Source organism: Frondihabitans sp. OV104, from assembly GCF_057787745.1.
In genome coordinates this window covers 1,419,230-1,533,333 of sequence record NZ_CM173541.1, presented here as the reverse complement: position 1 = coordinate 1,533,333, position 114,104 = coordinate 1,419,230, and the positions used below count along the sequence as shown (strand labels likewise).

The 114,104-nt window shown below is 70.5% G+C and carries 109 protein-coding genes, 1 tRNA gene and 1 other RNA gene (2 of these 111 running past the window's edge); 68 read left to right on the top strand and 43 right to left on the bottom strand.

Annotated features, from left to right (window positions below):
• From AC3CBB_RS07220 to AC3CBB_RS07185, 8 genes are all read left to right on the top strand, one after another.
• Nucleotides 1-481 carry the 3' end of a cysteine desulfurase family protein gene (locus tag AC3CBB_RS07220; RefSeq protein WP_488626494.1) on the top strand. The gene continues 683 nt to the left of window position 1, outside the view, so the window shows 481 of its 1,164 coding nt (coding positions 684-1,164); its start codon lies off the left edge, out of view; the stop codon is at nt 479-481.
• Between the two features lie 108 nt (nt 482-589).
• On the top strand, nt 590-1,189 hold the full coding sequence (locus AC3CBB_RS07215; RefSeq protein WP_488626493.1) for a hypothetical protein: 600 nt from the start codon (nt 590-592) through the stop codon (nt 1,187-1,189).
• A 25-nt stretch (nt 1,190-1,214) separates the two neighbouring features.
• The gene (gene prfB, locus AC3CBB_RS07210; protein ID WP_488626492.1) at nt 1,215-2,324 is read left to right on the top strand and encodes a peptide chain release factor 2; all 1,110 of its coding nucleotides are present in this window, start codon (nt 1,215-1,217) and stop codon (nt 2,322-2,324) included.
• Between the two features lie 73 nt (nt 2,325-2,397).
• Nucleotides 2,398-3,240: a cell division ATP-binding protein FtsE gene (gene ftsE / locus AC3CBB_RS07205; RefSeq protein ID WP_123504908.1), complete on the top strand. Its 843-nt coding sequence runs from the start codon at nt 2,398-2,400 to the stop codon at nt 3,238-3,240.
• Nucleotides 3,237-4,151, top strand: coding sequence for a permease-like cell division protein FtsX (gene ftsX, locus AC3CBB_RS07200; protein WP_488626491.1), 915 nt, complete (start codon nt 3,237-3,239; stop codon nt 4,149-4,151). The genes ftsE and ftsX overlap by 4 nt, the downstream gene beginning before the upstream one ends.
• Nucleotides 4,152-4,256: 105 nt before the next feature.
• Nucleotides 4,257-4,766, top strand: coding sequence for an SsrA-binding protein SmpB (smpB, locus tag AC3CBB_RS07195; protein WP_123504906.1), 510 nt, complete (start codon nt 4,257-4,259; stop codon nt 4,764-4,766).
• Between the two features lie 77 nt (nt 4,767-4,843).
• Nucleotides 4,844-5,220, top strand: a transfer-messenger RNA (tmRNA) gene (gene ssrA, locus AC3CBB_RS07190).
• 93 nt (nt 5,221-5,313) lie between these two features.
• Nucleotides 5,314-5,964 carry a DedA family protein gene (locus AC3CBB_RS07185; RefSeq protein WP_488626490.1) on the top strand — a complete coding sequence of 217 codons (651 nt, stop codon included), beginning with the start codon at nt 5,314-5,316 and terminating at the stop codon, nt 5,962-5,964.
• Nucleotides 5,965-6,547: 583 nt separating this feature from the next.
• Here the strand turns inward: AC3CBB_RS07185 and AC3CBB_RS07180 are convergent.
• From AC3CBB_RS07180 to aroA, 6 genes are all read right to left on the bottom strand, one after another.
• Nucleotides 6,548-7,294 (bottom strand): ABC transporter permease, encoded by a 747-nt coding sequence (locus AC3CBB_RS07180; RefSeq protein WP_488626489.1) that lies wholly within the window; start codon nt 7,292-7,294, stop codon nt 6,548-6,550.
• On the bottom strand, nt 7,291-8,403 hold the full coding sequence (locus AC3CBB_RS07175) for a sensor histidine kinase (protein ID WP_488626488.1): 1,113 nt from the start codon (nt 8,401-8,403) through the stop codon (nt 7,291-7,293). Before AC3CBB_RS07175 ends, AC3CBB_RS07180 begins: the two co-directional genes overlap by 4 nt.
• A complete protein-coding gene (locus AC3CBB_RS07170; protein ID WP_123504902.1) occupies nt 8,400-9,068 on the bottom strand; it encodes a response regulator transcription factor in 669 nt (222 codons plus the stop codon). Before AC3CBB_RS07170 ends, AC3CBB_RS07175 begins: the two co-directional genes overlap by 4 nt.
• 90 nt (nt 9,069-9,158) lie before the next feature.
• Complete coding sequence (locus tag AC3CBB_RS07165) at nt 9,159-9,926, bottom strand: inositol monophosphatase family protein (RefSeq protein ID WP_123504901.1); 768 nt, start codon at nt 9,924-9,926, stop codon at nt 9,159-9,161.
• Nucleotides 9,927-9,949: 23 nt separating this feature from the next.
• Nucleotides 9,950-11,008: a ribosome small subunit-dependent GTPase A gene (gene rsgA, locus AC3CBB_RS07160; protein WP_123504900.1), complete on the bottom strand. Its 1,059-nt coding sequence runs from the start codon at nt 11,006-11,008 to the stop codon at nt 9,950-9,952.
• A gap of 31 nt (nt 11,009-11,039) precedes the next feature.
• A complete protein-coding gene (aroA, locus tag AC3CBB_RS07155; protein WP_488626487.1) occupies nt 11,040-12,467 on the bottom strand; it encodes a 3-phosphoshikimate 1-carboxyvinyltransferase in 1,428 nt (475 codons plus the stop codon).
• A gap of 51 nt (nt 12,468-12,518) precedes the next feature.
• Between aroA and AC3CBB_RS07150 the strand changes: the two genes are divergently transcribed.
• From AC3CBB_RS07150 to AC3CBB_RS07140, 3 genes are all read left to right on the top strand, one after another.
• A complete protein-coding gene (locus tag AC3CBB_RS07150; protein WP_123504898.1) occupies nt 12,519-13,241 on the top strand; it encodes a sigma-70 family RNA polymerase sigma factor in 723 nt (240 codons plus the stop codon).
• Complete coding sequence (locus AC3CBB_RS07145) at nt 13,238-13,477, top strand: zf-HC2 domain-containing protein (RefSeq protein ID WP_123504897.1); 240 nt, start codon at nt 13,238-13,240, stop codon at nt 13,475-13,477. Before AC3CBB_RS07150 ends, AC3CBB_RS07145 begins: the two co-directional genes overlap by 4 nt.
• A 63-nt stretch (nt 13,478-13,540) precedes the next feature.
• Nucleotides 13,541-13,981 carry a GNAT family N-acetyltransferase gene (locus AC3CBB_RS07140; protein ID WP_488626486.1) on the top strand — a complete coding sequence of 147 codons (441 nt, stop codon included), beginning with the start codon at nt 13,541-13,543 and terminating at the stop codon, nt 13,979-13,981.
• Nucleotides 13,982-14,106: 125 nt separating this feature from the next.
• Here the strand turns inward: AC3CBB_RS07140 and AC3CBB_RS07135 are convergent, their stop codons facing one another.
• On the bottom strand, nt 14,107-17,904 hold the full coding sequence (locus tag AC3CBB_RS07135; RefSeq protein WP_488626485.1) for a multifunctional oxoglutarate decarboxylase/oxoglutarate dehydrogenase thiamine pyrophosphate-binding subunit/dihydrolipoyllysine-residue succinyltransferase subunit: 3,798 nt from the start codon (nt 17,902-17,904) through the stop codon (nt 14,107-14,109).
• Nucleotides 17,905-18,025: 121 nt separating this feature from the next.
• On the opposite strand from AC3CBB_RS07135, the gene guaB1 reads away from it, so the two are divergent.
• From guaB1 to AC3CBB_RS07120, 3 genes are all read left to right on the top strand, one after another.
• Nucleotides 18,026-19,465: a GMP reductase gene (gene guaB1, locus AC3CBB_RS07130; protein WP_488626484.1), complete on the top strand. Its 1,440-nt coding sequence runs from the start codon at nt 18,026-18,028 to the stop codon at nt 19,463-19,465.
• A gap of 124 nt (nt 19,466-19,589) precedes the next feature.
• Complete coding sequence (locus AC3CBB_RS07125; protein WP_488626483.1) at nt 19,590-21,023, top strand: hemolysin family protein; 1,434 nt, start codon at nt 19,590-19,592, stop codon at nt 21,021-21,023.
• Complete coding sequence (locus AC3CBB_RS07120) at nt 21,020-22,057, top strand: hemolysin family protein (RefSeq protein WP_123504892.1); 1,038 nt, start codon at nt 21,020-21,022, stop codon at nt 22,055-22,057. The genes AC3CBB_RS07125 and AC3CBB_RS07120 overlap by 4 nt, the downstream gene beginning before the upstream one ends.
• A 74-nt stretch (nt 22,058-22,131) precedes the next feature.
• Here the strand turns inward: AC3CBB_RS07120 and AC3CBB_RS07115 are convergent, their stop codons facing one another.
• Both AC3CBB_RS07115 and AC3CBB_RS07110 read right to left on the bottom strand, forming a co-directional pair.
• Complete coding sequence (locus tag AC3CBB_RS07115) at nt 22,132-23,307, bottom strand: NADH:flavin oxidoreductase/NADH oxidase (protein ID WP_488626482.1); 1,176 nt, start codon at nt 23,305-23,307, stop codon at nt 22,132-22,134.
• Between the two features lie 27 nt (nt 23,308-23,334).
• Nucleotides 23,335-23,955 carry an HAD family hydrolase gene (locus AC3CBB_RS07110; RefSeq protein WP_488626481.1) on the bottom strand — a complete coding sequence of 207 codons (621 nt, stop codon included), beginning with the start codon at nt 23,953-23,955 and terminating at the stop codon, nt 23,335-23,337.
• Between the two features lie 37 nt (nt 23,956-23,992).
• Between AC3CBB_RS07110 and AC3CBB_RS07105 the strand changes: the two genes are divergently transcribed.
• Entirely contained in the window at nt 23,993-24,814 is an 822-nt protein-coding gene (locus AC3CBB_RS07105; RefSeq protein WP_488626480.1) for an ADP-dependent NAD(P)H-hydrate dehydratase, read from the top strand.
• On the opposite strand, the gene AC3CBB_RS07100 is transcribed toward AC3CBB_RS07105, so the two are convergent.
• A complete protein-coding gene (locus tag AC3CBB_RS07100; protein ID WP_488626479.1) occupies nt 24,811-25,500 on the bottom strand; it encodes a YceI family protein in 690 nt (229 codons plus the stop codon). The genes AC3CBB_RS07105 and AC3CBB_RS07100 overlap by 4 nt on opposite strands.
• Nucleotides 25,501-25,612: 112 nt before the next feature.
• Between AC3CBB_RS07100 and AC3CBB_RS07095 the strand changes: the two genes are divergently transcribed.
• The 3 genes from AC3CBB_RS07095 (at nt 25,613) to AC3CBB_RS07085 (ending at nt 28,623) form a co-directional block, all read left to right on the top strand.
• Nucleotides 25,613-26,863 carry a glycosyltransferase 87 family protein gene (locus tag AC3CBB_RS07095; protein ID WP_488626478.1) on the top strand — a complete coding sequence of 417 codons (1,251 nt, stop codon included), beginning with the start codon at nt 25,613-25,615 and terminating at the stop codon, nt 26,861-26,863.
• Entirely contained in the window at nt 26,860-27,192 is a 333-nt protein-coding gene (locus tag AC3CBB_RS07090; protein ID WP_488626477.1) for a thiamine-binding protein, read from the top strand. The genes AC3CBB_RS07095 and AC3CBB_RS07090 overlap by 4 nt, the downstream gene beginning before the upstream one ends.
• 156 nt (nt 27,193-27,348) lie before the next feature.
• On the top strand, nt 27,349-28,623 hold the full coding sequence (locus tag AC3CBB_RS07085) for an MFS transporter (protein WP_488626476.1): 1,275 nt from the start codon (nt 27,349-27,351) through the stop codon (nt 28,621-28,623).
• A gap of 398 nt (nt 28,624-29,021) precedes the next feature.
• Here AC3CBB_RS07085 and AC3CBB_RS07080 read toward each other — a convergent pair whose 3' ends face one another.
• The 5 genes from AC3CBB_RS07080 to AC3CBB_RS07060 form a co-directional block, all read right to left on the bottom strand.
• Nucleotides 29,022-29,699: a response regulator transcription factor gene (locus tag AC3CBB_RS07080; RefSeq protein ID WP_255410931.1), complete on the bottom strand. Its 678-nt coding sequence runs from the start codon at nt 29,697-29,699 to the stop codon at nt 29,022-29,024.
• 101 nt (nt 29,700-29,800) lie between these two features.
• The gene (locus AC3CBB_RS07075) at nt 29,801-31,057 is read right to left on the bottom strand and encodes a hypothetical protein (protein ID WP_488626475.1); all 1,257 of its coding nucleotides are present in this window, start codon (nt 31,055-31,057) and stop codon (nt 29,801-29,803) included.
• Between the two features lie 67 nt (nt 31,058-31,124).
• Nucleotides 31,125-32,204 carry a sensor histidine kinase gene (locus AC3CBB_RS07070; RefSeq protein WP_488626474.1) on the bottom strand — a complete coding sequence of 360 codons (1,080 nt, stop codon included), beginning with the start codon at nt 32,202-32,204 and terminating at the stop codon, nt 31,125-31,127.
• 253 nt (nt 32,205-32,457) lie between these two features.
• Nucleotides 32,458-33,663, bottom strand: a complete 1,206-nt coding sequence (gene metX, locus AC3CBB_RS07065) for a homoserine O-acetyltransferase MetX (RefSeq protein WP_123504884.1) — start codon at nt 33,661-33,663, stop codon at nt 32,458-32,460.
• 76 nt (nt 33,664-33,739) lie between these two features.
• Nucleotides 33,740-35,059: a bifunctional o-acetylhomoserine/o-acetylserine sulfhydrylase gene (locus AC3CBB_RS07060; protein WP_123504883.1), complete on the bottom strand. Its 1,320-nt coding sequence runs from the start codon at nt 35,057-35,059 to the stop codon at nt 33,740-33,742.
• Between the two features lie 291 nt (nt 35,060-35,350).
• Between AC3CBB_RS07060 and AC3CBB_RS07055 the strand changes: the two genes are divergently transcribed.
• Nucleotides 35,351-36,118 carry an SDR family oxidoreductase gene (locus AC3CBB_RS07055; RefSeq protein WP_488626473.1) on the top strand — a complete coding sequence of 256 codons (768 nt, stop codon included), beginning with the start codon at nt 35,351-35,353 and terminating at the stop codon, nt 36,116-36,118.
• A gap of 22 nt (nt 36,119-36,140) precedes the next feature.
• Here the strand turns inward: AC3CBB_RS07055 and AC3CBB_RS07050 are convergent, their stop codons facing one another.
• Nucleotides 36,141-36,932: a transglutaminase-like domain-containing protein gene (locus AC3CBB_RS07050; RefSeq protein WP_123504881.1), complete on the bottom strand. Its 792-nt coding sequence runs from the start codon at nt 36,930-36,932 to the stop codon at nt 36,141-36,143.
• 65 nt (nt 36,933-36,997) lie between these two features.
• Between AC3CBB_RS07050 and AC3CBB_RS07045 the strand changes: the two genes are divergently transcribed.
• The 7 genes from AC3CBB_RS07045 to AC3CBB_RS07015 all read left to right on the top strand — a co-directional run bounded on the left by AC3CBB_RS07045 (nt 36,998) and on the right by AC3CBB_RS07015 (nt 42,567).
• Nucleotides 36,998-38,575 carry an FAD-binding oxidoreductase gene (locus tag AC3CBB_RS07045; protein WP_488626472.1) on the top strand — a complete coding sequence of 526 codons (1,578 nt, stop codon included), beginning with the start codon at nt 36,998-37,000 and terminating at the stop codon, nt 38,573-38,575.
• Nucleotides 38,576-38,623: 48 nt separating this feature from the next.
• Nucleotides 38,624-39,286, top strand: coding sequence for an alpha-ketoglutarate-dependent dioxygenase AlkB (locus AC3CBB_RS07040; RefSeq protein ID WP_123504879.1), 663 nt, complete (start codon nt 38,624-38,626; stop codon nt 39,284-39,286).
• Nucleotides 39,287-39,381: 95 nt separating this feature from the next.
• Entirely contained in the window at nt 39,382-39,936 is a 555-nt protein-coding gene (locus AC3CBB_RS07035) for a phosphoribosyltransferase (RefSeq protein ID WP_123504878.1), read from the top strand.
• The gene (locus AC3CBB_RS07030) at nt 39,933-40,679 is read left to right on the top strand and encodes a Type 1 glutamine amidotransferase-like domain-containing protein (RefSeq protein ID WP_233579788.1); all 747 of its coding nucleotides are present in this window, start codon (nt 39,933-39,935) and stop codon (nt 40,677-40,679) included. Before AC3CBB_RS07035 ends, AC3CBB_RS07030 begins: the two co-directional genes overlap by 4 nt.
• A 38-nt stretch (nt 40,680-40,717) precedes the next feature.
• Complete coding sequence (locus AC3CBB_RS07025) at nt 40,718-41,398, top strand: uracil-DNA glycosylase (RefSeq protein WP_488626471.1); 681 nt, start codon at nt 40,718-40,720, stop codon at nt 41,396-41,398.
• 74 nt (nt 41,399-41,472) lie between these two features.
• Entirely contained in the window at nt 41,473-42,066 is a 594-nt protein-coding gene (locus tag AC3CBB_RS07020) for a GNAT family N-acetyltransferase (protein ID WP_123504876.1), read from the top strand.
• A gap of 9 nt (nt 42,067-42,075) precedes the next feature.
• Entirely contained in the window at nt 42,076-42,567 is a 492-nt protein-coding gene (locus AC3CBB_RS07015; protein ID WP_488626470.1) for a hypothetical protein, read from the top strand.
• 33 nt (nt 42,568-42,600) lie between these two features.
• Here the strand turns inward: AC3CBB_RS07015 and AC3CBB_RS07010 are convergent, their stop codons facing one another.
• A complete protein-coding gene (locus tag AC3CBB_RS07010) occupies nt 42,601-43,119 on the bottom strand; it encodes a MarR family winged helix-turn-helix transcriptional regulator (protein WP_123504874.1) in 519 nt (172 codons plus the stop codon).
• Nucleotides 43,120-43,355: 236 nt separating this feature from the next.
• Between AC3CBB_RS07010 and AC3CBB_RS07005 the strand changes: the two genes are divergently transcribed.
• Nucleotides 43,356-43,511, top strand: coding sequence for a hypothetical protein (locus AC3CBB_RS07005; RefSeq protein WP_158614140.1), 156 nt, complete (start codon nt 43,356-43,358; stop codon nt 43,509-43,511).
• 76 nt (nt 43,512-43,587) lie between these two features.
• Nucleotides 43,588-43,818 (top strand): hypothetical protein, encoded by a 231-nt coding sequence (locus tag AC3CBB_RS07000; RefSeq protein ID WP_123504873.1) that lies wholly within the window; start codon nt 43,588-43,590, stop codon nt 43,816-43,818.
• Nucleotides 43,819-44,071: 253 nt separating this feature from the next.
• On the opposite strand, the gene AC3CBB_RS06995 is transcribed toward AC3CBB_RS07000, so the two are convergent.
• Nucleotides 44,072-44,449: a hypothetical protein gene (locus AC3CBB_RS06995; RefSeq protein WP_488626469.1), complete on the bottom strand. Its 378-nt coding sequence runs from the start codon at nt 44,447-44,449 to the stop codon at nt 44,072-44,074.
• Nucleotides 44,450-44,646: 197 nt separating this feature from the next.
• Here AC3CBB_RS06995 and AC3CBB_RS06990 point away from each other — a divergent pair, with 197 nt between their 5' ends.
• On the top strand, nt 44,647-44,943 hold the full coding sequence (locus AC3CBB_RS06990) for a DUF4193 family protein (protein WP_123504871.1): 297 nt from the start codon (nt 44,647-44,649) through the stop codon (nt 44,941-44,943).
• A gap of 30 nt (nt 44,944-44,973) precedes the next feature.
• On the opposite strand, the gene AC3CBB_RS06985 is transcribed toward AC3CBB_RS06990, so the two are convergent.
• Complete coding sequence (locus AC3CBB_RS06985; protein WP_488626468.1) at nt 44,974-45,303, bottom strand: DMT family transporter; 330 nt, start codon at nt 45,301-45,303, stop codon at nt 44,974-44,976.
• Between the two features lie 2 nt (nt 45,304-45,305).
• Nucleotides 45,306-45,800, bottom strand: a complete 495-nt coding sequence (locus AC3CBB_RS06980; RefSeq protein WP_488626467.1) for a DinB family protein — start codon at nt 45,798-45,800, stop codon at nt 45,306-45,308.
• Nucleotides 45,801-45,990: 190 nt separating this feature from the next.
• Here AC3CBB_RS06980 and AC3CBB_RS06975 point away from each other — a divergent pair, with 190 nt between their 5' ends.
• Nucleotides 45,991-47,418, top strand: coding sequence for an amidase (locus AC3CBB_RS06975; protein ID WP_488626466.1), 1,428 nt, complete (start codon nt 45,991-45,993; stop codon nt 47,416-47,418).
• Nucleotides 47,419-47,439: 21 nt separating this feature from the next.
• On the opposite strand, the gene AC3CBB_RS06970 is transcribed toward AC3CBB_RS06975, so the two are convergent.
• Genes AC3CBB_RS06970 through AC3CBB_RS06950 form a run of 5 tightly spaced genes read right to left on the bottom strand, consistent with a single transcriptional unit; the run spans nt 47,440 to nt 52,344 of the window.
• Nucleotides 47,440-48,222 (bottom strand): ABC transporter ATP-binding protein, encoded by a 783-nt coding sequence (locus AC3CBB_RS06970; RefSeq protein ID WP_488626465.1) that lies wholly within the window; start codon nt 48,220-48,222, stop codon nt 47,440-47,442.
• The gene (locus tag AC3CBB_RS06965) at nt 48,219-49,013 is read right to left on the bottom strand and encodes an ABC transporter ATP-binding protein (RefSeq protein ID WP_488626464.1); all 795 of its coding nucleotides are present in this window, start codon (nt 49,011-49,013) and stop codon (nt 48,219-48,221) included. The genes AC3CBB_RS06970 and AC3CBB_RS06965 overlap by 4 nt, the downstream gene beginning before the upstream one ends.
• Nucleotides 49,010-49,873 (bottom strand): ABC transporter permease, encoded by an 864-nt coding sequence (locus AC3CBB_RS06960; protein ID WP_488626463.1) that lies wholly within the window; start codon nt 49,871-49,873, stop codon nt 49,010-49,012. Before AC3CBB_RS06960 ends, AC3CBB_RS06965 begins: the two co-directional genes overlap by 4 nt.
• The gene (locus AC3CBB_RS06955; protein WP_123504866.1) at nt 49,870-50,823 is read right to left on the bottom strand and encodes an ABC transporter permease; all 954 of its coding nucleotides are present in this window, start codon (nt 50,821-50,823) and stop codon (nt 49,870-49,872) included. Before AC3CBB_RS06955 ends, AC3CBB_RS06960 begins: the two co-directional genes overlap by 4 nt.
• Nucleotides 50,824-52,344: an ABC transporter substrate-binding protein gene (locus AC3CBB_RS06950; protein WP_488626462.1), complete on the bottom strand. Its 1,521-nt coding sequence runs from the start codon at nt 52,342-52,344 to the stop codon at nt 50,824-50,826.
• Between the two features lie 241 nt (nt 52,345-52,585).
• Between AC3CBB_RS06950 and AC3CBB_RS06945 the strand changes: the two genes are divergently transcribed.
• Nucleotides 52,586-53,008 (top strand): SIP domain-containing protein, encoded by a 423-nt coding sequence (locus AC3CBB_RS06945; RefSeq protein ID WP_123504864.1) that lies wholly within the window; start codon nt 52,586-52,588, stop codon nt 53,006-53,008.
• 158 nt (nt 53,009-53,166) lie between these two features.
• On the opposite strand, the gene AC3CBB_RS06940 is transcribed toward AC3CBB_RS06945, so the two are convergent.
• The 9 genes from AC3CBB_RS06940 to AC3CBB_RS06900 form a co-directional block, all read right to left on the bottom strand.
• On the bottom strand, nt 53,167-53,961 hold the full coding sequence (locus AC3CBB_RS06940; RefSeq protein ID WP_488626461.1) for an ABC transporter ATP-binding protein: 795 nt from the start codon (nt 53,959-53,961) through the stop codon (nt 53,167-53,169).
• Complete coding sequence (locus AC3CBB_RS06935) at nt 53,961-55,052, bottom strand: FecCD family ABC transporter permease (RefSeq protein ID WP_488626460.1); 1,092 nt, start codon at nt 55,050-55,052, stop codon at nt 53,961-53,963. The genes AC3CBB_RS06940 and AC3CBB_RS06935 overlap by 1 nt, the downstream gene beginning before the upstream one ends.
• Nucleotides 55,049-56,110, bottom strand: coding sequence for a FecCD family ABC transporter permease (locus AC3CBB_RS06930; RefSeq protein ID WP_488626459.1), 1,062 nt, complete (start codon nt 56,108-56,110; stop codon nt 55,049-55,051). Before AC3CBB_RS06930 ends, AC3CBB_RS06935 begins: the two co-directional genes overlap by 4 nt.
• Nucleotides 56,103-57,152, bottom strand: coding sequence for an iron-siderophore ABC transporter substrate-binding protein (locus AC3CBB_RS06925; RefSeq protein WP_488626458.1), 1,050 nt, complete (start codon nt 57,150-57,152; stop codon nt 56,103-56,105). The genes AC3CBB_RS06930 and AC3CBB_RS06925 overlap by 8 nt, the downstream gene beginning before the upstream one ends.
• Nucleotides 57,153-57,187: 35 nt before the next feature.
• The gene (locus tag AC3CBB_RS06920) at nt 57,188-58,210 is read right to left on the bottom strand and encodes an iron-siderophore ABC transporter substrate-binding protein (protein WP_488626457.1); all 1,023 of its coding nucleotides are present in this window, start codon (nt 58,208-58,210) and stop codon (nt 57,188-57,190) included.
• A 14-nt stretch (nt 58,211-58,224) separates the two neighbouring features.
• Complete coding sequence (locus tag AC3CBB_RS06915; RefSeq protein WP_123504858.1) at nt 58,225-59,142, bottom strand: siderophore-interacting protein; 918 nt, start codon at nt 59,140-59,142, stop codon at nt 58,225-58,227.
• 208 nt (nt 59,143-59,350) lie between these two features.
• The gene (locus AC3CBB_RS06910; protein WP_488626456.1) at nt 59,351-60,178 is read right to left on the bottom strand and encodes an SDR family NAD(P)-dependent oxidoreductase; all 828 of its coding nucleotides are present in this window, start codon (nt 60,176-60,178) and stop codon (nt 59,351-59,353) included.
• Nucleotides 60,175-60,531, bottom strand: coding sequence for a Fe-S oxidoreductase (locus AC3CBB_RS06905; protein ID WP_488626455.1), 357 nt, complete (start codon nt 60,529-60,531; stop codon nt 60,175-60,177). The genes AC3CBB_RS06910 and AC3CBB_RS06905 overlap by 4 nt, the downstream gene beginning before the upstream one ends.
• Nucleotides 60,528-61,934, bottom strand: coding sequence for a dihydrolipoyl dehydrogenase family protein (locus AC3CBB_RS06900; protein WP_488626454.1), 1,407 nt, complete (start codon nt 61,932-61,934; stop codon nt 60,528-60,530). Before AC3CBB_RS06900 ends, AC3CBB_RS06905 begins: the two co-directional genes overlap by 4 nt.
• A 127-nt stretch (nt 61,935-62,061) precedes the next feature.
• Here AC3CBB_RS06900 and AC3CBB_RS06895 point away from each other — a divergent pair, with 127 nt between their 5' ends.
• Entirely contained in the window at nt 62,062-62,235 is a 174-nt protein-coding gene (locus tag AC3CBB_RS06895; RefSeq protein WP_123504854.1) for a CsbD family protein, read from the top strand.
• Between the two features lie 57 nt (nt 62,236-62,292).
• On the opposite strand, the gene AC3CBB_RS06890 is transcribed toward AC3CBB_RS06895, so the two are convergent.
• The 4 genes from AC3CBB_RS06890 to AC3CBB_RS06875 form a co-directional block, all read right to left on the bottom strand.
• Nucleotides 62,293-63,147 carry a crotonase/enoyl-CoA hydratase family protein gene (locus AC3CBB_RS06890; RefSeq protein WP_123504853.1) on the bottom strand — a complete coding sequence of 285 codons (855 nt, stop codon included), beginning with the start codon at nt 63,145-63,147 and terminating at the stop codon, nt 62,293-62,295.
• A 111-nt stretch (nt 63,148-63,258) separates the two neighbouring features.
• Complete coding sequence (locus AC3CBB_RS06885) at nt 63,259-64,086, bottom strand: arginase family protein (RefSeq protein WP_370454045.1); 828 nt, start codon at nt 64,084-64,086, stop codon at nt 63,259-63,261.
• Between the two features lie 43 nt (nt 64,087-64,129).
• Complete coding sequence (locus AC3CBB_RS06880; RefSeq protein WP_488626453.1) at nt 64,130-64,888, bottom strand: PspA/IM30 family protein; 759 nt, start codon at nt 64,886-64,888, stop codon at nt 64,130-64,132.
• A gap of 48 nt (nt 64,889-64,936) precedes the next feature.
• The gene (locus AC3CBB_RS06875; protein WP_488626452.1) at nt 64,937-66,949 is read right to left on the bottom strand and encodes a TPM domain-containing protein; all 2,013 of its coding nucleotides are present in this window, start codon (nt 66,947-66,949) and stop codon (nt 64,937-64,939) included.
• A gap of 108 nt (nt 66,950-67,057) precedes the next feature.
• On the opposite strand from AC3CBB_RS06875, the gene AC3CBB_RS06870 reads away from it, so the two are divergent.
• Nucleotides 67,058-67,924 carry an EamA family transporter gene (locus tag AC3CBB_RS06870; RefSeq protein ID WP_123505177.1) on the top strand — a complete coding sequence of 289 codons (867 nt, stop codon included), beginning with the start codon at nt 67,058-67,060 and terminating at the stop codon, nt 67,922-67,924.
• Nucleotides 67,925-68,087: 163 nt separating this feature from the next.
• Nucleotides 68,088-68,303 (top strand): hypothetical protein, encoded by a 216-nt coding sequence (locus AC3CBB_RS06865; protein ID WP_148061128.1) that lies wholly within the window; start codon nt 68,088-68,090, stop codon nt 68,301-68,303.
• 42 nt (nt 68,304-68,345) lie between these two features.
• Here the strand turns inward: AC3CBB_RS06865 and AC3CBB_RS06860 are convergent, their stop codons facing one another.
• Nucleotides 68,346-70,751, bottom strand: a complete 2,406-nt coding sequence (locus AC3CBB_RS06860; protein ID WP_488626451.1) for a patatin-like protein — start codon at nt 70,749-70,751, stop codon at nt 68,346-68,348.
• Between the two features lie 124 nt (nt 70,752-70,875).
• Nucleotides 70,876-71,277, bottom strand: coding sequence for a hypothetical protein (locus AC3CBB_RS06855; protein ID WP_488626450.1), 402 nt, complete (start codon nt 71,275-71,277; stop codon nt 70,876-70,878).
• 220 nt (nt 71,278-71,497) lie between these two features.
• On the opposite strand from AC3CBB_RS06855, the gene pgi reads away from it, so the two are divergent.
• Nucleotides 71,498-73,225, top strand: coding sequence for a glucose-6-phosphate isomerase (pgi, locus tag AC3CBB_RS06850; protein WP_488626449.1), 1,728 nt, complete (start codon nt 71,498-71,500; stop codon nt 73,223-73,225).
• A 23-nt stretch (nt 73,226-73,248) separates the two neighbouring features.
• Nucleotides 73,249-73,806 (top strand): DUF1990 family protein, encoded by a 558-nt coding sequence (locus tag AC3CBB_RS06845; protein WP_488626448.1) that lies wholly within the window; start codon nt 73,249-73,251, stop codon nt 73,804-73,806.
• A 9-nt stretch (nt 73,807-73,815) separates the two neighbouring features.
• On the opposite strand, the gene AC3CBB_RS06840 is transcribed toward AC3CBB_RS06845, so the two are convergent.
• Nucleotides 73,816-74,136, bottom strand: coding sequence for a hypothetical protein (locus AC3CBB_RS06840; RefSeq protein WP_148061127.1), 321 nt, complete (start codon nt 74,134-74,136; stop codon nt 73,816-73,818).
• A gap of 75 nt (nt 74,137-74,211) precedes the next feature.
• Here AC3CBB_RS06840 and AC3CBB_RS06835 point away from each other — a divergent pair.
• From AC3CBB_RS06835 to AC3CBB_RS06825, 3 genes are all read left to right on the top strand, one after another.
• A tRNA-Arg gene (locus tag AC3CBB_RS06835) sits at nt 74,212-74,283 on the top strand.
• 141 nt (nt 74,284-74,424) lie between these two features.
• A complete protein-coding gene (locus AC3CBB_RS06830) occupies nt 74,425-75,081 on the top strand; it encodes a pyridoxine/pyridoxamine 5'-phosphate oxidase (protein ID WP_488626447.1) in 657 nt (218 codons plus the stop codon).
• A gap of 71 nt (nt 75,082-75,152) precedes the next feature.
• On the top strand, nt 75,153-75,890 hold the full coding sequence (locus AC3CBB_RS06825) for a gamma-glutamyl-gamma-aminobutyrate hydrolase family protein (protein ID WP_488626446.1): 738 nt from the start codon (nt 75,153-75,155) through the stop codon (nt 75,888-75,890).
• A gap of 66 nt (nt 75,891-75,956) precedes the next feature.
• Here AC3CBB_RS06825 and AC3CBB_RS06820 read toward each other — a convergent pair whose 3' ends face one another.
• The gene (locus AC3CBB_RS06820; RefSeq protein ID WP_488626445.1) at nt 75,957-76,601 is read right to left on the bottom strand and encodes a hypothetical protein; all 645 of its coding nucleotides are present in this window, start codon (nt 76,599-76,601) and stop codon (nt 75,957-75,959) included.
• Nucleotides 76,602-76,674: 73 nt separating this feature from the next.
• Here AC3CBB_RS06820 and argS point away from each other — a divergent pair, with 73 nt between their 5' ends.
• The 21 genes from argS to AC3CBB_RS06715 all read left to right on the top strand — a co-directional run bounded on the left by argS (nt 76,675) and on the right by AC3CBB_RS06715 (nt 99,196).
• Nucleotides 76,675-78,351, top strand: a complete 1,677-nt coding sequence (gene argS / locus AC3CBB_RS06815; RefSeq protein WP_488626444.1) for an arginine--tRNA ligase — start codon at nt 76,675-76,677, stop codon at nt 78,349-78,351.
• A gap of 3 nt (nt 78,352-78,354) precedes the next feature.
• Nucleotides 78,355-79,158 (top strand): LmeA family phospholipid-binding protein, encoded by an 804-nt coding sequence (locus AC3CBB_RS06810; RefSeq protein ID WP_488626443.1) that lies wholly within the window; start codon nt 78,355-78,357, stop codon nt 79,156-79,158.
• Nucleotides 79,155-80,600: a diaminopimelate decarboxylase gene (gene lysA, locus AC3CBB_RS06805; RefSeq protein WP_488626442.1), complete on the top strand. Its 1,446-nt coding sequence runs from the start codon at nt 79,155-79,157 to the stop codon at nt 80,598-80,600. Before AC3CBB_RS06810 ends, lysA begins: the two co-directional genes overlap by 4 nt.
• A gap of 14 nt (nt 80,601-80,614) precedes the next feature.
• Nucleotides 80,615-81,943 carry a homoserine dehydrogenase gene (locus AC3CBB_RS06800; protein WP_488626441.1) on the top strand — a complete coding sequence of 443 codons (1,329 nt, stop codon included), beginning with the start codon at nt 80,615-80,617 and terminating at the stop codon, nt 81,941-81,943.
• Entirely contained in the window at nt 81,943-83,025 is a 1,083-nt protein-coding gene (gene thrC / locus AC3CBB_RS06795) for a threonine synthase (RefSeq protein WP_488626440.1), read from the top strand. The genes AC3CBB_RS06800 and thrC overlap by 1 nt, the downstream gene beginning before the upstream one ends.
• Entirely contained in the window at nt 83,022-83,984 is a 963-nt protein-coding gene (gene thrB, locus AC3CBB_RS06790; RefSeq protein WP_488626439.1) for a homoserine kinase, read from the top strand. The genes thrC and thrB overlap by 4 nt, the downstream gene beginning before the upstream one ends.
• A 198-nt stretch (nt 83,985-84,182) precedes the next feature.
• Nucleotides 84,183-86,585 (top strand): transcription termination factor Rho, encoded by a 2,403-nt coding sequence (gene rho, locus AC3CBB_RS06785; protein ID WP_488626438.1) that lies wholly within the window; start codon nt 84,183-84,185, stop codon nt 86,583-86,585.
• 2 nt (nt 86,586-86,587) lie between these two features.
• Complete coding sequence (gene prfA / locus AC3CBB_RS06780; RefSeq protein WP_123504832.1) at nt 86,588-87,670, top strand: peptide chain release factor 1; 1,083 nt, start codon at nt 86,588-86,590, stop codon at nt 87,668-87,670.
• Nucleotides 87,667-88,524 (top strand): peptide chain release factor N(5)-glutamine methyltransferase, encoded by an 858-nt coding sequence (gene prmC, locus AC3CBB_RS06775; RefSeq protein ID WP_488626437.1) that lies wholly within the window; start codon nt 87,667-87,669, stop codon nt 88,522-88,524. The genes prfA and prmC overlap by 4 nt, the downstream gene beginning before the upstream one ends.
• Before the next feature lie 73 nt (nt 88,525-88,597).
• Nucleotides 88,598-89,275 carry an L-threonylcarbamoyladenylate synthase gene (locus tag AC3CBB_RS06770; protein ID WP_123504830.1) on the top strand — a complete coding sequence of 226 codons (678 nt, stop codon included), beginning with the start codon at nt 88,598-88,600 and terminating at the stop codon, nt 89,273-89,275.
• 38 nt (nt 89,276-89,313) lie between these two features.
• Nucleotides 89,314-90,750: an MraY family glycosyltransferase gene (locus tag AC3CBB_RS06765; RefSeq protein WP_488626436.1), complete on the top strand. Its 1,437-nt coding sequence runs from the start codon at nt 89,314-89,316 to the stop codon at nt 90,748-90,750.
• Nucleotides 90,747-91,217 carry a Cg1360 family ATP-synthase-associated protein gene (locus tag AC3CBB_RS06760; protein ID WP_488626435.1) on the top strand — a complete coding sequence of 157 codons (471 nt, stop codon included), beginning with the start codon at nt 90,747-90,749 and terminating at the stop codon, nt 91,215-91,217. Before AC3CBB_RS06765 ends, AC3CBB_RS06760 begins: the two co-directional genes overlap by 4 nt.
• A gap of 238 nt (nt 91,218-91,455) precedes the next feature.
• Nucleotides 91,456-92,253, top strand: a complete 798-nt coding sequence (gene atpB, locus AC3CBB_RS06755; RefSeq protein ID WP_370454044.1) for a F0F1 ATP synthase subunit A — start codon at nt 91,456-91,458, stop codon at nt 92,251-92,253.
• Nucleotides 92,254-92,301: 48 nt separating this feature from the next.
• Nucleotides 92,302-92,535 carry an ATP synthase F0 subunit C gene (atpE, locus tag AC3CBB_RS06750; RefSeq protein ID WP_123504826.1) on the top strand — a complete coding sequence of 78 codons (234 nt, stop codon included), beginning with the start codon at nt 92,302-92,304 and terminating at the stop codon, nt 92,533-92,535.
• 13 nt (nt 92,536-92,548) lie between these two features.
• Complete coding sequence (locus AC3CBB_RS06745) at nt 92,549-93,106, top strand: F0F1 ATP synthase subunit B (protein WP_123504825.1); 558 nt, start codon at nt 92,549-92,551, stop codon at nt 93,104-93,106.
• A 2-nt stretch (nt 93,107-93,108) separates the two neighbouring features.
• Nucleotides 93,109-93,903, top strand: coding sequence for a F0F1 ATP synthase subunit delta (locus AC3CBB_RS06740; protein WP_488626434.1), 795 nt, complete (start codon nt 93,109-93,111; stop codon nt 93,901-93,903).
• 104 nt (nt 93,904-94,007) lie between these two features.
• Nucleotides 94,008-95,642, top strand: coding sequence for a F0F1 ATP synthase subunit alpha (atpA, locus tag AC3CBB_RS06735; protein ID WP_123504823.1), 1,635 nt, complete (start codon nt 94,008-94,010; stop codon nt 95,640-95,642).
• A gap of 42 nt (nt 95,643-95,684) precedes the next feature.
• On the top strand, nt 95,685-96,590 hold the full coding sequence (locus AC3CBB_RS06730) for a F0F1 ATP synthase subunit gamma (protein ID WP_123504822.1): 906 nt from the start codon (nt 95,685-95,687) through the stop codon (nt 96,588-96,590).
• A 27-nt stretch (nt 96,591-96,617) separates the two neighbouring features.
• Nucleotides 96,618-98,078, top strand: coding sequence for a F0F1 ATP synthase subunit beta (gene atpD, locus AC3CBB_RS06725; RefSeq protein WP_123504821.1), 1,461 nt, complete (start codon nt 96,618-96,620; stop codon nt 98,076-98,078).
• Nucleotides 98,079-98,080: 2 nt separating this feature from the next.
• Nucleotides 98,081-98,341 carry a F0F1 ATP synthase subunit epsilon gene (locus tag AC3CBB_RS06720; RefSeq protein WP_123504820.1) on the top strand — a complete coding sequence of 87 codons (261 nt, stop codon included), beginning with the start codon at nt 98,081-98,083 and terminating at the stop codon, nt 98,339-98,341.
• A gap of 90 nt (nt 98,342-98,431) precedes the next feature.
• Nucleotides 98,432-99,196, top strand: a complete 765-nt coding sequence (locus AC3CBB_RS06715; RefSeq protein ID WP_488626433.1) for a YaaA family protein — start codon at nt 98,432-98,434, stop codon at nt 99,194-99,196.
• Between the two features lie 62 nt (nt 99,197-99,258).
• Here AC3CBB_RS06715 and AC3CBB_RS06710 read toward each other — a convergent pair whose 3' ends face one another.
• Nucleotides 99,259-99,789, bottom strand: a complete 531-nt coding sequence (locus AC3CBB_RS06710) for a methylated-DNA--[protein]-cysteine S-methyltransferase (RefSeq protein WP_488626432.1) — start codon at nt 99,787-99,789, stop codon at nt 99,259-99,261.
• Nucleotides 99,790-99,956: 167 nt separating this feature from the next.
• Here AC3CBB_RS06710 and AC3CBB_RS06705 point away from each other — a divergent pair, with 167 nt between their 5' ends.
• From AC3CBB_RS06705 to AC3CBB_RS06670, 8 genes are all read left to right on the top strand, one after another.
• Nucleotides 99,957-100,349, top strand: coding sequence for an FHA domain-containing protein (locus tag AC3CBB_RS06705; RefSeq protein ID WP_488626431.1), 393 nt, complete (start codon nt 99,957-99,959; stop codon nt 100,347-100,349).
• Nucleotides 100,346-101,176, top strand: coding sequence for a PP2C family protein-serine/threonine phosphatase (locus AC3CBB_RS06700; protein ID WP_123504817.1), 831 nt, complete (start codon nt 100,346-100,348; stop codon nt 101,174-101,176). Before AC3CBB_RS06705 ends, AC3CBB_RS06700 begins: the two co-directional genes overlap by 4 nt.
• A 187-nt stretch (nt 101,177-101,363) precedes the next feature.
• A complete protein-coding gene (locus AC3CBB_RS06695; RefSeq protein ID WP_488626430.1) occupies nt 101,364-102,800 on the top strand; it encodes a serine/threonine-protein kinase in 1,437 nt (478 codons plus the stop codon).
• Nucleotides 102,797-108,640, top strand: a complete 5,844-nt coding sequence (locus AC3CBB_RS06690; protein ID WP_488626429.1) for an Ig-like domain-containing protein — start codon at nt 102,797-102,799, stop codon at nt 108,638-108,640. The genes AC3CBB_RS06695 and AC3CBB_RS06690 overlap by 4 nt, the downstream gene beginning before the upstream one ends.
• A gap of 52 nt (nt 108,641-108,692) precedes the next feature.
• Nucleotides 108,693-109,664: an AAA family ATPase gene (locus AC3CBB_RS06685; RefSeq protein ID WP_488626428.1), complete on the top strand. Its 972-nt coding sequence runs from the start codon at nt 108,693-108,695 to the stop codon at nt 109,662-109,664.
• A gap of 31 nt (nt 109,665-109,695) precedes the next feature.
• Nucleotides 109,696-111,198: a DUF58 domain-containing protein gene (locus tag AC3CBB_RS06680; RefSeq protein ID WP_488626427.1), complete on the top strand. Its 1,503-nt coding sequence runs from the start codon at nt 109,696-109,698 to the stop codon at nt 111,196-111,198.
• Nucleotides 111,195-113,567 carry a transglutaminaseTgpA domain-containing protein gene (locus tag AC3CBB_RS06675; RefSeq protein ID WP_488626426.1) on the top strand — a complete coding sequence of 791 codons (2,373 nt, stop codon included), beginning with the start codon at nt 111,195-111,197 and terminating at the stop codon, nt 113,565-113,567. Before AC3CBB_RS06680 ends, AC3CBB_RS06675 begins: the two co-directional genes overlap by 4 nt.
• A 15-nt stretch (nt 113,568-113,582) precedes the next feature.
• On the top strand, nt 113,583-114,104 hold the 5' portion of the coding sequence (locus AC3CBB_RS06670) for a zinc-ribbon domain-containing protein (RefSeq protein ID WP_488626425.1). 1,497 nt of this gene lie beyond the right edge of the window; only the first 522 of its 2,019 coding nucleotides appear in the window; it begins with the start codon at nt 113,583-113,585; its stop codon lies beyond the right edge, outside the window.

Below are 114,104 nucleotides of genomic sequence, written 5' to 3'. Positions count from 1 at the left end.
CGGCGGCGGGCAGCAGCGTCAGGTGAGGAGCGGGACGCAGGATGCCCCGGCCGCCGTCGCCTTCGCCGTCGCCGCGCGTGCGCCCCATCAGCCCTACGACGCCCTGCGCGACCGCGTCATCGCCGGCGTGCGCGCGGCCGTGCCGTCGGCCGTCCTCCGCGGCGACCCCGTCGACCGGCTGCCCGGCAACGCGCACTTCACGTTCCCGGGGTGCGAGGGCGACTCGCTGCTCTTCCTGCTCGATGCGGCCGGCGTGTCGGTGTCGACCGGGTCGGCTTGCCAGGCGGGGATCCCCGAGGCGTCGCACGTGCTGCTCGCCATGGGGCTCAGCGACGACGAGGCGCGCGGGGCGCTGCGGATCACCGTCGGCCACACCACGACCGAGGCCGACGTCGATGCGCTGCTCGCGGCGCTGCCCGACGCCGTCGCGCGGGCGACCCGGGCCGGCTACGCCGACCGGGCGCCGCTCCTGGGGCGTTAGTCGAGCGCAGTCGCTCGGGTGGCTCGCCCCGATCCGGGGCTCTCGCCGTCGACTGGACCCGATCCGGGCGTCTCGACGGGCGCGGCCGCACAGGCGCAGAATCGGCCCATGCAGATCTACTCGGGCGACGCCGCCCGCCGCGCCCGCCAGACCCTCGCCGACGTGACCGCTCTCGCAGGGATCGTCGCCTTCGCCGTGCTGGGCGCCGTGGTCGCGGGTCTCGTCGCCACTCTCGCGCAGGTCGGCCGCAGCATCGAGACGGCGGGGTCGGACTTCCGCAGCCGGCTGGCCGACGCCGCGGACGCGCTCGGGGGAGTGCCCCTGATCGGGCCGACCGCGAGCGCACCCCTGCAGCGGGCGAGCGACGCCGGCTCGACGCTGGTCGACGCGGGGCAGCGCCAGCAGGAGATCGTCGGGCAGCTCAGCCTGATCGCCGGGCTGGTCGTCGCTCTCGTGCCGATCGGCATCATCCTGCTCGCGTGGCTCCGACCCCGCCTCGCCTTCGTCCGCCGGGCGCGCGTCACCCGGAAGCTCGCGCAGACCGACGGCGGCCTGGAGCTCCTCGCCTTCCGGGCGCTGGCTTCCGGCGACGTCGACGCGCTCCTGCGCATCAACCCGAATCCCGTGGCCGCCTGGAGCGCGGGCGACGCGCTCGAGCAGCGGCAGCTCGCCGAGCTCGCTCTGCACGAGGCGGGCGTGGTCCGCTGAGCCGCGCCCGGTAGGCTGGACCACCATGATCGAGCTCGACTTCTCCGACCGGATCGCCGCCCTGCGATCCACCTTCGCCGACATCTCCGCCGTGATCGGCGTCGAGCGGCTCGAGACCGAGATCGCCGAACTCGAGCAGCAGGCGTCCGACCCCGACCTCTGGAACGACACCGAGAACGCCCAGCGCGTCACCAGCGACCTCAGCCACCGCAAGTCGGAGCTCGACAAGATCACGACGACCGGCCAGCGGCTCGACGACCTCGAGGTGCTCGTCGAGATGGCCAACGAGGGCGACGACCAGGAGAGCGCCGACGAGGCCCAGGTCGAGCTGACGGCCATCCAGTCGATGATGGACACCCTCGAGATTCAGACCCTCCTCGACGGCGAGTACGACCCGCGCCCGGCCGTCATCACCATCCGCGCCGGGGCCGGCGGCGTCGACGCGGCCGACTTCGCCGAGATGCTCCTGCGCATGTACCTCCGGTATGCCGAGAAGCACGGCTTCAAGGTCAGCGTGATGGACACCAGCTACGCCGAAGAAGCGGGCATCAAGTCGGCCACCTTCGAGGTCGACGCGCCCTACGCCTTCGGCACGCTCAGCGTCGAGGCCGGCACGCACCGGCTCGTCCGCATGTCGCCGTTCGGCGCGGCGGGCAAGCGCCAGACGAGCTTCGCGGCCGTCGAGGTCATCCCGCTGATGGAAGAGACCGAGGCCATCGAGATCCCCGAGAACGACATCCGCGTCGACGTGTTCCGCTCGTCGGGCCCCGGCGGCCAGTCGGTCAACACCACCGACTCGGCGGTGCGCATCACCCACATCCCGACCGGCGTCGTCGTCTCGATGCAGAACGAGAAGAGCCAGATCCAGAACCGCGCGGCCGCCATGCGCGTGCTCCAGTCGCGACTGCTGATCCTCAAGCGCGAAGAGGAGAACGCCAAGAAGAAGGAGCTCGCGGGCAACATCACCGCGAGCTGGGGCGACCAGATCCGCTCGTACGTGCTGGCCCCCTACCAGATGGTCAAAGACCTCCGGAGCGAGTTCGAGGTCAACAACCCGTCGAACGTCTTCGACGGCGACCTCGACGGCTTCCTCTCGGCGGGCATCCGCTGGCGCAAGCGCTCGGACGACGAATAGGGTTTTCACAGCCTTCGGGTTAGAGGCGCGCCTGCCTCGAATTGTCGGCCGTCGTGCCTAGTCTTGCCCCGTCATGATTCGCTTTGATGAGGTCTCCAAGTTCTACGCCGGCAACCCCCGCCCGGCGCTCAACGGCATCTCCCTTGAGATTCTCAAGGGCGAGTTCGTCTTCCTCGTGGGTGCTTCCGGTTCCGGCAAGTCCAGCTTCCTCCGCCTCGTGCTGAAAGAGGAGAAGCCGTCGAAGGGCCAGATCCACGTGCTCGGGCAGCGGCTGGGCACGCTCTCGAGCCGCAAGGTGCCGTACTTCCGCCGCAACCTCGGCGTCGTCTTCCAGGACTTCCGGCTCCTGCCGCAGAAGTCGGTGTTCGACAACGTCGCCTTCACGCTCCAGGTGATCGGCAAGAGCCGCGGCTACATCCAGGAGGCCGTGCCCGACGTGCTCAAGATGGTCGGCCTGGCAGGCAAGGCCCAGCGGCTTCCTCACGAGCTCTCCGGCGGCGAGCAGCAGCGCGTCGCGATCGCCCGCGCCATCGTCAACCGCCCGGCGATCCTCCTCGCCGACGAGCCCACCGGCAACCTCGACCCCAGCACCAGCGCAGGCATCATGACTCTCCTCGACCGGATCAACGCCTCCGGCACCACCGTGCTCATGGCCACGCACGACGCCGGCATCGTCGACCAGATGCAGCGCCGCGTCATCGAGCTCTCGGGCGGCAACGTGATCCGTGACGAGCGCTCCGGCGGGTACCAGACGCAGGCGGTCCCGATCCAGGCTGTCGGCATCGACCGTCTCGGGGTCGACGCCGACTCCCCGGGCGCAGGAACTCCCTCCGGCATCCCCACGCCGCCCGAGCCCCGCCTCGATCCCGACTCCGTCGCCACGCACAGCGTGCCCACCTGGGGAGCCGACAAATGAGGCTCGGGCTCGTCTTCGGCGAGGTCGGCTCCGGCCTCAAGCGCAACCTCTCGATGGTCGTCTCCGTTGTGCTGGTCACCTTCATCTCGCTGACCTTCGTCGGCACCGCGGTGCTGCTCCAGATGCAGATCAACCAGATGAAGGGCTACTGGTACGACCGGGCCCAGGTCGCGGTCTACCTCTGCACCGACACCGACACGACCGGCAACTGCACGGGCGCGAAGGCGACTACCGGTCAGAAAGATCAGATCGAGGCTCAGCTGCAGTCCTCGACCCTCAAGCCCTACATCCAGCGCTCGTACTTCGAGACGCAGCAGCAGGCCTACGAGCGCTTCAAGAAGCAGTTCGCCGACAGCCCCGCCACGGAGTTCGTGCAGCCGTCGTACCTCAACGAGACGTTCTGGGTGAACCTGAAAGACCCGTCTCAGGCCGACGTGCTGAAGGAGAGCCTGTCGAACCAGGCCGGCGTCCAGAGCGTGGTCGACCAGCGAGGCTACCTGCAGCCCATCTTCTCGGTGCTGAACGCCGCGTCGTACACGGCGATCGGCATCGCCGTGCTCATGCTGATCGCCGCCGTCCTGCTGATCGCCACGACCATCCGGCTCTCTGCCTTCAGCCGCCGAAGAGAGCTCGGCATCATGAGACTCGTCGGTGCGTCGAACCGATTCATCCAGACGCCGTTCATCCTCGAGGGCGTGATCGCCGCGCTTGTCGGGTCGGTGCTGGCCGGCGGCGCGATCGTGCTGATCGTCAAGGTCTTCGTGCGCGGCTACCTCGCCGAGAACTTCGCGTCGACGCCGTTCGTCGGGATGTCCGAGACGTACTTCGTCGTGCCGCTCCTGATCGTGATCGGCGCCGTGCTCGCCGCCCTGTCGGCGAACGTCGCGATCCGCCGCTACCTCAAGGTCTAGCCCGGACGGTCGTCGCATTTGGATTGCCAGGCGTACGTGGCATAGACTGCAGGGCTGTGCTCGACCGGGCACGCACCCGCTCGGCCTCGTCACGAAGGAGACACCATGGCAACCGTGACATCGGAAAAGCGCAAGGTCTCCGACCGCGACAAGGGCGAGAAGGTCGTCGCCACGAATCGTCGTGCGCGCCACGACTACCTCATCGACGACACCTACGAGGCGGGCATCGTGCTCTGGGGTACCGAGGTCAAGGCTCTCCGCCAGGGCCGCGCGTCGCTCGTCGACGGGTACGCGTTCGTCGACGGCGGCGAGATCTGGCTCGATGCGGTGCACATCCCCGAGTACACCGAGGGCACCTGGAACAACCACGCACCCCGGCGCAAGCGCAAGCTGCTTCTCCACAAGCAGCAGATCATCAAGATCAGCCACAAGACCAAGGAGGGCGGATACACGCTCGTCCCTCTGCGGATCTACTTCTCGGACGGCCGGGCCAAGGTCGAGATCGCCGTAGCGAAGGGCAAGCGCGAGTACGACAAGCGCCAGACCCTGCGCGAGCGCACCGACCGCCGCGAGGCCGACCGTGCGATGAGCGCGCGACGCAACCTCGGCGACTAGCGGTACAGTAGAAGACCGCGCAAGCGGCAGCAGCACCAGGTTGACAACTCCACAGAGCACGACAGAGACCCACTCGAGGGGATGATCGGTTTCGACATCGCCTGTTTGCGAACGAGAAGCGGGTCGAGGATCCAGGGTTATCTCGTAAACGATCTCTGGAAAACAATAAGTGCCAATAAATCGCGCACTGACTTCGCTCTCGCTGCGTAAGCAGTAGAGCCACATAAGTCCGTCAGACCGGAGACTGCTCTCTATCCGGAGCCTGACGTCATCTAGAGGGCTTGCTGGACGACTGCGCCACAGGGTCGTCTGGGACTTTCACTGTGACTGGGCTCGTCCACCTAGATGCCGGTAGCAAAGGTGGGGGCCGAGTAGAACGACTCATCCGGCTACACCCGTAGAAGGCGTTCAACTTCAGCGATGGACGGGGGTTCAATTCCCCCCATCTCCACCACTGGTCTCTGTCGTGCTCCGTGTTCTCCCCGTGATACCTGCGCTCTGCGCACGTTCTACGGGGTTTCCGAGAGTTCGCTGTCACACTCGTCGCATGCTTCTCGACCCTCAGGCCCTGCTCGAAAACCTCGGCCCCTGGGCACTCGTCGGCCTCTCGATCATCATCTTCATCGAATCCGGCGTGCTCTTCCCCTTCCTGCCGGGCGACTCCCTGCTCGTCACGGCGGGGCTCCTGCACGACAAGCTCGGCCTCGCCGTCGCCACCATCGCCATCTGCGCGTTCGTCGCGGCCTTCCTGGGCGACCAGGTCGGCTACTTCCTCGGCAACCGCTTCGGACGACGCCTCTTCAAGCCCGACGCGCGCATCCTGAAGACCGAGTACCTCGAACGCGCCGAGGCGTTCTTCGCCCGGTACGGCGGCCCCGCGCTCATCCTCGGACGCTTCGTCCCGATCGTCCGGACGTACGTGCCGCTCGCGGCGGGGGCGAGCGGGTACACGTACCGCAAGTTCCTGCTGTGGAACGTCACGGGAGCCGCGCTCTGGGCCGGCGGGCTCACGGTGATCGGGTCGCTGCTGAGCGGCTTCCCGTTCATCACCGAGCACATCGACGTGCTGGCCATCGTCATCGTGCTCATCTCGGTCGGGCCGATCGTCGTGCACGGCCTGCTCGAGCGGCGCAAGGCGAAGCGCGCGGCCGTTGCTGCCGCTGCCGCCGCCACCGCCGCTGCGCCGACGGGAAAGTAGGGGCGTTCGGCCGGCCAGCGTCGGGGCTCGACCCCCGCGTTCGGCCTGGGTGCCGGCCCGCGGGCTGGCGCTGGGGCCGTTTCGGCGGGTCTGACCCCGAGTCCGTGTTCGAACGGGGCTCCGTGGTTGTGGTGCTCCGCTGCACCCGCCGATCCGGCGCGAACCCGCCTGCGCGTCGGTGGGGTCGTGCCGCTTCGGAGGGGCGCCGCGGCCGACGTGGCGGGGCTGGGCCGATGTGGCGGGGTGCGGCCCTTCTGGCGGGGCTGGGTCGATCGGGTTTGCTGCACCCGCCGATTCGGCGCGAACCCGCCTGCGCGTCGGCGGGGTCGTGCCGCTTCGGCGGGGCGCCGCGGCCGACGTGGCGGGGCTGGGCCGATGTGGCGGGGTGCGGCCGTTCTGGCGGGGCTGGGTCGATCGGGTCTGCCGCACCCGCCGATTCGGCGCGAACCCGCCTGCGCGTCGGCGGGGTCGTGCCGCTTCGGCGGGGCGCCGTCGCCGACGTGGCGGGGCTGGACCGTTCTGGCGGGGCTGGGCCGATGTGGCGGGGCGGGGCCGATCCGCCGGGGCAGGGCGGCCGCACGGGTCACGCGAGCGGCGCGGGCTCGACGGGCAGCCGGCGGGGCGCACCGAACCGCCAGGTCATGAGGGCGACGGCGAGGGCGCCGGCCGCCAGGAGCGCGGCGAGCACGACGACCTGGAACTGCGCGGCGGCGAGCGGCGACGCCCCGCCGAACACGGCGCCGACGAACGCCCCGGGGAGCGTCACCAGCCCGGTTGTGCGGGTCTGGTCCGTCGCCGGGATGATGGCCGACGACGCGGCCGTCCGGGTCACGTGCGCTGCCGCCTGGCGCGGGGTGGCACCGAGGGCGAGCCAGCCCTCCACCTCGTCGCGCGCCGCCAGGAGGCCCGATGCGAGCAGGCGGCCCATCAGCGTCATCACGCCCATGACTCCGCCGACGATGATCCCGCCGACGGCCAGGAGATAGCGGGGCGTGGCATCGACGGCTCCGACGGCGAAGACGAGCGTCACGGGAACCGCCGCCGCGACGGCCACGCTAGCCAGCACGAACCAGGCGTGCCGCCGGAGAAGGCGAAGGCGGCTCTGCACCGTCCAGGCCGCCGCGATCACCATGACCGTCAGGAACGCGGCGACGAGCCGAACATCATCGATGATCCCGTGCAGGATCAGGCTGAGGACTCCGAGCTGAACGACCGCCCGCAGAATCGCCCACGGCTGCAGCCACGGCTTCTCGAGCCGGAGCCCGAAGACGACGGCGGCGGTGACCGCAGTCAGCACGGCGACCGCGATCGCGGTGGTGGCGAGCGTCACTCGACGGTCTCGCGCCCCGCCGGGGAGGTGGGCGCAGCCGGCAGCAGCAGCCGGAACGTCGTCCCTGCGCTCGAGGTGTCGACCACCTCGACGGAGCCGCCGTACCGGGTAGCGATGTCGCGCACCAGGGCGAGCCCGAGGCCGAAGCTCGCGCGCACCGGCGCCGCCGCTGCAGAGCCCGGAGCCGCCGCCCCAGCACCCAGCGCAGCCGAGCCATTGCCACCCGGCGCCGCCACCGCGTGCCCATCCGCCGCCCCCGCAGCCACCGGCCCCGAGTGCGCGAACCGCTCGAACACGCGCGACGGGTCGATGCCGACGATGCCCGGCCCGTCGTCTGAGACGGTGAGCTCGACACGCTTTCCGCGGGGGGCGAGGGCGACGCGGACCGTGCCGCCCGCGGGGGAGTGCGCGACGGCGTTGTCGACGAGGGCGACCACGGAGCGGCGGAAGCTGGTGGGCGGGATTCTGACCGCCAGGAGTTCCTGCGCCCGGGGCATCGACGCGTGCAGCGAGAGGGTCACATCGCGCTCGGCCGCCAGGATCCGGAGGGAGTCCACGGCCTCGGCGGCCACCGCTGCGGCGTCGATCGGCGGGCCGGATTGAGGCGTGCCCTCGCCGCCGGCCGCCAAGAGCAGGTCGTCGACGATCTCGATGAGCGAGCGGGAGTCGGCCCTCAGCTCGGCCAGCGCTTCGGGGCTGACCGGAGTCCCTGCGCCGAGCCGCCGCTCCACGACCTGCAGCCGCGCGTCGAGGACGGCCAGCGGCGTGCGGAGCTCGTGCCCGGCGTCGGCGACGAACTGCCGCTGCAGGCGCAGAGCCTCGCCGAGCGGCTTGACGGCGCGCCGGGCGATGACGAGGCTGACGAGTCCGGCGAAGACGATGGCGCCGGCGCCGATCAGCGCGATGCCCTGCACCGTGTCGGTGAGATCGACGTAGACGTGGGGCGTCGCCGACGACGACTGCTCGAGCTGCTCGCTGGGCCGCGCCTGGTGCGTGAGGGAGACGATGGCGACCAGGATGATCCCGATCACGATGACGGCGCTGGCCAGCATGATCTGCCAGCCGATCGAGTAGGCCGCCCGTCCGGTGGATCGATCCTGCGCGGTCACAGTGCGCCCAGGCGGTAGCCGCGGCCGCGTACGGTGAGCACGACGTCGCGCTCGGTCTTTCGGCGCAGGTAGTGCACGTAGGTGTCGACGGTGCCGGGCATCTCGCCGGACGGGAACACGACCCGCAGCAGGTGCTCGCGCGAGAACGTCGTATCGGGTGCGGCCGCGAGAACCCGCAGCAGCCCGGACTCGCGCTCCGACAGCACGACACGGTCGCCGTACGGCGACGAGAGCAGGCGATCGTCGGGCAGGAACTCCCACTCGCCGACCGGCAGCCGGGGCCCGGACGACGCGAACGTCCGGGTCAGCGCCCGCAGCCGCGCGAGCAGCTCGTCGAACTCGAACGGCTTCACCAGGTAGTCGTCGGCGCCGGCGTCGAGACCGTCGACCCTGTCGGCGACGGTGCCGAGGGCGGTCAGCATCAGCACGGGCGTCGTGACACGGCTGCGGCGCAGCGCCGTGACGATGTCGGCGCCCTCGATCGACGGCAGCCGGCGGTCGACGACCATCGCGTCGAAGTCGCCGTCGAGCCCGGCGATCAGCCCGGCACGGCCGTCTGCGTGCCGCACGACGTCGTAGACCTCGGCCAGCACCTCCTCGATGAGCGGGCCGAGGGCCGGGTCGTCCTCGATGAGGAGCACCCGGAGGCGCGCGGTGCGATCCATGCGTCGAGGGTACTGCGCGGGTCTCCCAGAAAGTCCCCAGGAGGGACGAGAGCCTGAGAGGCGCAGGGCGCAGGAACTGCCAGCCGGGGCCTACGGCGCGACGGCCCGCACCGCGGCGTCGTGCAGCAGCCCGTTCGTCGCCAGCGCGCTTCCGTGCCAGATGCCGTCGCCGCCGTCGATCCCGCCGAAGCGCCCGCCGGCCTCGGTCACGATCGGATAGAGCGCCGCCATGTCGTACGGCTGCAGGTCGAACTCGCCCGAGATGTCGACGGCTCCTTCGGCGACGAGCATGTACGACCAGAAGTCGCCGTACGCGCGCGTGCGCCAGACCTGCTCGGCGAGGACGAGGAGCTGCTCGACCCGGCCGGCCTTCATCCAGTACTGCAGGCCGTTGTAGCTGAGCGACGCCTTGTCGAGCGTCGCGACGTCCGAGACCCGCACGGGCCCGGCGTCGCTGAATGCGCCCCGCCCCTGGGACGCCCACCAGCGCCGTCCGAGCGCGGGAGCGCTCACGACGCCGACGACCGGCGTGCCGTCGACGACGAGCGAGATCAGCGTCGCCCAGACGGGAACCCCGCGCAGGAAGTTGGCGGTGCCGTCGATCGGGTCGACGATCCACTGGCGGGAGCTCTCGCCGGTCGTGCCGCCCTCCTCGCCGTAGAACGAATCGCCGGGGCGCTCCTTCGCGAGTCGATCGCGGAGGGTCGCCTCGACGGCCCGGTCGGCGTCGGTGACGTGCGTGTGGTCGGCCTTGAGCGACACGTCGAGGTCGGCGGCCCGGTAGCGGGCGAGGCTGATGGCGTCGGCGGCGTCGGCGAGCCGGCGGGCGAGGTCGAGGTCGGCTGCGTAGTCGGTCACCTCCCCAGCGTATCGGCGGGGGGTCAGCCGACCGACGAGCCCCGGTTTCCGAGCAGCGTCTGCAGCGACTCCATGCGCTCGCGCCCGACCTGGCCGAGCTCGCCCGCCGCCACGCGGTCGACGATCTCCCAGTCGTGCGCCTGATCGAGGGGGATGCCGTCGCGGGGCCGGTAGCCGTCGGGGAAGACGGCGTGCGACGCGAACGACTGGAGGATGTTCTCGGGGTTCACGTGGCCGAGGCCGAACGACCGGACGCCCGGCGTGTCGATGATCCAGCCGCCCGACGGCACCTTGAACGACACGGTGGACGACGAGGTGTGGCGGCCACGGCCGGTGACCGTGTTCACGACGCCGACGGCGCGGTTCGAGCCGGTGAGCGCGTTGACGAGGGTCGACTTGCCGACGCCGGAGTGACCGACGGTCACGGTGACGTGGCCGTCGAGGATCGAACGCAGCTCGGCGAGTTCCTGCTCGGTGAACTTCGTGGAGGAGGTCGTCACGACGCGGAGGTCGAGGCAGGAGAAGTGGGCGGCGAAGGGCTCGGGGTCGGCGAGGTCGGTCTTCGTGATGCAGAGGATCGGCTGCACTCCGGCGTCGAACGCCGCCACGAGGTAGCGGTCGACCAGGCGCGGCCGTGGTTCCGGATCAGCAGCCGCCACCACGATGAGCATCTGGTCGGCGTTGGCGACGATCACGCGCTCCACGGCATCGGTGTCGTCGGCGCTGCGGCGGAGGAGGGTGGTGCGCTCGTGAACGCGGACGATGCGGGCCAGCGAGCCCTCGGCACCGGTCGTGTCGCCGACGACGTCGACGCGGTCGCCGGTCACGACCGACTTCTTGCCGAGCTCTCGGGCGCGCGCCGTCGTGATCTCGCGCTCCTCGGGCGTTCCGGCGTCCATCAGCACGCCGTAGCGGCCTCGGTCGACCGTCCAGACGACGCCCTCCTCGGCCTCGGCGTAGGCGGGGCGCTGCTTGGTGCGGGGCCGGTTGGCCTTGGGGTTGGGGCGCACCCGCACGGACGACTCGTCGTACTCGGAGTACTCCTCGTCGTCGGCCTCGTCGCCGTCCGACCACCAGCTCATCGGAGACCCGCTCCGGCCGTGCCGCGACGGATCACAGGAAGCCCAGCAGATCGGAGGCCGGAGACACCGACACGCTGCGGCCGAGGAGGTCGTTCCACAGCTCGACGAACTGGGGGAGCGTCTTCGACACGACGCGGACGTCGTCGAGCTCGATGTCGGGCACGGCGAGGCCGATCACCGCGGCGGCGTGCGCCATGCGGTGGTCGCCGTACGTCTTCCACTTGCCGGCGTGGAGCGGTGCGGGCTCGAGGTGGATGCCGTCGGGCAGCTCGGTCGCGCGGCCGCCGAGCCCGTTGATCTCGGCGACGAGGGCCGCGAGACGGTCGGTCTCGTGACCGCGGAGGTGGCCGATGCCGATGAGGGTGCTGGGGCCGGAGGCGAGTGCCGCGAGGGCGACGAGCGCCGGGGCCAGCTCGCCGCCGCGCGAGAGGTCGATGTCGACGCCGGGGAGCGCGCTGCCGCCGACGAGGCCGTCGCCGCCGTCGACGGTGAGCACGTCGCCGTCGCGCGTGACGGTGGCACCCCAGAGCGGGAGCAGCGTCTCGAGGTCGGCGCCGACCTGGGTCGTCTCGGTCGGCCAGTGGCGGATCGAGACGCTGCCGCCGGCGACGAGTGCCGCGATCAGGAAGGGCGCCGCGTTCGACAGGTCGGGCTCGATCGTGACGTCGCGCCCGGCGATCGGCCGCGCGGGCACGACCCACGTGCCGACCTCGGGAGTCTCGACGGTCACGCCGCGCTCGGCCAGGGCGTCGATGGTCATCTCGATGTGGGGGAGGCTCGGGAGTGTCTCCCCGGTGTGGTGGAGGGTCAGCCCGTCGGCGAACCGCGGGGCGGAGAGCAGGAGACCGGACACGAACTGGCTCGAGGAGGAGGCGTCGATGGCGACTGTGGCCGCTGCGACCTCGCCGGTGCCCTGGACCACGAAGGGCAGGGTGCCGCGGCCCTCGTCGCTGACCTCGACGCCGAGGCCGCGGAGCGAGTCGATCGTCGTGCGCATAGGGCGGCGCCGGGCCGCCTCGTCGCCGTCGAACGTGACCGGGCCGGTCGCGAGGCCCGAGAGAGGGGGCAGGAAGCGCATGACAGTTCCGGCGAGGCCGCAGTCGACGGAGACGCCGCCGGTGAACGCGGCGGGGATGATCTCGAGGTCGGGGCCGAACGGCTCGCCGTTCTCGACCTCGGTGATCGAGGTGCCCAGGGCGCGCAGGGCCTCGACCATGAGGGAGGTGTCGCGCGAATGCAGCGGCAGGCGCAGCCGCGACGGCTCGGACGCGAGAGCCGACAGCACCAGCTCGCGGTTGGTCAGCGACTTCGAGCCGGGGAGCGAGAGCGTCGCCCGCACCGGGCCGGTGACCGTGGGCGCGACCCAGAACCCCTCGTCGACGGTCGAGCCGTCTTCGGACTCGCGTGCGCCATCGCCGTAGGGGTTGAACTCGGGACCGGAATACCTGAATACCTGCATCGGTTGTCAAGGGTAATGCAAGCATCGACACGCACCCCGGGAGGTCGCGGCATGGCAACGACCACTTTCGCTGACGCCCCCGTCATGGTCGACCTAGAATTGGCCCTGATGAGCACCTCCGACGGCGCAGCCGCGAATTCCACCCCCACCGCTCCTGCCGAGCGCAGCGTCGACGAGACGCGCGCTCTCTTCGAGGAGCAGGCTCTGCCGTTCATGGACCAGCTGTACGCCGCCGGCATGCGCATGACGCGCAATCCCGCCGATGCCGCCGACCTGGTCCAGGAGACCTACGTCAAGGCGTTCGCGGCGTTCGGCCAGTTCACCCAGGGCACCAACCTGAAGGCCTGGCTGTACCGGATCCTGACGAACACGTTCATCAACACGTACCGCAAGAAGCAGCGCGACCCCTACCAGGGCACCATCGACGAGCTCGAGGACTGGCAGATGGGCGGCGCCACCTCGGCGACTCTGACCACGACGTCGCGCTCGGCCGAGGCCGAGGCCATCGACCACCTGCCCGACAGCGCCGTGAAAGAGGCTCTCCAGAAGGTGCCGGAGGACTTCCGACTGGCCGTGTACCTGGCCGACGTCGAGGGATTCTCGTACCAGGAGATCGCCGACATCATGAAGACGCCGGTCGGCACCGTGATGAGCCGACTGCACCGCGGGCGCCGACTGCTTCGCGATCTGCTGGGCGACTACGCCCGCGACCGCGGCATCGTCGTGCCCGAGAAGACGACCCGTGCATCATCCACGAAGGGGAAGAAGAAATGACCGACTGCGGCTGCGACAAAGCCAAGGCCGAGCTCGAAGAGTACCTGCACAACGAGCTGGCCCGTGACGACGCGAAGGACATCCGCGAGCACATGGACGGCTGCGCCGACTGCTCGAGCGAGTTCCACGTCAACGTCGTCATGACGGAGGCCGTCCAGCGCGCCTGCCGCGAGACGGCACCCGAAGACCTGCGTCTGCAGGTGCTGACGAAGATCAGGGATCTCCAGGCGCACTGACGCTCCTGCGGGTTGCGAAGCGACCGTTCGTCACACCGTGCGCGTGTCCTGTAGCTTCGCTTCATGACCGCCACCGTGGAGCCCCTGGGCGCACCCACCCCTGACGACCTCGACGAAGTGGTCGACCTCATCCGCACCCTGGGCTACTCGCTCGATCGAGACGATCTGTCGTCCCGGCTGGCCCGGCTGACCCCCGAGGCCGGCCACGAGACCTGGGTGGTCCGCGACTCCGCCGGTCGCGTCAGCGCCGTAGCCGGCGCCCATGTCATGTGGGCCTACAACGCCGACCGGCCGACCGCGCAGCTCCTGCTGCTCGTGGTCCGCACCGACGTCCGCCGCGATGGGCTCGGGTCGCAGCTCCTCACCCACTTCGAGGAGTGGGCGCACGGACACGGCGCCCTCGCGCTCTCCGCCGTCTCAGCCGCGGCGACCGACAGCGCGCATCGCTTCTACCAGAAGCGCGGGTACCACGAGAGCGGCACCCGCTACACCAAGCTCGGCTAGCCGACTCGGCGGCGGCGGCCCCCTCGAATATCAGGGGCCGCAGCCGTCGCACCGCCGCCGCGCTCCCGCGTCGTCGCCGCTCGTCAGGCTCCCTGCCGTCTGCGCCGCGGTGTGGTCTTCGTCGACTACAGCGTGAGTGCGCGGCTCACCAGATCGGCGAGCTCCGCGGCGCTGCGCTTGGGCGAGCCCGTCGCCGGCGCCGCCGACGCAGGGCGCGACGCGACCGTGATCGTACGGCCGAGCTTCGGAGCGAGCTCCAGCGCGATGAACGGCCACGCGCCCTGGTTCTCGGGCTCCTCCTGAGCCCAGACGAGCTCGGCGTTCGGATAGGCGTCCAGCACACCGCGCATCTCATCGAGGGGGAGCGGGTAGAGCTGCTCGAGGCGCACCAGGGCGATCTCGTCGCCGCTCTCGCGCTTGTCGAGCTCGGCGAGCAGGTCGTAGTGCACCTTGCCCGAATGCAGCACGACCCGCTTGGTGGCCGACCTGTCGCCGACGCGGGTGCAGTCGAGCACGGGTTCGAACCGGCCGCTCGTGAACGCCTCGACGTCGCTGGTCGCCCCGCGCAGTCGCAGCATCGCCTTCGGGGTGAAGACGACCAGGGGGCGGCGGGGGCGCGCGTAGGCCTGGCGGCGCAGCAGGTGGAAGTGCGACGCCGGCGTCGACGGGCGCGCGATCGTCATGTTGTCCTCGGCGCAGAGCTGCAGGTACCGCTCGATGCGGGCCGACGAGTGGTCGGGGCCCTGGCCCTCGTAGCCGTGCGGCAGCAGGAGCACGACGCTGGAGCGCTGCCCCCACTTCTGCTCGGCGCTCGAGATGAACTCGTCGATGATCGTCTGGGCGCCGTTCGCGAAGTCGCCGAACTGCGCCTCCCAGAGCACGAGGGCGTCGGCGCGCTCGACCGAGTAGCCGTACTCGAATCCCATGGCGGCGTACTCCGAGAGCAGGGAGTCGTAGATCCAGAGCTTCGCCTGGTTGTCGGCGATGTTCTGGAGCGGGATCCACTCCTGGTCGTTCTCGCGGTCGTGCAGCACGGCGTGGCGCTGGACGAAGGTGCCGCGACGGGTGTCCTGGCCGGCCATGCGGACTGGCGTTCCCTCGGTCAGCACGGAGCCCAGGGCGAGGAGCTCGCCGAACGCCCAGTCGATCTGGCCCGAGCGGGTCATCTCGACGCGCTTCTTCAGCAGCTGCGTGAGCTTCGGGTGCACGGTGAATCCGGCCGGAGGGTTGTCGAACGCGTCGCCGATGGCCCGCACCAGGTCGTCGGGGATGGCCGTCGCGAACGACTCGCCGGTGACGCCGGTGTCGTCCTGCTGGGCCTTGGGGCGCTCGAGGTCGGCCACGGCGCTGCCGTCGGTGATGACCGGGATGGAGCCGGTCTGGGCGGCGTGGGTCTCGCCGAACGCGCGCTCGAGGCGGTCCTGGAAGTCGCGGTGCGCGCCCTCGTACTCCTCCTGCGTGATGTCGCCGCGACCGACGAGGGCCTCGGTGTAGAGGGTTCGGACGGACCGCTTCGCCTCGATGAGGCTGTACATGAGCGGCTGGGTCATCGAGGGGTCGTCGCCCTCGTTGTGCCCTCGGCGGCGGTAGCAGATCAGGTCGATCACGACGTCGCGCTTGAACTCCTGGCGGTAGGCGAACGCGAGCTCGGCGACACGGGCGACGGCCTCGGGGTCGTCGCCGTTCACGTGGAAGATCGGCGCCTGGATGGTCTTGGCGACGTCGGTCGAGTAGATCGACGAGCGACCCTCGGAGGGCGACGTCGTGAAGCCCACCTGGTTGTTGATGACGATGTGGATCGTGCCGCCGACGCGGTAGCCGCGCAGCTGCGACATCTGCATCGTCTCGACGACGATTCCCTGGCCGGCCATGGCCGCGTCGCCGTGGACCAGGATCGGGAGCACGGCGAAGGCGAGCGGGGCGCCGCGATCCTGCTTCGCCCGCACGATGCCTTCGAGGACGCCGTCGCCGGCCTCCAGGTGCGACGGGTTGGCGGCGATGTACACGGGGATCGTCTTGCCCGACGCGCTCGTGAACTCGCCCTCGGTGCCGAGGTGGTACTTGACGTCGCCCGAGCCCTGCACGGTCCTGGGGTCTTGCGTGCCCTCGAACTCTCGGAAGATCTGGCCGTAGGTCTTTCCGGCGATGTTGGTCAGGACGTTGAGGCGGCCGCGGTGCGCCATCCCGATCGCGACCTCCTGGAGGCCGGCCGACGCCGCCTCCTGGATGACGGTGTCGAGCAGCGAGATCGCCGACTCGCCGCCCTCGAGGCTGAAGCGCTTCTGCCCGACGTACTTCGTCTGCAGGAAGGTCTCGAACGCCTCGGCTTCGTTGAGCTTGCCCATGATGCGCATCTGCTCGTCGTGGGTCGGCTTCGTGTAGGGCACCTCGACGTGCTGCTGGACCCAGCGGCGCTGCTCGGGGTCCTGGATGTGCATGTACTCGATGCCGATCGTGCGGCAGTACGAGTCGCGCAGGACGCCGAGCACGTCGCGGAGCAGCATCGACGCGCGACCGCCGAAGCCGCCCGTGACGAACTCGCGGTCGAGGTCCCAGAAGGTGAGCCCGTGGCTCTCGATCTCGAGGTCGGGGTGGGTGCGCTGGCGGTACTCGAGCGGGTCGATGTCGGCCATCAGGTGTCCGCGCACGCGGAAGCTGTTGATGAGCTCCTGCACGCGCGCCGTCTTGCCGACGCGTTCGGCGAGGTTGACGTTGATGTCGGGGTTCCACTTGATCGGCGCGTAGGGGATGCGCAGGGCGCGGAAGATCTCGTCGTAGAAGTCCCGCTGGCCGATGAGCATCTCGTGCACGATCTTGAGGAACTCGCCCGATCCGGCGCCCTGGATGACGCGGTGGTCGTAGGTCGACGTGAGGGTGATCGTCTTGCCGATGCCGAGCTCGACGAGCGTCTTCGGCGACGAGCCCTGGAACTCGGCGGGGTACTCGAGCGCGCCGGCGCCGATGATCGCGCCTGCGCCCTTCATCAGGCGGGGCACGCTGTGCACGGTGCCGATGCCGCCCGGATTGGTCAGCGAGATCGTGTTGCCGGCGAAGTCGTCGGCCGTGAGCTTGTTGGCCCGCGCCTTCTTGACGATGTCTTCATAGGCGCTCAGGAACTGGGCGAACGTGAGCGTCTCGGCCTTCTTGATGCCCGGCACCAGCAGTGCGCGCGTGCCGTCGGGCTTCGGGATGTCGATGGCGAGCCCGAGGTTGATGTGCGCCGGCGTCACGACCGACGGCTTGCCGTCGACGACATCGTAGAAGACGTTCTGGCTCGGGAACTCCTTGAGCGCCTGCACCAGCGCCCAGCCGATGAGGTGGGTGAACGAGATCTTGCCGCCGCGGGCGCGCTTGAGGTGGTTGTTGATGACGATGCGGTTGTCGATCATCAGTTTCGCCGGGATCGTGCGGACGCTCGTCGCGGTCGGCACGGTGAGGCTGGCGTCCATGTTGGTCGCGAGGCTCTTCGACATGCCGCGGAGGGGCTGGACCACGTTCTCGGGTTCGGCGGCGGGCTCCTCGCCCTGCGGCTTCTTCGCGGACGACGGAGCGGGCGCGTCGGCGGGAACCGGCTTCTGACGCGGGGCGACCGAGGTGGTGCGGGCCGAGACGACCGGCGAGGTACCCGTGGCCGGCGCCGGTGCGGCCGCGGACACCGGTGCCGATGCGGGTGCGGCCGACGAAGCCGGAGCGGCCGACGCCGCCGGTGCGGCCGCCGCTGCCTCCTCGGGAGCGCTCGGCTGGGCGACCTGGCCCTGCTTGTAGCTCTCCAGGACCGGCCACCACGACTTGTCGACCGAGTTCTTGTCGGCCACCCACTGCTCGTAGAGCTCGTCCACGAGCCACTCGTTGGCTCCCCACACCTCGTCGGCACTGCCTGCGGAAGTACCCTCGTCGGTCGTTCCGGTCACGTGGCTAGACACAGCCGATCGCCCACTCTCCGTTGATTGTTGATCCGTCACGGTCTTGCGACCGGTGCCTGCCAAGACTAATCGCTCGACCTCGGGAGAGTGGGAGGGAAGTGCAGGGAATAGGTTGAGTGTCATGAGGTACTACGAGACGACTCCGACGCACGACCTGACGTACTCCGACGTGTTCCTCGTCCCGAGCCGATCCGGCGTGACCAGCCGTCTCGACGTGTCGCTCGAGACCGGCGACGGGACGGGTCAGACGATCCCCATCGTGTCGGCCAACATGAACTCGGTGACCGGCCCGCGGCTGGCAGCGACGCTGGCCCGCCGGGGCGGCCTGGGCGTGCTGCCGCAGGACATGCACCTGCAGGATCTCGACGCCGCCATCCGCTGGGTCAAGGAGCAGCCCGTCGTGTTCGACACCCCGTACGCGATGGCGCCGGGCGACACGGTCGAGGCCGCGCTGCGCAAGCTGCCGTCGGTCGAGGGCCAGGGCATCGTGCTGCATGAGGCCGACGGCGGCTACGTCGGGTGCATCGCGGCTTCCAGCCTCGCGAAGGCGTCCAGCGACGCAGTCCTCGGCGACCTGCTGCACGGCTCGCTCACCTCGCTCGACGCCGACGACATCGACGGGCCGCGCGCGGCCTTCGACCTGCTGGTGGCGGCCGACCTCGACTTCGCGCCGGTGCTCCACCAGGGGCACGTGATCGGCACGCTCAGCCGCCGCAGCGCGCTCCGCTCGACGCTCTACAGGCCCGCGCTCGACGCGTCGGGGCGCCTCCGCGTCGCGGCGGCCGTCGGCGTCAACGGCGACGTCGCGACGAAGGCCAGGGCCCTGGCCGCGGCCGGAGTCGACGTGCTCGTGCTCGACACCGCCCACGGCCATCAGGAGGCGATGATCGCGGCCCTGAAGGCCGTGTCGGCGCTCGACCTCGGCCTGCCCATCGTGGCCGGCAACGTCGTGACCTCCGAGGCCGTGCGGCACCTGGTCGCGGCCGGTGCCTCGATCATCAAGGTCGGCGTCGGGCCGGGTGCGATGTGCACGACGCGCATGATGACCGCGGTCGGCCGGCCCCAGTTCTCGGCCGTGCTCGAGACGGCCGAGGCCGCGCGGGCGCTGGGCGCCCACGTCTGGGCCGACGGCGGCGTGCGGTATCCGCGCGACGTCGCGCTCGCCCTGGCAGCAGGCGCCTCCAGCGTGATGATCGGCTCGTGGTTCGCCGGCACCATCGAGGCGCCGGGCGAGCTCGTGACCGACGCCGAGGGAAAGGTCTTCAAGGAGAGCTGGGGGATGGCATCGACCAAGGCCGTCCAGGGGCGCTTCGAGAGGCTCGACCCCTACGAGCTGGCTCGCAAGACCCTGTTCGCCGAAGGCATCTCGTCGTCGCGCATCTACCTCGATCCGCTGCGCCCGTCGGTGGAGGACCTCCTCGACATGATCACGTCGGGCGTCCGGTCGTCGTTCACCTACGCGGGTGCGCGCACGCTGCAGGAGTTCGCCGAGAGGGCTCTCGTCGGAATCCAGTCGGCCGCGGGGTACGAAGAAGGAAAGGCGCTGCCCGTCTCGTGGTGAACTCTCGGCTCTCGGGTCCTGGCGCCGGGGCAAGAGGCCGGTAAACTGCTCGGACAATGGACGACCATCATAGACAGCCGCCCTTCCTTCCCCTCTCGACCGGCACCGAGCGGAGGTCGCACTCGTGAACGAGTGGATCCTGCTCGCCATCGGCCTCGTGCTCACCGTCGGCACCGGCCTCTTCGTGGCCAGCGAGTTCTCGCTGGTCAACCTCGACCGCGCTGACCTCGAGGCACGCGAGGCCCGCGGCGAGAAGCGGCTGGGCACGACGATCGGCGCTCTCAAGGTCACGTCGACGCACCTCTCGAGCGCGCAGCTCGGCATCACGCTGACGACGCTGCTCACCGGCTTCACGATGGAGCCGGCGATCTCGACGCTGCTCGAAGACCCGTTCCACCAGTTCGGCGGGCCCGTCGCGATCGTGGACGTCATCGCGCCCATCGTGTCGATCGTCATCGCGACGCTCATCTCGATGCTGATCGGCGAACTGGTCCCGAAGAACTTCGCGCTGGCCCTGCCGCTCAAGACGGCCCAGCTGGTCATGCCCTTCCAGGTCGGCTTCACGATGGTCTTCCGCCCCGCGGTCGCGCTCCTCAACGGCACGGCGAACGCGATCCTGCGCGGCATCGGCATCGAGCCCAAGGAGGAGCTCTCGGGCGCCCGCACGGCCGAGGAGCTGTCGTCGCTGGTCCGGCGTTCGGCGTTCGAGGGCAGCCTCGACCTCGACACGGCGACCCTGCTCGCCCGCACGCTCGTCTTCAGCGAGCACACGGCGTCCGACGTCATGACTCCGCGCCCGCGCCTGAGCAGCGTCTCGCGCACCGACAGCGCCGAGACGGTGCTGGCGCGTGCCCGCAGCACCGGCTACTCGCGCTTCCCTGTGACCGACGACGACATCGACGACATCGTCGGCCTCGTCCACGTCAAGCAGGCCGTCTCCGTGCCGCGTGAGAAGCGCGCCGACGTGCCGGTCAGCGCCCTGCAGACCGAAGCGATCCGGGTTCCCGAGACGATGAAGCTCGACAGCCTGCTGTCCGAGGTCCGCGGCAAGGGGTACCAGATGGCCGTGGTCGTCGACGAGTACGGCGGCACGGCCGGCGTCGTCACGCTCGAAGACCTGATCGAGGAGCTCGTCGGGGAGGTCTCGGACGAGCACGACCGGTCGCGGGTCGACGTCGTGCGCTCGCGGGACTGGCTCACCTTCCCCGGCCTGCTCCGCCCCGACGAGCTGCTCGAGCGCGCCGGCGTCAGGGTGCCCGAGGAGGGCCCCTACGAGACCGTCGGCGGCTGGGTGATGAGCGAGCTCGGCCGGCTTCCGTCCATCGGCGACGCCGTCGAGACGGAGGACGGCCAGTTCCGGGTCGAGCGCCTGGAAGGCCGCCGGATCGACCGCATCCGCTTCACCCCGACGTCCGAGCCCGAGGTCGTGACCGACTCGGTCGCCGCCGAAGACGTGCAGGCCGCGATGGCCGAGCGCACGCTGGAGCGCCGCCGTCACGCCGACTCGCCCAATGCCGACTCGACGAGAGCCGACGCCCCGAAGGAGGCCCGCCGATGAGCGACTGGTGGGGCATCGTCTGGCTCGTCGTGCTGCTGCTCGGCAACGCCTTCTTCGTCGGCGCCGAGTTCGCCGTCATCTCGGCGCGCCGCTCGTCGATCGAGCCGAAGGCCGAGGCGGGCAATCGCGCGGCCAAGACCACTCTCTGGGCCATGGAGCACGCGACTCTCATGCTCGCGACCAGCCAGCTCGGCATCACGGTCTGCTCGCTGCTGATCCTGAACGTCTCCGAGCCGTCGATCCACCACCTGCTCGAGGGGCCGCTGCATCTGACCGGCATCTCGGACGGCGCCGTCGACACCGTCGGCTTCATCATCACGTTGGTGCTGGTGTCGTTCCTGCACGTGGTCTTCGGCGAGATGGTGCCGAAGAACCTCTCGTTCTCGGTGCCCGACCGCGCCGCCCTGCTGCTCGCGCCGCCGCTGGTGTTCGTCGGCCGCATCTTCGGCGTGGTGATCCGCACCCTGAACTGGCTGACCAACCACATCATCCGGGCGTTCGGCGTCGAGCCGAAAGACGAGGCGACGAGCGCGTTCACCGTCGAGGAGGTCCAGACGATCGTCGCGCAGTCGCAGCGGGAGGGCGTCCTCCGTGACACGACCGGAGCTCTGACCGCCGCGTTCGAGTTCACCGAGAAGAAGGTTTCCGACGTGGCCGTGTCGATGGTCGACCTCGTCACGCTGAGCGAGGCCGCCACTCCGGCCGACGTCGAGCGCGCGGTCGCCCAGCGCGGCTTCTCGCGCTACGTGCTCGTCGACGACCTGGGGCAGCCCACCGGCTACCTCCACCTCAAAGACGTTATCGACCTCGACGACGGCGAGTTCTCCGAGCCGGTGCCGCCGAAGCGGATCCGCCAGCTCATCTCGATCTACGAGGGCACCGAGCTCGAGGACGCCCTGGCGACCATGCGTCGCGTCGGCGTGCACGTGGCCCGCTCGTTCGATGCCGAGGGGACCACGCGGGGCGTGCTCTTCTTGGAGGACATCATCGAGGAGCTGATCGGCGAGGTCCAGGACGCCACCCGGAGGAGCTAGTCGACCGAGTGCAGAGAGAATGCCCCCGCGGAGTCTTCCGCGGGGGCATCTTCACGCACTCGGCGGGCGAGGTGTCAGGCGCGGGCCTCGACGAGAGGGCTGCGTTCCTCCGTCACGCCGGACGCCCCGGAGCCTGTCGAAGGGGCCGGCGCGGCGGCGGGACGCTGCTGGGGATGAAAAGGCGCGCGGTGGTACTGCTGCGGGTAGTACGGCAGCTCCTCGCCGAGCTCCGACGCGGCGCGAAGCGCGAAGTGCGGATCGCGCAGGAACTCGCGCCCGACGAAGACGACATCCGACTGGCCCGAGGCGACGATCTGCTCGGCCTGCTCGGCCGTGAGGATGAGCCCGACGGCCCCGGTCTCGACGCCCCCGTCGGCCTTGACCGACGCGGCCAGCGGCACCTGGTAGCCGAGGCCGACCGGGATGACGGCGTTCGCCGCGATTCCGCCTGACGAGATGTCGAAGAGGTCGGCGCCGGCGTCGCGGGCCCAGTCGGCGACGGTCGCGGTCTCGTGCTCGTTCCAGCCGCCCTCGACCCAGTCGGTGGCTGAGAAGCGGACGAGGATCGGGAAGGCCTCGCCGGTGGCGGCCCGGATGCCGCGGACGGCGTCGATCACGATGCGGGCGCGGTTCTCGAGCGATCCGCCGTACTGGTCGGTGCGCGTGTTGCTGAGCGGCGACAGGAACTGGTGCATGAGGTAGCCGTGGGCGGCATGCAGCTCGACGAAGTCGAACCCGGCCTGCTGCGAGCGGACGGCGGCGGCGACGAAGGCGTCGACGACGCCCTGCACCTCGTCGGCACTGAGCTCGCGGGGCACGTCGTAGCCGTCGAACGCGATGGCGGACGGCCCGACGACGGGCCAGCCGTGCTCGGCCTCCGAGAGGGTGCCGTTCTGCGGCTCCCAGGTGCGCGGAGTCGACGCCTTGCGGCCGGCGTGGGCGAGCTGCACGCCGATGGCGGAGCCCTGCGAGTGCACGAAGTCGACGATGGGGCGGTACGCCTCGCGCTGCTCGTCGTTCCAGATGCCCAGGTCCTGCGGCGAGATGCGGCCCTCCGGGACGACGGCGGCGGCCTCGGTGACGATCGCGCCGGCACCGCCGCGCGCGAAGGAGCCCAGGTGGACGAGGTGCCAGGTCGACGGCATGCCGTCGAAGTTCTCGGCCGAGTACTGGCACATCGCCGGTACCCAGAGACGGTTGCGGAAGGTGGTGCCACGGAGGGTGATGGGGGCGAAGAGTTCGGATGCCATACGGAAGTCAACCGCCCGCCCGCGGGATCATTCCGCCTGGAGGGCCACCAGGAACTCGCGCAGGGCCGGCGGGGTGGTGAACACGTGGCCGGTGATGCCGAGTTCCTGCGCCCCGTCGATGTTGACCGCCTTGTTGTCGATGAAGACCATCTGCTCGGGCGTGATGCCGAGCTCGTCGAGGACGGTCCGGTAGATCGACGCGCTCGGCTTGAGGTCGTGCATCTCGGCGCTGACGAAGACGCGGTCGAAGAGCGTGCCGACGGGCGAGAACCGCAGGGGCGAGCCGAAGTCGAAGCCGGCGTTCGAGAGCACGCAGACAGGCGTGCCGCCGTCGCGGAGCTCTTCGATGATGTCGATGGTGCCGGGCTCGGGGCTGATCCAGGCGGGGAAGTCGAGGGCCCAGAGCTCGTGGATGCGCGACAGGCTCCACTCCGTGCCGGTCGCGCGGGCGAGTGCCCGCCAGTACTCGACGACGGACATCTCGCCCGAGTCGAGGGCGTCGCGGTTGGCGTCGTAGGCGGCCCAGAACGGCTCCGGCTCGACGTCGGCGAGTGCGACGATGGCCTCGCGGACGGACGCGTGAGGCGTCTTCGAGATCACCTCGCCGTAGTCGAAGACGACGGTGCGGCCGGGGAGGGAGATGCTCATGCAGTCCACGCTAGCGGGGCGCGCCTATCGTGGGCGGGTGACCCCGTATCAGGACTGGACCCCCGCCGACGCCGCCGATTGGATCGCCGTGCCGCAGGCCGACGACGACAAGTACAGCCGGGGGGTGCTCGGAGTCGTGACCGGCTCGGACCAGTATCCGGGCGCCGCGGTGCTCGGCGTCGAGGCGGCGCTGCACACGGGTGTCGGCATGCTGCGCTACCTCGGGCCGTCGCGAGCGTCGGACTTCGTGCTGCATCGCCGGCCGGAGTCGGTGACCAGCGCCGGGCGCGTGCAGGCGTGGCTGCTCGGGTCGGGCATCGACCCGTCGACCGCCGACGGCCTGACCCGGTCGCGGTTCGCCGAGGCCGCCGCGTCAGGGCTGCCGCTCGTGCTCGACGCCGGCGCGCTGGCGGTCCGGGCCGAGGCCACGGGGCCGATGGTGGTGACGCCGCACTTTCGCGAGCTCTCCAAGGCGTCGGGCATGGACCTCGACGCGGTCCGCGACGATCCCGCGACCGCCGCCGCGCGCACCGCCGACGAGTGGGGCGCGACCGTCCTGCTCAAGGGGCACCGCACCTACGTGGCCGCGCCCGGGGGAGTGCGCCTCGTCGCCTCGAGCGCGCCCGCGTGGCTGGCGACGGCCGGGGCGGGCGACGCGCTCGGCGGAATCCTCGGCGCGCTCGTGGCGACGCACCACGACGAGATCGCCGCCGACGAGTCGGCGCTGGCGCGGCTGGCTGCCACCGCCAGCGTCGTGCACGGGCTGGCGGCGTCGCGCGCATCGGGCGGCGGACCCCTCACCGTTCTCGGGCTGGTGGACGCGCTGCCGGCGACGATCGCGGAGCTGCTCCGCCGCTAGCTGGCAGGCGCCGCCTTCAGCAGGAACTCCACCGACCCCGTCTTCTCGACGGTGACGAACCCGAGGCTCGGCGCCGTGACGTCGTAGTCCGAGAACGTGATCGGCACCGACCCGCTCACCTCGGCGCCGGAGCCCGACAGGGCGGCCTCCATCGGCACCGACACGGTCTTCGTGACGCCATGCAGTGTGAGCGCCCCGGTCGCCGTGAACGTGGCGACCTCGCCCGACGACAGGTCGCCGGTGTCGACCGGCGTGGTCAGCGCGAACGTGGCGTCGGGGTGGATGTCGGTCTCGAGCGCCGACGTGCGGAAGTACTCGTCGCGACTGCCGGAGTCGGTCGCGATCGTGCCGGCCTCGACGGTGATCTGCGCCTTCGTGATCGAGTCGGAGTCGAAGGTGACGGTGCCGCTCACGTCGCTCGTCTTGCCGACGACCGTCACGTCCGTGCCCCTGAGGACCTCCTTGACGCGGTAGCCGGCAGTGCTGCCCGAGCCGATCGTCCAGGCGCCGGTGAGGTCGGAGCCCGCGAGGTCGGAGCTCCCCGGTGTCACCGACACGGTCGGCGCGGCCTCCGGCTCGCCCACGATCACGTCTCGGTAGAACGCGGGGCCGGCGATCGCGGCGACGGTGGCGACGACGACGACAGCCGCGCCGACGCCGATCAGGACTTTGCTTCGAGTTCTCACGGGATCTCCTCTGGGGGGTCGGGTGTCCCTGAACGATGACGTGTCACCCTAGGCATGGCCTGAGAAACTCCCGGGCGCCCGCTGGCACGGGCCGGTTCGCTACCCTCGGGGCATGGCCCGACACCGCTCTCCCCTCGGCCTCGCGGCCCTGTGGATCGGCTTCGTCGCCGTCCACCTCTGGCTCTCGTACGCCGTCCTGAACGGTCCGCACACGCCACTCAACGATGTGAGCACCGTCTACCGCGACTGGATGCTCGACGGCGCGCGCGGGCTCGGCTGGGTGGGGCTCGACGTCGCCTGGGTCTATCCGCCCGCCGCGCTGGCGCCGATGCTGCTGTCGGCCTCATTCGGCTTCGCTCACTACTCGGGCACCTGGCTCGTCCTCGTGGCGGCGCTCGATGCGGTCGCTCTCGCGGTCGTCGCCCGGCGCTCGCCGGCAGCCGGCGCATGGTGGCTCGTGTTCCTGGTCGCGCTCGGCCCGATCGCCGTCGGCCGCATCGACAGCATCACCGTTCCGCTCGCCATCGTCGCGCTCCTGATCGCGGCCCGGCGTCCGGCCGTGGCAAGCGCCCTGCTCGCCCTCGCCACCTGGATCAAGGTCTGGCCGTTCGGCCTCGTCGCAGCCGTCCTGATCGCCGGTCGCCGCCGTCTCGTCGTGCTCATCTCGGCGGCCGCCACCAGCGTCGTCGTGGTGCTCGCGGCCCTCCTCGCCGGCGGGACCGCCACCGGAATCTTCGGCTTCGTCGCCAAGCAGACCGGCCGCGGCCTGCAGCTCGAGGCGCCCGTCACGACGATCTGGCTGTGGCTCGAGGCCTCGGGGGTGCCCGGCGTGCGCACCTACTTCGACCACGAGATCATCACCTACCAGGTCGCAGGAACGGGCACCTCCCTCGCGGCCGCCCTCATGACGCCGCTGATGGTCGTCGTGCTGGCCGGCGTCGCCGGGCTCGGCCTCGTGGCCGCTCGTCGCGGCGCCGATCCCGCCCGCCTGCTGGCGCCGCTCTCGCTCGCGCTGGCGACGGCGTTCATCGTCACCAACAAGGTCGGCTCGCCGCAGTACGAGACGTGGCTGGCCGCGCCCGTGCTGCTGGGGCTCGTGGTGGTGGGGCGCGAGTTCCTGCGGCCGGCGATCCTGACGGTGGTCGTCGCGGCGCTGACCCAGGTCGTCTACCCGTGGCAGTACGACGCGCTGGTCTTCGCGCTGCCGTGGATGGTGGTCGTGATCACGCTGCGGAACCTGCTGCTCGTCGTGCTCCTCGCGGATGCCCTGCGGCGGGTCTGGCTGGCCGGGCGCGCCGTGCCGTCGTGCGTGGTGCCGGGTCGAGCGCCGGTGTCGGGGGTCGGTGCCAGGATGGACGCATGATCGTCGCATTCAGCGTCTCCCCGTCCGGTGGCTCCGCCTCGTCTGGCGCGCCCGCGTCGGGCTCCCAGCCCGACTCGGTGCACAGCGCCGTGGCCGCCGCCGTGAAGGTCGTGCGCGACTCGGGGCTGCCCAACCGCACGTCGTCGATGTTCACCGAGATCGAGGGGGAGTGGGACGAAGTGATGGCCGTGGTCAAGGCCGCCACCGAGGCCGTGGCGCCGTTCGGACGCCGGGTGTCGCTCGTGCTGAAGGCGGACATCCGCCCGGGGCACACCGGCGAGCTCGACGGCAAGGTCGAACGGCTCGAGGCGGCGCTCGACACGCTCTGACGTGCCCGCTGGAGGCCCGCGGGCTACCCCGACCGGCGTGGGCGTGACCCGCGTCGGCATGGGGCGGCCCTACGATTGCAGGGGAGCCTCACCTGCTCCATCCTGCGACTCGACGAAGAGCCGTCACCTCTCTTCTCGTAGAAACGGCAGCCGCTCGTGTCCCAGATCACCACGCCCACGATCTCGTCGCGCCGTCGGCGGATCGCCCTGATCTCTCTGGCGCTGGGCGGGTTCTCGATCGGGTCGACGGAGTTCGTCGCGATGGGGCTGCTGCCGAACATCGCGCGTGACCTCCTGCCGACCGTGTACCAGGCGTCGGTCGACAACGCGACGGCGCAGGCCGGAATCCTGATCAGCGCCTACGCGCTCGGCGTGGTGGTCGGCGCCCCGACGATCGCCGCCACGACGTCGCACATGCCGCGCAAGAAGCTCCTGCTCATCCTGCTCACGGCGTTCGTCGTCGGCACGGTCGCGTCGGCGGTGCTGCCGAGCTTCGGGCTGGTTGTGCTCGCCAGGTTCGCCGCCGGGTTACCGCACGGCGCCTACTTCGGCATCGCGTCGCTGGCGGCCGCCGAGCTGATGGGGCCGGGCAACCGCGGCAAGGGCGTCGCGTTCGTCCTCGCCGGCCTCACGATCTCGAACATCGTCGGCGTGCCTCTCATCACGGCGCTCGGCCAGGCAGCCGGGTGGCGCGCCGCCTACGCCGTCGTCGCGGCGCTGTTCGCCTTGACCTTCCTCGCGGTGGCACTGGCGCTGCCGAAGACGCCGGCGCCGCACGGGGCGTCGATCAGGCGCGAGCTGAGCGCGTTCCGGCAGCCGCAGCTCTGGCTCGTCATGGGCGTCGGGGCGATCGGCTTCGGCGGCTTCTTCGCCGTCTATAGCTACGTGGCGACGGCCGTGACCGAGGGCGCCCATCAGCCCGAGTCGGTCGTGCCGCTCGTGCTCGTCGGGGTCGGCGTGGGCATGACGATCGGCAACCTGCTCGGCGGCTGGGGCGCCGACAAGAACCTCCGGCGCACCATCTACATCGGCTTCGCCGGCTTGATGCTCTCGCTCGTCGGCTACGCCGTGACGTCGCACCACCTGGTCGGCATCTTCGTCTTCGCCTTCACGCTCGGGCTCACGAGCTCGGTGATCAGCCCGGCCATCCAGACCCGCCTGATGGAGGTCGCCGGCGACTCACAGGTCATCGCGGCGGCGCTCAACCACTCCGCGTTCAACCTCGGCAACTCGCTCGGCGCGTACCTGGGTGGCGTCGTCATCGCCGCCGGGCTCGGGGCCGGGGCTCCGGCGTGGGTGGGGCTGGGACTCGCTGTGCTGGGCCTGATCCTCGTGACGGTGAGCTTCGCGACCGAGCGGCACGGCAGGGCGCGCAAGGCGCTGACGGGCCCGACGCCGGAGACGCAGCCGATCCCGGTCGGCGGGCTCTGAGCCTGGGGCGTCCAGCGAGGGGCTAGGCCCCGCCGTATCGGCACGTTCCCTCGTGCGCGACGGCGGGGCCGTGCCGATTCGGCGGGGAGCTGTGCCGGTCAGGTGGGGCTGTGCCGGTCAGGTGGGGCTGTGCCGGTCAGGTGGGGCTGTGCCGGTCAGGTGGAGCTGTGCCGGTAAGGCGGAGCTGTGCCGGACAGGCGGGGCTGTGCCGGTCAGGTGGAGCTGTGCCGGTAAGGCGGAGCTGTGCCGGTCAGGCGGGGCTGTGCCGGTGCGGCGAGGGCGCGCCGGGTCGGCGGAGCGGGCGGCGGGCGGGCAGTTCCTGCGCCCGGGGGGTTAACGGCCGAGAGCGCAGGAGCGGCCGGGCGAACCCGACCACTGCTGCACTCTCGGCGACGCGGCTAGAAGCCCGACGGAGCGGCGTCGTCGGTCTGGAGCAGGATGCCGTCCTGGATGGCGCGCTTCCGCAGGGCGACCTTGGTGCCCACGTCGAAGCCGGCGACGCGGTACTTCTCGCGGATGCGCTTGAGGTACGACTTGGCGGTCTCCTCGGAGATGCCGAGCTGGTAGGCGACGGCCTTGACGGGCTCGCCACCGCCGTAGAGGGCCATGACGCGGCGCTCCTGGGCGGAGAGCTTCGGCACTCCGCCGACCTCGGCCGCATTGAGGGCCAGATCGAGCTCGGCCGAGATGTACGACTCGCCGACGGACGCATTGCGGATCGCCTCGACGATCATCTCGGCGTCTTCGCTCTTGACCAGGTAGCCGAGCGCGCCGGCGGCCAGCGCCTCGCGCACGACGTTCGGCTCGGAGTACGTGCTCATCAGCACCGTCTTCACGCCCGCCGTCTTCAGCGTCGAGATCTTCAGCGAGATCGGCAGGTTGTCTTTGAGGTCGAGGTCGAGCAGGACCACGTCGACGGGGAACTCGGGGTGCGTGAGCAGCTCGGGCCACGAGGCGACGGCGCACACCATGCTGATGTCGTCGGCGGCGCTGCGGATCCACTCGCTGAGCGCGCCGAGGAGCATCTTGTGATCGTCGACGAGGGCGAGGCGGATGCGTCCTTCGGAGTCAGGCACTGGTTTCTCTCTTTCGATGAGCTTCGATGAGCCGCTGGGTTTCGATGAGCCGCTGCTGGGAGGAGCTCAGGCGACCGGCGACAGCGGAGATGGGGCTTATGTTAGGCGTCTGCGGGGTTCTCGACCGAACAGCGGATGGCGAGCCGCAGACTGCCCTGGTGGGTGGAGGTCTGGAAGTCGCCGACTCGCTCGAGGGCGTTCCAGGTGGCGGGCACGACGCGGTTGCGTCGGATGCCGGTCGACGTGACGTCGATCGGCACCTCGATGGTGCGACCCGCCATCGACGCGATGGTCGTCGGAGTCTGGATGGGGCCGAGCGTCAGCGTGATGCTCGTGCCGGCGGCGCGGGTGCGGCGATCTCCCAGAAGGAGCCACACGGCCTGCAGGAGGCCGTCGCGCTGCTCGGGGGTGAGGAGGCCCGCGAGCGACGACGGGTCGGCGAGCTTGACGGCGCGGCCGAGGTACTCCGACTCGGTGACGGCGTGGTAGAGCCAGGTCTCGCGGCGGCCCTCGATGAGATGCAGGCGGAGCTCGGTGGCGAGCGTCGACGCCGTGGAGGCCACGTGCGGCTCGAGCGGCAGAGCGATCTCGCCGATGGCGACGCCGTCGAGGAGCTTCTCGGCGGCGAGGTCGAGGCGGGCCAGCTCGTCGCTGGCGAGCATGCCGACGGCGAAGCGGGGTTGGGTGACCGTCGACTGGACGAGGACGCGGTCGAGCTCGATCTGGATCATGCGGCGGAACCGCTGCACGGCGTAGATGGCGATCGACGGCGGCAGGATCGCGATCGCGACGACCGTTACCTGCTGCGGGAAGGTGATGCGGCCGATCGGCGTCGTCAGGACGACCGCGGCGACGAGCAGGACGAACAGGGCGGCGGTGGCGATGACGAGCTCGCGAGCCGGACGGAGCGTGACCAGCGGCAGGAGGCCGAACCCGACGGCGACGCTGGCGGTGGCGTACGCGCCCACGTTGTGGAGCTTCCAGATGGCGACGAAATCGAGGATCACGACGACGAGCAGGGCCGCGCAGATGATCACCATGACGGGGCCGGTGAGGCGCTCGCCCTGGATGGCGACCAGGGTGACGCTGCCGATGAAGGCGGCGAGGTAGATGAGCCAGGCGACGATCGCGGGGGCGGCGACCGGGTACTGGGAGAGGTGCACCAGGAAGAAGATGAGTCCGTAGATCGCCTGGACGGCGGCGACGGCGGCAGCGCCCATGCCGAGGTAGCCGGTGCCGAGGGTCGCTCCGGCCTGCTGGGCCTGGCGGAGCGAGCGGGCTCCGGTGGACGACGTGGGGAGGCCCCGCGGTGCGCGACGGTGTCGGGGGACGCCGAGTGTGTTCTCGTCGATGCTCATCGGGTGACCCCCTTCCGGGAGGGACTGTCGTCCGTCACCGGAGATTCGTTAGAAGAAAGCTCAGTTCTCATCGCGGTGCCTCGAGCACGACGGTGGTGCCGGCACCCGGCGCGGAGAAGAGGCGGGCGGTTCCGCCGACCTCGCGGAGGCGGTTGACCACGCTCTCCTTGAAACCCAGGCGCTCTTCCGACACGCCCTCGAGGTCGAAGCCGACGCCGGCGTCGGTGACCATGGCGCGGACCATCTCGTTGTCGTGGATGATCGTGACGTGCGCCTCGGCGACCCCGGCGTGCCGGCGGACGTTCTCGAGGCACTCGGCGAGGGCGAGCAGGAACGCGTCGAGCACGTTGGTGGGGAGCAGGACCTGGCCGGTGCCGTGCCAGCTGACCTCGAGGCCCATCCGGCCGAAGCGCTGCTTGACCGACTCGAGAGTCTGTCCGAGGGGGCTCTCCTCGGACGTGTTGAGGTTGTAGTCGCCGGAGGCCTGCGGCTGGGGCGTCGAGCCGAGACGGAGGTGGCGCAGCAGCCGGGCGTCCTCGGCGGCCTGGGCCTGAAGTGCGGCGGGCGTGACGCCGAACCCGGAGTGCGCGAGGAGGGTGAGGGTGGCCAGCACGGTGTCGTGGAGGAGGCGGGCGCCCTGGCGTCGCTGGGCCTCGGTCTCGCTGGCCTGGCGCTCGGCGCGGTGCGCGTTGCCGATCGAGTAGATGCGGCGGGCGGCCCGGGGGACGCTGTTGCCGATCCAGAAGCCGGCGACGAAGCAGAGCACCCAGCCGAGCAGGACGGCGGCGACCTGCACCGAGAGGACGGAGTGGGTGCCGACGACGACCTCGGCGACGACCAGGACGGCGGCGACCGCCCCGAGCACGACGCGGCGGGTGGACGACGAGAGCAGGAGGGCGAACGAGGCGACCGCGCCGCCGACCAGCGGGATGACCGCCGTCGCGAGGGGACCGTCGATGCCGCCGGGGATCAGGGCGACGCCGCCGGCGGCGAGGCCCGCGGCCATTCCGAGGATGACCCACAGCAGATTGCGGGAACGGCCGACCATGATGAGGAAGACGACCATGGCGGCGGAGCAGAGGGCGATCAGCGCGAGCCGCGGGTAGTCGATGACGCCGGGGTAGCTCAACGCCACGAGCGACACCACGGTGCACGCGATTCCTAGGAACCGGGTCGTGGTTCGGAGGAGCCGATCACGCTCCTGGGCGAAGAGATCCATTCGAGTCCAACGGTCATGGTGGGAAGCGGCCTGCGGGGGCGCCTAGACACATCGTTCCACAAGTTGTCCCCCGAGGCGGGGCACGGCGCGCAGTCCTGTGGGCCTCTGCGCTCAAGCGAGACGGGTGTCCGTGCGGGATCCGGATGGTTCCCGAGCGAGTCTCATTGTGGCCTGTGCGGCGTCATCCTTCAAGCAAGGCTCGAAGGTGTGTCCCGACGAGCTCGTTCTCGATGAGGAATCCGTCGTGCCCGAACTCGCTGGGCAGGATCACGGCGTCTGTCGCCGCCGTCTGCCGCAGGCCCGCCGCGATGAGCTCCTGGTCGTGCGGCGGGAAGAGGCGGTCGGTGTCGATCCCCAGCACGAGCGACGTCGCGGTGACCCGGGCGAGGGCGGCCGTCACGCCCCCGCGGTCGCGACCCAGGTCGTGCGAGTTCATGGCGCGCGCGAGCGTCACGTAGCTGTTCGCGTCGAAGCGCCTCGTGAACTTGTTGCCGTGGAAGTCCAGGTAGCTGGACACGGCGAACCGACCCTGCCCGACCAGGGGGGAGAGGTCGCTCTGCCAGCCGCGCCCGAAGCGCTTGTTGAGCTCATCGGGCGAGCGGTAGTTGAGGAGCGCCATGCGGCGGGCCAGGGCCAGACCCCGATACGGGCCCTCGCCTTCGGGCGACTCGTAGTAGTCGCCGCCGGCGAAGCCCGGATCCATGTGGATGGCCTCGACCTGCACCGTGTTGAGAGCGATCTGGTCGGCGCTCGAGAACGCCGTGGTCGAGAGGACGCCCAGACGCTCGACGCGGTCGGGCGAGCCCACGGCCCACTCGAGGGCGTGCATGCCGCCCATGGAGCCGCCGATGACGGCCTTCCAGCGGTCGATCCCGAGGGCATCCGAGAAGGCGACCTGAGCCGCGACCTGGTCGCGGATGGTCAGGCGCGGGAAGCGCGAGCCCCATTCGACGCCGTCGGGGGCGAGCGACGAGGGGCCGGTCGAGCCCTGGCAGCCGCCGAGCATGTTGGGCGCGACGACGAACCAGCGGTCGGTGTCGATGGCGAGACCCGGGCCGACGACGCCGGGCCACCAGCCGGCCGTGGTGTGGCCCAGGGAGGCGGGCCCGGTGAGGTGGCTGTCGCCGGTGAGGGCGTGCAGCACGAGCACGACGTTGGAGTCGTCGGCGGCGCGCGTGCCGAACGTCTCGTACGCGATGCGCGGACGGGGGAGCACCTCGCCGGTCTCGAGGAGCAGGTCGTCGATCGACTCGAACCGGCGGTCGCCGACCGGGTCGCCGTCGCGCCAGGCCCCGGTGACCGGAGGCTTGCCCAGCATCGTCCGGCGGGTGCGCTCGGTGACGACGCTCGACGGGACCGTGTCTTCGGGTGTCGTCTGCCAGTCCATTTGACTCCAGCATGTCAACAAAGAGCGGCGGCTGCCGGAACATTACGTCCGGGAGCCGCCGCTTCGGGGTGGATCGTCAGTTGCTCTTGAGGAGGCCCGCCGTCACGTCGGCGGCCGCCGCGAAGCCCGCCGCCAGGTCGGCCTTGAGATCGGCGACGTTCTCGAGCCCGATGGAGAGCCTGACGAGGCCGGGAGTGACTCCGGTCGTGAGCTGCTGCTCGGGGGTGAGCTGCGAGTGCGTCGTCGATGCCGGGTGGATCACGAGCGAGCGCACGTCGCCGATGTTGGCCAGGTGGCTGAACAGCGACAGGCCGTCGACGAGCGCCTTGCCCGCGTCGACGCCGCCCTTGAGCTCGAAGCTCAGCACGGCTCCGACGCCCTTGGGAGCGTACTTGTTGGCGGCGGCGTACCAGGGGCTGGTGGGGAGGCCGGCATAGAAGACGTTGGCGACGTCGTCGCGGGCGTCGAGCCACTCGGCGATCTCCTGGGCGTTCTGCACGTGGCGCTCGATGCGGAGGCTCAGAGTCTCGATGCCCTGGATCAATGCGAAGGCGGTGTCGGCCGAGTTCGACGAGCCGAGGTCGCGGAGCAGCTGCACGCGCGCCTTGATGATGTACGCGAGCGAGTCGCCCACTGCTGTCGTGTAGCTGGCGCCGTGGTACGAGGGATCCGGGACGGTGAGCTCCGGGAACTTCTCGACGTTCTTCGACCACTCGAACTTTCCGCCGTCGACGATGAGACCGCCGATGACCGTGCCGTGGCCGCCGAGGAACTTCGTCGCCGAGTGCACGACGATGTCGGCGCCGTGCTCGAACGGGCGGATCAGGTAGGGCGTCGCGATCGTGTTGTCGACGATCAGCGGCACGCCGGCCTCGTGGGCGACGCTCGACACCAGCGAGATGTCGAGGATGTTGATCTTCGGGTTGCCGATCGTCTCGGCGAAGAACAGCTTCGTGTTCGGGCGCACGGCGCGGTGCCACTCGTCGGCGTCGTCCTGGTTCTCGACGAACGTGGTCTCGATGCCGAGCTTCGCGAGCGTGTACTTGAACAGGTTGTAGGTGCCGCCGTAGATCGACGACGACGAGACGATGTGGTCGCCCGCCTGGGCGATGTTCAGGATCGCGAGGGTCTCGGCCGCCTGGCCCGACGAGACGAGCAGCGCGCCGGAGCCGCCCTCGAGCGTCGCGATGCGCTGCTCCACGACGTCGTGGGTGGGGTTCATGATGCGCGAGTAGATGTTGCCGAACTCGGCGAGCGCGAACAGGTTCTTCGCCTGCTCGGCGCTCTCGAACACGTACGAGGTCGTCTTGTAGATCGGCGTCGCGCGAGCGTGCGTCGTGGGGTCGGGCTGGGCGCCCGCGTGGATCTGCTGGGTCTCGAACTGCCAGTCGCTCATGATGCTCTCCTGAAGTCGTGCGGGTGTCTGACGGGCCCGTCGACGGTGATCGGACCCCGGTTGAGGCCGAGCCTAGGAGCGCGGGCCTCTGGCCGGCAACGGAGCGGACACGCGGCGTAACCTCGGCCCGCGGGCACGCTCATCGCAGCGGGGATCGTCTCCCTCGACGGCTTCATCGTCGACGCCGGCGGCACGATGCACGCGCGGTGCGCCGCGAGCGCCGGCGGCTGCCTGCCCGCCGCGAGCAGTAGCGTTGCAGGGACGCACGCAACCTAGGGAAGGCGCACACGCATGGCGAAGAGAGCACTGGTCACCGGAGCGAGCTCGGGCATCGGAGAGGCCACCGTGCGCCTGTTCCGCTCTCACGGCTGGGACGTCCTCGCCGTCGCCCGCCGCGAGGACCGCCTCGCGGCGCTCGCCGACGAGACCGGCGCCACCTGGTTCCGCGCCGACGTCACCAGCGACGACGACATGGCCGCGCTGCGCGCGCACGTCGAGTCCACCGGACCGCTGCACGCCCTCGTGAACAACGCCGGCGGCGCCTTCGGCCTCGACAGCGTCGAGACGGGCTCGATCGACGACTGGCAGCGGATGTTCGACGTCAACGTGCTCGGCACCAAGCGCGCGCTCAGCGCCCTGCTCCCGTCGCTCCGCCGCGGCGCCGACGAGGCGGGCTCGGGCGACATCGTCACAATCACCTCGATCGCCGGGCACATCGCCTACGAGAACGGCGGCGGCTACAACGCCGCGAAGTTCGCCCAGCACGCCGTCGTCGCGGCGCTCCGCCTCGAGCTCAACGGCGAGCCCCTCCGGGTCATCGAGATCGCCCCCGGCATGGTCAAGACCGACTTCTCGCTCGTGCGCTTCGCCGGCGACCAGGAACGCGCCGACGCCGTCTACGCCGGCGTCGAAGCTCCGCTCACCGCCGACGACATCGCCGAGGCCGTTGTGCACGCCGTCGAGCTGCCGCCGCACGTCAACCTCGACCTCGTCACCGTCAAGCCCGTCGCGCAGGCGCAGCCCTACAAGCTCGCGCGCGGTCCGCTCTCCACCCGCTGAGCCGGGACCGCGCAGGGAGCCGCTAGCCGATCGAGACGAAGTCCGAGACGGTGTCGCGCGGCAGCACGTCGGCGGTCGCCATGACCTCCATCTCGAGCAGCTTCACCCAGCCGCCCGACGACGACAGGAACGCGGTGTCGGACGCGTCGCGCCCCGTGGCGATCCGCACCAGGCTCTGCCGGGGAGCCAGCCCCGTCGCGTCGATCGCGTACCAGACGCCGTCGACCAAGGCCTCCGCGACCGCGTGGAAGTCCATCGGCCACAGCCCCGGCGCGTAGACCGACACCAGCCTGGCCGGCACGTCCCGCGCTCGCAGCAGGGCCACCACGAGGTGCGCGTAGTCGCGGCACACGCCCCGACGGTCGAGGAACGTCTGCACCGCGCCGTCCGTCGGCGAGCTCGACCCCGGCACGTACGACAGGTGCCCGTTGACCCACGTCCCGATGGCCGACACGAGCTGCTGCCCCCGCAGCCCGCCGAACTCGCTCTTCGCCATCGGGAAGAGCGTGTCGGACTCGCAGTACCGGCTCGGCCGCAGGTACTGGATCGTGTCGAGCGCCCCCAGCTCGATCGGCTCCGTGCGCCCCGACACCTCGACGCGGTACTCCATCTCGAGGACGCCCGGCTGCATCGTCGCCACCTGGAGCCGCGTGCCCCGATCGTCGACGACCTCGCGCACCGGCACGTCGACCCCACCCTGCCGCACCGACAGCGACTCGACGACCGACTGCCCCTCGGCGGCGGCGACGGACAGCACCAGCTCCGCGGGCTCGGTCGCTGACAGGACGAGCCGGGACGATGCGTTGCGCTTCATCGAACGAGCATCCCACGCCCCGGGGGATCCCCGTCGCCGCCATCCCGACGACGTAGGGTCGTCGGGTGACCTCGATCGACCGCCGCACGTTCCTGACCGGAGCCTCCGTCGCCGGAGTGGCAGCCGTCAGCGCCGTCGCGCTCGCCGCCTGCACCAGCCCGAGACCGTCGCCCACCGCGACCACCACCGTCACCGAGACGCCGACCGCCGCCGGCCCCTCGACGTGGCAGGCGCTCGCCGCCGCCGTGTCGGGAACGCTCCTGCGCCCGTCGAGCGTCGGCTACGGCTCCGCCAAGCAGACCGAGAACCCGCGCTTCGACGACGCCGCGCCGCTCGGCATCCTCCGGGCGGCCTCGACCTCCGACGTCATCGCCGGGCTGGCCTTCTGCAGGAACTCGGCCACCCCTCTCGCGGTCCGATCGGGCGGGCACAGCTACGCCGGCTGGTCCGCCGGGGGTGCCGCAGGAACGGACGTCGACCCGTCCCTCGTCATCAGCACGGCCGCTCTCGACACCGTCGAGCTCTCGGGCGACGGAGCCTCGGTCACCGTCGGGCCGGGCGCTCCGCTGGCCGCCGTCTACGAGAAGCTCGCCGCCGCCGGCCGCGCGATCGGCGCGGGCTCGTGCGGCACCGTCGCCATCGGCGGCCTGACGCTCGGCGGGGGAGTCGGAGTGCTCTCGCGCTCGTTCGGCCTGACCTGCGACCAGCTCGCCGCCGTCGAGATCGTGACCGCCGACGGTGTCGTCCATCACGCATCGGCGACCGAGGACGCCGACCTCTTCTGGGCCTGCCGCGGCGGCGGCGGCGGCCTCGTCGGGATCGTCGCGTCGATGACCTTCACCACCCGGCCCGCCCCGACGGTGACCATGTGGTCGATCGAATGGGACTGGCGATGGGCGGTGCGGGTCCTGAACGTGTGGCAGGGCTGGGCGCCCGGGGCGTCCGACCAGCTGTGGTCGACGCTGAAGCTGCTGGCGGGGTCGACGCACGGCAGCACGCCGTCGCTGACCGTCTCGGGCACCTGGACCGGGAGCACGCCGCTCGAGGACGAGCTCGCGCCGTTCCTGGCCGCGGTCAAGGCGACGCCCTCGTCGCAGACGGCGGTCGCCCACGAGTACGGCGACGCGATGCTCCGGTACGCGGGCTGCGCAGGCGAGCCGGCGTCGGCCTGCACGACCGGTGAGGGCGGTGTCCTGAAGCGCGTCTCCGAGTCGGGCACGTCCAGCATGCCGACCGTGACGCTCGACGGCGACGCGATCCGTCGGCTCGTGGCCAAGGTCGAGGCCGCGGGCGGCATCGTCGGCCTCACCGAGGGCGGGATCTCGCTCGACGCCCTGGGCGGCGCAGTCGGCCGCGTCGCCGCCGCCGACACGGCCTTCCCGCACCGGACCGCTCTCTTCAGCGTCCAGTACACGGCCACCTTCGCGGACGGCGCCGACCCCCGGGCCTACGACGAGTACGTGCGCGACTTCCGTCGCTCGCTCTCGACGCCGTGGGGTGACGCGGCCTACGTCAACTACGCCGACCCCTCGCTCACCTCACCCGGGCAGAGCTACTTCGGCGAGAACCTGGCGCGTCTGACGAAGATCAAGACGACCGTCGATCCGAAGAAGCTCTTCGATCAGCCGCACCTGCTCTCGTGACGGCACATCATTCGAACACATGTTCGAGTGATCGGCTAGGCTGAGGCTATGTCCCTCTCGTTCCAGACGTCGCTCTTCGACGATCCAGCCCTCCTCGACGACCCGGTCCTGGGTGCGACGCCGGTCCTCGGCCCGCTGGGCGCGTCCGTGCAGCGGATCGAGCTCGGCGAGGGCGCCTGGCTCGACCTCCGGCCCGGCTGGGTCGGCCACTCCGACGACCTCTTCGAGCGGCTCGTCGACCGCGTGCCGTGGCAGGCCGATCGCCGCGAGATGTACGACCGCGTGGTCGACGTGCCGCGCCTCGTGTCGTGGTTCGGGCCGCGAGCCGTGCTGCCCGACCCGGTCCTCGCGGAGGCCCAGTCCGCACTCAACGACCACTACCGCCGACCACCCGGTCAGGTCTTCGAGACGGCTGGCCTGTGCTTCTACCGCACAGGAGACGACAGCATCGCCTGGCACGGCGACAAGGTCGGCAAGGCCATCGACCGCGACACAATGGTCGCGATCGTGTCCGTCGGCGCCGAGCGGACCCTGGCGGTGCGGTCGAGGTCCGGCGGCGAGGTGCGGCGGTTCCCCCTCGGGCACGGCGACCTGCTCGTGATGGGCGGCAGCATGCAGCGCACGCACGAGCACTCGATCGCCAAGACCAAGCGGGCCGTCGGGCCGCGGATCAGCGTGCAGTTCCGGCCCGACTGGTCGAGGTCGGCGTAGCGGCCGTCCGGCCGTCCGGGCCGGCACGCCGGCACGCCGGTCGAGCCGCCTCGAACGGGTCGCACCGCGGGGCCGCTCGGCACTACGGTTGATCCATGGTTGCCCTCCCCGAAGACGCGCCGGTCGCGTCCCCCGACGTCGACACGGCCGAAGCGGCCACAGGCCCGGCGCGCGACGCCAGCCGCGAGATCCTCGGCTGGCTCGAGTTCGGCGAGGCATCGCGCGAGCTCGCCCAGGACGTTCTCGCATCGGGCTTCCGCCCCGACGTCGTGGTGGCGATCGCCCGCGGCGGGCTCCTGCTCGCCGGCGCGATCTCGTACGCGCTCGACACGAAGATGTGCGGCTCGATCAACGTCGAGTTCTACACGGGCATCAACTCGGTGCTCGAGAAGCCCGTCATCCTCCCTCCGGCGCTCGACGCCCCGGCGCTCAGCGGCAAGCGCGTCCTGCTCGTCGACGACGTCTCCGACTCGGGCCGCACGCTCGAGCTCGTCCGCGACATCCTCCGCGGCCACGGCGCCGACGTGCACACGGTCTGCCTCTATGCGAAGCCGCGCACGATCCTCGAGCCCGACCACGTCTGGCGCCACACCGCCGACTGGATCACCTTCCCCTGGAGCGCGCTGCCTCCGGTGACGGTGAGCACGTGAGCATCCACCTTGTCGGCGGTGGCTGGGCGTCAGACTCCACGGAGGTCTACGAGCTCTTCGTCGCCGAGGCGTCGACCCGCGCCGCCCGGATCGGCCGCGACGTGCCGCGCATCGCGGTGCTCGTCGTCGTCGAGGACGACGTCCCGTCGGCCGACTTCCGCACCGGGTTCCCCGAGATGCTGGCCTCGATCGGGCCGTGCGAGCCGCTCGTCACCGAGGTGATCTCGAGCGACGTCTTCGATACGACCGTTCTCTCCGACATCGACGGCCTGCTCATCGCCGGCGGCATGACTCCCGCGTACTTCGAGGCGGTCGTGCCCCTCGTCGACCAGGTGCGGCTGCTCGTCAGCGACGGCCTGCCCTACCTCGGCTTCTCGGCCGGAGCGATGATCGCGGCCGACACGGCCATCCTCGGCGGATACCGCATCGGCGGCGTCGAGGTGTGCCCGCAGGACAGCTCCGAAGACCTCGACGAGGTCACCCTCGTGCAGGGGCTGGGCCTGGTCGACCTCGCCGTCGACGTGCACGCGGCCCAGTGGGGAACCCTCACCCGGCTCATCGCCGCGACCGAGGCCGGCATGGTCACCGGTGGCGTCGCCATCGACGAGAACACCGCGCTGATCGTCGGCGAGGGCGCCCTGGCGGTCATCGGCCAGGGCAGCGTCTGGCGGGTCGAGCCTCAGCTCGACGACGACGGCGAGATCGTCGGCGTCTCGGTCGGGACGCTGGCGGTCGAGCAGTGAGCGGCCTTCAGTGAGCAGCGAGCAGTGAGCGGCGCGCCGTGAGCGTCCATCCGCTCCACGAGCTCGTGGAGTCCGGATGGGCACGGGCTCTGGAGCCCGTCGCCGGCCGGGTGGCCGAGATGGGGCAGTTCCTGCGCCAGGAGACCGAGGCGGGGCCCGGCTACCTGCCGCACGGCGACGACGTGCTGCGCGCGTTCACGTACCCGTTCGACGACGTCCGGGTGCTGATCGTGGGGCAGGATCCCTACCCCACGCCCGGCCACCCGATCGGGCTGTCGTTCGCCGTCGACCCTCACGTGCGGCCCGTGCCGCGGAGCCTGGCCAACATCTACCGCGAGCTCGACGACGACCTGGGGATCGCGCCGGTCGCGCACGGCGACCTGACGCCGTGGGCGCGGAACGGCGTGATGCTGCTCAACCGGGTGCTGACCGTGCAGCCGGGGCTCGCCGCCTCGCACCGGCGCAAGGGCTGGGAGCAGGTCACCGACCGGGCCATCGAGGCGCTGGTCGCCCGCGATCGGCCGCTCGTCGCGATCCTCTGGGGTCGCGACGCGCAGTCGCTGAAGCCGCTCCTCGGCGACACTCCCCGCATCGAGTCGGCGCATCCGTCGCCGCTGTCGGCGTCGCGCGGGTTCTTCGGCTCGAAGCCGTTCAGCCGCGCGAACGCGCTGATCCGCGAAGCGGGCGGCGAGCCCGTCGACTGGCGGCTGCCGGCCTGACGGAGCGACGGACGTCGGCCTGAGCCCCTGCGTGGGGGCGTGCGCCCGCGGCCCGGTCGTGCAAGGGTTGGCGGGTGCTCGAAGAGGAATACCAGCCGCGTCGCGTCCTGCCGCGCCACCTGCGGCCCGAGCCTGTGCCCGAGGCTCCGTTCTCGTACGAGATCCGCACGGCCGTCGCCGCCGACCTGCCGGCGGTTCGCGACGTCTACAACCTGTACGTCGCCAACTCGACGGTGACCTTCGACACGAAGCAGAAGTCGCTGCACGAGTGGCGCGCCGTCTTCAGCCGATCAGAGCGGCTGGAACTGCCCTTCCTCGTCGCGGTCTCTCCCGCCGGCACGCTCCTCGGCTACGCGCACGTCGTGCCGTGGGGCAACCGCGCCATCAATCGCACGGTCGTCGAGACCTCTATCTACCTGGGGCCGGCGTCGACCGGGAAGGGCCTCGGCAAGGCGCTTCTGGCCGCGCTGCTCGATGCCTGCCAGCAGGCCGGGGTGCGCCAGGTGATCGCCATCATCGGCGACCAGGGCGCCGATGCATCGATCCGGCTGCACGCGTCGTTCGGGTTCAAGGAGATCGGCCGCATGGGCCGTGTCGGCTTCAAGTTCGACCGCTGGCTCGGCACGGTGACGATGCAGAAGAACCTCAAGAAGCTCAAGAGGCGCTAGGTTTTCGGCATGCCTTTCGAGCAGTGGTACGACGACGAGACCCGCGAGGCCGCGACGGCACGAGTGCTGCAGCGACTCGCCACGAACCCCGGCGACCGGCACGTGTTCACCGTCGTGGCCGACGAGTTCACCGTCGACCAGCCGTCGCTGCGGGCCTGGGTGGAGGCGGCGTCGCCGGAGTCGGTCGCACCCGCGCGTGCATCGCGCCGGCCCAAGTTCTCGCCGGTGGTGCGGACTCTGATCGCGCCCGCCGCTCGCGCCTCGGCGGACGAAGCGCCCGATCCTGCGCCCGGATCAGCACCGGAAGCTCCCGGAGCGGTCGAGCCTGCGGACGCCACGTCGCCCGGGCCCGACGCTGACGAGGACGAGCCGTCGATCGAACCGGCCCGCGAGCCGACTCCCGTGAGCGACCGCGTGACGGCACTCGAGGCCGAAGCGGCGACGCTCCGTCGGGAAAACGCGGCACTCACGGACGCGATGCGGGTCGTCCTGGGCGCCTGACCGAGAGTTCGACCCAGTCGGCCGCCCGAGGGCTCAGTCGGTCACCGACGCGTCGACCGCTTCCGTCATCTCGGCGAGGAACGCGACGATGCCTCTGGCGGCCTCGGGGCTCAGGCGCTCGGCCGCGAGGATCATGCGCGCGTGCATGCCGGCCATGGTCGCTCGCACCTCGTCGTCGCTGTTGCCGGTCGCCGTGAGGAAGATGCTCCGCTTGTCGGACGGGTTCTTGCTCCGGACGATGTGACCGGAGGCCTCGAGCCGGTTGATGAGGACCGCCGTCGAGGCGGAGGTGATACCGAGGTGCTCGGTGAGTCGAGAGGCGGTCACGCTCCGATCGGCTCGCTGCTCGCGGAGGAGGAAGCGGATGGCGGCCAGATCGGTCTCGCCCATCTTCATCGAGAGCCGGGTGCGTGCGCGCATCTCCTTCTCGGCTTGGCGATAGCGCCGGAGCGCATTCAGAACCGCCGCACCTCTCTCGGCGCCGTCCTGGGCATACCAGTAGCCCGACTCGTCGAATGTCGCCGCCGCCGCTGAGTGGTGTGTTCCCGCCATGACTAGAGACTATTGCCTAGACGGTGTAGGTAGGCCTTGCGATGGTTTCCGGGGGCCTTCGGATCGGGGATTATCCGAATAGCGCAGACTTCGGACGAAATAGGTAGTCCGTCTAGGCAACTGGGTCATACTGAGGATGTGCCACCGGTTCACGGCGGGGGCACGTCCCGATTCACGGCGGGACTATCCGCACCACCGTTTACCTCAGGCTGCAGGGCCGGAAATGAGTTGAACCAATGTCCATTCATCGCGCCGAAAACGCATCTTCCCCGTTCTCCGAGGTCCGGCAGATCCATCGGGATCGCACCTGGGCCGTCATCGCGGTCGCCACGCTGTCGGCGAGCAGCTTCGTCATCGCCGGCGCCCTTACCGCACTGGGGGTCCTGGCATGAATCCCGAGTACGACCTCGACGAGACCCAGCCGCTCGACCTCGCCGAGCTGAGGGACCTCATGGCGGCGGACGCCGCATGAGCGCCTACCTCCGCGAGAGGGGTATCGCGCCGGCTCGAATCGGCGTCTACCCCAAGCGATATGGACGCAGCTCGTTCCCGCGCACGGCCCAGCGGATCACCCAGAGCGACGTGCTCCAGGAGGAGCTCCGGCGCGGACCCGTGTCGGCTCCGGACCTCTGCTATGCCGACTTCTTCGTCTCGGCAGCCGCGGCGCCGACTCGGCTCGGCACCTCCAAGGTCGCCTGAGGCCTCCCTCCGCGCGGCCCGGCCGCGGTGCATCGAATACCTCTTGCCCATCCTGATCGTCGACGACCAGGACTACGAGAAAGAACTCCCATGTCGAAGAACTCCATCCCCAGCCTGTCGCAGCTCGTCCACGAGGACCTCGTCGGCTACGTGTCCCAGCAGTTCGGCGAGATCACGAGCTGGACTGACGAAGACTGATTCGTCTCGTCCGGACTCCGCCCAGGTGTCTCATGCTCGTCTGGGCCGATCGGGCTCAGCGGACCCGGCTGTCTTGGGCCTCGCGCCAGATCGCCTCGGCCTGGGGGCGATCCAGGCGCATGCCGCGGGACATCAGATCGTGGACGACGTCGCCCTTGGTCACGCCGCACCAGGCGGGACTGCGGCAGGTGCACCGCTCGTCGTCGCCGGGTGAGAAGTCGTCGTCCGGCTGGCGTTCGACTCCCGGGTGCGGCGGGGTCGACTTCGCCGTGGTGACGACCGGGGGATTGGCGGCGGCCTCGGTGACGGCAGCCCGAGCGACCCGGCGGAGGAACGAGAGATTCTCCCGGACCTGCTTGCCGATCGGGGTGAGGGAGGCTGCGCGCACGGTGCGGGCGGAGATCCGTGCGGCAGCGTCGAGTCGTTCTCCCACGGGCATCCCTTCCGTCCGGTCCGTCCAGACTACGGGCCCGGAAGCCCGATCGACCAGCCTCTTCCCGGTGCTGGAGCACGACTCGATACAGCCGTCGGCGAACATGGTCGGAGCACGGGCGCCTACCCCTTATAGTTGCGGCGGGCAACAGGCCTGACGGGCGTTCCGCCCCCCGCACGACTTCGCAGGAGAACAGCATGGCAGCCGATTACGACGCACCCCGCAACGCCCCCGAGGGCGACAGCGACGACACTGTCCGCTCGCTGGCCGCGCGTGGTCCGCAGGCGACCGGTCTGGTCGCCGACCTCGACGACGGCGACGCCTCGGGCGGGTTCCAGCTCGACGCCACCGACGTCGACGAGGCGCTCGACGTCGTCGTGCTCCCGATGCAGGAGAACGAGTTCACCTGCGTCGAGTGCTTCCTGGTGCGCCCGCGCATCCAGCTCGACCACGAGTCGAAGCTGGGCCCGGTCTGCATCGAGTGCGCCTCCTAGCCGTCCGGCTCTCGTCACCGGTCGCGCGCCCTATTGGTGCGTGCCGCCCAGCTCCAGCAGACCGACTCCCGCGATGACGAGCACGATCCCGCCGATCTGCGTCAGGGTGAGCGGCTCATGGAACACCAGCCAGCTGATGGCTGCGACGAGCACGACCCCGACCCCCGCCCAGACGGCGTAGGCGACGCCGAGCGGCACGTCGGCGCGCAGGGTCTGCGACAGGAAGAAAAACGACGCCACGTAGCCCACGACGACCACGATGTACGGCCACCACGGGGCGTTCGGAGAGCTGACGACACGGAGGAACGTGGTCGCGACGACCTCGCTGACGATCGCGAGGGCCAAGAACAGGTAGCCCACGGTCACTCTCCCGTCACGCCGTCGAGCTGCTCGCGCAGGATGTCGACGTGACCCGCGTGGCGCGCCGTCTCCTCGATCAGGTGCAGCAGCACCCACCGGAGCGTGAACCGACCGTCGCGGGTCAGCGTGTCGAGCGGCACGTCGCGGATCGCATCGGAGGCCTCGTTGCACGCGGCCTCGTACTCGGCGAGGGCCGTCGCAAGCGTGGTACCGGGCTCGATGCGGAACTCGCCGTCGGGGTCGGCCGAGTTCCAGCGCGTCTCGAACGGAAGGCCGAGCAGGTCGTCGAGGATCCAGCTGCGCTCGACGTCGGCCAGGTGCTGCAGCAGCCCGATGACGGTGGTGAGCGACGGCAGGGGGCGGGTCGCGGCGAGGGCGTCGGTGAGCCCCTCGGACTTCAGGGCGACGGTGGAGCGCTGGAACTGGAGGAACCCCTCGAGCATCGCGCGCTCGTCGCCTGTCTCAGGAGCGTCGAGCCGGGGCAGAAGTGCAGTCATGGCGTCCACGGTATCGGCGGCGGGTGAACGCGCCGGTGCCGCCGGCATCCGGTATTCGTTTCTGGACACTTTCCCTGGGCGTGAATTCACGCACGGGGAAAGTAGCCGGAGACGAACTCCCCTGGGTGCTCGGGCGCGTCTGTCGGCGCCCGCCGGATGCTCGTCGGGATCCGTGGCTAGGCTCGGACCGATGTTCGAACTCCACCACCTGAGCGCCCAGGAGCAGTACGACTGGCTGCGACGCCGCGAGGTCACCCCGCGCGAGCTCGTCGACCACTACCTCGAGCGCATCGAGCGCGTCGATCCCGGTGTCGGCGCGTTCGTCACCGTGACGGCCGACGCCGCACGCGAACGCGCCGACGCCCTGAGCGCCGCGGGTTCGACGACGGCGCCCCTGTGGGGTCTCCCGCTCGCCGACAAAGACCTGACCGACCGGGCCGGCGTCCCGACCTGGTCGGGGTCGCGGTTCTCGCGCGGCCGCATCCCGGCGCACTCGGCCGGCGTGGTCGAGGCGGTCGACGAGGCGGGCGCCATCAGCCTCGGCAAGACCGCGACCCCGGAGTTCGGCATGACCTCGTACACCGAGACGCTCATCGGCCCGCCGACGCGGAACCCCTACGACGTCGCGGCGAACGCAGGCGGCTCGAGCGGGGGCGCCGCGGCGGCCGTCGCGGCCGGTCTCCTGCCGTTCGCCCCGGGATCGGACGGCGGCGGATCGATCCGGATCCCCGCCGCGGCGACAGGCCTCGTCGGCCTCAAGCCCTCGCGCGGGCGGGTGCCGTCGCAGTCGGGCATCACCAGCCTCGGCGGGCTCGCCGTCGGGGGCCCGATCAGCAGGAACTGCGCTGACGCGGGCATGCTCCTGGACGCACTCGTCGCTCCCGACTCCGCCGCCCCCCGCGACCAGTACGCGCTCCGGGCGCCCTCCGGCGACTCGTTCTCGTTCCTGGCGGCGGCCGTGCGCGGCGAGGGACGCTTCCGGATCGCCACCACGACCACGTCGCCGTGGGACGACGCCTACGACGTGCGCGTCGACCCCGCCGTGCTCGCCGCCCTCGACCTCGCGATGGACCACCTGGCGGCCGTCGGGCACGAGGTCGAGCCGGACGCCGTGCGCGTTCCGGTCGGGGAGTACGCGACCCACTTCCGCACGCTCTGGCAGGCCGGCGCCGCGACGATCCCGGCCGAGGGCGACGATCTCGACCTGCTCGAGCCCCTGACGCGCTGGCTCGTCGAGCGGGGGCGGGCGCTCTCGGCCCGCGACCTCGCGACGGCCCTCGCCGGGCTGACCGCCTACGAGCGCACGGTGATCGCCGACTTCGCGCCGTACGACGCCGTCCTGACTCCCACCGTCGCGCTCCTGCCGCGCCCGAACGGCTGGTACGACGCCGTCGATGGGGAGCGCAACTTCGAGCAGCAGTGCCTCTACGCGCCGTTCACCTCGTTCGTCAACGTCGCAGGCCTGCCCGCCATCACGCTGCCGGTGGCCGAGCACGAGGGCGTGCCCGTAGGCGTCCAGCTCGTCGGGCGACCGGGCCGCGAGGACGTCCTGCTCGCGATCGGCGCGCAGCTGGAGCGCCGCCTGAAGTGGCAGCGCCGGCACCCGCCGCAGTGGTAGCAGCTGGATCGCAACCGCCGTTCAGTCGAGCGTCGGCACCGCCGCGATGAGCTTCTGCGTGTAGGGGTCCTGCGGCGACCGCAGGACGGCCGACGTCGCCCCCTGCTCGACGATCCGCCCGCCGTTCATCACGGCGACGCGGTCGGCGAGGTGGTCCACGAGGCCGAGGTCGTGCGAGACGATCAGCAGGGCGAGGCCCATCTCGTCGCGGAGCTCGGCGAGCAGCTCCAGGATCTGCGCCCGCACCGTCACGTCGAGCGCGCTGAGCGGCTCGTCGCCGACGAGCAGCCGTGGGCCGTGCACGAGTGCCCGGGCCAATGCGATGCGCTGCCGCTGGCCGCCGCTGAACTCGTACGGGTAGCGGTCGAGGACGGCCATCGTCAGCCCGACCCGGTCGAGCGTCTCGATGACGGTCGCCGTGTGGTTGCCGGGGATGTCGAGGGCGCGCAGCGGCTCGGAGACGATGTCGAGCACGCGCATGCGGGGGTCGAGCGACGCGTACGGGTCCTGCAGCACGACGCCGGTCTGGCGGCGGAACCACCGCAGCGACGACGCCGTGCCGGGCGCGATCGGCCGGCCGTCGAACTCGACGGTGCCGGCAGACGCCCGATCCAGCGCCAGCAGGATCCTCACGAGCGTCGACTTGCCCGAGCCGGATTCCCCGATCAGCCCGACGCTCTCGCCGACCCCGACCGACAGCGATGCGTCGACGACGGCGTGCCGCACGACGCCGGGGGTGAAGAGGGTCTGGCGGGGGAGCACGAAGTCGCGGCCGATGCGGGTGCCGAGGAGGAGCGGGGTCACGATGCCCTCCACGTGGTGGCGCGGGCGGCCGCGACGAGGCCCTGCGTCACCGGGTGCTCGGCACCACGCAGGATGCCGTCGACTGTTCCGCGCTCGACGGCGCGCCCGTGCGAGAGCACGACGACGTCGGAGGTGATCCTCGCGAGCACGGCGAGGTCGTGCGTCACGAACACGAGCGAGGCCCCGCGCTCATCCACGAGCCGCTGGAAGAGGTCGAGGATCGCCGCCTGGGTGGTGACGTCGAGCGCCGTGGTGGGCTCGTCGGCGAGGATCAGCGCTGGCCGGCAGGCGAGCGCGATGGCGATGCCGACCCGCTGCCGCTGGCCGCCCGAGAGCTGGTGCGGGTAGAGGCGCACGATCTGCGCAGGATCGGGCAGCCCGACCTCGGCCGCGGCGTCGACGGCCCGCTCCAGTGCGTCCCTCCGCGACAGGCCCTCGTGCAGCCGGAGCGGCTCGCCGATCTGGCGGCCGATCGTGTGGAGCGGGTTCAGCGCGGCGAGCGGGTCTTGGAACACCATGCCGATCTGGCGGCCCCGTACGCGCGCGAGCTCGCGCTCGGACAGCCCGACGAGCTCGCGGCCGTCGAGCCGGACGCTGCCGGCGACCACGGCGTCGGCGGGCGCCAGGCCGACGAGCGACAGGATGCTCAGCGACTTGCCCGAGCCGGACTCGCCGATGAGGCCGAGTCGCCCGCCGGTGGCGACGGAGAACGAGAGGTCGTCGACGACGCGGCGGCCGCCGATCTCGATGGTGAGCCCCGAGACGTCGAGACCGCTTGACTCCCCGCTCATGCGATCGCCCCCGAGGTGACGCGGCGGGCGCGCAGCCGCGGATCGGTGGCGTCGCGCAGCGCATCGCCGAGGAGGTTGAAGGCGAGCACCGTGAGCGTGATGGCGGCGCCGGGCCAGACGACGCTGCCGGGATGGATCGCGATGTAGACCTGCAGGTCGTTGAGCAGCCGGCCCCACGACGCCGTCGACGCGGAGGCTCCGTAGCCGAGGTACGACAGGCCCGCCTCGGCGAGGATCGACGTCGCCATGGCCAGCGACAGCTGCACGACGAAGACCGGCGCGACGTTCGGCAGGATGTGGCGGCCGAGCACGCCGGCCGGGCCGACGCCGCTCGCGCGGGCCGCGAGCACGTAGTCGGTCCGGCCCACGCGGCGGATCTCGCCGCGCGATACCCGAGCGATGTTCACGCCGTAGCCGATGCCGACCGCCGTGATCACGACGCCGAGCGAGCCGCCGAGGATCGACGACAGGAGCATCGCGATCAGGATCGTCGGGAACGCGATGAGGATGTCGATCAGCACCGCGGTCGACTCGCGCACCCACCGTGCCGTGAGCGACCCGAGCGCGGCCAGGCCGATCCCGACGAGCGACGCGAGCACTCCGGCCAGGGCCGCGACGACGACCGTGGTGCGGGTGGCGGCGAACACGTAGCTGAAGATGTCGCGGCCGATGCCGTCGGTGCCGAACAGGTGGTTCAGGGACGGCGTCTGCCACGCCGAGTACGGGTCGGTGTCGAACGGGTCGTGGGGAGTCCACACGCTCGACACGACGGCCGCGACGACGAGGAGCACGATCCAGGCGGCCGCGGCGACGCCGGCGGGGCGCCGGAGGAGTTCCTGCGCCCAGGAATGCTTGGTCACTCGCCCGGCTCCCTCAGTCGCGGGTCGACCGCGCGGTGCACGAGGTCGACGATGAATCCGAGAATCAGCACGAGGCCGGTCAGAGCGAGCAGCTCGCCCTGCACCTTCGTCAGGTCGCGGACGCCGACGTCGGCGACGAGCATGCGGCCGACGCCCGGAAGCGCGAACAGCTGCTCGACCAGCACGGCGCCCACCAGCAGCGCGGCCATCTGCACGCCCAGCACCGACACGACGCTCAGCAGCACGTTCGGCAGCCCGTGCGTCAGGACCGCGCGGGTGCGGGTCATGCCCTTGGCGGCCGCGGTGCGCACGTAGTCCTCGTCGAGGGCACCGAGCGTCGCCGACCGCGTGAAGCGCAGGATCACCGCGCCCTCGATGATCCCGATCGTCAGAGCCGGCAGCAGCAGGCTCCGGAGCGCCCTGCCGGGCTCGGCCCAGCCGTCGCTCGGGTAGCCCTGCGTGGGCAGGAGCTTGAGTGCGACGGCGAACACCGCGATGAGGATCATGCCACCCCAGACGGCAGGAACTGCGGCCAGTGCCTGCGCCACCACCGACAGGGCCGTGCCCTCGGGCCGCCGGTTCCTCACCGCCGCCACCACGCCGAGCGGAATGCCGACGAGCAGGCCGATCACCAGCGACATCCCCGCGAGCGGCAGCGTCACGGTCAGCTTCTGCAGCAGCTGCGACGACACCGACGAGCCGGTGACGAGCGACGTGCCGAGGTCGCCGTGCAGCATCCCGGCCAGCCAGTCGAGGTACTGCACCGGCAGCGGGCGGTCGAGGCCGAGCTGTGTCCGGATCGCGGCGACCTGCGCGGCGGTGCCCTGGGTGCCGGCGATCACCTGGGCGACATCGCCGGTCAGGAGCCGCAGGGTGAAGAAGATCAGGGCGCTGGCGACGACCAGGCCGATGACCAGCAGCACCAGCCGCGACAGGACGAAGCGGAACACTTACGACTTCGCGAGATCGGCCAGGTCGAGGCGCGCCGAGGTCGACGACGTCGGGAAGCCGGTCACGCCGTCGTGGATCGCTGTCAGGGTGGTCGCCGTGTACAGCCAGTCGGCCGCCGCGTCGTCCGAGACGATCTTGGCGGCCTCGGCGAGCTTCTCGTCGACGACGGTCTGATCGGTGGCCGCCAGCGACTCTGCGTACAGCTCCTGCACCTTCGTGTTGTCGTAGCCGAAGTAGTACTTCGGGTTCGCCCAGTTGCCGAAGTCGTGCGACTCGGCGTGGTTGACGATGCTCAGCTGGTAGTCGTGCTTCACCAGGACGTTGTTGATCCAGGTCGTGAAGTCGGTCTGCTTGACGGTCAGCGTGATGCCGACCTTCTTGAGCTGCGACGTCAGCACGTCGCCGAGCGAGGCCGGGTAGAAGTTCGCGTACGTGAGGCTGAGCTTCAGGTTCGTCGCACCCGCCGCCTTCAGGAGCTTCCTCGCGTCGTCGGGGTCGTACGAGTCGACGCTCGTGAGGTCGTCGTAGCCGGGGTCGAGCTCGGGGATGGGCCCGCCCTGCTCGACGCCGGAGCCGCCGACTGCCGTGATGATGGCCTTGCTGTCGATGGCCTCGCGGATCGCCTTGCGCACCCGGATGTCGGTGAACGGCGCCTCGGCGTTGTTGAAGGCGAGCGTGTACTTGTCGGTGGTCTTGCCCGACTTCAGCGAGATGCCGTCGACGCCGGTCAGCTGCGACTTCAGCGTCGCGTCGACGGCGGTCTGCACGTCGACGTCGCCCGAGATGACGGCGTTGATGGCGGCGGACGCCTGCGTGTAGTACTTGAAGGTCACGCCGGCGACCTTGGCCTTCGTGCCCCAGTAGTCCGAGAACCGCTTCAGCTGGATGTTGTCACCCTGCTTCCAGCTCGCGAGCGTGTAGGGGCCGGTGCCGTTGGCCGTCGTCTTCAGGTCGTTGGTCGCGGCCTCCTCGAGCACGAGCCCGGCGCGCCCGCTCAGTGCCCACAGCAGGTTGGAGTCGGGCTCGGAGAGCTTCAGGACGACCGTGTCGGCGTCGGGGGAGCTGATCGACTTGACGGCGGCGAGGTCGGCCGTGTTCTGGAACGTCGCAGTGTCCTTGACCTGCTGGAGCGACCAGACCACGTCGGCGGCCGTCAGGTCGGCGCCGTCGTGGAACTTCACGCCCTGGTGGAGGGTGAACGTGTAGGTGAGGCCGTCGCTCGAGACCGTGTGCTTCGTGGCGAGGACGTCGACGATGTCGTTGGTCGAGGTGCGGCCGACTAGACCCTGGTAGACGTTGTCGATCAGGACCTGGTCGAGGGCGATGCCGGCGGTGGTGCGGATGTCGAGGTCGGTGGGCTCGAGCACGAGGCCGACGTTCACGACGGCGGCGGTGTCGGGCTTGCCGGTCTCGCCGGTCGTGCCGCCGGACGAGCAGCCCGCCACGACGAGGGCGGTGGCGACAGCGAGCGAGGCGGCCGCGAGAAGCCGCTTGGGGAGAGGGAAGCGAGCAGAGCTCATCAGTGAAGCAGACCTTTCGGGACGGGTGTGGACGCCGGGAGACCCGTGTCGCTTGTGAACACCGGGTCGCTGCGGACCATTCCGTCGCTGCTGAACGGATGATCGCCCCCGCCGATGATCACTGCTGAACCGTCGGCCTTGGAGAAATTACCACGGTGTCGAGAGATCGTCCGTGAGTTTGCCCCGACAAGTCGGCCAGCGACTGGCGCAATAGGTAAGGCTTACCTATTCTTGGAGCACAATGTTCCTCGCCAGTCGCACCCCCGAGCTCCAGCCGTCGGCCACCCGCATCTTCTTCGCCGGCGACACGTCGTCCATCGACGACATCCAGACGATGCTCGAGGTCCTCCCCATCTGCGCTCGAGGCCAGGTCTTCATCGAGGTCGCCGACGCCGGCGAGATCGTGCCCGTCACGGCACCCGGCCGCGTGTCGATCACCTGGCTCGATCGGTCGCGTCGCTCCGGCCGTCCCGGCACGGGCGAGCGCTGCCTCCCCGGCGTCGCCCTCGACCGAGCCGTGCGCGCGTGGATCGGCGAGTTCTTCGTCGAGCGGGCCGACCTCGTCGACAGCGACTACGTCTTCTGGCTCGGCGGCCCGACGTCGTTCGCCTACGACCTGCGCCACGACCTCGGCGAGCTCTTCGACGCGGCCCCGGCCCTCTAGGTCGGGTCGGGCGGGGGCGCGCCAGTTCCTGCGCCCTGGCTGGTGTGCGGCCCCGCCTTTTCGGTTCAGCCCCGCTGAATCGGGCCAGCCCCGCGGAATTGGGCCAGCCCCGCCCAATCGGCTCAGCCCTGCCGAAGAGTCGGCGGGGCTGAGCCGTTTCAGCGGGCCTGGGCCGTGGGAGCCGCCAGCGGCACCACCATCGGCGTGTGCGTCTGCGGGTCGTCGATGATCTCGCACGGCAGGCCGAAGACGTCCTCGACGAGCGGTGCCGTGAGCACCTCGCCCGGGGTGCCCGACGCCACGATCACGCCGGCCTTCATCACGACGAGGTGCGTGGCGTAGCGCGCCGCCTGGTTGAGGTCGTGCAGCACGGCGACGAGGGTGCGCCCCTCTCGGTGGAGGCGCGCGCACAGCTCGAGCACCTCGTACTGGTGCGCGATGTCGAGGAACGTCGTCGGCTCGTCGAGAAGCAGCAGCTCGGTCTCCTGCGCGAGGGCCATGGCGATCCACGCGCGCTGGCGCTGGCCGCCCGACAGCTCCGAGACGTGGCGGTCGGCGAGCTCGGCGACGCCGGTTGCGACCAGAGCCGCCTCGACGGCCCGCTCGTCGGCGTGCGACCACTGCCGGAACACGCCCTGGTGCGGGAAGCGCCCTCGGCCGACGAGGTCGCGCACCGTGATCGACTCGGGCGCGATCGGGCTCTGCGGCAGCATGCCGAGGCGCTTGGCGACGTCTTTGCTGCGATACGACGACAGCGGCCGGCCGTCGAGCGTGACCGTGCCGGCCTGCGGCTTCAGCGTCCGCGCGAGCGCCTTGAGCAGCGTCGACTTGCCGCACGCGTTGGGCCCGATGATCACGGTGAGCTCGCCGTCGGGGACGTCGAACGACAGGTCTTCCGCGACGACGCGCTCGTCGTACCCCAGTCGGAGTCCTGCGGCAGAGAGAATTGCCATCAGACGGTGCCTTTCTTCCATTCGCGGACGAGCAGGTAGCCCAGGTAGACGCCGCCGACGAGGGCCGTGAGCAGGCCGACCGGCAGCTGCACGCCGAACGGCGACTGCTGCACGAGGAGGTCGGCGGCCGTCATGATGACGGCGCCCATGAGGCCTGAGAGGAGGATCCCGGCGCCGGGAGCCTTGGCGAGGCGGCGAGCGACCTGCGGGGCGGTCAGCGCGACGAACGCGATCGGCCCGGTGGCCGAGACGGCGCCGGTGGCCAGGCCGATCGCGACGAGCACGACGAGCGACCGGGTGAGCGTGGTGCGGCCGCCGAGGGAATCGGCCAGCTCGTCGCCCATCTCGACCAGGTCGAGGCGGCGGCTCAGCAGCAGCGCGCATGGCACCAGCACCACGACCGTGAGGCCCGAGATCGCGACGTCGCTCCACTGCCGGTCGGCGAGCGTGCCGCTGATATAGGTGGCGAGCGTCGTCGCCTCCTCCTGGCCGGCGCGCGTCAGCACGAACTGCACGAACGCGACGGCCATCGCCGACACCCCGATGCCGACGAGGATCATCCGCCCGGGCGACGAGAACCCGCGTCCGGTGCCGAGCCAGACCAGGCCCATGGCAGCGAGCGCGCCGACGAGCGCGCCGGCCGGTACCGGGATCAGTCCGGGGATCAGAAGCCCGAAGCAGGCCGCCCCCGCACTCGCGCCCGCGCCGAGCCCGATCACGTCGGGGGAGCCGAGCGGGTTGCGCGTCACCGTCTGGAACAGGGCGCCGGCGACTCCGAGGGCGGCACCCGTCGCGATGGCGGTGATCAGTCGAGGCCCGCGCAGCACGTTCAGCACGAACTCGGTGCGCCCCGGGGCCGGGTCGACGATCGCGCGGGGCAGCTCGGCGAGCGGCACGCCGAGGGTGCCGAGAGTCAGCGTCAGGAGCGTCAGCACCAGCAGCCCGAGCGCGAGGATCGCACCGACGACCACCGAGCGGCGGCGCACCGGCAGACTGAGCCACGTTCCGATGCGCAGCACGGGTCGCGGTGAGACGGGGCCCTGGCGCAGGAACTGGCCCGACCCCGTCCAGCGCGAGCTCGGCGCGCTCATTCGCGCCCCCGCATCCGCCGCACGGCCCAGAGCAGCACGGGCGCGCCGAGGAAGGCCGTCACCACCCCCACCTCCAGCTCTTGCGGGCTCGCCACGACGCGGCCGATCACGTCGGCGAGCAGCAGCAGCGCCGGCCCGAGCAGAGCGCTGAACGGCAGCAGCCAGCGGTGGTCGCCGCCGGCAAAGCTGCGGACGATGTGCGGGACGGCGAGCCCGATGAACGCGATGGGTCCGACGGCGGCCGTCGAGCCGGCGCAGAGCAGTGCGGCCGCGAGCCCGCCGATGATGCGGGTGCGGCCGATCTTGGCGCCGAGAGCCGTGGCCGTGTCGTCGCCGAGGGCGAGCGCGTTCAGGGAGCCGGGCAGGGTCAGCGTCAGCAGGAACCCCGCCACGAGGTAGGGGAGCACCTGGAGGATCACACCGGGGTCGCGCCCGGCGAGCGAGCCGAGGACCCAGAAGCGGTAGCTGTTGAACGCCGCCGGGTGGGTGAGGGTGACCGCCTGGATGTAGGCGGAGAGCACGGCGCTGATCACGGCGCCGGCCAGCACGAGCTTCACGGGCGTCGCCCCGCGGCGGCTGGAGCCCAGGGCGTACACGGCGACGACCGCGACGAGAGCGCCCGGCAGGGCGAGAAGGATGCGCGTCGACCCGTTGCCGATGCCGAAGAACGCGAGGCCGGTGACGATGGCCGCGGCGGCGCCGACGTTGACGCCCAGCAGACCGGGGTCGCCGAGCGGGTTGCGGGTGAGACCCTGCACGATCACCCCGGAGACGGCGAGGGCCGCGCCGACCAGCAGGCCGAGCACCGTGCGGGGGATGCGGCTCTGAACGACAGCGTCGTCGTAGGTCGTGCCGGGGTGGAGCAGGGCGTTCCACACCGTCGGCAGGGGCACGTAGTGCGTGCCGACCGCGACGCTGAGAAGCGTCGCGAGGGCGAGCACGCCGGCCGCCAGGAACAGGGCCGGGACGAGCGTGCGGGCGGCGGGCCCCGACGCCCGGCGAGGGCCCGGCGACGTGCGCCGGGCCCTCGGGGTGGTCGTCGAGAGGGTGTCAGCCAACCTTCGAGGCCGCCTCGGTGATCAGCGGCACGTACTCGTCGATCGCATACGGCACGCTGAGCGGGGTGATGAAGGTGGTGCCCATGACGAACTGCGGGTCCGTCGACGACACGACCGAGCCGCGCTTGATCGCGGGGATCGACGCGATGAGCGGCTGCTCGTCGATCTCGGCCTTGTTCGCCTTGTCGTAGTACCAGGTGAAGACGATGTCGGTCGAGTCGAGCAGGTCGGACTTCTCCAGGCCCAGCGTCGCGAGATAGGAGCCCGATCCCGAGTCGGCCTTCGCCGACTTCATCACGCTGCTCTCGGTGAGTCCCATCGCCTTGATCAGCGCCACGCGAGGGTCGCCGTCGAGATAGACGGCCAGACGGCCGGGCTCGCCCATCGACGCGTACGTGAAGGTCAGCTTCGAGAAGTCGGGATGGTCGGCCTTGACGGCGGCCAGGCGGGTCGTTATCTCGTCGACCTTCTCGGCGGCGAGCTTCGGCTTGCCGAGCGCCTTGCCGATGGTCTCGATCTGGGTGTCCCACGGGGTGAGCCAGGCCTTGCCCGGGTACGCGACGGTCGGCGCGAGGGCGCTGAGCGTCTTGTACTGCTTGTCGGTGATGCCCGACTGCACGGCGATGATGAGGTCGGGGTTCAGCTCGGCCAGCTTCGTCATGTCGATGTCGGGGTAGACGTCGAAGGTCTCGGGCTGCGTGCCGCCCATCTTCGTGATCGCCTTCGAGACCCAGGGGTAGTCGTCGTTGGAGTCCTGCCCGTAGGTCACCTTCTCGATGCCGACGGGGACGACCCCGAGCGAGACGACCGTGTCGGCCGAGCCCCAGCCGATCGTGACGACGCGCTTCGGTGCGGACTCGATGGTCGTGCTGCCGAGAGTCGAGTCGAGCGTGACCGGGAAGGCTCCGGCCTCGGCCCCGGCGCTCGAGCTGCTCTCGGTGGAGGACGGCGACGCGGACGTGCTGCAGCCGGCCAGGGCCAGGGCGAGCCCTGCGGCGACGGCGACCGCGGCGGCGAGGCGGCGGGGGAGGGAGGTGTGCATGCTGTTCTCTCGGGTGGTGGGGAGCAGGTCGGGAATCAGAGCGCGTCGATGGCGCGGTGGATCATGCCGACGTAGTCGTCGACGACGTACGGAACGGTCAGCGGGGTGATCAGGCTCGACGCCGTCACGAACGACTGGTCGCTCGTCGAGACCAGCGAGCCGCGCTCGACGGCCGGGATCGCCCCGTACAGCGGCTGCGCCTCGATCTGCTTCTTCGACGCCGCGTCGCTGTAGAACGTGAAGATGAGGTCGGTGTCGTCGAACAGGTCGGCCTTCTCGAGGCCCAGCACGGACGAGGCCGTGCCCTCGGTGACCGGCTGCTCGGCGACGACGGGATCGATTCGCAGGCCCATCTTCGACAGGATCGCCGCGCGCGGCTCGTTCTCCTGGAAGACGCCGAGCGCTCCGACCTCGCCCGTGTAGAGGTACGCGAAGCTGTGATCGGCGAACTCGGGATTCTCGGTCGCGACCGCCGCCAGCCGTGCGTCGATGTCGTCGACGAGGTCGTCGGCGTCGTCGCTCTGGCCGAGCGCCTGGCCGATGATCTCGATCTGGTCGTCCCACGCGGTGCTCCAGGCGTCGCCCGGGTACGCCACGGTCGGCGCGAGGGCGCTCAGGGTGTCGAACTGCTTCTGCGACAGGCCCGACTGCGGTGCGAGGATCACGTCGGGGTCGAGCTCGACGATCGACTCGACGTCGATCTCGGGCGTCGACGTGATCAGCTCGGGCAGGTCGTCGCCGGCTTTCTCGACGGCGGTGCGGAACCAGGGCTGGTAGCCGTCGGAGTCGCCTCCCCAGGTGTCGATCTCGACGCCGACGGGTGTCGTTCCGAGGGCGAAGACGGTGTCGGCGGAACCCTGGCCGAGCGTGACGACACGCTTCGGCTTCTCCGGGATGACGGCGTCGCCCAACGACGACTCGATGGTGACGGGGAAGCTGCCGCCGGCAGTTCCTGCGCCCTCTGTGGTGTCGTCGGGGGCGCAGCCCGTCAGGGCGGCGGCCAGCAGCGCGATGCCTGCGACGAGCGCGCCCTTCTTCACATCCGTGCTCGTCCTCACATCCGTGCTCGTCCTCACATCTCCGCCTTTCCGACGCGCCAGTAGCCCATGAAGGCCACCTGCGAGCGGTCGATGCCGACCTCGGAGACCAGGAATCGCCGCAGCGTCTTGATCGCCTGCGCCTCGCCGGCCAGCCAGGCGTAGAACTCCCCGGTCAGGTCGCGGCCCTGGGGCACCTCCCACAGGATGTCGTGGTCGACGTCGACGTCGGCCAATGTGGCGGAGTCGATCGGCTTGCCGTGGTGCGTCGCCGTCAGGTACCGGCTCGTCCAGTCGCGGACGGCGTCGATGAGGGGAGCTCCGTACGACGCCTCGTCGCGAGCCAGCCAGTGCACGTCGACACCCGCCGGCTTCGTCAGGTCGAGGATGTCGGCCGCCGTCGGGACCTCCAGGAACGCGCAGCCCCGGGCGTCGTCCGGCAGCTGCTCGAGAATCGCCGAGATCGCAGGAACTGCCGTCTCGTCTCCGGCCAGCAGCGTCGTCGCGGCGCCCGCCGGCTTCCACTCGATGCCGCTGCCCGTCCACCCGCTCGTGCCGTCGGGCCCGATCAGCATCATGTCGTCGCCGACCCCGGCGTGGTTCGCCCAGGCCGAGGCGGGCCCGGTGTCGCCGTGCGAGACGAAGTCGACGTCGACCTCGCGCTCGGCCCGGCGGATACGGCGGGCCGTGTAGGTGCGGAACGAGTTGCGCTCGTGGTCGGGCAGCTGGCGCCATTCGCCGTACCAGTCGTCGCTCGTCGGGAACGAGTCGTACCCGGTCGCCTCGGTGGGCAGGACGATCTTGATGCGTTGATCCAGGCCCTCGTCGCCGAAGTCGACGAGGTCGTCTCCGTGGAAGGTGATGCGGACGAAGCTCGGGCTGAGTCGCTGGACTCGCTTGACCGAGACTCGGAAGGCGCGGTGCGCCGGACGGGTCGGGGTGGAAGTTAGCACACCCTAACTATGGCATGCCTTACCTAACCGACTCGACCCGGGTCTCTCGATGTGGAGGCTCTTCGGAGGGTGTCGCGCTCGGCCGCGTCGTCTCTCGCCCCGCCGAAGCGGCTCGCCCCCGCCGTCGCGCAGGCGGGCGCGTGCCGATTCGGCAGGGCGCCGTACCGGAGCGGAGGGGGTGAGCCGTTCCAGCGGCGCCAAGCTCAGGTCAGACGGCCGCCGGAAGCCCCACCAGCTCGGACGACTTGTTCCAGACGACCTCGGCGAGCTCGACGTTGCGCGCCTGCGGCGACTGAAGGCCCCCGGGCTTGAGCTGATCGAAGTAGGTGCCGCTCGCGACGCCGATCGTGGTGGGTCCGGCCAGCTGGATCAGCGGCACGGCTCCGGCGTCGGCCGAGATGCCGTAGTTGCCGTTCGTCAGGAGGTTGACCATGCGCATCGACCGCGAATCGCGACCGAACCCCGTCGACACGAACCCGGGGTGGAACGCGAACGCCTTGACGGGGGAGCGGCGCGCCAGCTGCGAGATGAACATGTTCGTGAGCAGCTTGCTGGTGCCGTACGCACCCCAGCCGCCGAGCCAGGGGCGCTTGGCCCAGTTCAGGTCGTCGAGCCGCACCCGGCCGAAGAAGTTCGCCGTGCTCGAGGTCGACACGACGCGCCCGCCTGATTCGACGATCCGGTCGAGAAGCAGACGGGTGAGCAGGAACGGCGCGAGGTGGTTCGACTGGAGTGTCCGCTCGAAGCCGTCCGCCGTCGTCGAGCGCTGGGTCACGAGGCCGCCCGCGTTGTTGGCGAGCACGTCGATGCGGGGGTGGGCCGCCAGGAGTTCCTGCGCCAGCGACCTCACATCGTCGAGCCGGTCGAAGTCGCACACGTGCGCCTCGCCGCCCACGTCGCGCGCCACCTGCTCGGTGCGCTGCCGGTCGCGGCCGACCACGACGAGCTCGGCACCGCCTTCGGCGAGGGCGATCGCAGCCTTGCGGCCGATGCCGCTCGAGGCTCCGGTCACGACGATGGTGCGGGGTGCGGTCATCGGTAGCCGCCCTTCTCGAGGCCTGCCTCGATCTCAAAGCGATTGTTCAGAGGGTCCTGGCCGGCGATGCCGTAGAGCAGAGGCATGAGCAGGCCGTAGCGCTGCCACTGGCGCACGTGCACGGCCTCGTGCTCGAGGACGTCCGGCCCGAAGTTGCTTCGAGTCAGGTAGACGCGGCCGACGCAGGTGCCGCCGCGCCGGAAGACCCCCTTCGGCAGGCCGCTGCAGACGATGAGGTCGCCGACGAAGCGCACACGGCCGGTGCTCAGGGGCACGCCGACCGCCAGGCCGATGGCCGTGGCGATGGCGCAGCCCGCCCGGGAGACCGGGGAGTCGAGGAGGGGGTTCTTCACTCCGGACGGCCGTAGGCGTCGAGCAGGCGGAGCCAGATCTCGCTGACGGTCGGGTACGAGGGAACAGCGTGCCAGAGGCGGTCGATCGGCACTTCGGCGACGACGGCGACGGTGGCGGCGTGCAGCAGATCGGACACCTCGGGGCCGACGAACGTCGCTCCGACGAGGACCTTGCGCGACTCGTCGACGACGATGCGCGCCTGGCCCTTGTACGTGTCGGACTTCAGCGACGACCCGGCCAACGCGGCGAGGTCGTAGTCGACGACCTTGACGTCGATGCCCTGCTTAGCGGCGGCGTCGGCGGTGAGCCCGATGCTCGCGACCTCGGGGCTGGTGAAGGTGACCTGGGGCACGGCGGCGTGGTCGGCGGTGGCGACATGGGCGCCCCACGGCTCGGCCTGGACGGGCTTGCCGAGGGCCCTCGCGGCGATGACCTCGCCGGCGGCGCGCGCCTGGTACTTGCCCTGGTGGGTCAGGAGGGCGCGGTGGTTGACGTCGCCGACGGCGTAGAGCCAGTCGGTGCCGTGCACGAGCAGGGTGTCGTCGACCTCGAGCCACTCTCCCGGAGTGAGGCCGACGTTCTCCACGCCGAGGTCGCCCGTGCGGGGCACTCGGCCGGTTGCGACGAGGATCTCGTCGGTGACGACCACGGAGCCGTCGTCGAGCGTCGTCTCGACGAGCCCGTGCTCGGTGCGGAGCACGGAGGTCGGCGACTGGCCGAGGCGGAGGTCGACGCCGAGCTCGCCGAGCGACTCGCCGACGAGCTCGCCGGCGAAGGGCTCCTGCCCGCCGAGCAGGCCGCTGCGGGCGACGAGCGTGACCTTGGCGCCGAGCTGCTGGTAGGCCGTCGCCATCTCGGCCGCGACGACGCCGCCGCCGACGATGAGGATGCTCGAGGGGACGACCTTGACGCTCGTGGCCTCGCGGCTGGTCCACGGCTTCGCGTCGAGCAGCCCGGGGATGTCGGGGAGGAGCGCAGCGGAGCCGGTGACGGCCGCGACAGCGTGGGTCGCCGTGTAGACGGTGCCGTCGATGGTGACCTCCTTGACCCCGGTGATGACCGCGTGGCCGCGGATGAGGTCGATGCCGGCGCTCGAGACCCAGTCGGCCTGCGACGAGTCGTCCCAGTTGCTGGTGAACGAGTCGCGGCGGTTCAGGACCGCCTGCACGTCGAGCTCGCCGGTGACGGCTTCGCGTGCGCCGCCCACGGCCTTGGCCGCGTCGAGCGCGGTGCTGCTCATCAGGAGCGCCTTCGAGGGCATGCAGGCCCAGTAGGAGCACTCGCCGCCGACCAGCTCCGCCTCGACGAGGGCGACCTTGAGGCCGCTGCGGGTGGCGTAGTCGGCCACGTTCTCTCCGACGGCGCCGGCGCCGATCACGATCAGGTCATAGGTAGTCGTCATGTAGTGACCGTATCGCCCGCGTGATTGCGGCGCCCTGCCAAATCCTGAGAGCGAGGGGGACACTCCGGGGTAACGTCCACGGCATCGATGACGACCGTCATCACCCGCAGAGCAATTGGAGGATCGCATGGCACTCGGAGACAAGATCCAGAACGCAGCCCAGGACGTCGCCGGCAAGGCCAAAGAGGCCGTCGGCAAGGCCACGGACAACCCCGACCTCGAGGCCGAGGGACACTCCGACCAGGCCAAGTCATCCGTCAAGCAGGCCGGCGAAGACGTCAAGGACGCATTCAAGTCCTGATTCGTCCGCACTGCACTACCGCGAAGCCCGTCCCGTCCTGGGGCGGGCTTCGCCGTGTCAGCGCCCGATGAAGGTCGCGTCGCCGCGAGCCTGGAACGACTTCATGCCGATGGCGGCGTCCTCCGTGGCGAGCAGGCGAACGAGCTCCGACTGCAGGATCGCGTGCGCCGCCGCCTCGCCCGACGACTCGGCGAGATGCGCGTTCGCGAGCACGGCCTGGACGGCCAGCGGCGCGGCCATCCTGGCGATCCGATGGGCGATGTCGTAGGCGCGGTTGTAGATCTGATCGTTCAGCACGACCTCCTGCACGAGGCCGATCCGCAGTGCCTCGCGCGCGTCGAAGAGGTCTCCGGTGAGCATCCACCGCATGGCGTTGCCCCAGCCGACTCGGGCCGGGAAGCGCGTGGTGGCTCCGCCGAAGGGCAGGATCCCGCGCCGCACCTCCATCTGGCCGAACCTCGCGTTCTTGCCGGCGACCACGATGTCGCTGACCAGCGCGAGCTCGACACCGAGGGTGAGGCAGGTGCCCTGCACCGCGAGGACGACGGGCTTCGTGAGCTGCACCCCGTCGACCTGCCACGGGTTGATGCCGCCCTCGGGCACCGCGTCGAGGCCCTCGGGGGTGATCGCTGCCGCGACATTGCCGAGGTCGAGGCCGGCGGTGAAGTGCTCGCCCCGCGCAGACACGAGTCCGCACCACAGGTCGGGGTCGGACTCGAGGCGACCGTAGGCGAGCGCGAGCTCGTGCAGCATCCGGAGGTCGGCCGCGTTGCGTTTCTCCTCGCGGTCGAGTCCGATCAGCAGGACGTGGCCGTCGACCTCGACGGTCACGCGGGGACGGTCGTCGTCGAGCGCGGCGAGCTGGGACTTGGTGCGGGGCGCGTGGGCGCCGGGAGGCGGGGCGGGGCTCATGGGTCGATGCTACGGCCGCTCGGCGCGCAGGACTCGGGCCGAACCAGCCCGAGCAGGGATCCGCGGGGCGAAGACGGGCGAGATCGCCACGCGAGCCAGGACGAGATGCGCCTAGCGGGCCAGGGCGCCGATGACCCGCAGGATGGTCCCGAGGTCGTCCGCCGCAGACTCGGCCGTGGCCGGCGCGAACGAGCAGATGCCGGCCCCCACGAGCTCGAAGCGCTCGCGCAGGGCTCCGATGGTCGCGACGAGAGTCGCCGGCTCCAGCCCGAACGGCTGCGGGTCGAGCAAGCCGCCGAAGGAGCTGGGATCGAGCACGTCGAGATCGATATGGATGTAGACCGACGTGGCGCCGCTCGCGGCGACGGCGTCGACGACGTCGGCCGGGTCGAGCTCGAAGGCGCTGACGCTGCGGATTCCCTGCTCGTCGGCCCAGGTGTCCTCGGCATCGTCGTAGCTGCGGGTGCCGGCGAGCACGACGCGTCCTGGTGCGAGGGGAACCGCCGCCGGCTCGAAGCCGCCCGAGCTGAGCTCGGCGTCGGCGCGCCCGAGCAGCGCGCCGACCACCATGCCGCTGAACGCCCCGCTCTCGCTCGAGTCGGGGGAGTGCAGGTCGGGGTGCGCGTCGAACCACACGACGCAGGTGTCGTCGCGGAGCGCGTGGCGTACCGCCGCGAACTCGACACCGCAGTCGCCGCCGACCACCAAAGCGGTCTCGGGCGATCGCTGAAGCTCGTCGGTGAGAGCATGTGCCACGGACGCCACCGCCGAGAGGCGATGGATCGTGGTGCCGAGGGCGTCCCCGGCGCCGACGGGCACCTCGACCATCGCACTGGCCTTCGACGGAAGGTCGCCGAAGATGGCGCCCGCGCCGTCGGACAGCCTCATGGCACGCGGCGAGGGCGACCCCTGCCACTGCGGAACTGCGACGAACCTCACGATCGACAGTCTGGCACGCCCGAGCGCCGCGGTGGCAGAGGCTCTACGAGCCGAGCGGCTTCGAGTCCCAGTGCTCGACGGGTGCGGCGCCGCCGCCCAGCTTGAGCTGAGCCAGCCGCGCCTCGACCTCGGTCTGCGCGTCGAGGTTCTCGAGGCTCTCGAACTGCGCGTCGAGGCTCGACGACTGGAGCTCCTGCTGGCCCATGACCTTCGCCTCCTCGCGTCGGATCTTGTCCTCGAAGCGGCCGAGGTCGCTCGTGGGGTCCATCACGTTAATGCTGCCGATGGCGTCGTTCACCTTCGACTGGGCGTCGGCCATCTTGGAGCGGGCGACGAGCTCGTTGCGCTTGCTGCTGAGCTCGGTGAGCTTCTGCTCCATGTTCGTCAGGCCGGACTTGAGCTTGTCGACGACCTGATTCTGCTGGGCGATGGTCGGCTCGGCGTCCTTCGCCTCCTTCTCGGACGACATCTGGCGGCCGATCGCGACCTTGGCGAGCGCGTCGAACTTGTCGGCCTCCGCAGCCTGGCCGCCGGTGCGGAGCTCGTCGGCCTTCTTGCTGGCGGCCAGGGCCTTGGTGCCCCAGTCGGCCGCGGCGTCGACATCCTCCTTGTGGTCCTGCTCGAGCAGGCGGAGGTTGCCGATCGTCTCGGCGACGGCGCTCTTGGCATCGGCGATGTTGTTCGTGTAGTCGCGGACCAGCTGGTCGAGCATGAGCTGGGGGTCCTCCGCCTGATCGATCAGGTTGTTGATGTTGGCCTTCGTGAGCTGCGCGATGCGCCCGAAGATCGACTGCTTTGCCATCGGTGTTCCCTTTCGTCTGTGTCCGGTTATCTGTAGATGAATCTCAGGTCAGAAGCGTCCACCGCTGGAACTGCGGCCGCCGCCGCCGCCCCCTCCGCCGAAGCCGCCGCCCCCGCCGAAGCCGCCCCCTCCGCCGAAGCCGCCGCCCCCGCCGCCTCCGTTGAGGAGCCCGCCGATGATGACGCCCGTCAGGATGCCGCCCAGGTTCGCTCCGCCTGTTCCGCGGCCCGCGCCGCCGCCGAGGAGCCCGCCGCCTCCGCCGAACATGCCCTGCTGCTGATAGCTGCCCACCTCGGAGTCGGCGTCGCGCAGGGCGGCATCGGCCATGGCCGCGGCCTGCTGGGCCTCGGCGACCGCCGTCTGCGGATCGGTCGTCGCGAGGCTGACGGCCGCGCCGAGGTGGCGCTCGGCCTCCGACAGGCGGGTCCGGGGCCCTGCGCTGATCGCGCCGCGGCGCGTCTCGATGAAGTCGCGCGCCTGGCTGATCTGCCCGCGCGCCGCGAGGAGGGCCTGGTCGAGTGCCTGCTGCGCGCGCCTCTGCGAGATCTGGGCGTCGCGGACCTTCGTCATCGCGGCGTCGATCTTCGTGTTGGCGGTGGTCAGGCGATCGAGCACGGTCAGCGGATCGTCGGGCGTCGCCTCGGCGAATGCGAGAGCCGCGCGGACGACCGAGACGGCTCCCGGCAGGTCGGTCCCGGCGGTGGCTGACTGCGGAGCCGATCCGGCGGTCTGGAGGTCGGACTGCAGGTCGGCGACCGCCGCGCTGATCGTGCTCTGTGCCGTGCGCAGCGACTCGCCGGCCGTGTCGACGGCGCCGAGAAGCTGCTCGACCTGAGCCAGGGCCTGACGGCCCTGAGCGACAGAGCCGACGGCCTCGCCCCGCTTGTCCGCGCTGATCTGGCCGTCCGCCTGCGCCGCGGCCTGGTCGGCGAACTCGAGCAGACGGTCGGCCTGGTCGGGATTGCCGGCGATGCTGCTGACCGCCTTCGCGGAGTACGTGGTGGTCAGGGACGCGACGGAGGTGTCGGCGTCCGCGGCGCGCTGCCGGAGGGCGGCGGTGTCGGTGCGGAGCGCGGCCGCATCCTTCTCGACCGTTGCCTCGGACGCCCGGAGCTTGTCGTAGGCCTCGGACTGGGCGGCGATGTCGGCGTGCGCCCCCTCGCAGAGCGCGATGATGCGCTCGGTCCACTCCCGCTTCTGCTGCGGCGTGTCGGGGACGGAGTCGTCGAGCTTCTGGCGCAGCTCGAACGCCTCCCTCGCCTTCGCCTTGGCCGCCTCGACGGCCGCGGCGAACGGAGCCGCGGCGGCGTCTCCGAACTGGGCGGAGGCGAAGCCGACCTCCTGGGAGGCCTGGGTGATCTGGTCGTCGATGCCGACGAGCAGCTCGCCGGCCCTGCGGTCGAGGCCCTGCTGCGACTCCGCTGCCGAGGCGGCCGCGACCCTCCGGGAGCGGCTCCGCCTGACGACGACCAGCACGACGATCAACGCGACCACGATGACGACGACCAGGAGGACGATCGGGACCCAGCTGAGGTCGGCCGGACCCTTCGCGTCGTCGATTCCGCTGGTGAAGGCCGTGGCGGCGGCCGCCCAGTCTCCGGCCTGGAGCTGGGGAACGAGGTCGTCCTTCTCGATCGAGGCGAGCTGGGAGTCCGACAGGGAGGCGCCGGAGTCCTTCGAGACGTCGTACAGCTTGCTCTGAACCGCGACCGAAAGGAGGATGTCCTCCTGACCGAGCGAGTTGACGCTCGCGGTCTCGGCTCCCCACGCCGCGCGGTCGCTCGGATCCGTGAAGGTCGGCACGAACGCCACGAGCACCGTGATGCCGGTGTCGGTCTGCGTCTTCTTGATCGCCGCGGTCAGCGACGCCTCGTCAGAGGCGCTCAGCGCATTAGCGGAGTCGACGACGTACGCGCCCTGGAAGTCGACCGGAGCGGTGGCGTGCGCCGCCGACGCGGGCAGCACGATCGCGGCGAGGGCCGCGCCGACCAGTGCGGCGAGGACCGCCAGCCGGGTCGTGACGCGAGGCGCCCGGTCGTCTCGAAGCGCCTTGCCGATCACGTGTCTCCCCAGATTCGAACAGCTCGGCGGGCCGACGTCGCCGCCGGATCCCGCCCTTGCCCCGGATTCTAGCCACGCGGGGTGTCGCGGGTGTGGGTTAATTGGCAGGTGCTCCGCATCCCCGCCCCGCTCCTCGCCGTGGCGGCGATCCTCTCGGTCCAGTTCGGCAGTGCCTGGGCCCGCACGCACTTCGATGCCGTGGGCCCGACGGGTGCGGCGACCCTGCGGCTGGTGTTCGCGGCGGTCATCCTGCTGGCCGTCGTCCGGCCGAAGGTGCGCTCGTGGAAGCGGCAGCAGTGGCTTGCGGCCGTCGTGCTCGGCCTCGCTCTCGCCGGCATGAACTCGCTCATCTACCTCGCGCTCGCCCGCATTCCGCTCGGCGTGGCCGTGACGCTCGAGTTCACCGGCCCGCTCGTGCTCGCTCTGGTGCAGACGCGGCGAATCCGCGACGCGCTCTGGGCGGCGCTGGCCTTCGCCGGCGTCGTGCTGCTCGGCGTCGGATCGACCGGGCAGGTCGCTCTCGCGGGAGTCCTGCTCGCATTCGGCGCCGCGGCGTTCTGGGCGACGTACATCATCGCGAACTCGCGGGCCGGCAGGGCCATCGAGGGGATCGACGGCCTGGCGGTGGCGGCGACGGTCGCCGCTGTCGTCGTGGCCCCCTTCGGAGCCGGGCAGGCCGCCGACGCCATCGTCGGCGAGCCGTCCCTCGTGCTCGTCTTCGTCGTCGTGGCGGTCCTGACCTCGGCGCTGCCGTACGCCCTCGAGATGGTCGCCCTCCGGCGGCTCAGCACCCGCGTCTTCGGCGTGCTCTCGAGTCTGGGCCCGGGCGTCGCCGCCCTCGCCGGCTTCCTCGTCGTCGGCCAGGCCCTCGATGTCCGGGAGATCGTCGCGCTCGCTCTCGTGACAGCGGCGAGCGTCGGCGTGACACTCGGAAGCGGTCGAGAGCCGCCGGCACCCCACCCCGTTGCCGGATGACCACGTTGTCGTGAGCGCTCACCTGAGCGTCCCCCGGAAATACGGGGCACGACGGGGGTGTTTGCGCGCGGACCCAGTGCTTTGTACCCCGGTGTCGGGGTACTCTTCGACATAGACCACCTCGGATTGTCCCGGGGCGACAACGATGTTGACGGAGAAGACAATGGGAGCAGTATTGGAGCGCACGTCCCGAGCGGAGATCGTGCCCCTGGGAGACGGCTACAGCCGGGTCTCGACGCCCACTGCGGGCGTGATCGGATTCATCCGCGAGAACGAGGGCCGATTCGAGGTCCTCCGAGGCCGCGTTCGCAGTGCGACACGCGCCGAGGGTGCCTACGGCTCGCTCGACGTCGCCGTGATCGCGCTGACCTACAGCTGAAAGATCACCACCGGGCTTCGCCCACGGCCTGGCACGCGAGTGTCAGGCCGTTTTGCGTGGGGGCGGGGGAGCGACGTCGGCCGGGAGCTGACTCCGCACGTGGGCGAGCAGGCGGCGGGCGGCCCTGGTCCGGAGCAGCGGCCGCGAGGAGTCGGGGTTCGTCGGTGTCGCGGCGAGTTCCTGCGCCAGAGCCCTGAGGGCGGGCGCGACGTCGTCGAGGGTCGACGAGCCCAGAAGGCGCAGGATCAGCTCCACTCCGTCGAACCGCCCCCACACGTAGTCGTTCTCGCGTCGCGCCCGCGACAGGAAGCCGCCGAAGTTCCGCACCGCCGTGCCCTGCAGCTTCGCGCGTCCCGGCATCGGCGCCAGGAGGGCGGCGTCGACCGGGCTGAATCGGCTGAGCCCGATCGGCGTCAGCTGCGGCAGCTTGGCGAGGGCGATGGTCGGGAAGACGGCGGCGTCCCACACCGGAAACCAGAGGAAGTCGCGGATGATGCCCTCGAAGAGCGCGTTCGGCTCGCGGTGCTCGAAGAACTCTGTCAGGTGCGCGAGGCCGTCCCAGTGCTCCCAGAGCGCGTCGGAGTAGTCGGCGATCAGGGTCGTCAGGTCGGCGTCGTGCGCGCTGGCGAACGCCCGCGGCATCGCGACGTCGTCGGGCGTGAGCGACGGTGTCGCGAGGAACGCCGCCGACGACGCGACGAGTCGCTCCGCCACGTCGGCGCGAGCGCGGACCAGGTCGACCTGCGCCGCCCACAGCGCGCCCTTCAGGTCGTCGAGGTGCCTGCGGTCGTCGCTGGCGGTCGCGGTCGCGGTCGCGGTCGCGTACAGATCGTTGACCCGGGAGATCAGGAACCGCAGGCGGCGCTCCTGGAACGGCAGGTCGGCCCGGCGCAGGAACGGCGTCGGGTCGTCGCCCTCGGATGAGAACGCGCCAGACGACCACGTGCTGAGCAGGTGCTCGACGCAGACCAGGTGCTGCGTGCCGGCCGGGTAGCCGAGTGCCGTCGCGAGATCCGAGCTCATCATCGCGCCGATGGCGTCGACCTTGAGGCGCTGGTAGGTGTCGCGGTTCCAGCCGTCGGCCGAGGCGCTGTCGTACACGTGCGGCGCCCACGCGGTCGCGGCGCGCCAGTAGTCGGGGCCGCTCGGAGCGGCGAACGCCGCCAGGGACGCATCGGCCGTGTCGTGGAGCTGCGCGGTCAGGGCGCCCACCCGGTCGATCTCGGCGTTCATGGCCTGGACGTCGGCGAGGTCGCCGAGGGTCGACCGCGACTTCATCAGGCCGAGCGCCGTCTGCAGCGCCGAGACGAACCCGTATGTCGGCAATGGTGCCGACGGCTCCTCCCAGGTCGCCGGATCCGGGTCGATGTGCACGATCCGGCGGTCGACCCGGGTCTGCGCGCTCTTCGACGCGATGGCGCCGATCATGACGTCGAACGGCCGGTTGTCGAGCACGCCGCCGTCGACGAACAGGCGCGTGCCGCCGTCGGCGCCGATGAGCCCGTACTGGGCGAGGTGCTCCCTCTCGAAGTCGGCCCTCACGAGCGGCACCGCCGCCGGAACCCGCCGCACCGCCTCCTCGAAATGGGCGACGCTCACCGGGGCGAAGGCGCCCGGGAAGCACGACGTCGCACGGGCGGCGAACGCGAGCCCGCCGTTCGCGCGGGGTCCGAAGCCGGAGTCGCGCGGCGTCGGCGCGAAGTGGAACACCGTGCGGTTCTGCCGGTCGACGTCGCCCTCGCCGCCGTCGTGCGACGGCACCCGTCTGAAGTAGCCGTGGAGGTCCGTCGCGGTGACGAACAGGTCGAGCTCCTGCCCGGTGCGCAGAAGGGACGCAGGATCCGCGGCGCCGGGCGTCGCCAGCCCTGTCGTCGCGTCCATCGCCTCCAGGGCCTCCAGCACCCAGCGCCCCATGGCATCGCCGTTGAACGGCGACCACGCCGGCTTCGGCGCGCGTGGCGCATCGGCGCGTCCCCGCCGCCGCGCGGGGCCCGAGGGCAGCAGCAGCCTCAGGATGCTCGCCTTGTCGAGCCACAGCGACGTGAGCGCGTCGGTGGCGTGATTGCCGCTGAGCGCCTTGGCGAGGAACACCCCGTTGATCCCGCCCGCCGACGACCCGGCTACGACGTCGACCACGACGGTGCGCAGGGCGCCGGCGTCGCGGGGATGCCGCAGGGCGTCGAGGTAGGCGGCCTGCACCGGGGTCAGGCTCGCGACCAGCTCGGCGTGCGGGCCACCGGGGTCGTCGCTCGTCCGGATGAGATCGAAGACCCGCGACGCGATGACGACGTTGTCGAGCTCGCGGGCGATGCCGTGCTCGTAGATGGCGAGGGAGACGCCGCCGTCGCAGACCAGGGCGAGGCGGAGCTCGTCGACGGGAGCGGGAGTTCCTGCGCCCCGAGTCGGCTGGCCCTCGGGTTCGGGCTCCTGCTCCGACGTCGGTGTCATCAGGACCATGTCGGTGTCGCGATCGGTGAGAGGGAGGAACTGAGGGGTGGCGCGCTATCGAAGACGGGTGAATGAAAGCACCGTCGATCGTCGCCCGTCAAGGGTCTCTCGTGGTCGGCCGGGGTCAGTCGGCTCTGCGGCGGAGGCGGATGAGCAGGGCGCGCAGGGCGCCGAGCACGACGAAGAAGGCGACGGAGGAGAGCGCGTCGCCGATGCTGCGCTCGTGCCACACGCGCAGGACGAAGTAGTCGACGCCGAGGAACATGCCCGTCGCCAGGGCCGTCATGACGACGCCGTCGCCCGGCATGGTCGCGTTCTCGTCGTCCAGGTGCACGAAGAGGAAGTCGAAGAGCGCCACGCAGAGCCCCGCGCCGATCAGGCCCGCGTGAGCGGGAACGTCGCCGTCGTTCGCGAGGCCGATGCTCCCGGCCGCGATCAGCACGGCGCTCCAGACTCCGAGCAGGAGAGCGATGAGGCTCGAGAACGGAAAGCTCGACCGTCTCTCGCCGCTGTCGACGTCCGTCACGCTGTCCCCCTTGCGTCGCGCCTCGTGCGCGTCAGCCGATGGTATCCGCTGTCGGGCCATGGCAGGACTGCGGGGAGCTCTCGCGGTAGGCGGGAGAGGATGAACGGCGGGCGACGGGTGACACGCGAACGGGCCGACGGCAATAGAGTTGGATGCGGTCCGCCAGGCAACGCTGCGTGAGTCGCGGGCCTCGCACTGTTCAGGCGTTCTGGAGGACCCCTTGACCGATTCCGCTCCCGTAGACCCCACTTCGACGACTGGCTGGCAGACCCTCGCCGGCATCGCCGACGGCTTCACGCCCGACCTTCGCGGTTGGTTCGACGCCGAACCCGGCCGTGCCGACAAGTACACGTTCCAGGCCGCCGACCTCACCGTCGACCTGTCGAAGAACCTGCTGACCGACGAGATCGTCGCCGCCCTCCTCGAGGTCGCGAAGAGCGCCGACGTCGCCGGCCGCTACCAGGCCATGATCTCGGGTGAGCACATCAACGTCACCGAAGACCGCGCCGTGCTCCACACCGCGCTCCGCCGCCCGAAGAACGGCGAGGGCCTCGTGCCCCCGGCCGGCTTCACCGTCGACGGCCAGGACGTCGACGCCGACGTCCACGCCACCCTCGACAAGGTCTACGCATTCGCGGAGAAGGTCCGCTCGGGCGAGTGGACCGGCGTCACCGGCAAGCGCATCGAGACCGTGGTCAACATCGGCATCGGCGGCTCGGACCTCGGCCCCGTCATGGTCTACGAGGCTCTCAAGCCCTACGTGCAGGAGGGCATCGAGGCGCGCTTCGTCTCGAACATCGACCCCAACGACGTCTACGAGAAGACCGCCGGCCTCGACCCCGAGACCACGCTCTTCATCGTCGCCTCGAAGACCTTCGGCACGCTCGAGACCCTGACCAACGCCCGCCTCGCCCGCGAGTGGCTCTGGGACTCGCTGACCGCCGCCGGAGCCATCGACGCCTCCGACGAGGCCCGCACCGGCGCCGTGGCCAAGCACTTCGTCGCCGTGTCGACCGCCCTCGACAAGGTCGCCGCCTTCGGCATCGACCCCGAGAACGCCTTCGGCTTCTGGGACTGGGTGGGCGGCCGCTACTCCGTCGACTCCGCCATCGGCACCTCGGTCGTCATCGCGATCGGCCCCGACAACTGGCGCGAGTTCCTTGCCGGCTTCCACGCCGTCGACGAGCACATGCGCACCACCCCGCTCGAGCAGAACGTGCCCGTGCTGATGGGCCTGCTGAACGTCTGGTACTCGAACTTCCTCGGCGCGCAGAGCCACGCCGTGCTGCCCTACGCGCAGTACCTCCACCGCTTCGCCGCCTACCTCCAGCAGCTCACCATGGAGTCGAACGGCAAGAGCGTCCGCTGGGACGGCACGCCCGTCACCGTCGACACCGGCGAGGTCTTCTGGGGCGAGCCCGGCACCAACGGCCAGCACGCGTTCTACCAGCTGATCCACCAGGGCACGCGCATCATCCCCGCCGACTTCATCGCCGTCGCCAACCCGGGCCACCCGCTGAAGGACGCCACCGGAGACGGAGCCGGCGTCGCCCCCGGCACCGACGTGCACACCCTCTTCATGGCGAACTACTTCGCCCAGACCAAGGCGCTCGCGTTCGGCAAGACCGCCGACGAGGTCCGCGCCGAGGGCACGAAGGAGTCGGTCGTCCCGGCCCGCGTCTTCAGCGGCAACCGCCCGACCACGTCGATCCTCGCCCCGGCCCTCACGCCGAGCGTCGTCGGCCAGCTGATCGCCCTGTACGAGCACATCGTGTTCGTCGAGGGCACCATCTGGGGCATCGACTCGTTCGACCAGTGGGGCGTGGAGCTCGGCAAGCAGCTCGCCCTCCAGGTGACGCCAGCCGTCGGCGGCGACGCCGAGGCGCTCGACGCGCAGGACGCGTCGACCAAGTCGCTCATCCAGAAGTACCTCGAGCTGCGCGACTAGCAGCGTCGTCGAATAGCACCGTCGTGTCGAACCCTCCCTTCCGGCCCGAACCCTCGTCCTCGGACGACGGTTCGGGCCGGACGGGAGGGTTTCGCCGTGGCGGGACGGCTCCCGCGGCGGGGGTGTGGCCGCCGACGGGTGCGGAGTTCCTGCGCTCGGAGATCTCGGCCGTGATCGGATCGGGCGATGCCGCGTTCGAGCAAGCGGCCGACGAGGTGCTGCGCTGGGTGGTGAAGACCCGGAGCGGCTTTCGGGTCGACGACGACTCCGCCGTGGTGCCGGGTCGACGGATGACGGTGACGGCGCGCGTGCTGGGCGTGACCGTGGTCGAGCCGGTGGAGGTGGTCGATGTCGTGCAGACCGGCGACCGGGTCGGCTTCAGCTACCGGACGCTCCCCGGGCACCCGGTCGACGGCGAGGAGGCGTTCGTCGTGCACCGGACCGGCGCCGTCGTGCGGCTGACGATCCGGTCGCTGACGCGGCCCTCGGGGACGCAGCCGTGGCGGGCGCTGTTCCCCGTGCTGCGGGTGGCGCAGGTGGTGGCTCGGCGGCGGTACCTGCGCGCTCTGTCGACGCCCTAGCGGGAGGGACTAGTCGGCGGGGCGGTCGGTGTAGGCCGGGTTCGCAGCGCTCGCCTGGACGGTGACGTCGGCTGCGGTGCGGGCCGCGCGCCAGCGGTCGAACCGGCGGCGGGCGAAGCGGAAGAGGACGGCGACGACGATCGCGGATGCCAGCGCGATGGCCGTCGACCACAGGAAGCCGAGCGAATCGGCGAGCGACTGGTACACGACGACGAACGTGGCACCGGGCACGGCCTGCTGGACGAACTCCCGAAGCGTCCGGCCCTTCTCGACGGGGACGTCCTCGACGCGCACCGGGCGCATGGGCTTCACGCCGTCGATGGTCTCCATGCCGAGAGTGTGACACGAGGCGAGCGGGGTGTCCATGGCGGCCCCGCCGGACTGCTAACGTGGATACCGCTCCTGGCCCCCATAGCTCAGGGGATAGAGCACTGCCCTCCGGAGGCAGGGGCGTAGGTTCGAATCCTACTGGGGGCACCGACTAGGGCTCTGCGTGTTCGTCGGCTTCGCGGACTCCCCCCGGCCCACCTGGTGCGTGTCTGTGCCCGCGAGTCGTTCCGCCTCGCGCGGGGCGCACGGCGACGGGCGCGATGCGGGGGACCGGTGCAAGGTGGGGGAGTGACCTCCGAGATCCGACAGCTGCTGCGCAGCGCCAAAGTCTTCCACCCCGACCTCCCCGACTTCGACACCGACGCCGCTCCCGACGAGCCGATGACCCTCTTCGTCGAGTGGCTGACCGCCGCGATCGACGGCGGAGTGGGCCAGCCCCACGCCATGACCCTGTCGACATCCGACCGAGCCGGCGCGGTGACCGCCCGCACGCTCCTCCTCAAAGACGTCGACGACGCCTTCTGGTTCGCGACCTCCTCGCTCAGTCCCAAGGGCCGGCAGCTCCGCGAGAACCCGCGGGTCGCGCTGACCCTCTTCTGGCGCGAGCAGGGGCGCCAGATCCGCATCTGCGGCGAGGCGAGCCCCGGGCCCCGCGACGTCTCGACCGCCGACTTCACGGCGCGGCACCCTGACTCGCGGGCCGTGGCGATCGCGATGCCGCAGAGCAGCCCCGTCGACGACCCGGCCGCGGCCGACGCCGCACTCGACGCGGCGAAGACGCGGATCGCCGACGACGACCAGTTCGCGCCGGATGACTGGACCGCCTTCCGGGTCGCCCCGATGCAGGTCGAGTTCTGGCAAGCCACCACCGGGCGCGACCAGGTGCGGCTGCGGTACGACCGGACCGACCCGCGTTCCTGGGCGAAATCGGTCCTCTGGCCGTAACGAGGCCCGGGCGGGCGTAACAGGGCGACACCTTCGCGACAGGGGCGCGCGCGGCGAGGCACAGTGGGGGCATGTCCCGCACCCGCCGCAGCCTCGCCGTGATCGAGGTGACCCGTTTCCGCCCGCACGCCGCTGAGTACCACGCCTACGTCGACACGTTGAACGGCCGCGTGCAGGGCATGGCCGAGGCCACCGGCTGGGAGGCGAGCCGCTACGGCGCCGCCGATCTGGGCGAGGCCGCGCTGCTTCAACTGACGGACGCCGCCGACGCCGTCGTCCTGATGGGCGGCGAAGACCTGGCGCCCGAGTGGTACGGCGGCGAGTCCGGCTACACCCGAGAGGGCCGGCACTACGAGGAGGCCGACGCGGCGCAGATCGCCGTGCTCCACCGTGCGCTCGACCGGGGAACCCCGCTGCTCGGCGTCTGCCGCGGCCACCAGCTGATCAACGTCGCGCTCGGCGGAGGGCTGATCCAGCACCTCGAGGGCGACACGGTGCACCTCAACGCCGGAGCATCGATCGATGCCCTCATGCAGCGGCACGCCGTCGACCTCAGCGAGGGCAGCCGTCTGGCCGCGATCCTGGGCGGCCACGCGTCCGTGCAGAGCGCCCACCACCAGGCGATCGGCCAGGTCGCGAGCGGCCTGCGGGTCGTGGCGCGGGCCCAAGACGGCGTCATCGAGGCCGTGGAGCACAACGTCGCCCCGATCACCGGAGTGCAGTGGCACCCCGAAGACCGGAAGGCCGAGCCGGCGCAGCTGCTGTCGCTGCTCGACGGGCTGGCCGGGCAGGTCGCCCTCGCCGCCTGAGCCCGCGGGAGTCCGTGGCGAGGGGCGCAGGAACTCGAGGCGGTCGCCTCAGCAGGCAGCCTCGCCTCAGCCGCCGGCCTGGAGCGCTGTGATGGCGGCATCGACGAGGGGCTCGGCGCCCCCTGGCTCGCCGAACACGGGGTCGTCCGACACGGCGACGACCCAGTACGACCCGGTGAACGCCTCGGCGGTGCCCGTCGTGCCGACGAGGTCGAAGTAGCCCTCGCCGTCGTAGGTGGGCACCGCGTTGCTGGTGCGGATGAGGCTGTTCTTGAGACGCGTGAGGCTGTCGTCGTCGAACCGGCCCACGGCGAGCGTCATGACGGCGGTGTCGCTCTTCCACTGGCAGACGGTGCCCTCGTAGGCGCCGATGACGGCAGCGTCGGTCTTCGCCGGAACGTCCGGCTCGGTCACGGGCGCCATGCCGGCGTAGGCGGCGGTGACCGCGGCGTCGGGCGCGAGCGTGTCGCAGGCCACCGACAGGGGCGTCGCCGTGAGGGCTCCTGCGCCGCCGGTCGGGCTCGGCGAGGGCGTGGCCGGGTCGGAGGACCGGGACGTCGCGCCGCCCTGGCCGACCCCCGCGGCGGATGACGCCGTCGGGCCCGCACCGGTGCCGCCCGAGGTGCAGGCGGCGAGCACCACGCTCGCGGCCGCCGCGGTGAGAGCGAGCGAGAGGGCACGGACGGTTCGGGTTCGACAAGCCGTGGGCATGCCTCAATCTTGGCGGATCGACCCTGTGGAGAACGAGATCGCCGCACCATCGTGACCGGTAGGATTGACGACCGTGACTCCAGCCGAACTCTCCGCCACCCTGCTCGCCGTCGTCCAGGGAATCGCCGAGCGCCGACGCGAGTCCGACCCGTCGCTGGAGGCCCTCCAGGCGACCGTGGCCGACACCGTTCTCGAGCGGCCGAAGAATCGCGATCACGGCGACTGGGCGTCCAACGTCGCCATGAGGTTCGCGAAGCGCCTCGGCACGAACCCGCGCGAGCTGGCCACGGCCATCGCCGGCGAGCTCGCCGAGACCGACGGTGTCGCGGGCGTCGACGTGGCAGGCCCCGGCTTCATCAACATCACTCTCGAGGCGGCCGCCGCTGGCGCTCTCGCGAAGACCATCGTCGAGCAGGGCGAGGCCTTCGGCCGCGGCACCTACTACGACGGCGTGACGATCAACCTCGAGTTCGTCTCGGCCAACCCGACGGGGCCGATCCACATCGGCGGCGTCCGCTGGGCGGCGGTGGGCGACAGCCTCGCCCGCATTTTCCAGGCGGTCGGCGGCATCGTCACTCGCGAGTACTACTTCAACGACCACGGGGCTCAGATCGACCGCTTCGCGCGCAGCCTACTCGCGAGCGCGCTGAGCGAGCCCACGCCCGACGACGGGTACGGCGGGGTCTACATCAGCGAGATCGCCGCCCGCGTCATCGAGACGTACGACGGCGACGTGACTCAGATCCCGCGCGACGAGGCCCAGGAGCTCTTCCGCGCCGTGGGCGTCGAGTTCATGTTCGGCGACATCAAAGAATCTCTGCACGACTTCGGCGTCGACTTCGACGTGTACTTCCACGAGAACTCGCTGCACGAGTCGCACGCCGTCGAGCGCGCCATCGAGCGCCTGCGCGAGCTCGGCCACGTCTACGAGGCCGACGGGGCGACCTGGCTGCGCACGACCGACTTCGGCGACGATCGCGACCGCGTCATCATCAAGAGCGACGGGGAGGCCGCGTACATCGCGGGCGACCTCGCCTACTACCTCGACAAGCGCGAGCGCGGCTTCGAGCGCAACATCATCATGCTCGGCGCCGACCACCACGGCTACATCGGCCGCATGATGGCCATGTGCGCCGCCTTCGGCGACACTCCCGGCGTCAACCTCGAGATCCTGATCGGCCAGCTGGTCAACCTCGTCCGCGACGGCGAGCCGATGCGCATGTCGAAGCGCAACGGCACGGTCGTCTCGATGGAAGACCTCGTCGAGGCCGTCGGCGTCGACGCCGGCCGCTATTCGCTCGTGCGGTTCTCGGCCGACTCGATGATCGACATCGACCTCGATCTGCTGACCAAGCGCAGCAACGACAACCCGGTCTTCTACGTGCAGTACGCCCACGCTCGCACGCAGGCCGTCGGCCGCAACGCGGCGGCGTCCGGCGTCGACCGCAGCGTGTTCGACGCCTCGCTGCTCACCGACCCGACGGAGGCGTCGCTGCTCGGTGCGCTCTCCGAGCTCCCTCGCGTGGTGCAGCAGGCCGCCGAGCTCCGCGAGCCGCACCGCATCGCCCGGTACGTCGAAGAGGTGGCCGGCACCTATCACCGCTGGTACGACGCCTGCCGCGTCACGCCGCTCGGCGACGAAGAGGTCACCGACCTCCACCGCACGCGACTGTGGCTCAACGACGCCGCGGGGCAGGTGATTCGCAACGGCCTCGGCCTCCTGGGCGTGTCGGCTCCTGACAGGATGTAGCTCATGAGCTCGCAGACCCCAGCGCCGAACGGCTCGACCTCGTCGCCGAAGAGCTCGACCTCGGCGAGAGGGCGGCGACGTGGGCATCCTTTTGTCATCCTCGTCATCGTCGTCGTCCTTCTCGCCGCTCTCGTCGTGGCCGCGGACTTCGTCGTGCGCTCGTACGCCGAGGGCCAGGTATCGAAGCAGATCCAGTCGTCGCTCCCCGCCGGCTCGACGGGCTCGGTCGACGCCACGATCGGGGGATTCTCCGCGATCGCGCAGCTCGCGAAGGGTCGGTTCGACGAGCTCGACCTCCGGTCGCACGACCTCATCGTGGGCGGCACCCCGCTCTCGGCGACCGCTCGCATCGACGACGTCCCTCTGAGCGAGGGCGGCACGACCGGAGACGTCGACGCGACGATCACCATCGACCAGTCGGCCATCAACGACCTCGACGCCGTGAAGCGCCTCGGCACCCTGCGCCTCGGCGACGACCGGGTGTCGCTCGACAAGACGCTGACCGTGCTCGGCCTGAAGGTGTCCGGCACGATCACCGGCTCGGTGGCGCCCTCCGGCTCCGGCACGAGGGTGGCGTTCACGCCGACCGAGACCGACCTGAAGTCCGGGCTGATCCAGCTGTCGCCGTCGGCGATCCTGCAGTACGCCAAGACGCTCGACCTGAGCGTCTGCGCGGCCCAGTACCTGCCGAAGGGGGCGACGGTCTCGAGGATCGTCGTCTCGCCGAGGACGGCGAGGATCTCGGTGCACACCGACTCGCTGGCGCTGACCGACTCCACCTTCGAGACGACCGGGAGCTGCTCGTGACCGCGAACCCCCTCGCCCCCGCCTGGCTCCTCGAGCCCGCCGACCCGAACGACCTCGCCGCCGGCGTCTGGTCGACGTCCGCGGTGCGCGGAGACGACGGCGTGCTGTCGCTCGGGGGAGTGACGGCGACCGAGCTCGCGGAGACCTTCGGCACGCCGCTGTACGTGGTCGACGAGGCCGACTTCCGTGCTCGGGCATCCGAGGCGAAGCGGGTCTTCGACAGCGAGATCGGCCGAATCGGGTCGACGGCGAAGGTCTACTACGCCGCCAAGGCGTTCCTGTCGGGCGCCGTGGTCCGCTGGGTCACCGAGGCCGGCCTCGCCGTCGACGTCTGCACCGGCGGCGAGCTCGCGGTCGCGCTGGCCGCCGGGGCCGATCCCGCCCGCATCGGGTTCCACGGCAACAACAAGTCTCCCGTCGAGATCGACCGCGCCGTCTCCGCCGGCGTCGGCGCCATCGTCATCGACAGTCTGATCGAGATCGAGCGCATCGCGGCCGCGGCCGAGCGCCACGGCGTCGTGCAGCCGGTGCGGCTGCGCGTGAACAGCGGGGTCCACGCGTCCACGCACGAGTACCTCGCGACGGCCCGCGAAGACCAGAAGTTCGGCATCACCCTCGCCGACACCCCGGCCACCGTCGCCGCCATCCGCTCGCACGCGTCATTGCGGTTCCTGGGCCTGCACTCGCACATCGGCTCGCAGATCTTCGGCACCGACGGCTTCGGCGAGGCCGCACGCCGCCTTCTCGAGGTGCACGCCGCGCTCCTCGCCGACGGCGACCTGCCCGAGCTCAACCTCGGCGGCGGATTCGGCGTCAACTACACGCGCGTCGACGACGCGGCTCCGATCGCCGACCTCGCGCGAGGCATCGCCGAGGTCGTCGCGGCCGAGTGCGCTCGGCTCGGAATCCCCGTCCCGGTGATCGCCGTCGAGCCCGGGCGCGTGATCGCCGGACCAGCGGGCACGACGCTGTACACCGTGGGCACCATCAAGGACGTCGAGGTCTCAGGCACGGAGGTCGACGACGGCACCGCCGTCCGCCGCTACGTCAGCGTCGACGGAGGCATGAGCGACAACGCCCGCACTGCGCTCTACCGCGCCGACTACTCGGTGCGCATCGCCAGCCGCACCTCGTCGGCCGCGCCCGCGCTCGTCCGCATCGCGGGCAAGCACTGCGAGTCGGGCGACCTGGTGGTGCTCGCCGACTACCTGCCCGGCGACGTCGCCCCCGACGACCTCGTGGCAGTTCCTGTGACCGGAGCCTACTGCTGGAGCCTCGCGAGCAACTACAACCACGTGGGGCGACCCCCGGTCGTCGCCGTCTCGGACGGAAGCGCCCGCATCATCGTCCGCGGGGAGACCGAGGCCGACCTGCTGGCGCGCGACCTCGAGCTCGACGACATCGTCGCGCGACCCGCAGCCTCTTCACGATCCGCACTCTGAACGGAAAGCACCACATGATCGAATACCGCAACGTCCGGGTCGCCCTCCTCGGCGCCGGCTCCGTCGGAAGCCAGGTCGCGCGGCTCCTGCTCGAGCAGTCCGACGAGCTCGCGGGCCGTGCCGGCGCGGGCCTCGAGCTCACGGGCATCGCCGTCCGCGACCTCGACGCCGAGCGCGACGTCGACCTGCCGCGCGAGCTGCTCACCACCGACGCCGAGTCGCTGATCCTGGGAGCCGACATCGTCGTCGAGCTGATCGGGGGCATCGAGCCCGCGCGCAGCCTCGTGCTCAAGGCCCTCAACTCGGGTGCCGACGTCATCACGGGCAACAAGGCGCTCCTGGCCAGCCACGGCCCCGAGCTGTTCCGAGCCGCGGAGCAGGTCGGCGCTCAGCTGTACTACGAGGCCGCCGTCGCCGGTGCGATCCCGATCATCCGCCCCCTGCGCGAGAGCCTCGCCGGCGACACCGTCGAGCGCGTCATGGGCATCGTCAACGGCACGACGAACTTCATCCTCGACCGCATGGACACCCTGGGCGAATCGCTCGACGACGCCCTCGCCTACGCCACCGAGCTGGGCTACGCCGAGGCCGACCCCACAGCCGACATCGAGGGCTACGACGCGGCGCAGAAGGCCACCATCCTCGCGAGCCTGGCCTTCCACACGAGCGTCCCGCTCGTCGCCGTCCACCGCGAGGGCATCACCGGCGTCACACACGAGCAGGTCGTCGCGGCGCGCAAGGCCGGCTACGTCGTCAAGCTCCTCGCGATCTGCGAGCGCCTCGTCGACGACGAGGGCGTAGCGGGCGTCTCGGCGCGCGTGCATCCCTCACTGGTTCCGCTGGGTCACCCCCTGGCCGCCGTCCACGGCGCCAAGAACGCCGTCTTCGTCGAGGCGCAGGCTGCCGGCGACCTGATGTTCTACGGCGCGGGCGCGGGCGGCGTCGAGACGGCCTCGGCCGTGCTCGGCGACCTCGTGTCGGCGGCGCGACGCCACGTCATCGGCGGCCCGGGCCTCGCCGAGTCCAACCACGCCGACCTGCGGATCCTGCCCATCGGCACCGTCACGACCCGCTATCAGATCACGCTCGACGTGACCGATCAGCCGGGCGTCCTCGCGACGGTGGCCGGCATCCTGTCGCACCACGGCGTCAGCGTCGAGACGGTCCAGCAGACCTCGGGGTCGCAGAGCGTCACGGGGCCGGGCGAGGCCCCGGCCACCGCTACGCTGATCATCGGAACGCACCGCGCGCGCGAAGCCTCGCTCGCGGCCACGGTCGCCGACCTCACCACCGCACCCGTCGTGAACTCCGTCACGAGCGTGCTTCGAGTTGAAGGAGCCTGATGGCCCACCAGTGGCAGGGTGTCCTGCGCGAATACGCCGACCGTCTCGACGTCACCGAGGCGACCCCCATCGTCACGCTGGGCGAGGGCGGCACTCCGCTCATCCCGGCGCGCGCCCTCAGCGAGCGCACCGGCGCGAAGGTCTACGTCAAGTACGAGGGCATCAACCCGACCGGCTCGTTCAAAGACCGCGGCATGACGATGGCCATCTCGAAGGCCGTCGAGCACGGCGCTAAGGCCGTCATCTGCGCCTCGACCGGCAACACGTCGGCCTCGGCGGCCGCCTACGCGGCGCACGCCGGCATCACCGCCGCGGTGCTCGTGCCCGAGGGCAAGATCGCCATGGGCAAGCTCAGCCAGGCCGTGGCGCACAACGGCCAGCTGCTGCAGATCCAGGGCAACTTCGACGACTGCCTCGACATCGCTCGCGACCTCGCTGCGAACTACCCCGTGCACCTGGTCAACTCCGTCAACAACGACCGCATCGAGGGCCAGAAGACCGCCGCGTTCGAAGTCGTCGACGTGCTCGGCGACGCGCCCGACTTCCACTACCTTCCGGTCGGCAACGCGGGCAACTACACGGCGTACACCCGCGGCTACCGCGAAGACCTCGCTTCAAACCGCACGACGAAGATGCCCCGCATGTTCGGCTTCCAGGCCGCCGGCTCCGCCCCGATCGTGGGCGGCTCGGTCGTCAAGCACCCCGAGACGATTGCCAGCGCCATCCGCATCGGCAACCCGGCCTCGTGGCAGTTCGCCCTCGAGGCGCGCGAGCTCACCGACGGCTACTTCGGCGCGATCACCGACGACAAGATCCTCGAGGCGCAGCGCATCCTGTCGCAAGAGGTCGGCGTCTTCGTCGAGCCCGCCTCGGCGATCAGCGTCGCCGGCCTGCTCGAGCGCGCCGAGGCCGGGCACGTTCCTGCGGGTGCCACGATCGTCCTCACGGTGACGGGCCACGGCCTCAAAGACCCGCAGTGGGCTCTGAAGACGGCCGATGGCGGCGAAGTGACGCCCACCGTCGTGTCCGTCGACACCGCCGAGGTCGCCGACGTGCTCGGCCTGGTGCGAGCGTCGGCGTGACCCACGCTCCCGTCGGGGCGACCAGCCCGGTCGGCCGCTCGGTGCTCGTGCGAGTGCCCGCCACCTCGGCGAATCTCGGCCCCGGCTTCGACACGCTGGGCATCGCGCTGTCGCTGTACGACGAGCTCGTCGTCACGGCCACCGCGACGCCCGGCGTCTCGGTCCACGTGACCGGGGTGGGGGAGGGCGAGGTCCCCGTCGACGACACGAATCTCGTCGTGCGGTCCATCGCGCACGCCTTCAAGGCACTGGGGCAGGAACTCCCCGGCCTCGAGCTGCACGCCGTCAACGCGATCCCCCACGGTCGCGGCCTCGGCTCGAGCGCTGCCGCCATCGTCTCCGGGATCATGGCCGCGAAGGGCCTCCTCGAGGGGATCGTCGAGGTCGACTCCACCACCCTGCTGGCTCTCGCCACCGAGCTCGAGGGGCACCCCGACAACGTCGCGCCGGCGCTGTTCGGCGGCCTGACCATCGCGTGGACCACCTCCGAGGGTCCGTCGCACAAGCGGCTGCTCGTGCACCGCGGCGTCTCGCCGGTCGTGTTCGTGCCCGAGACCACGCTCTCGACGAAGCTGGCGCGCAGCCTGCAGCCGGCGTCCGTGCCCCATGAGGACGCCACGTTCAACGTGTCGCGCTCGGCCCTGCTGGTCGCCGCGCTCATCCAGAGCCCCGAGCTGCTGCTCGCAGCGACGGAGGACCGCCTGCACCAGAGCTACCGCGCGAGCGCCATGCCCGAGACGGACACTCTCATCCGCATGCTGCGCGACGCCGGCCTCGCCGCCGTCGTCTCGGGCGCGGGGCCATCGCTCCTCGTGCTCGGAAGTGACCCGGCCCAGCGCCTCTTCGCCGCCCGGCTGGTCGACGAGCACTCCATCTCGACATGGCGCGCGCTCATGCTGGCCGTCGATCTCAAGGGTGCTACAGTGGTGCCGCACCCGGTAGAAAGCGCCGTTCACTAGTTCCATCTCTTGAGCGGCCGCGAATCCCGGGGCAGAGCACAACGAAATCCCGTGTTCCTGCGCCGCACACCCATTGCGCTGATCTCTCGAACTGTGCATCCGTACACGTTCGGGTGAGTCGTCTGCGCGGCCGTTGCCCAAGGCACGGCAAGCTCACCCCCGCCTATCTGTGCCGGGGAGCGAAAGGAAACCATCTCCGTGACTGACACGACCACCGCTGAACTCACAGCTCAGCGTCTGCCGGCGCTCCAGGCTCTCGCCTCGTCGCTCGGCATCTCCGGCATCTCCAAGCTCCGCAAGGGCGATCTCATCGCCGCGATCGAGGCCGCTCAGGCCGGTGCGGGCGCTGTCGCCCCCGCCGCTGCGGTGTCGGCCGACGCCCAGCCCGAGCTGACGTTCGAGGCGCCGGCCGAGGTCGAGGCTCCCGCAGCCGAAGCCGCCGTCGAGGCTCCCGCGGCCGAGACCGCCGTCGAGGCTCCCGCCGCGCCGGCCAAGGCCAAGCGCGCCCCGCGCCGCGCCACCACCGCCACCGCGACGGCTCCCAAGTCGGCCGTCGAGCACGCCAACCAGGGCGAGTCGGGCGTTCTCGAGATCCCCACCGAGACGCCCGTCGCCGTCGAGGCGCCCGCGGCCGCCGTCGCGCCCGTCGTCGACGCGACCGCCGACGAGGCGGCTCCGGCCGAGCCTCGTGAGGGCGGCAACCGCCGTCGTCGCGGTTCGCGCCGTGCCGGCGACTCCGGCCAGACGGCCGAGGCGCCCGCCGCCGCCGAGCCCAAGACCACCGACGACATCGTCCTCGACCTCCCGCCCCGCCAGTCGCGCGCCGACCGCACCCGTGCCGAGCAGGCCCGCCTGCGCGAGCAGCGCGAAGCCGAGACCGCTGCCGAGGCCGGCTCGAACGGGGTCGAGGCCGACACCTCGACGGCCGAGCAGGGCGGCGCTTCTCAGCAGGCCCCCGCGGCCGACCAGGCGTCGTCTGATCAGAGTGGCAAGTCCGACTCGAACTCCGACCAGCAGCCGCAGCAGGGCGGCGGCCGTCGCAGCCGCAACCGCAACCGCGGCGACCGCCAGAACAACCAGAACGGCGACCGTCAGAACGGCGGCAACCAGGGTGGCGACCGCCAGAACGGCGGCAACCAGGGTGGCGACCGCCAGAACGGCGGCAACCAGAATGTCGACCGTCAGAACAACGACCGTCAGAACAACGACCGCCAGAACAACGACCGCCAGAACGGCCAGGCCCCGCAGTCCGCTCCGACCGTCGGCAACCAGGGCGGTCAGAACGACCAGCGCTCGGCCCAGAACGGCCAGCAGAACCAGCAGGGCGGCCAGAACGGCCCCGTCGACGACGAGAACGAGGGCGGCCGCAGCCGCAACCGTCAGCGCGACCGCAAGCGCGGCCGCTCCAACCAGAACGACGACTTCGAGCCCGAGATCACCGAAGACGACGTGCTCATCCCCGTCGCGGGCATCCTCGACGTGCTCGACAACTACGCGTTCGTCCGCACCACCGGCTACCTCCCCGGCGCCAGCGACGTGTACGTGTCGCTCGGCCAGGTGAAGAAGTACCACCTCCGCAAGGGCGACGCCGTCGTCGGCGCGATCCGTCAGCCGCGCGAGGGCGACAACCAGCAGGGCCGCCAGAAGTACAACGCGATCGTGCGCATCGACTCGATCAACGGCCAGAACATCGACGACGCCGCCAAGCGCGTCGAGTTCTCGAAGCTGACGCCCCTCTACCCGCAGGAGCGCCTCCGCCTCGAGACCGAGCCCGGCAAGCTGTCGACGCGCATCATCGACCTCGTGTCGCCGATCGGCAAGGGCCAGCGGGGCCTGATCGTCTCGCCGCCCAAGGCCGGCAAGACCCTCGTGCTGCAGGCCATCGCGAACTCGATCGCCAAGAACAACCCCGAGGTCCACCTCATGGTCGTCCTGGTCGACGAGCGTCCCGAAGAGGTCACCGACATGCAGCGCACGGTGAAGGGCGAGGTCATCGCATCGACCTTCGACCGTCCCGCCGAAGACCACACCACGGTCGCCGAGCTGGCCATCGAGCGCGCCAAGCGCCTCGTCGAGCTGGGCCACGACGTCGTCGTGCTGCTCGACTCGATCACCCGCCTGGGCCGCGCCTACAACCTCTCGACCCCCGCCTCGGGCCGCATCCTCTCCGGCGGCGTCGACTCGTCGGCTCTCTACCCGCCGAAGCGCTTCTTCGGTGCCGCGCGCAACATCGAGAACGGCGGCTCGCTGACCATCCTCGCGACCGCGCTCGTCGAGACCGGCTCGAAGATGGACGAAGTGATCTTCGAGGAGTTCAAGGGCACCGGCAACATGGAGCTTCGCCTGTCGCGCCACCTGGCCGACAAGCGCATCTTCCCGGCCGTCGACGTCAACGCGTCGGGAACCCGCCGCGAAGAGATGCTCCTCAGCCCCGACGAGGTCACGATCACGTGGCGCCTGCGCCGCGCTCTCGCCGGCCTCGACCAGCAGCAGGCGCTCGAGATCGTCCTCCGCAACCTGAAAGAGACTCAGTCGAACGTCGAGTTCCTGGTCCAGGTGCAGAAGTCGGTCCCGGCGGCGGCCGGCCACAAAGAGGACTGAGCGTGTTCGAGTCGGTAGCAGTGCTGCTGGCCGAGCATGAGGATCTCCAGCACCAGCTGTCAGACCCCGCCGTTCACGCGGATGCGGCCAGAGCCAAGAAGATCAACCGCCGGTACGCCGAGCTCAGCCGCATCGTCGCTGCGCACACGGCGTGGCTGCAGGCCGGCGAAGACCTCGACGCCGCGCGCGAGCTCGCGCGCGAAGACGAGGCCTTCGCGGCCGAGGTGCCCGCGATGGAGGACACCCTGGCCGAGACCCAGGAGAAGCTCCGGCGACTCCTGATCCCGCGCGACCCCGACGACGGCCGCGACGTCATCATGGAGATCAAGGGCGGCGAGGGCGGTGCCGAGAGCGCGCTCTTCGCAGCCGACCTCCTCCGCATGTACTCGCACTACGCCGAGTCCAAGGGCTGGAAGACCGAGCTCCTCGAGCGCGACGAATCCGACCTGGGCGGCTACAAGAACGTCCAGGTGGCCATCAAGTCGAACTCGTCGGATCCCGCGCAGGGCGTCTGGGCCCACCTCAAGTACGAGGGCGGCGTGCACCGCGTCCAGCGCGTGCCGGCGACCGAGTCGCAGGGGCGCATCCACACGTCGACCACCGGCGTGCTGGTGTTCCCCGAGGTCGACGAGCCCGAAGAGGTCGAGATCAACCAGAACGACCTCAAGATCGACGTGTACCGCTCGTCAGGCCCTGGCGGCCAGTCGGTCAACACGACCGACTCCGCCGTGCGGATCACGCACCTCCCGACCGGCATCGTCGTGGCCATGCAGAACGAGAAGTCGCAGCTGCAGAACCGCGAGGCCGGAATGCGCGTGCTCCGCGCCCGCATCCTCGCCCGTCAGGCGGAGGAGCAGGCGGCTGTCGACTCCATCGCCCGCAAGAGCCAGATCCGGGGGATGGACCGCTCCGAGCGCATCCGCACCTACAACTTCCCCGAGAACCGCATCGCCGACCACCGCACCGGCTACAAGGCCTACAACCTCGACGCTGTCATGGACGGCGCGCTCGAGCCGGTCATCGAGTCGTGCATCCAGGCCGACGAAGAGGCGCGTCTGGCCGACATCGGCGACCAGGGCGAGTGACCCTCGGCGTCGGCGACGCGCTCCAGCAGGGGCGCGCCGCCCTCGATCAGGTCGGCATCCCGTCCGCGGGCGCGGATGCCGAGCTGCTCCTCGCGCACGTCCTCGAGGTGGGCCGGGGTGAGATCGCGGTCAAGGCGATCGTCGGCACGGTCCTGACCGAGGCGCAGGAACTCGCCTTCGAGTCCGTCCTCGCCCGTCGAGCGACTCGAGAGCCGCTCCAGCACATCACCGGTCTGGCACCGTTCCGCCACCTCGTGCTCCATGTCGGGCCCGGCGTCTTCGTCCCGCGCCCCGAGACCGAGGGGGTCGCGCAGATCGCCATCGACGCGCTCTCGGCGCGTGCTGAGCCGCAGCCCGTGGCCGTCGACCTCGGCACTGGCAGCGGCGCCCTCGCGCTGTCGATGGCCACCGAGGTTCCCCGCGCCCGCGTGTACGCCGTCGAGCTGTCGCCCGAGGCCGCCGTGTGGACGCGCCGCAACATCGCGTCGACCGGGGCCGACGTCACCCTCGTCGAGGGCGACATGGCGTCGGCCCTGCCCGAACTCGACGGAGCCGTGCAGGTGGTCGTCTCGAACCCGCCGTACATCCCGCTCGGGATGGTGCCGCGCGACCCCGAGGTGCGGCTGTTCGACCCCGAGCTGGCGCTGTACGGGGGAGTGGACGGCCTCGACCTCGTCCGCGCGCTCTCGCAGCGCGCGCTCGCGCTCCTGGTGCCCGGAGGGACGCTCGTCATCGAGCACGGCGAAGAGCAGGGCCCCGCGATCCGCGAGCTGCTGTCTCGCGACGGATGGCGCGGCGCGGCCACCCACGAAGACCTGACGCGGCGCGATCGGGCGACCACGGCGGTGCGCTGAGGGCGGCAGTTCCTGCCCTCTCATGCGAGCCGTGGGCGGGACGCCAGGATCAGCGCACTACAATCGTCGAGTCATGGCCTCCCTCTACGACTGCGCGGTCGACGCAGAACTCCTCACCGGCATGCGCCTCGCGCGTGCCGCCATCGGGCGCGGCGAACTCGTCGTCGTCCCTACCGACACCGTCTACGGCATCGCCGCCGACGCCTTCGACCCGGAGGCCGTCGAGCGGCTTCTCGCGGCCAAGGGGCGTACCCGCCAGTCGCCGCCGCCCGTGCTGGTCAAGGGGCAGGACACCCTCGCCGCTCTGGCCGAGTCGGTGCCGTCGCTGATCCAGCCGCTGCTCGACGAGTTCTGGCCGGGTGGGCTGACCGTGATCCTCACGGCGCAGCCGTCGCTCGCCTGGGACCTCGGCGAGACCCGGGGCACCGTCGCCCTGCGTCAGCCAGACAACAAGCTCCTGCTGGAGCTCCTCGAAGAGACCGGCCCTCTGGCCGTGTCGAGCGCCAACCTCACCGGCAAGCCAGCCGCGCTCACCGCGCACGAGGCGATGGCGATGCTCGGCGACGACGTCGAGATCTACCTCGACGGCGGCCAGGCCGGCACCGGCTACGAGCAGCGCCCCGGCGCCAACTCCGGCTCCACGATCGTCGACGCGACGGGCGCTGCCGACGGCGTGCTGCGCATCGTGCGCCACGGCGTCATCAGCGACGACGACATCCGCCGGGTGGCGGGCAGCGACGTCGTCGTATGAGGCCGACGCGATGAGGGCCGAGTCGTGAGGGCCGCGAGGTGAGGTACTACCTCCTCGCGGCGGCGATCTCGGCGATCGTCAGCTTCGCCCTCTCGGTCCTGGCCTGGCGGCTCGGCACGAAGTACCGCATCGCCCCGAAGATCCGCGAGCGCGACGTCCACGTCAACCCGACGCCGCGGCTCGGCGGGATCGCCATGTTCGGCGGCATCGTCGTCGCCCTGCTGTCGGCGTGGTTCGTCTTTCCGCTGATATCGAAGGCCGACTACTTCCGCCTGGTCTTCGCCGAGCCCGGCCACATCCTGGCGATCCTCGCCGCCGCGCTGATCATCGTCGCGGTGGGCGTGATCGACGACCTCTACGACCTCGACTGGATGACCAAGCTCGCCGCGCAGATCATCGCGGCCGGCGTGCTGGCCTGGCAGGGCGTGCAGCTGCTGTCGCTGCCGATCGGCGGCCTCACCATCGGGTCGAGCTACATGTCGCTGATCCTGACGGTGCTCGTCGTGGTGCTCGTGATGAACGCGGTCAACTTCATCGACGGCCTCGACGGCCTGGTCGCCGGCGTGACGATCATCGCGAACGGCGTGTTCTTCATCTACAGCTTCATCCTGACGAACGCGAACCAGGGCGTCGAGTACTTCAACCTCGCCGCCCTGCTCACCGCCGTGCTGATCGGCGCGGCGGTCGGCTTCCTGCCCCTCAACTGGCACCCGGCGCGCATGTTCATGGGCGACGCGGGCGCGCTGCTGACCGGCCTCCTCATGGCGACCAGCGCGGTCTCGGTCACCGGCAACCTCAACCCGGGCTCGGTCGACAAGACGACGCTGCTGCCGGTCTTCATCCCGATCCTGCTGCCCTTCGCAGTCCTGATCGTGCCGCTCCTCGACTTCGGCCTCGCAGTGCTGCGCCGCGTCAGTGCCGGCAAGTCGCCCTTCAGCGCCGACCGCAAGCACCTCCACCACCGGCTGCTCGACATGGGCCACTCGCACTTCCACGCCGTCCTGATCTTTTACGGCTGGACCGCCCTGGTCTCGGTCGGCTGCCTCCTGTTCTTCTTCCTGCCCGTGCACTGGGTCGTGGTGTTCCTCGCCGCCGGCCTGGTCGTCTGCGCGGCCATCACCCTCGCGCCGCTGAGCCGCCGCAAGCGCGTCGAGATCGCTGTGCAGAGCGCCGCGCCGTCGGCCGCCGCCGAGACCGGGGCCGACCGCTTCGACGCGCTCGACCAGGCCGGTGCCGCTCGTGCCAAGAGCGTTCCGGGCGCAGGAACTCCGAAGCCCACCGCCGACGACGAGCGCGTCGCGGTCACGGCCCTCCGCGGCACCACGGGCCCTGCCCCGCAGCTCCCGTCGGCGGCCGAGTCCGCGACCGCGCGGCCCGAGCCGGGCCGTCCGGCTCCCTCGTCACGTCCCGAACCCGGCCGCCCCGGCACCACCGGCTCGACCACCGCACGCTCCGAATCAGGAAGATCCGCATGAACCCCGCCGGCAATCGCCTCTACGTCACCATCGTCCGGTACGGAGCCCTGCTCGCCCTCGTCATCGCCGTCGTCGGCTCGGTCATCGGCGGCATCGCCGCGGGCAGTCACGGCGTGGCCGGCGCCCTCATCGGCACGGCCCTCGCGCTCGTCTTCACGGGCCTGACGGCGGTGAGCATCCTGCTCGGTCTCAGGGCATCGGGCGGCAGCCTCATCAGCGGCGCCTTCTTCGGCATCGTGCTCGGCGGCTGGCTGCTCAAGTTCGTCATCTTCCTGGTGCTGGTGGTCCTGCTCAAAGACCAGACGTGGGTCAACACGGTCGTCCTGTTCGTCTGCATCGTCGCCGGGGTGCTCGGGTCGCTCGTGGTCGACGTCGTCGTCGTGATGCGCTCGCGCGTGCCCTACGTCGACTCGTCCGTGCTCGACTCGGCTGCATCGGGTGCAGACGGCGCAATATCAGACCAATAGGCCCGCCACCGGCCCGATTGGTTCGTCTCCGGGCGAATCTGTTGATAGGCTGAACTCGTTCGTGTCCCCGGCCTGTTCACTGCCGAAGGGTCGCTTCCCCACAGATCATCGCCGCATCTCGCGGAGTTGAAACCAGGCTAGAAAAACCGCACGTGTTGCAGTTGGTCTTCCCGGCTTCATCACTGAGAGCTGCGTCCCGAATCAGGAGATAGCGCTGTTAGCTAACGCCATCACCCTGGTGCATCCTCTCGCCGCAGCGAGCGACAGCACCGGCGGTTTCCAGGGCCCATCGATCGACGAGTTCTTCCCGTCGGTCCTCCTCTTCGACGGCACCCCCTTCGAGATCAACCGAATCATGCTGGCGCGCTTCTTCGCCGTCATCGTGCTCTTCCTGGTCTTCTGGCTCGGTACCCGCAAGATGAAGCTCGTCCCCGGTCGCTTCCAGAGCATCGTCGAGATGGGCCTGGACCTCGTCCGCGTCAACATCGCCGAAGACCTGCTCGGCAAGAAAGACGGCAAGCGCTTCCTGCCGATTCTGACGACCGTCTTCTTCATGGTCCTCTTCATGAACCTGACCGGCATCATCCCGGGCTTCAACATCGCCGGCACCTCGCTGATCGGCATCCCGTTGATCCTGGCCGCCGTCGCCTACGTCGTGTTCATCTACGCCGGCATCCGGAAGCACCCGGGCGCGTTCTTCAAGAACGCCCTCGTGCCTCCGGGCGTGCCGTGGCCGCTGTACATCATCGTGACGCCGATCGAGCTCGTCTCGACGTTCGTGCTCCGCCCGGTCACGCTGACCCTGCGACTCCTCATGAACATGATCGTCGGGCACCTCCTGCTGGTGCTGTTCTTCACGGCGACCTCGTTCTTCCTCTTCGAGTCGGGCAACCTCTTCGCCCTGTTCGGAATCGGCACGATCGCCTTCGGCTTCGTGTTCACCCTGTTCGAGATTCTGGTGGCTGTCCTCCAGGCTTACGTCTTCTCGCTGCTCACTGCTGTTTACGCTCAGCTCGCGCTGAACGACGAACACTAACAACGGTCCGGGCGCCTGCCCGAACCGCCATCACGGAAGGAAACACACGTGGACGCATCAACCGTTCTCGCTGCAATCGACGGAAACATCGCGACGGTCGGTTACGGCCTCGCGGCAATCGGCCCGGCCATCGGCGTGGGCATCGTGGTCGGCAAGACCATCGAGTCCGTCGCCCGCCAGCCCGAGCTCCAGGGCCGCCTCACGGTCCTCATGTACATCGGTATCGCCTTCACCGAGGCCCTGGCCTTCATCGGCATCGCCACGTACTTCATCTTCGTCTAAGAGAGGCTGACGAATGCTCAGCACTACTTCCACCGTGGTTGCGGCGGGTGAGTCACACAACCCGTTGCTGCCCGCGACGCCGGACCTCGTTTGGGGTGCTGTGTGCTTCGTCGCGATCCTGCTCATCTTCTGGCGCCTGGTCCTCCCGCGCATGAAGACGATGCTCGACGAGCGCGCCGAGGTCATCGAGGGCGGCATCAAGAAGGCCGAGAACGCTCAGGCCGAAGCGGCTGCCGCGCTCGAGGAGTACAACAAGCAGCTGGCCGACGCTCGTGCCGAGGCAGCCAAGATCCGCGAGCAGGCTCGTACGGATGCGACTCGCATCGCCAACGACGTCAAGGCGCAGGCTCAGGCCGACGCCGACCGCATCACGGCGAACGCGACCGCCCAGATCGAGGCGGAGCGCCAGAGCGCCCTCGTCTCGCTCCGCGGCGAGGTCGGCTCGCTGGCGATCGATCTCGCGTCGGGCGTCATCGGCGAGAGCCTCACCGACGACAGGAAGGCATCGGCCATCGTCGACCGCTTCCTGTCCGAGCTCGAGGCCGACGAAGCGTCGAAGGCAGGCAAGTAACCATGGGATCCATGACCAGAGAAGCACTCGCGTCCGCGCGGGGCGTGCTCGCCGATCTCGGCGACGCGGCTGACCTGGCCACGGGAGAACAGCTCCTCAACGCGGGTCGAGTCATCGGATCGTCGTCGAAGCTGCTGGCCTACCTGGCCGACCCTGCCGAAGACGTCACCGGCAAGAAGGCGTTCATCGACCGCGTCTTCGCCCCATTCACCGAGTCCGCTCGTGCCCTGCTGACCTCCGTGGTCGGCAGCCGCTGGTCGTCTCACAGCGACCTCCTCGCGGGTGTGGAAGAGATCGGCATCCGCACGATCGCGAAGTCGGCTCCGGCCGATCTGTCGATCGAGGGCGAGCTGTTCTCGTTCGGCGAGGTCGTCTCCTCCGACGCCTCGCTCGAGCTGGCGGTCGGCACGAAGCTCAGCGACGGGCCAGCGAAAGCCGGCCTCGTCGAGAAGCTCCTCGCCGGCAAGGCGTCGCAGCAGACGATCTCCATCGTCTCGCAGCTCGTGCAGCAGCCCCGTGGCCGCCGAATCGGCGAGCTCCTGCGGAACGCCGCCGCCATCGTCGCCGACCAGTCCGACGAGCTCGTCGCAGTGGTCACGACCGCCGCGCCGATCGCCGCCGAGCAGGTGACGCGTCTCGAGCGCGGCCTCGCGAAGCAGTTCGGTCGTAGCCTGCGAGTGAACCTGGTGATCGATCCGTCGATCCTGGGCGGGCTCCGGGTCCAGGTGGGCGACGAGGTCATCGACGGCACGGTGTCGACGAGACTCACCGATCTGCGCCTTCAGCTCGCCGGCTGATCGCACCCACACGCACCAAGGCTCGCTGACGCGGGCTCACCCGACCACGCGGGGCATACGCCCTGCACGGTTATCGTCACAGACACAACGACAAAGGAATCCCAATGGCAGACATCAAGATCAGCCCTGATGAGATTCGCGACGCCCTCAAAGACTTCGTCTCGGCGTACGAGCCCTCGCAGACGTCCACGACCGAGGTCGGTCACGTCATCGATGCCGCTGACGGCATCGCGCACGTCGAGGGTCTCCCCGGCGTCATGGCCAACGAGCTCATCCGCTTCGCCGACGGCACCCTGGGCCTCGCCCAGAACCTCGACGAAGACGAGATCGGTGTCATCGTCCTGGGTGAGTTCAGCGGCATCGACGAGGGCCTCGAGGTCACCCGCACCGGCGAGGTCCTCTCCGTCCCCGTCGGAGAGGGCTACCTCGGCCGCGTCGTCGACCCTCTCGGCAACGCGATCGACGGCCTCGGCGACATCGAGACCTCCGGCCGCCGCGCTCTCGAGCTCCAGGCTCCCGGCGTCATGCAGCGCAAGTCGGTGCACGAGCCCATGCAGACGGGCATCAAGGCGATCGACGCCATGATCCCGATCGGCCGCGGCCAGCGTCAGCTCATCATCGGCGACCGTCAGACCGGCAAGACGGCCATCGCGATCGACACGATCATCAACCAGAAGGCCAACTGGGACTCGGGCGACATCAACAAGCAGGTCCGCTGCATCTACGTCGCCATCGGCCAGAAGGGCTCGACCATCGCCTCGGTGAAGGGCGCGCTCGAGGACGCCGGAGCGATGGAGTACACCACCATCGTCGCGTCGCCCGCGTCCGACCCCGCCGGCTTCAAGTACCTCGCCCCGTACACCGGCTCGGCCATCGGCCAGCAGTGGATGTACGAGGGCAAGCACGTCCTCATCGTGTTCGACGACCTGTCGAAGCAGGCCGAGGCCTACCGTGCCGTCTCGTTGCTGCTCCGTCGTCCGCCGGGACGCGAGGCCTACCCCGGCGACGTGTTCTACCTGCACTCGCGTCTCCTCGAGCGCTGCGCGAAGCTGTCCGACGAGCTCGGCGCCGGCTCGATGACGGGTCTGCCCATCATCGAGACCAAGGCGAACGACGTCTCGGCGTACATCCCGACCAACGTGATCTCGATCACCGACGGCCAGATCTTCCTCCAGTCCGACCTCTTCAACGCCAACCAGCGTCCTGCGGTCGACGTCGGGATCTCGGTCTCGCGAGTGGGCGGCGACGCTCAGGTGAAGTCGATCAAGAAGGTCTCGGGCACGCTGAAGCTCGAGCTCGCCCAGTACCGCTCGCTCGAGGCCTTCGCGATGTTCGCGTCCGACCTCGACCAGGCCAGCCGCCGTCAGCTCGCCCGTGGCGCCCGCCTGACCGAGCTGCTCAAGCAGCCGCAGTACTCGCCGTTCCCGGTCGAGAAGCAGGTCGTCTCGATCTGGGCCGGCACCAACGGCAAGCTCGACGAGGTCCCCGTGGCCGACATCCTGCGCTTCGAGGCCGAGCTGCACGACTATCTCTCGCGCACCGGTGACGTCCTCACGACGCTGGCCGAGACCAACGTGCTCTCGGACGACCTCGTGGCTCAGCTCGACTCGTCGATCGAGGAGTTCAAGAAGGAGTTCCAGACGGGCGAGGGCAAGCCGCTGGCTTCCGTCGGCCGCGAGGAGTTCACCGCCACGGACGCCGAAGACGTCAACCAGGAGAAGATCGTCAAGTCGCGATAGCGACTGCCGACCTTCGCCCGCACCGATACCAACAGGAGACACATGGGAGCGCAACTTCGGGTCTACCGACAGCGCATTCGCTCTGCCCAGACGACCAAGAAGGTCACCCGGGCCATGGAGCTCATCTCGGCTTCTCGGATCCAGAAGGCCCAGGCGCGCATGGCCGCGTCCGGTCCGTACTCGCGCGCCGTGACGCGGGCCGTCTCGGCTGTGGCGACGTTCTCGAACGTCGACCACGTGCTGACGACGGAGCCCGAGTCGATCGATCGCGCGGCGATCGTCCTCTTCACGTCCGACCGGGGCCTCAACGGCGCCTTCTCGTCGAACGTGCTGAAGGCGGGCGAAGAGCTGGCGACGCTTCTGCGCAGCCAGGGCAAGGAGGTGGTCTACTACCTCGTCGGTCGCAAGGCCGCCGCCTACTTCACCTTCCGTCAACGGGGTTCCGAGCAGAGCTGGACGGGCAACACCGACCAGCCCGAGTTCGCCACGGCGAAAGAGATCGGCGATGCGGTCGTATCGAAGTTCCTGACCGATTCGGCCGAGGGCGGAGTCGACGAGATCCACGTCGTCTACAACCGCTTCATCAGCATGGTCACGCAGACCCCCGAGGTCGTGCGTCTCCTGCCGCTGGAGGTCGTCGAAGGCATCGAGCAGCCCGAGGAGAACGCGATCCTGCCTCTCTACGAGTTCGAGCCCGACCCTGAGAACGTCCTCGACGCGCTGCTCCCCGTCTACATCGAGAGCCGTCTGTTCAACGCCATGCTGCAGTCAGCCGCTTCCGAGCACGCCGCCCGTCAGAAGGCCATGAAGGCGGCGAGCGACAACGCCGACACCCTGATCCGCGACTACACGCGCCTTGCCAACAACGCGCGCCAGAGTGAGATCACCCAGCAGATTTCCGAGATCGTTGGCGGCGCAGACGCCCTCAGCTCGGCCAAGAAGCACTGAGCTCGCAGAGCTAGAGAAGAGAGAGAAATGACTGACATCGCCACCGCGCCAGTCGCGACCGAGAAGGCACCGGGCGTCGGCCGCATCGCGCGCGTCACCGGTCCCGTCGTCGACATCGAGTTCCCGCACGATGCGATCCCCGGCGTCTACAACGCGCTGAAGACGACCATCGTCATCGGCGACCAGACGATCGAGCTGGTGCTCGAGGTCGCTCAGCACCTCGGCGACGACCTCGTCCGTGCCATCGCCCTCAAGCCCACCGACGGCCTCGTCCGCGGCCAGGAGGTCACCGACACCGGTTCGCCCATCTCGGTGCCCGTCGGCGACATCACCAAGGGCAAGGTCTTCAACGTCACCGGCGACGTGCTCAACGGCGCGCCCGGCGAGACGATCGAGATCACCGAGCGCTGGCCCATCCACCGCAAGCCCCCGGCATTCGACCAGCTCGAGTCGAAGACCGAACTCTTCGAGACCGGCATCAAGGTCATCGACCTGCTCACCCCGTATGTCCAGGGTGGCAAGATCGGTCTCTTCGGCGGTGCGGGCGTCGGCAAGACCGTCCTCATCCAGGAGATGATCCAGCGCGTCGCGCAGGACCACGGCGGCGTGTCGGTGTTCGCCGGTGTCGGCGAGCGCACTCGTGAGGGCAACGACCTCATCATGGAGATGGAAGAGGCCGGTGTCTTCGACAAGACGGCCCTCGTCTTCGGCCAGATGGACGAGCCGCCGGGAACGCGCCTCCGCGTGGCCCTGTCGGCGCTGACGATGGCGGAGTACTTCCGCGACGTGCAGAAGCAGGACGTCCTGCTCTTCATCGACAACATCTTCCGCTTCACGCAGGCCGGCTCCGAGGTCTCCACGCTGCTCGGCCGCATGCCGTCCGCCGTGGGCTACCAGCCGAACCTCGCCGACGAGATGGGTGTGCTCCAGGAGCGCATCACCTCGACCCGCGGTCACTCGATCACGTCGCTCCAGGCGATCTACGTCCCTGCCGACGACTACACCGACCCCGCGCCGGCGACCACCTTCGCGCACCTCGACGCCACGACCGAGCTCTCTCGCGAGATCGCGTCGCAGGGTCTGTACCCGGCCGTCGACCCGCTGACGTCCACCAGCCGCATCCTCGACCCCCGCTACCTGGGCCAGGACCACTACAACACGGCCATCCGCGTCAAGGCGATCCTTCAGAAGAACAAGGAGCTCCAGGAGATCATCGCGATCCTCGGTGTCGACGAGCTCTCCGAAGAAGACAAGATCACCGTCTCGCGTGCTCGCCGTATTCAGCAGTTCCTCTCGCAGAACACCTACATGGCGAAGAAGTTCACCGGTGTCGAGGGCTCGACCGTTCCGCTGAAGGACACCATCGAGTCGTTCACCGCGATCGCCAACGGCGACTTCGACCACGTCGCCACGCAGGCGTTCTTCAACGTCGGCAGCATCTCCGACGTCGAAGAGAAGTGGGCTCAGATCCAGAAGGAGAACAGCTGATCGTGGCTGCTCTCACTGTGAACGTCGTGTCGGCCGACCAGCAGGTCTGGTCGGGCGAGGCGGCGCAGGTCACGGCTCGCACCGTCGAGGGCGAGATCGGAATCCTGCCGGGGCATGAGCCCCTGCTTGCGGTTCTCGCCTCCGGGCAGGTCCGCGTTCGTCAGGCTGGCGGTGCCGTCGTCGAGGCCACGGCCGAAGACGGGTTCCTGTCGGTCGAGAACGACACGGTCACCATCGTCGCCCGTAACGCGGCACTGGTCTGATCTCTCCGGCCCGGGTGGAAGGCGCTTCGAGCGTCGCCCACCCGGGCCTCTTCCGTTAACGCCCTCCTCCTCAATGAGCTCAATCAGTCGATGACATCCCTGCTCTTCGTCATGCCTCCGTCCGAGACCAAGCGGTCGGGTGGTGAGCCCGAGTCGACGCTCGATTTCGACGCGCTGTCGTTCCCGACGCTGGGGCGAGTCCGGCGCAGTGTCGCGGCGACGGTGGTGCGCCTCAGCCGAGATGCCGACGAGTCGGCCCGGCTGCTCAAGATCAGCCCGGCGCTGGCCGTCACCGAGGTCGCCCGCAACCGCACTCTGAAGATCTCGCCCACGATGCCGGCTCTCGAGCGCTACACCGGCGTGGCCTTCGATCCGATCGACGCGCCGTCGCTCGCGGTCGAGGCTCGCGACTGGGCGAGGGAGCACGTCGCCGTGCACTCGGCCCTCTTCGGCCTCGTCCGCGCCGCCGATCCGATCCCGGCCTACCGGCTCTCGCATGACACGAGGCTGCCCGAGAAGTCGCTCAAGTCGCTCTGGGCGGCTCCGGTCGCCCGGGCGCTGGCCTCCGGCGGCCAGACCGTCATCGATCTGCGCAGCGAGGGGTACTCCGAGCTGGGGCCGGCGCCTCTGGGGAGCGCCTACGTGCGCGTGGTGTCCGACGAGGGAGGCCGCCGACGCGCGCTCAACCACTTCAACAAGAAGACGAAGGGCACGCTGATCGCCCGCCTGCTGGCCGCGCGGCCCGACCTGGCGACCGTGGAGGACCTCGTGAGATGGGCACGAGGCGAGGGGATGGTCGTCGAGCCCCACGGCGGGGAGCTCGTCGTCGTGGCGGAGAGCGTGCTCGGAAGCTGAGCTGTCGAGTTCCTGCAGTCGTGCCGGTCACGCCGGCGCCGAGGCGTCGGCACTGCTCGCTCTCACCTCCCCGCGAAGTCGATGCCCTCGTGCTCGAGAAGCCACTTCTTCGTCGCCACCCCGTCGCCGGGGCTGTAGCCCGTGACTCTCCGCCCCGCACCGAGGACCCGGTGGCACGGCACCAGGATCGCGAGCCGATTTGCCCGGATCGCGCCGCCGACGGCACGGGCGCCGGTCGGCCGCCCCGACAGCTCCGCGAGGTCGCCGTAGGTCGTCGTCGTGCCGAACGGGACCTCGTCGAGGAGCCCCCACACGGTCTCCTGGAAGGGCGTGCCCCAGTACTCCAGGGGGAGGTCGAAGCGGTCACGGCGATTGGCGAAGTAGTCGTCGAACTGCCGCCGGGCCTCATCGTGGAGAGGGGTGGGCGTGCAGTCGAGCGCGGTGTCGCCGAGCGCCGTCTCAGTGGCCGCCACGATGAGCGCGGCCGTCTGGATGTCGACCCGGGTGATGCGATCGGCCGCGACATGGATGGCCAGTCGGCCGACGGGGGAGTCGTGGTGGACGAGGGACGAGGTGAGGAATGTCGTGGTCATGGCGTCGACCGTAGGAGCGCGGCGACGGGCCGAACGAGGATGCCCCTCGCCTGTGGAGAACCGGGGGCCTGTGGAGGAGGCATCTGCGCAGGACCACGGGGTGACCTGTTGGTAGCGTGTTCCCACCGGGCGACAGGGCCCGGCCGGAGATCGAGCGAGGAGGCGGCGTGACCACGTCCGATCCGTCGAACCGCTACCACCGGATCCGGGTCGGCCCGTCGACCGAGACGCTGGACGCCGCGCTCATCATCGGACGCCGCCCCTCCTCCCACCGCATCGAGCGACGGGGCGATCCTCGCCTGGTCACGGTCCGGTCCCCGCGCAACGAGGTGTCGGCGACGCACGTCGAGATCCGGCAGGAGGGCACGGCCGTCGTCGTGACCGACCTGAAGTCGACGAACGGCACGAGGGTCACGATTCCGGGCCGGCTTCCCGTGGCACTCCGGCAAGGCGAGTCGATCGTCGTGCTCGTGGGCACCATAGTGGACATCGGCGACGGGAACCGACTCGAGGTCCTGCCCACTACCCGCTCCATTCCCCAGGAAGAATCCATCCCGTGACAGAGATTGGTCGTCCGACGACCGCACACACCGTCCGACTCGGCGACGAGGGCTCAGTCCTCCTCGACTGGGCCGGCGTCACCGATGTCGGCAAGCGCCGCGCCCACAACGAGGACAGCTTCATCGCGAAGTCGCCGCTGTTCGTGGTCGCGGACGGCATGGGCGGCCACAGCGCCGGCGACGTGGCGAGCGATGCCGTCGTGACGCGCCTCGACGCCGCGGCATCCGGCGACTTCTTCGACACCGACTCGCTCGAGAAGGCTCTGCGACTGGCGACGGACGACATCGAGGTGGCGGCCGTCGGCACCGAGCTCGGCGTCGGCACGACGGTGACCGGGGCGATCCTGACGAAAGACGGTGACGCCCCGTACTTCACGATCTTCAACGTCGGCGACTCGCGCGTCTACATGCTGGACTCCGACGTGCTGCGCCAGGTCACCGTCGACCACTCGGTCGTCCAGGAGATGGTCCAGGCGGGCATGCTCCACCCCGACGACGCCGAGAGCCACCCCGACAGCAACGTCATCACCAAGGCCATCGGCTTCGGCGCCGAGCCCAGCCCGGACTACTGGCGGGTTCCGGCACGACCGGGCCTCCGACTGCTCATCTGCTCCGACGGCCTCACCAAGGAGCTCAATCCCCGCGCGATCGCGACGCTCCTCGGTGCGAACGCGTCCTCCGAGGCGGCGGCGCAGGCGCTCGTGACAGCAGCCGTGGCCGCGGGCGGCCGAGACAACGTCACCGCTGTGGTCGTCGACGTGCGCGGCGCGCGGCGCGCTCACGAGGCCGATGCGACTCTTCCGACCGACCAGGTCCCGCGCCTCTAGGCTGCTGGACCGTCGCCCCACGACGGCGGAGGTCGATTTTCCCCACCCCCGAAGTGGGGCCGAGACTATCCACAGATGCGCCGTGCCCCGCCTCGTCGGCGCGAGGGGGCCATTTACAATTGCGAAGATCGGCAAATCGACGGGGCGCTCCGAAAGCGTTTCCCATGCAAGCTTCTGAGGGGGCGAAATGGCCAGGCGCCTTCCTTCGCAGCCCCCTGTGCTGCCGGGCTTCTCGCACCTCCACGTGCTCGGCTCGGGCGGCTTCGCCGACGTCTTCCTGTACGAGCAGAACATGCCCCGACGCCAGGTGGCCGTCAAGGTCATGCTCAGTGAGGTCGTGAACGACCAGGTGCGGCAGATGTTCCAGGCCGAGGCCAACCTGATGGCGCAGCTCAGCGCCCACCCGTCGATCCTCACCGTCTACCAGGCGAGCGTGTCGGCCGACGGCCGCCCCTACCTCGTCATGGAGCTGTGCTCCGCGTCGCTGAGCGAGCGCTACCGCCGCGAGCGGATCCCGGTCGCCGACGTCCTCCGCATCGCCGTCAAGATCGGCAGCGCCATCGAGACGGCGCACCGCCAGGGCGTCCTGCACCGCGACATCAAGCCGTCGAACATCCTCATGACGGCGTACGGGCACCCCGTGCTGTCCGACTTCGGCATCGCGTCGTCGCTGGGCGAGAGCGAGCCGAACGAGGTCGTGGGTCTGTCGATCCCGTGGTCGGCCCCGGAGGTGCTCCGCGACGACACCTCCGGCACCATCGCCTCCGAGGTCTGGTCGCTCGGCGCGACCGTCTACTCCCTGCTCGCCGGCCGCAGCCCGTTCGAGGTGCTCGGCGGCTCGAACTCGTCGAGCGACCTCATGGCCCGCATCGAGAAGGGCAAGCTGCAGCCGATCGGGCGCACCGACATCCCGGCGGGTCTCGAGGCGACGCTCACGCGCGCCATGTCGCACAAGCCCGAGAACCGGCACGAGAGCATCCTCGAGCTGATCCGCGAGTTCCAGCAGGTCGAGTCCGAGATCGGCGTCGCGCAGACGCCGATCGAGGTGGCCGTCGACGACTGGGCGCTGGCCACGGTCGCGGATCTCGAGGAGCGCACCCGCATCCGCGGCTCCGACGGCTCCGCCGTCGGCGTCCCGAACCGCCGTCGTCGTCGCCGGTCGGCCGCGGCGACCTCGACGAGCATCGTCGCGACGCTCGACCCCGCGGTCCGCAACTCGAACGCGATCCCTCGATCGACCGGGACGCGTCCGGCCAGAGCTCCGAAGAAGGTCCAGTACCTGGCGTGGGCGCTGATAGCGGCGTCGGTCGTGGTCATCGTGCTCGGCGGCATCGCAGTGCTGTTCCTGGTGCGGTCGACGTCGAGCGACATCCCGCGGGTGAGCGACATCTCCGCCACGACGACCGGCAGCTCCGTCGAGTTCCAGTGGGCCGACCCCGGCCTCCGCAGCGGAGACACCTACGTCGTCACGACCGGCACCGACAGCAGCACGCAGACGGCGACGACGTTCACGACCACCGGCACGAGCGGTCAGCAGGTGTGCATCACGGTGACCGTCACGCGCGCCGGCAAGGCAGGGCCGGTGAGCGCCCAGAAGTGCGCCGCCCCGGGAGTGGGGCAGTGAAGAGGCTCGTGCAGTTCCTGCGCTCCCGTCGCTCGTTCACGGCGACCGCGGTCGCGACCATCGCCATCGCGGCGGTGGCCGCGACGATCGGGCTCACGAGTCCCGGGTACCAGGCTCAGCGACTCGACCTGAACGACGGCACCGTCTGGGTGGCGAACCAGTCGAAGTCGGCGATCGGCCGCGCGAACCCCGCCGTGCTCGAGCTGAACTCGGCCGTGCGCAGCAGCGGGACGGATGTCTCCGTCGTGCAGGACGCCTCGCACGTGCTGCTGGTCGACCGCAGCAACGCGACGGTCGGCGTCGTCGACCCCGCCACGGCGGAGGTGTCGCAGACCGTGCCGTTGCCACCCGACAAGCCGGCAGTGCTGCTGGCCGGTGGGACGGCGGTGATCGTCTCGGGCGAGACGGGCGAGTTCTGGTCGACGCCCGTATCGGCGCTCGGGGCCTTCGACGCCTCGGCGCAGGCCGATCTCAGCCTCGGGTCGTCGGTCGTCACCGGCATGACGCCCTCGGGCACGATGATCGCCTACTCGCCCGACAGCGCCGAGGTCTCGCGCATCGACAGCCTCAGCGAATTCGGGGTGTCGAGCCATTCCAAGCTCCGGCTGCCGAAGCGCGACGCCTACCAGGTAGCTACGATCGGGTCGCACTGGGCCGTGCTCGACACCGACACGAACAGGCTGGTCATCGACGGCGACCCGGTCGACCTGTCGCCGGAGGTCACCGGCACGGTGGCGCTGCAGGAGTCGTCCGACATCGGATCGGGGGTGACCGTGGCGTCGGAGGAGGGCCTCCTCGACGTCTCGTTCGGCGGCAGCGTGTCGAAGGTCGTCACCGGCCGCGCCGGCGATCCCGCTCGCCCGGTCGTCGCGGGCGGCTGCACGTACGCGGCCTGGGCCGACGGAACCGGCTGGAACGACTGCTCCTCGGCGGCGGGGTCCGACACCGTGCTCAGGTCGATGGCGGCGTCGGCGTCTCTGGCCTTCGCGGTCAACGGATCGAAGGTCGTGCTCAACGACGAGGCCAGCGGCGACTCGTGGGCGGTTCAGCGGGGCGGCCAGCTGATCGACAACTGGTCCGACCTGATCAACGACGAGACCGACACGACCGATCCGAATCAGAAGCCGAGCGATGACCCCGACAAGCTCGAGGTCCAGCAGAAGCCGCCGGTCGCCAAAGACGACCTGCTCGGCGCCCGGCCCTCACGGGCGACTCTCCTGCCGGTGCTGCTGAACGACTACGACCCGAACGGCGACCCGATCGTCATCACGGACGTGTCGACGCCGTCGCCGAGCTCGGCCAAGGTCGAGATCGTCGCGAACCGGCAGCAGATCCTCCTGACGCTCCCGGCGACCGCCGCCGGGTCGGTCACCTTCGACTACTCGATCTCGGACGGCCGCGGCGGCTCCGACTCCGCTCACGTCACCGTGGGGGTCCACCAGCTCGGCACGAACAGCCCTCCGCAGCAGGTGCGGGTCGAGAGCGCCGACGTCTCGTCGTCCGGACGCGTCACCGTGAACACGCTGGGATCGTGGGTCGATCCGGACGGCGATCCGTTCTACCTGACCGGAGCGTCGGGTGCCTCCGGGGGCACGGTCACGTTCAAGCCCACCGGCGAGGTCGTCTACCAGGACTCGGGCGAGGGCCCGTCCACGCAGGAGATCGTGCTGTCGATGTCCGACGGCACGGCGGTCGGCCGCGGCACTCTGTCGATCAAGGTCTCGGCGGGCGGCGACGTCCCCCTCACGGCGAGCTCGTTCTCGGTCGAGACCGACAAAGACAAGGTCACGACCATCAACCCGATGCCGTACGCGTCGGGCGGCACCGGTTCACTCAAGCTGAACAGCGTCCCGGCCAAGTCGGGCGCGACGATCACGCCGAGCTACTCGGCAGGCACGTTCACCTTCACGTCGTCCGTCGGCGGGCCGCACCTGCTCGAGTACACGGTGACGGACGGCGACAAGACCGCCACAGGCACAATCCGCGTCGACGTCGTCGATCCGCCCGAGCCGAACACCGCGCCGATCACGATCCCGAAGACGGTCTTCGTCCAGACTCTGAGCACGCAGACCGTCGATATCACGGCGAGCGACTTCGACCCGGCGGGCAACGTCCTCATGGTCACGAAGACCGCGACTCCGTCGATCGACTCCGGGGTGCAGGTGCAGACGCTCGAGCAGCGCGACCTCCGGATCACCCTGACCAGGGTGCTCGAGGCTCCCGTCACCTTCACGTACACGGTCTCGAACGGCCTGGCGTCGGCACCCGGCTCGGTGACCGTCGTGCAGATCCCGAAGCCCGACCGCCTCCAGCCCCCGATCGCGACGAACGACCAGGTCACGGCGCGAGTCGGAGCGGCGGTCGACATCGACGTGCTTTCGAACGACGAGCAGCCCGACGGCGAGGACATCGCCCTCGAGCCGAAGCTGGTGAAGAACGTCACCTCCGGCGGCGGGCTGCTGTTCGTGTCGGGCACCAAGCTCCGCTACCTGGCGCCCAAGACGCCGGGCAACTTCACCGCCGAGTACGCAATCGAAGGACCCGACGGTCAGCGGGCGACCGCTCAGGTGAGCATCGCGGTCCGCGAGTCCGACGCGTCGACCAACACGGCCCCCGTGCCCGAGACCCTGACCGGCCGGGTCGTCGCGGGACAGAGCGTCCGGGTCCAGGTGCCGCTCGACGACATCGACCCCGACGGCGACAGCGTGCAGCTGCTCGGCGTCGACACGAACCCCGAGAAGGGCAATGTCGCGTCGGTCGGCTCCGACTACATCGACTACGACGCGGGCAGCTACTCGGCCGGCACCGACACCTTCACCTACACGGTCGTCGACGGGCTCGGTGCTCGCGCGACCGGCACGATCCGGATCGGCATCGCTCCCAAGGCGCAGGGGTCGAGCAACCCGATCGCCGTCGCCGACTCCGTCACGATGCGCCCCGGCGGCAGCATCCTGGTGAGGGTCCTCGCGAACGACTCCGACCCCGACGGCGGCTCCCTCCGCGTCACCGGCGTGAAGCCCAACGACGCCGACGTGACGGCGACGATCCTCGCCGGCGGCGTGGTCCGGGTCACGCCGCCTCGTGCGGCCAAGACCTACGGGCTCGTCTACACGGTTGCCAACGACTCCGGCGGCACCAGCTCGACCTTCATCTCGGTCAAGGTCGACCCGAACTCCGAGCTCAACTACCCCGAGGCTCAAGACAGCGTCCTGACGCTCACCGACGTGCTCAACCGCAAGACCGTCGACGTGAACGTGCTCGCGAACGTCTTCTTCGCCGACGGCAACGTCTCGACCCTCGGCCTCGGCCTCGTGCCGGGCTACGGCGACACGGCCCAGGTGACGGCGAACCACCGGATCCGCGTCACGATCACCGACACCAGCCAGATCATCCCGTTCTGGGTGTCGCACCCCGACGACCCGTCCATCAAGGCCTACGCCTTCATCCGAGTGCCCGGCTTCGACGACGCCCTCCCGCAGATCAACGAGACCGCCCCCGCGCTGTCCGTGGTCAGCGAGAAGGCGCTCACGATCGACCTCAACCGCTACGTGATCTCGACCGGCAGCAACGGCGTCCGTCTCACCGACAGCTCGACGGTCCGCGCGACGCACGCCGACGGTGCCGACCTCGTTCAGAACGCGACGACCCTCGTCTTCACCTCCGAGAAGGGGTTCTTCGGCCAGGCGTCGATCTCGTTCCAGGTGACCGACGGCTCTTCCGCGACCGATCCCGACGGCCACACCGCGACGCTGGTGCTCCCCATCACGGTCACGGCGCGGCAGAACCAGCCGCCGGTGCTCGAGGCGTCCGCTCTCGACCTCGAGCCGAACGAGTCGCGCACCCTCGATCTCACGCGCCTGACGACCTACAACTACCCGAACGACATCGGCGAGCTGAGGTACGCCGTCACGACGTCGTCGGTGCCGGGGTTCAGCGTCCGGCTCTCGGGCACCCAGCTCACGGTCACGGCGAGCTCGTCGGCGACCAAGGGCACCACGGCCAGGATCGGCCTCACCGTGCGCGACACCACCTCGGCTCCGCAATCAGGCACCATCGGCCTGACCGTCGTGGGCTCGACGCGTCCGCTGGCGATAGCGGCGTCCGACGAGGCCGTCGCCAGGCGCGGCTCGACGACCGTTGTCGACGTGCTCGCCAACGACCAGGCCACGAACCCCTTCCCGGGCCAGCCCCTCCGCGTAATCGCGATCCGCGGCCTCGAGGGCGCGTCGCTCCCGGCCGGCGTCGCGGTCAAGCCGTCCGCCGACAACAGCAAGCTGACCGTGACGGTGGCGAAGTCGGCGAAGCCGGTCAACGCCCACCTCCAGTACGAGATCGCCGACGTCACGGGCGATCCCGACCGGGACGTCTTCGGCGACATCACGATCTCGGTCCAGGACGTCCCCGACGCCCCCGCCGCGCCGATCCGCTCGGGCACGTTCATCGGCGGCCAGCTGACTCTGACGTATCAGGCCCCGGTGTCCAACAACTCGGCGATCACCTCGTACCGCCTGACGGGCACGTCGTCGGCCGGGTCGTACACGAAAGACTGCGGCACGTCGACCGTCTGCACCCTGACCGACCTCGACCCCGGGGCGCTCTACCGCTTCAGCGTGCAGGCCATCAACAGCATCGGGGCCTCCGCGTCGAGCCCCCAGAGCATCCAGTACAGCGCCGACTTCGTGCCGGCCGCCCCCACCGGCGTCTCGGTCTCTCCCTCCACCGTCACCCCCGGCGCCGTCGTGGTCTCGTGGAACACCGTGCCGAAGCCGGCCAAGGGCACGTCGGTCACGGGTTACACGGTCGAGATCGCAGGATCCGGAGCCCCCGGCTCGGTCGACGTCGCGGGCGGCAGCACGTCGACCACCATCACCGGGCTGTCGCCGGGCGCGCAGTACAGCGTGCAGGTGTACGCGAAGAACTCCGCGCAGGTGTCGAGCACCGCCGACTGGGCGCGGAGCGCCACGGCGACCGGCTCGCCGGCCGGCACCCCGTCGAGCGTGACCGGCATCACCGCGTCCAGCGACAAGTCAGGCGTCATCGCCCTTGCATGGGCGGGAGTCGGCTCGAACGGCGGCTCGGGTATCAGCTACACCGTCGGCCGAGCCGATGCGAACACGCCCGCCGGCACCCCGGCGTGCTCGACGTCCTCGAAGCCGGGTGCGATCGGGGGAGCGCAGTCGGCCACGACCTACCGCGACGCGACCGCCGTCGACGGCCGCTCGTACGTCTACTACGTCTACGCCGACAACGGCTACTTCTGCTCGTCGGCCCGCATCGACGGGGTGCAGAGCCTGACGGCGCCCGGGCAGGCGACGGCGACTCTCAGCCTGAGCAACAGCAGCAACGGCAACTTCGACGTGCACGTCGACTCCCTGGGTGTCGCCAGCGGGACGTCGCCCTACTACCAGCTCAAGCGAGGCGGCGTCTGGACCTCGGTCGCGGTGAACGACACGCTCACGAGCGCGGCCGACTCCTCGGTCTACGGAACGGCGCAGTCGTACACGTTCCGCGGCTGCCGAGACGCCACGACCTCGTTCTGCGGGCCCGCCTCCGATGCGGTGTCGATCACGCCGGTCAGCACCAACGTCTCCGGGCTCGACTACCAGAACCCGGACGGCACTCAAGGCACCTGGTCGTTCAACTACAGCGTCGTGTCGAACCCGGACTACGAGCAGTTCGAGTACCAGTGCTCGGGCGGAACGTGGACGGCGGCGGTCGACGGGGTCAACTCGTGCCAGATCACGGGCGTCGATCTGCTGCTGCCGACCCTGGACATCCGTGTCACTGCCAACGGCGGCCAGACTTACGAGAAGACTTACCGGACGAGCGACACGCCGTGACCGCCCGCGCACCCGATCCAACGCCGCCGACAACGAATGGGACCATCAGACAATGAGCATGACGCCTGAGCAGGCCACCTGGTTCGCCGACATCTTCGCGCGCCTGGTGTCCAACGTCGACAAGGTGCTCCTCGGCAAGTCCTTCGTGATCAAGCTCTCGTTCACCGCGCTCCTCAGCGAGGGCCACCTGCTGCTCGAGGACTTCCCGGGCACGGGCAAGACCTCGCTCGCGCGCGCTGTCGCGCAGACTGTCCAGTCGTCGTCGAGCCGCATCCAGTTCACGCCCGACCTGCTCCCCGGCGACATCACCGGCGTGAGCATCTACGACCAGAAGACCGGCGAGTTCGAGTTCCACGCGGGCCCGATCTTCGCGAACATCGTCCTGGCCGACGAGATCAACCGCGCCAGCCCGAAGACGCAGTCAGCGCTCCTCGAGGTCATGGAGGAGTCGCGAGTGACCGTCGACGGCGTCTCGCACGAGGTCGGCGCGCCGTTCATGGTCATCGCGACTCAGAACCCCATCGAGCAGGCCGGCACCTACCGTCTGCCCGAAGCGCAGCTCGACCGCTTCCTCCTCAAGACCTCGATCGGCTACCCCGACCACGCCGCGACGCTCCGGATCCTCGAGGGCAGCGCGACGCGCGTCCACGAGGTCGAGCTGCCGCCGGTCGTCGAGGCCGGCGTCATCAGCGAGATGGCGCGCCTCGCCCGCACCGTGCACGTCGACCCCGTGATCGCCGACTACGTGGCGCGCATCGTGGAGGGCACCCGGACCGCACCCGAGGTGCGCCTCGGCGTCAGCGTCCGCGGTGCGCTCGCGCTCGTCCGCGTCGCGAAGACGTATGCGGCCTCGACCGGGCGCCACTACGTGACCCCGGACGACGTGAAGCTGCTGGCGGAGCCGGTCCTCGCGCACCGGATCGTCCTCGACCCCGAGGCCGAGTTCGACGGCGTCACGCCCACCAGCATCATCAGCCAGCTCCTCATCGAGATCGCGCCCCCGGCCGAACGGGTCTCTGCGTGACGACGAGCCGGACGACCGACGGGGAGGCCGAGTGACGGTCCAGCCCCCGGAGCGAACGCGGCCGCACGGCTCGGACGCGCGTCAGCCCTCCGACGCACCCCGGCTCGCGAACACGCGTCAGCCGTCGGCCGCGGCGAAAGCGCGTTCGACGGTCCACTCCAGCACCCGCGACCGATCGCGTCAGTCCGCGACCGACGCCCACTACGGCACCGGAACACAGGGGCTCACCAACGCACGCACGCGGATCGTCGGCGACCGCCAGGGCGTGTCGGCCGACGTCGTCATCCTCCTCGTCCGCATCTGGCGCCGGATCACCGCCGTACTCCGCCGCTGGGGGGCTGTCGCGTCGGGAGTGGTGACCCCGCTCGGCTGGGTGATCCTCGCGCTGACCCCGATCGCCCTGATCGTCGGCTACACCCTGGGGTGGCTGGAACTCGTCGCCGTCGGCTTCGCGCTGGTTGTGCTCCTCTGTCTCGCCGCCCTCTACGCGGTCGGCCGAAACGCCTTCACCGTCACGCTCGACCTCCCGCACAGCCGCGTGTCGGTCGGCGACGAGGCGTCTGGCCGCGTGACGATCACCAACCCGACCAGGCGCCGCGTGCTGGGGGTCACCGTCGAGATCCCGATCGGCCCCGGCCTCGCCGAGATCTCGCTCCCCGGCATGCGCGGAGGCGACTCCGTCGAGGACGCCTTCCAGGTGCCGACGTACCGGCGCGGCGTGATCCCGGTCGGCCCCGTCCGCACCGTGCGCGGCGACCCGATCGGCGTCGTGCGGCGCGAGCTGGAGTGGACGGGCGTCACCGAGCTCTTCGTCCACCCGCGGACGATCGGAATCCCCTCGACGAGCACCGGCCTCATCCGCGACCTCGAGGGCAACCCGACCCGCGACCTGTCGGCGAGCGACATCTCGTTCCACGCCCTGCGCGAGTACGTCCCCGGCGACGACCGGCGCCACATCCACTGGAAGTCGAGCGCCCGCGCGGGCCAGTACATGGTCCGCCAGTTCGAGGAGACCCGGCGCAGCCACATCGTGATCGCGCTGAGCCTGGCCAACGCCGACTTCGCCACCGAGGAGGAGTTCGAGCTCGGCGTGAGCGTGGCCGCCTCCCTGGGCGTCCGCGCCATCCGCGACGCGCGCGAGGTCTCGGTCGTCGTGTCCGAGCGCACCCCCGAGTTCGCCAAGCGCAAGACGCTGGCGGTCCGCGCTCTCGCGACTCTCACCCGGGTCCGCCTGCTCGACGAGCTGGCCCTGGTCACCTACGACGAGTCGGCGCTCGGCATCACCGACGTCGCGCGGGTGACCGGCGAGCAGGTCGCCGGCATCTCCGTGGCCTTCCTCGTGGTCGGCTCCACGACGGGAATCACGCAGCTCCGTGCTGCCGCGTCGGCGTTCCCTGCCGGTGTCGAGGCTGTGGCCATCGTGTGCGATCCCGAGACCGTGCCCGGCATGCGCCGCGTCGCCGACCTCACGATCCTGACGGTCGGCTACCTCGAAGACCTCCAGCAGTCCCTCGCGAAGACGGTGACCGGATGAGCGCGATCGCGGGCCGACCGCTTCCCGTCGCCGATGCCCGTCAGGGCCTCCGACCCCGTTCGAGGACTCCGCGGGTGCGGGTCGGCTTCGCGCTCGCGCAGACCGGCGCGTTCTTCGTCATCGTCGCGGTGGCGTCGTCGACCTTCTGGCCCGTGTACCGCGACGGCGCGTTCGTCGTGCTGGTGGCGGCCGCGTTCGCGCTCGGCGCCGCGATCGCGTTGGCGGGCACGTTCCTGCGCCTCTCGAGCTTCTGGCTCCTCGTGCTGCTCGTGATCGCCTTCGCGCTGTTCGGAGTCGCCCTGGCCGTGCCGAACCAGGCGATCTACGGAGTGCTCCCGTCGCTGGAGGGCCTGCGCGAACTGGTCGTCGGCGTGTCGACGAGCTGGAAGCAGCTGCTCACGATCACCCTGCCGGTGGGCAGCTACCAGGCGCTGCTCGTGCCGGCGCTCGTGCTGGTGCTGGTCGGCACGACCGTCGGGCTGTCCACTGCGCTGCGAAGCCGGCGCGGCGAGCTGGCTCTGATCCCTCCCGTCGTCATCTACATCGCCGGGATCGTGTTCGGCCCGACGGAGGCGCTGCTGCCCCTCGTCACCGGGCTCGTGCTCTTGGCCGCGTCGATCATCTGGGTGGTCTGGTGGCGGCTGCGGCGCCGCCGGCAGTCCATCGAGCGCCTGCTGCGGATCACGCCGGGCGCGAACGTGTCGTCGCAGCGCACCGGAAACAGCGCCGTGGCGCGCCGGGCCATCGGGGGAGCGGTGCTCACGCTGGCGATCGCCTCGGCGGCGGCCGTGGCGGCCACGACGACGCTCGCACCGGCGGGCGCACGCTGGGTCGCTCGAGACGCCGTGGTGAAGCCGTTCGATCCCCGCGACTACGTGAGCCCGCTCAGCGGCTTCCGCGCCTACGAGCAGACGCCGACGGTCGACCGCCCCCAGCTCACGGTGACGGGATTGACGTCGGGGCAGTTCCTGCGCATCGCCGCTCTCGACACGTACGACGGGGTCGAGTACTCCGTCGGCAGCGACCAGGTGTCGACGGCATCGGGCACGTTCACCCGGGTGCCGACGTCGTTCGACCAGTCGAAGGTGAGCGGCACCCAGCAGTCCATCGACGTCACGGTCGACGGGTACTCCGGCGTCTGGCTCCCGACGGTCGGCAAGCTCGAGTCGATCGACTTCTCGGGCAGCGACGCCGGAACCCTCCGCGACTCGTTCTTCTTCAACGACACGACCGGCACGGCGGCCGTGGTCGGCGGCATCGGGCGAGGGGTGTCGTACCGGCTGACCGCCGTCGACCCGCGGCAGCCGTCGACGGGCGATCTCGAGGGCCTCACTCCGGGCAGCTCGTCGGTTCCGAGCCCGACGAACGTGCCGCAGGCGCTCAAGACGCGCCTGCAGTCCTACGTCGACGGCGTCAGCGGCCAGGGCGCGCGGCTGCAGGCGGCCCTCAAGGGCCTGAGGAGCGACGGCTACGTGAGCCACGGCGTGGGAGCAGACGAGCCGGTGAGCCGCTCCGGCCACGGGACGGACCGCCTCACCCAGCTGTTCACCGACCCGATCATGCTCGGCGACGCCGAGCAGTATGCGGCCGCCGCCGCGCTGATGGCCGACCAGCTGGGATTCCCGGCTCGAGTCGTGCTCGGATTCTCCTCGGCCGAGTCGACCGGCGGCACGACGACGTTCACGGGCGGCGACATCACGGCGCGCATCGAGGTCGACACCGCGCAGTACGGCTGGGTGTCGCTCGACCCGAACCCCGAACCGCGCACGATCCCCAAAGACACGCAGACCGACCCCGACCAGGTGTCGCGGCCGCAGTCGGTCATCCAGCCTCCGCAGCAGGAGGCCGACCCGCAGAACAACCAGGCGCAGCCCCAGAGCAAGCAGGACAACCCCGCCGACCAGCCCGCCTGGGTGGCGATCCTGCTTCTCGTCGGCCGCATCGCCGGCTGGGTCGCGCTCGGGGCCGGCATCGTGATGGCGCCGTTCCTCACCATCGTGGCGCTGAAGGCGCGGCGGCGGGCGAGACGACGGCGGCTGCGGGATCCTGCGCAGAGAATGACGAGCGGCTGGCAGGAGTACCAGGATGCCGTCGTCGACCACGGCATCGAGCCCGTGCCGACCGCGACGCGCTCCGAGGTGGCGACCACCGTCGGCAGCTCGCGCGCGGGCGTGCTCGCGCGGGTCGTCGACCGGTCGGTGTTCGCACCCGAACCGGCAGGCAAGTCGGAGGCCGATCGCGTCTGGAAGGCCGTCGGCGAGATGCGCGGCGGCCTCGACGACAACCTGACCCGCTGGCAGCGCTTCGCCGCGGCGGTCTCGACCCGGTCGCTGCGCGGATACCATAGCCGGAAGCCTTCGAAGCGTTAGGGATCCTCTCTTCACATGCGTTGCCCCACCTGCTCGAGTCCACTGCCGGACGGAGCCATGTTCTGCGGCCAGTGCGGCCGCGCGATCACGACCTCCGACTGGGCAGCGTTCCGCGCCTCCGAGGGCGCGACGCCGCCCGTCGACGAGCGGCCCGAGGGCGTGCGTCCGTGGGCGCTGCGTGAGCCTCCCGTCGCGTCCGTGCCCGCCGGGACGCCGTGGTGGGTGAATGAGGGCGACGAGCCCCGTGACGAAGACGACGACTCCGACGTGGTCGACGACCCGATCCCCGCGCCCGCACCTGCGTCGCAGCCGGCGCCCCTCTCGCAACCCGCCTCGGCATTCGACGAGTCGTCGGCCTTCCTGAACGACACGGCGGCAGTCGCCTCCTCGAGCGTCGACGACGAGCCGGTGGCGCAGGAACTCCGGGCCGCCCCCGCCGAGGCCGCACCCCCGCCGGCGGCTCCGGTCGCCGGGGCTCACGCCGCGCCGTCCGCCCCCGCGCCGTCCGGTCCGCCTGCGGCGGCCTCGCCCGCTCCT

Bases quoted from the DNA above. Each gene is read 5' to 3' on its own strand.
- AC3CBB_RS07215 (WP_488626493.1), top strand. From the start codon at position 590: ATGCAGATCTACTCGGGCGACGCCGCCCGCCGCGCCCGCCAGACCCTC.
- prfB (WP_488626492.1), top strand. From the start codon at position 1,215: ATGATCGAGCTCGACTTCTCCGACCGGATCGCCGCCCTGCGATCCACC.
- ftsE (WP_123504908.1), top strand. From the start codon at position 2,398: ATGATTCGCTTTGATGAGGTCTCCAAGTTCTACGCCGGCAACCCCCGC.
- ftsX (WP_488626491.1), top strand. From the start codon at position 3,237: ATGAGGCTCGGGCTCGTCTTCGGCGAGGTCGGCTCCGGCCTCAAGCGC.
- smpB (WP_123504906.1), top strand. From the start codon at position 4,257: ATGGCAACCGTGACATCGGAAAAGCGCAAGGTCTCCGACCGCGACAAG.
- AC3CBB_RS07185 (WP_488626490.1), top strand. From the start codon at position 5,314: ATGCTTCTCGACCCTCAGGCCCTGCTCGAAAACCTCGGCCCCTGGGCA.
- AC3CBB_RS07170 (WP_123504902.1), bottom strand. From the start codon at position 9,068: ATGGATCGCACCGCGCGCCTCCGGGTGCTCCTCATCGAGGACGACCCG.
- rsgA (WP_123504900.1), bottom strand. From the start codon at position 11,008: ATGAGCTGGTGGTCGGACGGCGACGAGGCCGACGACGAGGAGTACTCC.
- aroA (WP_488626487.1), bottom strand. From the start codon at position 12,467: ATGCAGGTATTCAGGTATTCCGGTCCCGAGTTCAACCCCTACGGCGAT.
- AC3CBB_RS07150 (WP_123504898.1), top strand. From the start codon at position 12,519: ATGGCAACGACCACTTTCGCTGACGCCCCCGTCATGGTCGACCTAGAA.
- AC3CBB_RS07145 (WP_123504897.1), top strand. From the start codon at position 13,238: ATGACCGACTGCGGCTGCGACAAAGCCAAGGCCGAGCTCGAAGAGTAC.
- AC3CBB_RS07140 (WP_488626486.1), top strand. From the start codon at position 13,541: ATGACCGCCACCGTGGAGCCCCTGGGCGCACCCACCCCTGACGACCTC.
- guaB1 (WP_488626484.1), top strand. From the start codon at position 18,026: ATGAGGTACTACGAGACGACTCCGACGCACGACCTGACGTACTCCGAC.
- AC3CBB_RS07120 (WP_123504892.1), top strand. From the start codon at position 21,020: ATGAGCGACTGGTGGGGCATCGTCTGGCTCGTCGTGCTGCTGCTCGGC.
- AC3CBB_RS07115 (WP_488626482.1), bottom strand. From the start codon at position 23,307: ATGGCATCCGAACTCTTCGCCCCCATCACCCTCCGTGGCACCACCTTC.
- AC3CBB_RS07110 (WP_488626481.1), bottom strand. From the start codon at position 23,955: ATGAGCATCTCCCTCCCCGGCCGCACCGTCGTCTTCGACTACGGCGAG.
- AC3CBB_RS07095 (WP_488626478.1), top strand. From the start codon at position 25,613: ATGGCCCGACACCGCTCTCCCCTCGGCCTCGCGGCCCTGTGGATCGGC.
- AC3CBB_RS07090 (WP_488626477.1), top strand. From the start codon at position 26,860: ATGATCGTCGCATTCAGCGTCTCCCCGTCCGGTGGCTCCGCCTCGTCT.
- AC3CBB_RS07075 (WP_488626475.1), bottom strand. From the start codon at position 31,057: ATGAGCATCGACGAGAACACACTCGGCGTCCCCCGACACCGTCGCGCA.
- metX (WP_123504884.1), bottom strand. From the start codon at position 33,663: ATGGACTGGCAGACGACACCCGAAGACACGGTCCCGTCGAGCGTCGTC.
- AC3CBB_RS07060 (WP_123504883.1), bottom strand. From the start codon at position 35,059: ATGAGCGACTGGCAGTTCGAGACCCAGCAGATCCACGCGGGCGCCCAG.
- AC3CBB_RS07055 (WP_488626473.1), top strand. From the start codon at position 35,351: ATGGCGAAGAGAGCACTGGTCACCGGAGCGAGCTCGGGCATCGGAGAG.
- AC3CBB_RS07050 (WP_123504881.1), bottom strand. From the start codon at position 36,932: ATGAAGCGCAACGCATCGTCCCGGCTCGTCCTGTCAGCGACCGAGCCC.
- AC3CBB_RS07040 (WP_123504879.1), top strand. From the start codon at position 38,624: ATGTCCCTCTCGTTCCAGACGTCGCTCTTCGACGATCCAGCCCTCCTC.
- AC3CBB_RS07035 (WP_123504878.1), top strand. From the start codon at position 39,382: ATGGTTGCCCTCCCCGAAGACGCGCCGGTCGCGTCCCCCGACGTCGAC.
- AC3CBB_RS07015 (WP_488626470.1), top strand. From the start codon at position 42,076: ATGCCTTTCGAGCAGTGGTACGACGACGAGACCCGCGAGGCCGCGACG.
- AC3CBB_RS07010 (WP_123504874.1), bottom strand. From the start codon at position 43,119: ATGGCGGGAACACACCACTCAGCGGCGGCGGCGACATTCGACGAGTCG.
- AC3CBB_RS07005 (WP_158614140.1), top strand. From the start codon at position 43,356: ATGTCCATTCATCGCGCCGAAAACGCATCTTCCCCGTTCTCCGAGGTC.
- AC3CBB_RS07000 (WP_123504873.1), top strand. From the start codon at position 43,588: ATGAGCGCCTACCTCCGCGAGAGGGGTATCGCGCCGGCTCGAATCGGC.
- AC3CBB_RS06990 (WP_123504871.1), top strand. From the start codon at position 44,647: ATGGCAGCCGATTACGACGCACCCCGCAACGCCCCCGAGGGCGACAGC.
- AC3CBB_RS06980 (WP_488626467.1), bottom strand. From the start codon at position 45,800: ATGACTGCACTTCTGCCCCGGCTCGACGCTCCTGAGACAGGCGACGAG.
- AC3CBB_RS06975 (WP_488626466.1), top strand. From the start codon at position 45,991: ATGTTCGAACTCCACCACCTGAGCGCCCAGGAGCAGTACGACTGGCTG.
- AC3CBB_RS06965 (WP_488626464.1), bottom strand. From the start codon at position 49,013: ATGAGCGGGGAGTCAAGCGGTCTCGACGTCTCGGGGCTCACCATCGAG.
- AC3CBB_RS06950 (WP_488626462.1), bottom strand. From the start codon at position 52,344: ATGAGCTCTGCTCGCTTCCCTCTCCCCAAGCGGCTTCTCGCGGCCGCC.
- AC3CBB_RS06945 (WP_123504864.1), top strand. From the start codon at position 52,586: ATGTTCCTCGCCAGTCGCACCCCCGAGCTCCAGCCGTCGGCCACCCGC.
- AC3CBB_RS06940 (WP_488626461.1), bottom strand. From the start codon at position 53,961: ATGGCAATTCTCTCTGCCGCAGGACTCCGACTGGGGTACGACGAGCGC.
- AC3CBB_RS06935 (WP_488626460.1), bottom strand. From the start codon at position 55,052: ATGAGCGCGCCGAGCTCGCGCTGGACGGGGTCGGGCCAGTTCCTGCGC.
- AC3CBB_RS06925 (WP_488626458.1), bottom strand. From the start codon at position 57,152: ATGCACACCTCCCTCCCCCGCCGCCTCGCCGCCGCGGTCGCCGTCGCC.
- AC3CBB_RS06910 (WP_488626456.1), bottom strand. From the start codon at position 60,178: ATGACCGCACCCCGCACCATCGTCGTGACCGGAGCCTCGAGCGGCATC.
- AC3CBB_RS06900 (WP_488626454.1), bottom strand. From the start codon at position 61,934: ATGACGACTACCTATGACCTGATCGTGATCGGCGCCGGCGCCGTCGGA.
- AC3CBB_RS06895 (WP_123504854.1), top strand. From the start codon at position 62,062: ATGGCACTCGGAGACAAGATCCAGAACGCAGCCCAGGACGTCGCCGGC.
- AC3CBB_RS06890 (WP_123504853.1), bottom strand. From the start codon at position 63,147: ATGAGCCCCGCCCCGCCTCCCGGCGCCCACGCGCCCCGCACCAAGTCC.
- AC3CBB_RS06880 (WP_488626453.1), bottom strand. From the start codon at position 64,888: ATGGCAAAGCAGTCGATCTTCGGGCGCATCGCGCAGCTCACGAAGGCC.
- AC3CBB_RS06865 (WP_148061128.1), top strand. From the start codon at position 68,088: ATGGGAGCAGTATTGGAGCGCACGTCCCGAGCGGAGATCGTGCCCCTG.
- AC3CBB_RS06860 (WP_488626451.1), bottom strand. From the start codon at position 70,751: ATGACACCGACGTCGGAGCAGGAGCCCGAACCCGAGGGCCAGCCGACT.
- AC3CBB_RS06840 (WP_148061127.1), bottom strand. From the start codon at position 74,136: ATGGAGACCATCGACGGCGTGAAGCCCATGCGCCCGGTGCGCGTCGAG.
- AC3CBB_RS06825 (WP_488626446.1), top strand. From the start codon at position 75,153: ATGTCCCGCACCCGCCGCAGCCTCGCCGTGATCGAGGTGACCCGTTTC.
- AC3CBB_RS06820 (WP_488626445.1), bottom strand. From the start codon at position 76,601: ATGCCCACGGCTTGTCGAACCCGAACCGTCCGTGCCCTCTCGCTCGCT.
- AC3CBB_RS06810 (WP_488626443.1), top strand. From the start codon at position 78,355: ATGAGCTCGCAGACCCCAGCGCCGAACGGCTCGACCTCGTCGCCGAAG.
- AC3CBB_RS06800 (WP_488626441.1), top strand. From the start codon at position 80,615: ATGATCGAATACCGCAACGTCCGGGTCGCCCTCCTCGGCGCCGGCTCC.
- thrC (WP_488626440.1), top strand. From the start codon at position 81,943: ATGGCCCACCAGTGGCAGGGTGTCCTGCGCGAATACGCCGACCGTCTC.
- AC3CBB_RS06770 (WP_123504830.1), top strand. From the start codon at position 88,598: ATGGCCTCCCTCTACGACTGCGCGGTCGACGCAGAACTCCTCACCGGC.
- AC3CBB_RS06760 (WP_488626435.1), top strand. From the start codon at position 90,747: ATGAACCCCGCCGGCAATCGCCTCTACGTCACCATCGTCCGGTACGGA.
- AC3CBB_RS06745 (WP_123504825.1), top strand. From the start codon at position 92,549: ATGCTCAGCACTACTTCCACCGTGGTTGCGGCGGGTGAGTCACACAAC.
- AC3CBB_RS06740 (WP_488626434.1), top strand. From the start codon at position 93,109: ATGGGATCCATGACCAGAGAAGCACTCGCGTCCGCGCGGGGCGTGCTC.
- atpA (WP_123504823.1), top strand. From the start codon at position 94,008: ATGGCAGACATCAAGATCAGCCCTGATGAGATTCGCGACGCCCTCAAA.
- AC3CBB_RS06730 (WP_123504822.1), top strand. From the start codon at position 95,685: ATGGGAGCGCAACTTCGGGTCTACCGACAGCGCATTCGCTCTGCCCAG.
- atpD (WP_123504821.1), top strand. From the start codon at position 96,618: ATGACTGACATCGCCACCGCGCCAGTCGCGACCGAGAAGGCACCGGGC.
- AC3CBB_RS06715 (WP_488626433.1), top strand. From the start codon at position 98,432: ATGACATCCCTGCTCTTCGTCATGCCTCCGTCCGAGACCAAGCGGTCG.
- AC3CBB_RS06710 (WP_488626432.1), bottom strand. From the start codon at position 99,789: ATGACCACGACATTCCTCACCTCGTCCCTCGTCCACCACGACTCCCCC.
- AC3CBB_RS06695 (WP_488626430.1), top strand. From the start codon at position 101,364: ATGGCCAGGCGCCTTCCTTCGCAGCCCCCTGTGCTGCCGGGCTTCTCG.
- AC3CBB_RS06685 (WP_488626428.1), top strand. From the start codon at position 108,693: ATGAGCATGACGCCTGAGCAGGCCACCTGGTTCGCCGACATCTTCGCG.
- AC3CBB_RS06675 (WP_488626426.1), top strand. From the start codon at position 111,195: ATGAGCGCGATCGCGGGCCGACCGCTTCCCGTCGCCGATGCCCGTCAG.